The sequence below is a fragment of the Streptomyces sp. NPDC088252 genome (genome assembly GCF_044740965.1).
Taxonomy (GTDB): Bacteria; Actinomycetota; Actinomycetes; order Streptomycetales; family Streptomycetaceae; genus Streptomyces.
This window is the reverse complement of record NZ_JBIURS010000009.1, coordinates 54416-168924: the sequence shown is the minus strand read 5'-3', so window position 1 is coordinate 168924 and position 114509 is coordinate 54416. Positions and strand designations below refer to the sequence as shown.

The window sequence follows — 114509 nt, the reverse complement described above, 5'->3', positions numbered from 1 at the left end:
GGCCGATCCGCACCGTGAGGGCGCCCGCCTCTACCGGGGCGGCGACTACGGCCGCTGGACGCCCGAGGGAAAGCTGGAGTTCCTCGGCCGCCGCGACACCCAGGTGAAGATCCGTGGCTTCCGGATCGAGATCGGCGAGATCGAGAACACCCTGTTGCAGGTGCCCGGTGTTCGCGACGGTGCGGTCGTGGTCACCGAGCGGGCCGACCGGAGCAAGCACCTGGTGGCGTTCTACTCCGCTCGGCGGCCGCTCGAGGTCGACGTCCTGCCGGATCGGCTCGGTGAGTCGCTGCCCGCGTACATGGTCCCGTCGGCCTTTCACTGGCGGGAGGCTCTGCCGCTGACGGCCAACAGCAAGATCGACAGAAGGACCCTGCAGGCACTCGCCGGAGAACTCGACGTCGTCCGGGACGACTACCGCGCGCCGGATACGCCGACCGAACAGCAGTTGGCGGCCGCATGGGCGAAGGTCCTCGGCATCCCGCAGGACCAGGTCGGACGGCGGGACCACTTCTTCGACCGGGGCGGCACGTCGCTGTCGGCAGTAAAGCTGGCCATCGTCCTGGACCGTGCGGTGTCCCTCAAGGATGTCACCGGTCACCCGATCCTCGCCGATCTGGCCGGGCTGATCGACGGCAGGTCCGCGCGCCGTGCCGGGCTGCTTCAGCCGCTGTCGGAACCGGACGGTACGCAGACCGCAGCCCTGGTGTGCTTCCCCTACGCCGGCGGCAACGCGGTGAACTTCCAGCCGATGGCCGGAGCGCTGCCGGACGGTGGACCGGCGGTCTACGCCGTCGAGCTGCCCGGTCACGACATGGCCGCCGACAGCGAGTCGCTCGTGCCGATGACGCAGGTGGTCGAGCGGGTCGTCGACGAGATCACCGGGCGTGGCCTGACCAGGGTCCTGCTGTGGGGCCACTCCTCGGGAACCGCGCTGGCCGTGGAGACTGCCAGAAAGCTGCGGGAGCGCGGGGTGGACGTCCAACGGGTGTTCCTCGGCGCGCAACTGCTCGGTGACGCCGACGACCGGCGCACCACCATCACCGAGCTGACCGGACGGAGCAACGCCGAGATCGCCGCGAGCCTGAGCACGCACGGCGGCCGCACCTCGCTCGGTGAGCTGAGTGCGCAGCACGCCGAGCACGTCGGCGCCGCCTACCGGCACGACTGCGTGTCCGCACACCACTACTTCGCCGACGTCCTGGAGCACCCGCCGGCGCAGAAGCTCTCCGCGCCGGTCACCGTGGTCGTTGCCGCGGACGACCCGAGCACGGCGGAGTACCCGCGCCGGTACCTCGACTGGCAGCTTCTGGCCGAGCAGGTCGACCTGCACGAGCTCGCCGACGGCGGCCACTACTTCCTGCGCACCCGTCCTGCCGAGGCAGCAAAGGCCGTGCTGCAAGCCGCCGAATTGTCCGCTTCTTCCTGAGTATCAGCTGAAAGGAAATCGAGATGTCGTTCACATCCACGGCGTTGCTGGTCGACGTGGAACTGAATTCCGGCGCACCCCCACGGGTGCGGGCCGAGGCCACCGGCGACGCGCCGACCTGGGCGGCCGAGCACCGGGACGCGCTGCGCGCAGTCGTCGCCGAGCATGGTTCGGTCCTGGTCCGTGGCCTCGGGCTGCGCGACGCGGCCGAGACCGGAGCCGTCTTCTCGAAGCTGGCCACCGGTCTGATGACCGAGCAGGAGGCCTTCGCACCCCGGCAGGCCTACTCCGACGGGCTGTACTCCTCATCGAAGTGGCCGCCGAACCAGCCCATGTGTATGCACCACGAACTGAGCTACACGCTTGAGTTCCCCGGCCTGATGATGTTCGCCTGTCTCAGCGCGCCCACCGAGGGCGGGGCGACCGCGGTGGCCGACTCACCGACCGTGCTGGACGCGCTGCCCACCGAGTTGACCGAGCGGTTCGAGCAGGAGGGCTGGCTGCTCACCCGCAGCTACAACGACGAGATCGGCGCGTCCATCGCCGAGGCCTTCGGCACTGACGACCGGGGCGCCGTCGAGCGCTACTGCCGTGCCAACGCAATCGCGTTCGAGTGGCAGCCCGACGGTGGACTGCGCACCAGACAGCGCCGTAGCGCCGTGGTGCGCCACCCGGTCACCGGCCGACGCTGCTGGTTCAACCAGATCGCGTTCCTCAACGAGTGGACGATGGCCCCCGAGGTGCACGAGTACTTGGTGGACGTCTACGGCGCCGACGGGTTGCCGTTCAACACCCGATTCGGCAACGGCGACCCGATCGGCGAGGACGTGGTCCAGCTGCTCAACAGCGTCTACGAGGCGAACACCGCACGCGAACCGTGGCAGGCCGGCGACCTGATGCTCGTCGACAACGTCCGCACCGCGCACAGCAGGGAGCCCTTCGAGGGACCGCGCGAGGTGCTCGTCGCCATGGCCGAACCGGTGCGTCTGGCCGACTGCTCACCGACCGTGGAGGTGACCACGCGATGACCACTGTCGATTCCACCGCGAGAGAGTCCGCAAGCGTCGCACCAATCACCGTGCCACCGTTCGCGGTGATCTCCGGTGCCCAGGTCCGGCGCACGCTGCACGGATGCGAGAAGCGGATCACGGAGTTGGTCGAGACCACCTACCGGGTGCACGGCGCCGGTGATTCGGTGAACCCGCCGTCGTACTTCCTGCGTTTCCCCGACCGCCCGTCCTCCCGGATCATCGCGCTGCCCGCCTCGATCGGTGGGGACACACGGGTGGACGGCCTGAAGTGGATCTCCAGCTTCCCGAAGAACGTGACGGCCGGCATCCCAAGGGCATCGGCCGTGCTGATCCTCAACGACCATGACACCGGTTACCCGTTCGCCTGCCTGGAGAGTTCGATCATCAGCGCCACCCGGACGGCCGCGTCGGCGGCGTCGGCGGCCGACTGGCTCAGCCGCGACCGGTCGCGACCGACGCGCGTCGGGTTCTTCGGGGTGGGCCTGATCGCCCGCTACATCCACACCTTTCTGGTCGGTACCGGCTGGTCGTTCGACGAGATCGGCGTACACGACCTGTCCGCCGACAGCGCGGCGGGCTTCCGCTGCTACCTGGAGCAGTCGGGCACCAGCGGCCGAATCACCGTGCACGACAGCGCCGAGCAGTTGATCCGAAACAGCGACCTGGTGGTCTTCGCCACGGTCGCCGGTCAGCCGCACGTCAGTGACCTGTCATGGTTCGCACACAACCCGCTGGTGCTGCATGTGTCGCTGCGCGACCTCGCGCCGGAGATCCTGCTCGCCTCGACCAACATCGTCGATGACGTCGAGCACTGCCTCAAGGCCGACACGTCGCCGCATCTGGCCGAGCAACTCACGGGCAACCGGGACTTCCTGCACGGCACGTTGGACGACGTGATGGCCGGGCGGGTGACGGTGCCGACGGACCGGCCGGTGGTGTTCTCGCCCTTCGGCCTCGGGGTGCTCGACCTCGCGGTGGGCAAGTACGTGTACACCGAAGTGGCTCGCAGCGGAGAGTTGCACGTCGTCGACAACTTCTTCCACGAAATGAGCCGGTACGGATGAGCAGGACGAGAGTCCAGGTGGCTCCTTCAAGGCTTCCGATAGTGCTCTGCTCCAGACAGAGGAGACCGTCGTGCCCATCATTTCCGCTCCGTACGCCTTCAACGAAGAGGATCTCTATGTCGACCTCCGGTCGATCTTCGGGCACTCGCTCTTCCTGAAGTGTGAGGGCTTCAACTTCGCCGGCTCGATCAAGTTGAAGGCCGCGACCGAGATGGTGGAGGACGCTGAGCGGGATGGAATCCTGACGCCGGAATCGATCCTGGTCGAGTCCTCGTCCGGAAACCTCGGCGTGGCGCTGAGCGTGATCGCGGCGAGCAAGGGCTACCGGTTCCTGTGTGTGACGGACGCCCGCGTCAATCTGCCCAACAGAATGATGATGGAGGCGTTGGGCAGCCAGGTGCACGTGATCACCGAACAGGAGGCCAACGGCGGTTTTCTCGGCGCACGGCTGGACTACGTCCGCGCGCTGTGCGCCTCCGACGACCGGTATGTGTGGCTCAGCCAGTACACGAATCCGAGCAACTGGAAGGCGCACTACCGCACGACCGCGCCGGAGATCGCCCGTCAGTTCCCACGGCTGGACGTGCTGTTCGTCGGAGCCGGCACCACAGGGACCCTGATGGGCTGTGCGCGCTACTTCCGGAGATGGCACCGGCGGGTGCGGATCATCGCGGTGGACAGCGTCGGCTCGGTATCCTTCGGCGGTTCGCCGGGCCGCCGGATGATTCCCGGTCTGGGCACGAGTGTGCGCCCGCCGCTGCTCGACGAGTCCTATGTCGACGAGGTGATTCGTGTCGAGGAGGCGGACACCATACGTGCCTGCCATCGTCTGGCCAGGCGCGGATTCCTGTTCGGCGGCTCCACCGGCACGGTGATCAGCGCCGCAACGGACTGGATGGCCCGGCATGACGCGCGCGAACTCACCGCAGTGGCCATCGGCCCGGACCTCGGCGAGCGCTACCTCGACACCATCTACCAGACCAACTGGGTGCAGGGTCTCTACGGCGAGAACGTGCTCGACTCCGACAAGGAGGCCGCCGATTCCTGGGCAGCCGCCCCCTCGCCGGTGACACCGTAGGACCGTCGGCCGGAGCCTGCCAGTCTTCTGAGTCAGGAATTCTGTTCGGACAGCTGGCGAGGCGTTCGAGGATCTCGTCTGCGGTCTTGGTCCAGACGTAGGGCCTGGGTCGGTGTTCCATGCGGCGATCCAGGTCCGGATGTCCTTCTCCAGGGACTGGGCAGATCCGTGGACGCCTCGCCGTATCTGCTTGTTCGTCAACTCGGCGAACCATCGCTCCACCAGGTTGGGCAGGACGATCCGGTGGGTGTGAAGTGCAGGTGGAACCGTGGCTGTGCCGACAGCCAGGTCTTGATGGCCGGAGTCTTGTGGGTGGCGTGGTTGTCCAGCACCAGGTGGACCTCGGGCCGGCCGGGACTTCCTCGTCGAGCTTGATGAGGAACTTCGTGAACTCCTCGGCACGGTGGCGGCGGTGCGGGGAACCGATCACCTTGCCGGTGGCGACCTCCAGAGCGGCGAACAGGGTGGTGGTGCCGGCGCGTACGTGGTCGTGGGTGCTCCGCTGCGGAACCCCGGGCATCATCGGCAGCACCGGCTGAGAGCGGTCCAGGGCCTGGATCTGCGACTTCTCGTCGACGCGCACCCGGACGCGGCATAAGTCCCGTCTGCCCGGCGCTGTGTGGTGCGCACGCTCCCTAGAGCATTCCGGGAGGGACGGGCTCCGCGGTACCGCGCCGCGCCACGAACACGAACTCCCTGCCCGGCCGGTCGGGTGCGTCGCGTACGTCCTCGACGACGAAGCCGTGCTCGTGCAAGTCCCGCTCGATCTCCGCACGTTCACGGAAGCGGAGCGTCGATTCCGAGGTCAGTACGCCCCCGTCCGCAGCGAACACGTGCGTACCCCGGAAGCTCACCAGCGGCAGGCTCACGTCCGTCAGCTCGGCCCAGGTCTCGACGTGGCCGACGCCCGGGATATCCGTCATGCGGTACGTGGTCTCGCGCGTCCACTCCGCCCACTCCTCCCACACACGCTGCGCCGGATCACGCGTCTCGAAGACAAGCCGCCCGCCGGGCCGCAGCGCCTCGTACGCGCCGCGCAGCGTCGTACGCCACGCCTGCGGCTCGGCGATCGCCTGGGCGACGTTCCCGGTCATCGTCACCAGGTCGATCTGCATGGGCGGCAGGTCCCCCGCGTCGCCGTCGAGCCAGCGCACCCGCTCCGCGCCCGGCTTGCCACGCGCGACGTCGACGGACGCCCGCGCGGGATCGATCCCGGTGACCGTCATCCCGCGCTCTGCGAGCAGCAGCGCGAACACGCCCGTACCGCACCCGATGTCCAGCACAGACCGCGCGCCGAACTCCTCCGCCATCGCGAGATACGCGTCGAGATCGCTGCGGTCCGGATCGAGTGGGTCGTAGATGGCGGCGAGCCGCGGATGCCCGAAAGTTGCGTCACCCATGGAGGCGAACGTATGTGGCCCCGAGCCCGCGCGGCCACTGCTTTTCGGGTTACGGCGCCAAGCGGGCACGGCGAAGTGCGCCGCTGATCCCGGCAGGAGTTGTCTTCAAATGTCACGCCCACATCAGGAGCGAGGCGAGGGTGACGGCCGCTTTGTAGGACTCGGCGGTCTTGTCGTAGCGGGTCGCGATGCCACGCCACTGCTTGAGGCGGTTGAAGCACCGTTCCACGACGTTGCGATGCTTGTGGAGCTGCTTGTCGAAGCGGGGCGGGCGTCCGCCTCGGCTGCCGCGGCGGGCCCGGTTGCGATTCTGGTCGGCTCGCTCGGGCATGGTGTGGGCGATGCCGCGCCGCCGCAACCAGGTGCGTATCGCGCGGGAGCCGTAGCCCTTGTCGCCCAGTACATGAGCGGGCCGCAGCCGGGGCCGTCCCGGCCCGACGCGGGGCACCCGGATCGCCTCCATCACGGCGGTGAACTGCGCGCAGTCATTCGTGTTGCCGCCCGTCAGCACGAAGCCGAGCGGGCGCCCCAGGGCATCGCAGGCCGGGTGGATCTCGCTGGTCAGGCCGCCCGGGGAGCGTCCGAGTGCGGGGATGCGGAGCCCCCTTTCCGGGCCCCGCCGACATGCTGGTGGGCGCGTACGACGGTGGAGTCGACCGACACCACCCAGTCGATCTCGCCCGCCGCGTGCGCCCGGGCCTGGGCGGACCGGAGCATCCGCTCGAAGGTGCCGTCCAGGGCCCACCGGCAAAAGCGGGTGGGCAGCGTGTGCCAGGAGCCGTACCACTCCGGCACGTCCCGCCAGGCCGTGCCCGTCCGGAACTTCCACACGATCCCGTTGAGCACGGTTCGGTCGTCCAGACGCTTCCGTCCGTGCAAGGACTGGGGCAGCAAAGGACGGAGGAACTTCCACGAGACGGTCATAGGTCACATGCACCGTTCCCAAGTCATCCCACCCGAGGGGGGAGATGAGCTCGTACCGTTCGCCGTTCGCCGATCGCGATCGGCTCCGCATAGCGCCGGGATGTGCTGCGGGCCTCTGCCGACACCGGCTGCTCGTAGCGTCGAGATGCGGCTTGGGCGTCCGCCGCCACCGGGAGCAACCGGCGGGCCAGCGCCCGTAGATGCGTCCCGGGAGCGGGTCACGGAGCAGCCATAGGGAAGTCCGGCCGGAACCCGGAGTTGCGGGTGAGGACCAGGGAGCCCGAGGTGTCGGTACCAGTGCGGTCAGGCGTGGGGCGCCCCTGCGCCGCCAGGGCCGCCTTGACATGGGTGTATGCGGTGTCGACGGTAATCTCTGCAAGGCCCACCTGGCGATGCCGTGCGTGAGCACTTGGAGCAGCTCACCCGTGAAGGCAGTGTAGGTTTCACCAATGCGCGCGATCGCGGGCAGGTCATGGCGGGCGGAGCTGATGACCACCGCTCCCGCTGTCGCTACCTGGACCCGCAGGGTGTCGGCCGCGTCCACCATCAGCCCGTGGGCTTGCCCGCTGAAGCAGCTGTCGAGGATCACCACCCGGCGTTCCGCCCGAGTCTGGATCAGCACGGACTTGAGCCGTGTATACGGCAGGCGGGTCCACGGCTCGTCCGGCCTGGAGCCGGTGACCGAGTCCGAGTACCGCAGTTCGTCATCGGGATGACCGTGCCCGCTGTAGTGGATGAGCAGGGTGTCAGTAGCTTCCGCGGCCGCCCCTCGAACGGGGCCGATGAATTCGGATGGCTGCCTGGGGTCGGCGACGACCGTGCAATGCCCCGACGGCAGGCCCCAGCCTGGGGCTGAGGTGAAGAAGCCGGGCGAGCGCGGCAAGGTTGTTCCGGACGGCCGGGAGAGGCGGCAGGTGGTCATAGTCCGCGACACCGACCAGGACCACCCGTGAGGATTCCGGGCGGGGAGGCGGCATCCGGCGGCTACTCGCTCTCCAGCGCCTGGACGAGCCGGGCGACGACGGCCGGATCACCGGAGTCCACTGTCACCCGTACACCATTGCGCTCGATGGTGACGACCGGCGTCGATGGCCGGGGGGATCAGCGCGATGACGTCGAGGGTCGTGCCCATCTCGCCCTCGGCAGGGGGCGCTGGCCGGAGGGCGAGAGTTGCGCCGGTCCTGATCGCCGTGTCCTGGCGGAGCCGTTGCGCGAGTTGGCGCAGGTCCCGTCCCGGCGAGTCCCCGTCCACGGAAAAGTGGTACTCCGACATACATCGACCCCTCCCCCTTGGCTTCCGTCCGTCGCGGGCGCGAACTGGCGCACCGTCATAGAGCCATCATAACCTTCTGTACGTCCTGTACATTTTTTACAGAAACTCGCGCAGGCCCCGCACGGACCCCGATACGCGGACTGCGTACAGACCCGGAGGAGAGGCATCACCCATGCTGTTCCGTCCCAGCGCCCGCTACGTACTGCCCGAGTTCACCGAGCGCACGACCAGCGGAACCCGCACCTTCGACCCGTACTCCAAGCTGCTCGCCGAGCGGATCGTGTTCCTGGGCACCCCGGTCGACGACACCGCGGCCAACGACCTGATCGCCCAGTTCATGTATCTGGAACATGACGCTCCGGACCGACCCGTCTCGCTCTACATCAACTCCCCCGGAGGCTCGTTCGGAGCCATGTCCGCGATCTACGACACGATGGAGTACCTCACCTGCGACGTGGAGACCTTCTGCCTCGGCCAGGCCGGTTCCTGCGCCTCGGTACTGCTCGCCGCGGGCACTCCGGGCCGACGGCACGCACTGCCGGGAGCCCGGGTCGTCGTTCAGCAACCCGCGCTCAGCGAGCCGGTGCAGGGCCGGCCTTCCGACCTGGAGATCGAGGCCCGGGAACTGGAACGCATCCGCGAGATGCTCATCACACTGCTGGCCCGTCATACCGGCCGCGGCGCCGAGCAGATCGCCACCGACATCGAGCGCGACCTCATTCTCGACGCGCCGGGCGCCAAGGCATACGGCCTGGTGGACCACCTCACGCAGAACCGGAAGTCATCACTCCCCCCGCACGGCACGAGGTGAACGCCCGGTGCAGCCGCCACACTTGCCACAACTGCCCGCACTGACCCGCGCGGAGGGGGAGTTCATCGACCGCTACCTCGAAGTCCTCGACCAGTTGGGCCGGATCAATCCGGCGCGCGGCAGCGACACCTATGGCGCGCTGCGCGCGGCGCAGGCACTGGTGGCCCGGGCGGGCGCGCTGCGGGATGCCCTCGCGTCGATGCATGAACGCGGCGAGGCGCAGATCCACACGGGAACCCTGGCGCGAGCCCTGCGCGTACTGGACGGGGAGCGACGGGCCGGACGCGTCACCATACCCCCCGCTCCGCCGAGTTGATCAGCCTCCGCCGGCCCCGCCGCCGGGGTCCGGCCGGCTCCCGCGACCCCACCAGCAGCCGGGATTCGGCCAACTCCCGTACATGACACGCCCGGTGGGCACATCGAAATACCTCGCTCGTTCGGCGTAGAAAGCCCCCCTCGCGCGGGATATCTCAACTTGCGTTTTTCAGATGACCAGTGATCGGAATCAATGATTCCACCGCTGGTACGGGCCGGGTCCCGGTGAGCGCCCCGGCCCCCGAATTCGTCACCCCCACCCGAACGGGTCAGTCGTGAGGAGCCTCACAAATCGCTGTTTCCTCTCGGAAATCCGGCAGTCGGTGAGTCAAGATCCCTGGGACGACAAGCCCCCGCCACCGCGACGGGGCGGTCCGGGCGGACGCCGAGTCCTGCCGCCGTCCGGATGCCTGGTCGACAGAAGTGGATCGGCAGGAGTGGAGGACCCGAGCACAACGGGTCGACCGGATCACCGGTCGACCCTCGGGGTGAAGCCGCCGAGCGCGGCCGGGCAACTTCGCCAGCCCGAACCCGACAGGTCATCCTTCACAGGCGGCTGACGAAGGGTTGCGCATGGCTGCGCAGGTTCATGTCCCGTCTCTGCTCGTCCGGGCCGGTACGGCCTCGGTTCTGACTCTGGCCGCCGTCGGCGGCACCATGCTCGCCCCGGGCGCCACGCCGGAGGCCCAGGCGGCGACTCCCTCGATGAAGGCGCTGAACATCGCCGCGTCGAAGAAGGGGTCGCCGTACGGGTGGGGGGCCACCGGCCCCAACCGCTTCGACTGTTCGGGGCTGACGGTCTATTCGTTCAAGAAGGCGGGCAAGAAGCTCCCCCGCACCGCCCAGCAGCAGTACAACAAGACCCGCCATGTCTCGGCCAAGCACAGGAAACGCGGCGACCTGGTCTTCTTCCATTACGGTCGCAGCGTCTACCACGTGGGGATCTACGCCGGCCACGGCAAGATCTGGCACTCGCCGAGGACCGGCGCGGTGGTCCGGCTGGAGAAGATCTGGACGAAGAGGGTCTACTACGGGCGGGTCGGCTGACCCGTCCGGGGGATCCTGGCCGTCCTCCGGCCGCGATTCGCCGGCGGTGCACCGTCCCGTGTCGCTGACCTGCCCGTCACTGATGCGGGGGCGGTCACCTGGCCCGACGCGGCGCGCCGTGCGTCGCTCCCGCCCTCGGTCAGCCCTGCACGGGGATGCTCCAGGGAAGCGCGATCCAGACCGTCTTGCCGCCGTCGGCGGTGGGCGTGACGGTGAGCCGGCCGCCGCACTCCTTGGCCAGACAGCGGATGATCACCATGCCGCGCCCGTTGTCCTGCTGAACGGCGGCGGGCAGCCTACGGGGCCAGCGCGGGTGGCTGTCCGTCACCCCCAGATACAGCAGTTCCTCCTGCTCCAGTCTCAGGTCCACGGCGAAGGTGGGCGACTGCCCGAAGGTGTGCTGGACGGCGTTGGTCGCGAGCTCCGAGACGATGAGGCGGATACTGTCGGCGAACTCGGTGTCGGCGGTCAGGCCCCATTCGGTGAGCATCCGGACCACATGTTTCCGGGCCGCCGAAACCGAGGCCGGATCGCTCGGCAGAGTGAGGCTTGCTTCTTGATGGTCTGCCATGGCGAGCCGTCCCTTTCCCACCCGGACCGACGCGGGATCGGTCCCGGTTGCGCTTCGCGCCAGATTGCCATCGATGCTGCCCTCCCCGACGGCGATCCACCAAGATATGCATATATCTGTCGCTCAATGCGGTGAACCCCGCCACACGAAACCGGATGCGGGCGCCACACTGTCCGCTCGGCACGAGAGGGAGGGAGGCCGCGCATGCACTACGGCCCTGCGGTACGACGCCGCAAGCTCGGGGAGGAGCTCCGGAGGCTGCGCCACGCGTCGGGACTGACCAGTCGGGACGCCGCGCGGAGGCTCGGCTGGCACCAGTCCAAGCTGAGCCGGATCGAGACCGGTGTCAGTGGGGTGCGCCCGGCCGATGTGGCCGGACTGATGGACGCGTACGGCGTGGACGACACCCGGCTCCGGACGCTCCTGGAGGCGCTGGCAGGCTCGGCGGGCGGTGGCGGCACCGGGTGGTGGCATGCCTATCGCGGCCTGATTCCTCCGCAGTACCGCGACTTCATCAGTCTGGAGTCGCAGGCGCGGACCGCACGGACCCTGGAGACCTCGGTGATGCCGGGACTTCTGCAGACGGCGGACTACGCACGCGCGGTGACCCGGGCTTCGCTGGACGGTTTACCCGCCGGCCAGTTGGACTCCCTGGTGGAGGTGCGGCTCGCCCGCCAGGGGGTGCTGCGGACCGATCCGCCGCTGCGGCTGAGTGCGGTGCTCGACGAGGCGGTGCTGCGGCGCGAGGTCGGCGGGCGCCTGGTGATGAGGAACCAGCTGCGCCATCTGGCCCGGGTGGCTCAACTGCCCCATGTGGAACTCCAGTTACTGCCGTTCTCGGTCGGCGGATACGCCGGCCTCACCGGGCCTTTCGTTATCTTCTCATTTCCGAACACTTCTGATCTGGACGTGGTAGTTCTCGACCATTTGACGAGTAGCCTCTACCTGGAGCGGAAAGAAGACCTTGAGGCGTACAGCTCGGCCTTCCGCACCATGCAGGCACATGCGCTGTCGCCGCAGCACTCGTTGGACCTCATCGCCGCGATCGACCGCGACGGTCGGTGACCCCGGACTGCCCGAGAGGGGCGTCATGTCGGATTGCCTCGCACAGCACGAGTTACGGTGGCGGCGCAGCAGCCGCAGCACGGGCATGAACAACTGCGTGGAAGCCGCGCCGTTCGGTCACGGGCGCATGGCCGTGCGGGACTCCAAGGACGTGTCCAGGCCACCACTGCGGTTCTCCGCGGAGGCCTGGACCACCTTCGTCTCCGGCCTGCATCGGCGTTCGGCCGGCTGACGGGCACGACCGCCCACAGAGGTGGTCGGTCGGCGGAAACGGTCGGTCGGCGGAAACGGTCGATCGGCCGTCAGGGCCGGCCGACGGGGGCGGTTCGCCGCACGACCGCCACCGCCGTGGCGATCTGTTCGTCGGTCAGATCCGCCCGCGCCGTCAGCCGCAGCCGGGAGACGCCGTCCGGCACCGACGGCGGCCGGAAGCAACCCACCGCGATGCCCGCGGTGCGGCAGTCGGCCGCCCAGCGCACAGCCGCCTCCGCCGAGGGTGCCCGCACCGAGACCACGGCCGCGTCGGGGCGTGCGGCGGTCAGTCCGCCCGCCGTCAGCCCCTCGTACAGCGCGGCGGCCACGGTCCGGGCCCTGGCGGCGCGCTCCGGCTCGCGGCCGAGCAGCCGCAGGCTGCCCAGGGCGGCGCCTGCGGCGGCCGGTGCCAGTCCCGTGTCGAAGATGAACGTACGGGCCGTGTTGATCAGGTGTTCGATGACCGTGGCCGGACCGAGTACCGCTCCGCCCTGGCTGCCCAGGGACTTGGAGAGGGTGAGTGTGGTGACGATTCCCTCGCCGCCGGCAAGCCCGGCGGCGGCGAGCGCACCCCGACCTCCGTCCCCCAGCACACCGAGGCCGTGCGCGTCGTCGACGAGCAGTGCGGCGCCCTCCGCCCGGCAGGCATCGACCAGTTCGGGCAGTGGCGCGGCGTCGCCGTCGACCGAGAAGACCGAGTCGGTGACCACCAGAGCGCGCCCCGTGTGTGCCCGCAGAGTCTTGCGCACGGCATCGGGATCGGCGTGCGGCACGACGGCGGTCTCGGCCCGGGAGAGCCGGCAACCGTCCACGATCGAGGCGTGGTTGCCGGCGTCGGAGACGATCAGCGAGCCTCGGCCGGTGAGCGCGGTGAGGGCGGCGAGATTGGCCGCGTAGCCCGAGGACAGCACCAGTGCCGCCTCGAAGCCGCAGAAATCGGCCAGTTGATCCTCGAACTCGGCATGCAGCGCGGTGGAGCCGGTCACGAGCCGCGATCCGGTCGCGCCCCCGCCCCACCGGTGCGCGGCCTCCGCCGCGGCGGCGGTGACCTCGGGGTGCCGGGTCAACCCCAGATAGTCGTTGCTCGCGAGGTCCAGGAGCTCCGGTTCGGCGGGCCGGGGGCGGAGCGTGCGGACGAGTCCGGCGTCCGCGCGGCGGCGCGCCTCGTCGTCGATCCAGTCGAACGGGTCGAAGGGCATGAGCGGTCCCTTTTGTAGGCAGCTCACAGAGGCTAACCGGGGGTGCGGCCGGTCATGGTGTGGCAATACACACACCCTCGACGCGCGCTCTTGTCCGGTTCCTCCTTGGCCGCGGGCCGTGCCGTAGGCCAGGATCGACGCCATGGACCTCCTGAACACGCTGGTGGACAAGGGACTGCGGCGCGAACTGCCGACCCGTGAAGAAGCTCTCGCCGTGCTGGCGACCTCGGACGACGATCTGCTCGAAGTGGTGGCCGCGGCCGGAAAGGTGCGCCGGCAGTGGTTCGGGCAACGGGTGAAACTGAACTATCTGGTCAATCTCAAGTCCGGGCTCTGCCCCGAGGACTGCTCGTACTGCTCGCAGCGGCTGGGCTCGAAGGCCGAGATCCTCAAGTACACCTGGCTGAAACCGGACGAGGCCTCGAAGGCCGCCGCGGCCGGGGTGGCGGGTGGCGCCAAGCGGGTGTGTCTGGTGGCGAGCGGTCGTGGTCCGACGGACCGTGATGTGGACCGGGTGTCGGAGACCATCGAGGCGATCAAGGATCGACACGAGGGCGTCGAGGTGTGCGCCTGCCTCGGTCTGCTCTCCGACGGACAGGCCGAGCGGTTGCGTTCGGCGGGCGCGGACGCGTACAACCACAACCTCAACACGTCCGAGGGCACGTACGGCGACATCACCACCACCCACACCTATGCGGACCGGGTGGAGACCGTGCAGCAGGCGCAGGCCGCCGGCCTCTCGGCGTGCTCCGGGCTGATCGCCGGAATGGGTGAGAGCGACGCCGATCTGGTCGATGTCGTCTTCTCGCTGCGCGAACTGGACCCGGACTCGGTGCCGGTGAACTTCCTGATCCCGTTCGAGGGGACCCCGCTGGCCGAGGAATGGAACCTCACCCCGCAGCGGTGTCTGCGCATTCTGGCGATGGTCAGGTTCGTCTGTCCGGATGTGGAGGTACGGCTCGCGGGCGGGCGCGAGGTGCATCTGCGTTCGATGCAGCCGCTCGCCCTGCACCTGGTCAACTCCATCTTCCTGGGCGACTACCTCACCAGTGAGGGGCAGGCGGGGCAGGCGGATCTGGACATGATCGCGGACGCCGGTTTCCAGGTGGAGGGAGCGGGGACGACTACCCTGCCCGCGCACCGCGCGCAGCCGGGTGGTGGCTGCGGTGCGCACGACGGCGGGTGCGCGCCCTGTGGCGACGGGCCCGGGGAGGCCGTCGCCGAGACCGGTGAGGTCCCGGCCGCGCGCACGGATCTGGTGGCGGTCCGTCGGCGCGGGGCGGGAACGGAGTTCGCCCCCAATGCCTGAGCTCCTCTCCCCGGCCGAGCTGCGGTCCCTGGACCGGGCGCATGTCTGGCATCCGTACGGCTCGATGCCCGGACGTCAGGAGCCGCTGGTCGTGGAGTCGGCGTCCGGGGTCCGGCTCCGGCTCGCCGAACCGGCCCATGGGCAGGACGAACTGGTCGACGGCATGTCGTCCTGGTGGTCCGCGGTGCACGGCTACAACCACCCGGTGCTCAACGAGGCGGCACGCGGTCAGCTGGACCGGATGAGCCATGTGATGTTCGGCGGGCTCACCCATGAGCCCGCCGTACGGCTGGCCACCCGGCTGGTCGAGATCACCCCGGAGCCGCTGCGGCATGTCTTCCTGGCCGACTCCGGCTCCGTGTCGGTCGAGGTCGCGGTGAAGATGTGTCTGCAGTACTGGCGATCGGCCGGGCGGCCCCGGAAGCAACGGCTGCTGACGTGGCGCGGCGGCTATCACGGGGACACCTGGCAGCCGATGTCGGTGTGCGACCCCGAGGGCGGCATGCACGGGCTGTGGTCGGGTGTGCTGCCGCGGCAGGTCTTCGCGGACGAGCCGCCGGCCGGTTACGACGCGGAGCCGGATGCCGCGTACGTGCGCCACCTGCGGGAGCTGATCGCGGAGCACGCCGACCGGCTGGCCGCGGTGATCGTGGAGCCGGTGGTGCAGGGCGCGGGCGGGATGCGGTTCCACTCTCCCGCCTATCTGCGAGTGCTGCGCGAGGCGTGCGACGCGCATGACGTGCTGCTGGTGTTCGACGAGATCGCCACGGGCTTCGGCCGCACGGGGAAGCTGTTCGCCGCCGGTCACGCGGGGGTCTCTCCCGATGTCATGTGCGTGGGCAAGGCGCTGACCGGCGGCTATCTGACGATGGCGGCGACGCTGTGCACCTCACGGATCGCGGAGGGCATCTCCAACGGCGATGTGCCGGTGCTGGCCCATGGACCGACGTTCATGGCCAATCCGCTCGCCGCCTCGGTGGCGTGTGCCTCCATCGACCTGCTGCTCGGCCAGGACTGGGAGCGGGAGGTCCGGCGGATCGGTACGGGGCTGCGGGAGGGTCTCGCCCCGGCGGCGGCGCTGCCCGGGGTCCGGGATGTGAGGGTGCTGGGCGCCATCGGTGTCGTACAGCTCGATCATGAGGTGGACCTGGAGACCGCCACCCGGGCCGCGGTACGGGAGGGCGTGTGGCTGCGGCCGTTCCGCGACCTCATCTACACGATGCCGCCCTATGTGACCGGTGATGACGACGTGGCGCGGATCTGCCGCGCCGTGTGCGCGGCTGCGCGGGAGGGCTGAGATGACGGTTCTGGTAGTGACGGGTACGGGCACGGAGATCGGCAAGACGGTCGTGACCGCGGCCGTGGCGGCCGCGTACCGGGATCGCGCCGTCGCGGTGCTCAAGCCCGCGCAGACGGGGCTGGCGCCCGGCGAGCCGGGGGACGCGGCCGAAGTGGTACGGCTGGCGGGCGGCCACGTGACCGCGGTCGAACTGGCCCGGTTCCCCGATCCGTTGGCCCCGGACACGGCCGCCCGCAGGGCCGGACTCCCACCGGTACGGCCGTACGAGATCGCCGAGGCGGCCGGGAAGCTGGCGGCCGAACATGATCTGGTGCTGATCGAGGGCGCGGGCGGACTGCTCGTACGGTTCGACGAGGAGGGCGCGACCCTTGCCGACGCGGCCCGGCTGCTGGCCGCGCCGGTCGTGGTGGTGACGCCGGCCGGACTGGGCACGCTCAATACCACCGCGCTGACCGCGGAGGCCCTGCGGGCGCGGGGGCTGGAGTGCCTCGGCGTGGTGGTGGGCAGTATGCCCGCCGAGCCGGACCTCGCGGCGCGGTGCAATCTGGAGGATCTCCCGGTAGTGGCGGACGCCCCGCTGCTGGGTGTGGTGCCGGCCGGTGCGGGCGCGCTGGCGCCCGCCGACTTCCGTTCCCGGGCTGGGAGTTGGCTGACCGCGCAGCTGGGAGGGAATCGACCCGCCGGATGAGCGGCTGAGGCGCGCGGGACGGGGGGAGAATCGAAGTAGTCGTACCTTTCTGGTCGAGCGCCGTGCGGCCGGGCGCCGTGTGGAGGAGGTCCGTCATGCGCCTGCGTGACACGAAGATCCCGGAGGACACGGTGCACCACCCCGTCTTCGCCCGGTTCTACGCCCGGATGAGCGTGGCCGCAGAGACGGGGGCGGGGCTGGCCGCGGTGCGCGCGGAGCTGCTGGCCGGCCTGTCCGGCCGGGTCGTCGAAATAGGTGCGGGCAACGGCCTGAACTTCGCGCACTACCCGCCCGCGGTGTCGGAGGTGGTGGCCGTCGAACCCGAGCGCGTCCTGCGGCAGTTGGCGGTGCGGTCGGCGCTGCGCGCCGGAATTCCGGTGGATGTGGTGCCGGGCACGGCGGAGTCCCTGCCGGTGAAGAGCGAGGCGTTCGACGGGGCGGTCGCCTCACTGGTGCTGTGCACCGTTCGGAATGTGGAGCGTTCGCTCGCGGAGATCGTGCGGGTGTTGCGACCGGGCGGTGAGCTGCGCTTCTTCGAGCATGTGCGGGCCGACGACCGGGCCATGGCAGCCGTCCAGCATGCACTGGACCACACGGTGTGGCCGCTGGTGACCGGCGGGTGTCACACGGCGCGCGACACCCTGGCCGCCATCGAGAGGGCCGGATTCGTGGTGGAGGCCTACCGCCGGGTCAGGATGCCGGACTGGGGAGTCCGGCTGCCCACATCCGCCTGTGTGCTGGGCGTGGCGCGGCGGCCGACCGCGGTGGACTGACGCGTCCGCACGCCACGGCGTTCGGAGCCGTCACAGATCCACGGGCGCGTCCGCCTGCCACGACGCACGGAGCCGTCACAGGCTCCACTGGCGCAGTTCGTCGGCGATGGCCCGGACGTCCGCCTTGCCCTCCTTCACCAGCCTGGCCAGATCGCGCACCTGCTCCGGCGAGGTGATGACCTTCAGCCCGGAGGCGACGAGATAGCCGTACGCGACAGCGGAGGAGAACATCGCGTTGGAGTGTTCGAGCGCGGGAACGTGGAGCAGCAACTGCAGCAGGGCGGCGGCCCTGGAGTGCGGGTCGCTGTAGACGGGGCTGCCGAAGATCTCGGCCTCATGGCGGGCCACCGCGGCCACGAGCGCCCCCCAGTCGACGACCTGCGGATCGCCGGGGGTCTTGTGCTCGGCCACCATGAGCAGCCAGGAAAGGTCGATCTGGAGGTTCAACGCATGCCTTTGCGCTCCGGGCCGAACTCCTCGGCGAAGACCGACTCGTACTGCTTCATGAAGTCGGCCGCGGCCTCGACAAAGGTGTGTCCGACCTCGCCCGCGTCCTGCTTCACGAGTTCCTCTATGTAGCGGTTCACGCTCATCCCCCTCTGCAGCGCGCGCTGTCGCGCGGCCTCGGCGGTCGCCTCGTCCACTCTCACGTTCAGCTGAGTCTTGGGCACGACAACACGCTAGCGCCGGTTCGCTAGCACCGGCAAGGGGGCACCATGGTGCCCCGTACACCGGTCGCCGGACGCCCCGAGTGCGCCCCTCCTGGCAGCCACGCGCTCCCGCCCGAAGGCCCTCCGCCGTTCTCACCTCACGCGCCGACGACCGTGCGGTGTTACAAAGGTCAATGTGGCCACACGTTTCGGCCGATTCCGGAACGCACCGGTTCGGTCACTCATGGACAGGCGCCCCTGGAGCCTCGCCGGGCAGGTCTTCGCCCTCCAGGTGGTCGTGGTGGTGTTCCTCGTGGCGGCCGCAGTGCTGGCGCTCGTACTCCAGTCCCGGCACGACAACAACGCGGAGGCGAGAAATCGTTCGATTGCCGTCGCACAGACGTTCGCACACTCGCCCGGCATTCTGGCCGCGCTGAGGGCGCCCGATCCCTCCAAGGTGCTCCAGCCGCACACCGAGGCCGCGCGAAAGGCCGCCGACGTCGACTTCATCGTGGTGACGAACACGAAGGGGATCCGCTACACACATCCCCGGCCGGGCCAGATCGGGAAGAAGTTCGTCGGGAACATCGGGCCGCCGTTGGCCGGCCGTGTGTACACCGAGAGCGTCAATGGCCCGCTGGGCCACGAGGTGCAGGCTCTGGTCCCCGTCTTCGATCGCGGTGACAAGGTCGTGGCCGTGGTGGCCGCGGGCCTGAAGGTCAACCACGTGACCGGTGTGGTGGCCCGGCAGCTTCCGATCATCCTCGGCACCGGAGCGGCCGCGCTCGCCTTCGCCACGGGCGGAACCGCGCTGGTGGCCAGGCGCCTGCGGCGACAGACCCACCGCCTGGGCCCCGCCGAGATGACCCGCATGTACGAGCATCATGACGCGGTGCTGCACGCCGTGCGCGAAGGCGTACTCATCGTCGGCGCCGACGGTCGGCTTCTGCTGGCCAACGACGAGGCGAGACGGCTGCTGAATCTGCCGCGCGACGCCGAGGGGCGGCACGTCTCGGACCTGCCCGGCCTCGATCCCGGCACGGTCGAACTGCTCGTCTCGGGCCGAGCCGCCACGGACGAAGTGCAGCTTGCGGGAGACCGCTTGCTCGCGGTGAGCCAGCGCCCCACGGAACGTGCCGGCGCCCGCGAAGGGACCGTCGCGACCTTGCGCGACTCCACGGAGCTGCGGGCACTGTCGGGCCGGGCGGAGAGCGCCCGCCAGCGGCTGAGACTGCTGTACGACGCCGGGCTCGGCATCGGTACGACCCTCGACGTGGTGGGAACGGCCGAGGAACTGGCGCGGGTCGCCGTCCCCCGCTTCGCCGACTTCGTCACCGTCGATCTGGCCGACCCGGTCCTGCGCGGCGACGAGCCGGCCCATACGAACACGGACCTGCGCCGCGCCGCCGTGCACGGCATCCGGGACGACCACCCCCTCTATGAGCGCGACCGACTGCACGGCTTCCTCCCCTCCACGCCACAGGCACGGGCTCTGAGGGAGGGCCGGTCTCAGCTGGTGCCCGAACTGTTCGCCGCGCCCGACTGGCTCGCCCAGGACCCGGAGCGGACACGGTCGATCGTCGACTACGGAATCCATTCGCTCATCGCCGTGCCGCTGCGGGCACGCGGCGTCATCCTTGGTGTGGTCGACTTCTGGCGTTCCGAAAAGCCCCAGCCCTTCGACGCGGACGACCTGTCCCTGGCCGAGGAACTGGTCGCCCGGGCGTCGGTCAGCATCGACAACGCCCGTCGCTACACCCGGGAGCACGCCTTGGCCGTGGCTCTGCAGCGCAGCCTGCTCCCCAGGGAGCTGCCCGAGCAGAGCGCCCTTGAGGTCGCCCATCGTTACCTGCCCGCGGTCTCCGGGGTGAGCGGCGACTGGTTCGATGTGATCCCCCTCCCGGGCAGCCGGGTGGCGCTGGTCGTCGGAGACGTCGTCGGTCACGGCCTGCATGCGGCCGCCACCATGGGACGGCTCCGGACGGCCGTGCACAACTTCTCCACCCTCGACCTGACGCCCGACGAGATCCTCGGCCACCTCGACGACCTGGTCGGGCGCATCGACCAGGAGGAGATGGAGACGACCGTCGGCGTGGGGGTGATGGGAGCCACCTGCCTGTACGCGATCTACGATCCCGTCTCACGCGACTGCGCCATGGCGCGGGCCGGGCATCCGCCGCCCGCACTGGTCCGACCCGACGGCGGCGGCGTGACGTTCCCCGACCTCCCGGCCGGACCGCCCCTGGGTCTGGGCGGCATGCCGTTCGAGACCGCGGAGATGAAACTGGAGGAGGGCACGCAGCTCGTCCTGTACACCGACGGGCTCATCGAGGACCGCACCCGGGACATCGACGAAGGGATCGAGCTGCTGCGCCGGGCCCTGGCATCCCATCCCGGCCGCTCACCGGAGGAGAGCTGCCGGGCGGTGCTCGACGAGCTCCTGCCCGGCCGGCCGAAGGACGACGTGGCGCTGCTCATCGCCCGTACCCGGGCGCTCCCGCCCGACTGTGTCGCCGAGTGGGACGTACCGTTCGATCCCGCCGCTGTGGCGGGGATGCGCGCCGCCGCGACCGAGAAGCTCGACGACTGGGGTCTGTCCGCGCTCTCGTTCGCCATGGAGCTGGTGCTCAGCGAGCTGGTCACCAACGCCATCCGCCATGGCTCCGCACCGGTCACGATGCGGCTGCTGAACGATCACGGCCTGACCTGCGAGGTGGCCGACGGCAGCAGCACCTCACCCCATCTGCGCTATGCCGCCGCGACGGACGAGGGCGGCCGCGGCCTGTTCCTCGTCGCGCAACTGACCGAGCGCTGGGGCACCCGTTACACGCCCCAGGGGAAGGTCATCTGGGCCGAGCTGTCGCTGCCCGGACCCGAGGAGGACGTGGACGGCGCGGCGTTGTTGGACATGTTCGACACGGAGCTCTGAAGGCCGGGATCCGAGGGTGACGGGATCCGAGGGTGAGGCGGTCCGGACCGATCGGATTCCTGGCCGACGGGGTTCGAGGCCGACGGATTTCCGAGCCCATGGGGTCGTGGATCGACGGGTCCGCGGCCGACGCGATGTCCAGGACGACGGAGCTTCCCGGCCGAAGCGTGGGCAGTGCCCCTGTCCGCTCCTCGGCAATTCCTCGCCGGGGAAATCGTTCGCCGAACGGGGCGGCGCTCTGCTTGGCTCGCACCATGAGCGATCTTCACATCCGTTGCGCCGGCCTCGCCGATATCGGTGCGGTGCTGCGATTCTGGCGGGAAGCCGCAGAGGGTACGAGCATCAGCGACGACCACGACGGGATGACCCGGCTCATGTCAAGAGACCCCGAGGCCCTGCTCCTGGCAGAACGTGACGGTCTTCTCGTGGGAACCGTCATAGCCGGGTTCGACGGCTGGCGATGCTCCGCCTACCGGTTGGCCGTACATCCGGACCGCCGGAGGCAAGGCATCGCCACCGCCTTGACCGCAGCGGCGGAACAGCGGTTCATCGCCCTGGGCGGGCGCCGGGTCGACGCCATGGTCCTGGAGGTCAACGACCGGGCCCACCGCACGTGGGCCGCGGCGGGCTACCACCGCGAGGATCACTGGCGGCGCTGGGTGAAGCCGCTCACGGACTGAAGTCGACCATCCGGGAGAGTGGTCGACTTTGCCGATCCTTTACGATGGACGGAGTCCTGACCGATCCTTCCGAAAGGTGTGAGCGTCCGCCCATGGGCGAGCCTCCCAGTAGTCGACATCGCCGACATCGAGCGATCCTCCTGCCCCTGCCCGATCATGGGACGGAGGTGAACCGATGACCGAAGTGCTTCTGCTGCTCGTGGCGGTGCTGCTCTCGCTCGCCTGCGGCGCCTTCGTCGCGGCTGAGTTCTCCCTGACGACCGTCGAGCGCGGTCAGCTCGAACGGGCCGTGGAGCGGGGTGAGCGCGGCGCGGCAGGCGCCATGAAGGCCGTGCGCAGCCTCACCTTCCAGCTCTCCGGCGCACAGCTCGGCATCACCGTCACCAACCTGGTGGTCGGCATGCTCTCCGAACCGTCGATCGCGAAACTGATCCGCGGTCCGGTGGAGGCCGTGGGCCTGTCCCCGAGCGTGGCGTCCTCCGTGGCCCTCGTCCTGGGAACGGCGCTGTCCACCGTGTTCCTGATGGTCGTCGGCGAGCTCGTCCCGAAGAACTGGGCGATCTCCTCCCCGCTCGCGATGGCGAAGGCCGTGGCGACCCCGCAGCGGGCCTTCACCGCCGTCTTCCGGCCGTTCATCAGTCACCTCAACGACACCGCGAACCGGATCGTGCGCCGTTTGGGCATGGAACCGGCCGAGGAACTCGCCTCGGCCCGCAGCCCCCAGGAGCTGGTGGCGCTGGCCCGGCACTCCGCGAAGGAGGGGGCGCTGGAGGCGGACACCGCCGAGTTGTTCGTCCGCACCCTCAACCTGTCGGAGCTGACTGCGGAGAACGTCATGACCCCACGGGTGCAGGTCACCGCGCTGGAGGTGCAGGCGACCGCGGAGGATGTCGCGAATGCCACCCGCGCGACCGGTCTGTCCCGCTTCCCCGTCTACCGCGGCAGCCTCGACACCATCGTCGGCGTGGCCCACATCAAGGACGTGCTGGCAGTCCCGGCCGAGCAGCGGCCCCGTACTCGCGTCTCGGAGATGCTGCGTGAGCCCCTGCTCGTACCGGAGACCCTCACCGTGGACCGGCTCCTGGACCGGCTGTCCGGCAAGCTCGCCATGGCCGTCGTCATCGACGAGTACGGCGGTACGGCCGGTGTCGTGACCCTGGAGGACATCGTCGAGGAGGTGGTCGGCGAGGTGCGCGACGAGCACGACCCGCACGAGACGCCGGACCTGGCTCCGGCCGGCGAGGACGCCGACGGGCGGACCCTCTGGTCGGCCGACGGCGCCGCCCGACTCGACCAGCTCAAGAGAATCGGACTGCGTGTGCCGGACGGACCGTACGAAACGCTCGCCGGGCTCCTCGCCACCGAGGTCGGCCGCATCCCCGCCGTGGGTGACTCGATCGAGCTGGACGGCTGGCGGGTCGATGTGGTGGACGCCTCCGGGCGCCGTGCCGCGCGGGCCCTGCTGCATGCACCGCTGCCCGGCGACGAGCGGACGGAGGGCGCACGGTGATCGCCGTCCAGCTCTTCATCGGACTGATGACCCTGGTCGTCAATGCCTTCTTCGTCGGCGCGGAGTTCGCTCTGATCTCCGTGCGCCGCAGCCAGATCGAGCCCGAGGCCGAGACCGGGAACCGGCGGGCGCGGAGCGTCATCTGGGGCCTCGAACACGTGTCGGCGCTGCTCGCGGCGGCGCAGCTGGGCATCACGCTGTGCACGCTGGTCCTCGGCATCGTCGCCGAACCGGCCATCGCGCATCTGCTGGAGCCCGTCTTCGACGCGGTGGGTGTGCCGCACGGTCTGATCCATCCGATCTCGTTCGTGATCGCACTGTCCGTGGCGACGTATCTGCACATGCTGCTCGGCGAGATGGTGCCGAAGAACATCGCCTTGGCCGAGCCCGTACGGGCCGCGCTGCTGCTCGGACCGCCGCTGGTCGCCCTCGCCAGGGCGCTGCGCCCGGTGATCTTCGCCATCAACGCCTTCGCCAACGCACTGCTGAAACTTCTGCGGGTCGAGACGAAGGACGAAGTGTCCGCCACGTTCTCCGACGACGAGCTGGCCCGGCTCGTGAAGGACGCCGGGGACGCCGGACTGGTCGACGACCGCGCCGCCGAGCGGCTGCACCACGCCCTTGAGCTGGGCCGTCGCCCGGTGCGGGATGTGGTGATGCCGGTGGAGCGGGTGATGTACGCCAAGGTCGGGACGACACCGGAACAGCTGGAACAGCTCTCGTACGAGACCGGATTCTCGCGCTTTCCGGTGATGGACAGCGAGGCGCGCATCCTGGGCTACCTCCATGTGAAGGACGCCCTGGACGCCACACCGCGCGATGTGCCGTTCCCCGTGACGGCGATGCGCCCCATCGCCCGGGTGCGGGCCGCCACTCCGCTGGACGACGTACTGACCGCGTTGCGGCGCAGCCGGACGCATTTGGCGGCGGTGGTGGACGAGGACGGCAGGCTGGCCGGAATGGTCACGATGGAGGACGTGCTGCGCGAACTGGTCGGACGGTCACAGGCGCGCTGATCGGAGGGGGCCGACGGGTGGCGGGCAGCCCGGTGCGGGTCCGGCCGCGGGCATACCGACGGGCCGCCATGGGGCAGGTGCGAATCCGTCCGCGCACGCGCCGACCGGCAGCCAGGGAGGCGGGGTGCGGGTCCGGCCGCGCCCCCTCCCCGGTGGAATCCATCGTCACCTGCACGGTTAAGCTGGTGGTCCATGGCAATCAGCACCGCACTATGGTCCTTCGCCCTGGTCGTAGGGCTCCTCACCCTCACTCCCGGTCTCGACACCGCTCTCGTCCTGCGCACCTCGGCGCTCGGTCGCCGCAAGCGTGCGCTCGGTGTCGTCCTCGGCATCCAGAGCGGCACTCTCGCCTGGGGTGCGCTCACCTCGCTCGGTGTCACGGCGCTGCTCACGGCCTCGCACGTGGCGTACGAAGCGCTGCGTTACGCCGGAGCCGCCTATCTGCTCTGGATGGGTGGACGCATGATCGTCGACACCCTGCGCGGCAGGCACACCAAGGAGGAGGCACAGGGGGCCGAAGCCCGTGCCGTGGCTCCTCAAGGGACAGACAGCCTCGCTGCCGGATGGCGGCAGGGCGCCCTGACCAATCTCCTCAACCCGAAGATGGGTGTGTTCTACGTCGCCGTCCTGCCCCAGTTCATCCCGGCGGGCGCCCCGCACTTCGCCACGGGCCTGCTGCTGACCGGGGTGCACATCGCACTCGGTCTCCTCTGGTCGGCACTGCTGATCGCCTTCGCCCAGGTCCTGCGGGGCTGGCTGCAACGCCCGCAGGCCCGCAGGCTGCTGGACCGGATCACCGGAACCGTGATTGCCGGATTCGGTCTGCGGCTGGCCTTCGGCGACTGAGGGGCCCTCGTCCCGCAACGCGCTGCCTCGCTCCGAACGGACAGCCCGCACGCCCGCCCGTCCCCAGAGCCTGAGGCACGGCCGTCCGAAGCCTCCCGGATCCGTTCGGAGCATTCCCGAACCGTCAGGGGCTGTCCGGAGGGGGTCGGATTGTGCCACGGTACGATCGCATCGCCATGGAATCGAATGCCTCGTACACCAGTCTTGTCGCGGTCGGCGACTCGTTCACCGAGGGCATGTCGGACCTGCTGCCCGACGGCTCGTACCGGGGCTGGGCCGATGTCCTCGCCGGACGGCTCGCGGTCCGTAGGCCGGGTTTCCGTTACGCGAACCTCGCCGTACGCGGCAAGCTGATCGGCCAGATCGTCGACGAGCAGGTCGATGCGGCCGCCGCCATGGGTGCGGATGTCATCACACTCGTCGGCGGTCTCAATGACACGCTGCGGCCGAAGTGCGACATGGGCATGGTCCGCGGACGGCTCGAAGAGGCCGTCGAACGTCTCGCTCCCTCGTGCAGGAGGCTCGTGCTGATGCGCAGCCCCGGCCGCAACGGGCCGGTCATGGAACGGTTCCGCCCACGGATGGAGGAACTGTTCTCCCTGGTCGACGAATTGGCGGCACGGCACGGAGCCTCGGTCGTCGATCTGTACGGGGCACCGGCTCTGGGTGATCCCCGTCTGTGGGACGTCGACCGGTTGCATCTGACGCCCGACGGGCACCGGAGGGTGGCGGAGGCGGTCTGGCAGACGCTCGGGCTGCCCCCCGAGAACGACTGGCGGACCCCGCTGCCCGCCTCGATCCCACCGAAATGGGCGATACGACGTGTCGACGACCTCCGTTTCGCCCGCCAACACCTGATGCCGTGGATCGGGCGCCGCCTGACCGGCCGCTCGTCCGGGGACGGGCGAACGGGCGCCCAGTACAGCGCCGAACAGGGAAGGGCGTTCTGGGTCACCCCCGAGGATTCCCGCGCCCCCGGCCCGGTGGCGACGTGGCGCCGGGTGGACGCGCCGCCGCCCTCGTAGCAACCCACAAGCAGGACCGCAGCGTCGGCCCGCACAGACCGCCAGTAGAGTCGGACAGCCTCGGTGTCCTTCTCCAAGACGGCCCGACCAGGGCAGATGCCCGTCGGGCGTCCTTCTCGGATCTCCCACCGATACCCCAGTCGGTGGCGGCCCCGGGAACAGGGGCATTCCCCGGCCTGATGGGAGAGCGGTAGATGAATTCGCAGTCGGTCAACGGCGTGACGGCGGCCGAGTTCGCCGTCCTCGACGCCTCGGAGCTGGCCGGCGATCCGGAGCTGGAGGCAGGGTTCGCTGAGTCGGCACACCGGATTCTGGCTGACCTGGTCGGTCGGGGCGCCGCTCTGGGATGGGTGGAACCGCCCTCCTTCGACGAGGTCGCGGCCCTGCTTGACCAGGTTGTCCGCGCGGTGCGGGCGGGGGACGCGGCCTTGCGTGTCGCCTACCTGGACCGGCGCCTTGTCGGACTGGGGTACTGGCTGCGGTACGCCCGGCCGACCCACAGACCGCACGCTGATCTGGAGAAGGTCGCGGTGGACAACGCCGTCCACGGTCGTGGCGTCGGCCGGGCGCTGACTGCTGCCTTGATCGGGGATGCCCGGGCCGCCGCCGTCGAAGTTCTCACCTTGGACGCCCGTGGCGACAACTCCGGTGCCCTGCGGCTCTACCGCTCGCTGGGCTTTGCCGAGTACGGCCGCCTCCGCGACTTCGTCGCCGTCGGGCAACGTCGCTACGACAAGGTCTTCTACATGCTGGACTTCCGCCAGGAGGACTGACGGCTGCCACTCGCAAACAGGTCCGCGGTGCGTCGCCGGACGGCCCTCGTGGTTCTTACGCACCGGTGACGTGCCCGCGCGGTGCCGGTGCGGAGGGGATGGCGGAACCTAACGTGGCGTCATGCGTGTACTGCTCACCGGCGGAGCCGGATTCATCGGGAGACATATCGCCGAGACCCTGAAGGCGCGGGGGCACGAGGTGGTGGTGTTCGATGCGTTGCTGAAGTCGGCCCACGGCGGGGGTGCCGGGCACGGCAGGGAGGGCCTGATCGTCGGCGACGTGAGGGACCGGGCGGCCGTGGCCGTGGCACTGCGAGGGATCGACGCCGTGTGTCACCAGGCCGCGATGGTCGGCCTGGGCAAGGACTTCGCGGACGCTCCTGAGTACGTCGGCTGCAACGACCTGGGAACGGCCGCGCTGCTGGCGGAAATGGCCGCGGCCGGGGTGCAGGACCTGGTGCTCGCCGGATCGATGGTCGTCTACGGCGAAGGCCGGTACGACTGCCCGCGGCACGGGCGGGTCCGGCCGGGGCCGCGGGCCGTGGACGATCTGATGTCGGGCCGCTTCGAGCCACGATGCCCGGACTGCGGGAGCGGATTGACGCCGGGGCTCGTGGGCGAGGACGCGCCGACCGACCCACGCAACGTGTACGCCGCGACGAAGCTCGCACAGGAACATCTGGCTGCCGCCTGGGCCCGCGCGACGGACGGACGGGCGGTGGCGCTGCGTTACCACAACGTGTACGGGCCCGGGATGCCGCGCGACACACCGTACGCGGGTGTCGCCTCCTTCTTCCGTTCGTCGTTGGCCAGGGGCGAGGCGCCGCAGGTGTTCGAGGACGGCGGTCAGCGGCGCGACTTCATCCATGTGCGTGATGTGGCCGCCGCCAACGCGGTGGCACTGGAGGCTGTGGGGCAACGGGGAGCGGGGAGATTCGCCGCGTACAACACGGGGAGCGGTGAGCCGCACACGATCGGCGAGATGGCGGCGGCGCTGGCCTCGGCGCACGGCGGTCCGGCGCCGGAGATCACCGGTGAGTACCGCCTCGGTGACGTACGCCATGTGACGGCGGACTCGCGGCGGTTGCGCGAGGAGTTGGGCTGGCGGGCGGAGGTGGGGTTCGCCGAGGGGATGAAGGAGTTCGCGGGCGCAGCGTTGAGGGGCGCGCCGAGTCCGTCGGGAGGCTCGGGCGGGGCGGCAACGGGCTCTCGCTCCCCGAACGCATTCAGCCTGCAGCCGGGAGCGTGACCTCGAAGCGGCAGCCACCCGTGACGTTACGGACCTCTGCTCGGCCCTTGTGCGCTTCCACGATGCCGCGCACGATGGCCAGTCCGAGCCCGGCACCCGCAGGAGGCGTACGGGCATGGCTGCCGCGCCAGCCCATGTCGAAGACCCTCGGCAGATCCTCCTCGGGAATGCCCCCACAGCCATCGGTCACCGACAGCACCACACCGTGGTCGTCCCGGTGAGCTGCCACCGCGACCGTGCCGTCGGGCGGGGTGCGGCGGATCGCGTTGACGAGGAGGTTGCCCAGGACCCTGCTCATCTCCTTGCTGTCGACCTCCACCGGGACCGCGTCGATCCGCTCTCCGACCAGTCGCACCCCGTGCTCCCGGGCCAGCGGGTCCGCGCCGGCGAGAGCGTCACCGACCAGGTCGTGGACGCAGATGCGGGTGGGGGCCAGAGTGAGCGATCCGGCGTGGATCCGGGAGAGTTCGAAGAGGTCGCCGACCATCTCGTTCATCCGCCCCACTTCGGTTCGTATCTGCCGCAGATAGCGGCCGGAGTCGGCGGCCACGCCGTCCTCCAACGCCTCCGACATGGCCCGCAGCCCCGCGAGCGGGGTCCGCAGGTCGTGCGAGATCCAGGCGACGAGCTCACGACGCGATGCCTCCAGGGCGCGTTCCCGCTCGCGGGAACCTTCGAGCTTGGCACTGGTGGCGGCCAGCTCTCGCGCCAGTGAGGTGAGTTCGGCACTGGCCTGCTCCTCGGGTGCGGCAAACGTGCCGCCGTCGCCGAACGAACGGGCCGCGAGTGCCAGCTCCCGGCTCCTCGCCGCGACCCAACGGCCCAGCATCATCGCGGTGATGAGGGATACCGCCGCGGCCATGCCGACGACGGTCGTGACCACGGTCAGGTCGTGCGGCGACAGGAACATCGCCCAGGCGACCGCGAGCGTCCCGGCCAGCATCGCGGTCACGGCGACGGCCGCGACGACGGTCATCGAAACGACGAGCGAACGGTGCCGCAACAGCCGCAGAGCCAGTGCGCCGAGGAGTCCGGCCGCCGCCGCGCCCAGAAGCGCGAGGAGCGCGATGAGAAGAATGTCGGTCATACGGGCGCTGCCCCGGCGGCCCGGCCGGTGACCGGGGCACTCGCGGCGCCGGACGATGCGTCGGGGTCCGCGCCCGACCCCAGCCGGTAGCCCACGCCCCACACCGTCTGGATCAGCCGCGGACGGGCCGGGTCCGTCTCGACCTTGCCGCGCAGCCGCCGGACATGGACCGTGACCGTCGACAGGTCCCCGAAGTCCCAGCCCCAGACCTCCCGCATCAGCTCCTCCCGGGTGAAAACGCGCCCCGGGTGGCGCAGCAGAAAGGCGAGAAGGTCGAACTCCCTCAGAGTGAGGGCGATTTCATGCCCCTCGCGGGTCGCGCGCCGGGCCGCGGGGTCGAGCCGGAGCCCAGCGCCCTCCAGCGAGGCCGGGGCGGCGTCCGCCGAAGGTGCCGGCAGCCGGCTCCGGCGCAGCACGGAGTCGACGCGCAGCACCAGCTCGCGCGGGCTGAACGGCTTGGTGACGTAATCGTCCGCGCCTGTTTCCAGGCCCAGGATGCGGTCGTCCTCGTCCCCGCGCGCCGTCAGCATGATGACCGGAACGGGGCCGTGCGCCCGCATCCGGCGGCAGACCTCGAATCCGTCCATGCCGGGCAGCATCAGATCGAGGACCACCAGGTCCGGCCGATGTCCGGCGAAGCACTCCAGGGCCGCCGGGCCGTCGCCGACGCGCCGTACCTCGTAACCCGCCCGGTCCAGATAGCCGACGACGACCTCGGCGACCGTCGGGTCGTCGTCCACGACGAGTACGTGGCCGCGCGGGGTACCGGAGGCGGGGCCGGGAGCCGGGGTGGCCGGGATGTTCTCCATACGACCACCTTGGCACCCCGCTGCCGGGCGGCGGTCCCCCGAAGGGTCGACGTCCGTCTTTCGTAAGAACCTGTCGCCCAAAATGCCGGGTTCTGCTCCGTAGTGTGAGCGAGGTGACAGACACCTCCCCCACCGACTGCCCCCGCGCCGATGTGGTTCTGCCTTGTCTGGACGAGGCGGCGGCACTGCCCCGGGTGCTGGCAGGCATCCCCGCCGGCTGGCGCGCGATCGTCGTCGACAACGGTTCCACCGACGGCTCGGCGGACCTCGCCCGTTCCCTCGGGGCAACCGTCGTGCACGAGCCGCGGCGTGGCTTCGGCGCCGCGTGCCATGCCGGGCTGCTCGCCGCCCGGGCCGACTTCGTGTGCTTCTGCGACTGTGACGGCTCCCTCGATCCCGGGCTGCTGCCCGGTTTCGTGAGGCGGATCGCCGATGGGGAGACCGATCTGCTGCTGGGGCGGCGCCGTCCCGAGGGCCGTGGCGCCTGGCCGCTGCACGCCCGTGCGGGCAATCTGGCGCTGGCCCGGATGCTGTACCGACGGACGGGGCTGCGGTTGCGGGACCTCGGCCCGATGCGGGCCGCTCGTCGTGCGGACCTGCTGGCGCTGGATCTCACCGACCGGCGCAGCGGCTATCCGCTGCAGATGGTGGTGCACGCTGCGGATGCCGGGCTGCGGGTCGCCGAGACGGATGTGCCGTATCTGCCACGTACCGGAAAGTCCAAGGTCACCGGCACCTGGCGGGGGACGTGGCACGCGGTACGCGACATGCGGGCGGTCCTGAGCCGGCCACCACTGGGGAACGCGGCCCGGACGGCACGGCGGGGAGTGTCCCGATGAGCGCAACGGCCCGCCCCGACGACACGCCCAGTCCCTTCGCGCTCTCCGGCCCCACCGCTCTCCTCGTGATCGCCAAGGAACCGCTGCCCGGCCTGGTCAAGACCCGGCTCACCCCGCCCTTCACCCCCGCCGAGGCCGCGCAACTCGCCGAGGCGGCGCTCGGCGACACGCTGCGCACGCTCCTGGCCCTCCCTGCCCGCCGACGTGTTCTCGTGCTCGACGGGCGGCCCGGACCCTGGCTGCCGGACGGCATCGAGGTGGTCGCGCAGAGCTCCGGGCCGCTCGACGAGCGGCTCGCGGCGGCCTTCGCCGGCTGTAGCGGGCCGGCGCTGCTCATCGGCATGGACACCCCTCAGATCGCCCCGGCACATCTGGCGCCCGCGCTCGCACCGGACGCCTGGGACGGTTGCGACGCCTGGTTCGGTCCTGCCGACGACGGCGGCTTCTGGGCACTCGGCCTGGCCGTCCCCGACCCCGGTCTCCTGCGGGGTGTACCCATGTCCGTACCGCAGACCGGTGCAGTCCAGCGGCGGCGGCTCGTCGAGGCGGGCCTCACCGTGCGGGATCTCCCCCCGTTGCGGGACGTGGACAGCGCGGCGGATGCCGCACACGTCGCCGCCGCCGCACCTCACGGGCGGTTCGCCGCGACGCTCGCCCGGCTGACCGGGGCGGTGACCCGATGAGCGGTACGGCTGCAGACCACGTGGTGAGGAGGCCGGCGCCACCGGACCTCACCCCGTGGAGCGCCGACCCGTACGCCAACGCCCTGCGCAACGGCCACGGTCCGCTGTTCCTGCGCCGTACCGACGGCTGGCTGCTTCCCCTGGATGTCGAACGCTGGTGCGCGGGCGCCGACAGCGCCGACCTGTCGGCGCTGCGCCGCTGCGAAGGACCGGTCCTCGACATCGGGTGCGGCCCCGGGCGCCTCGTCACGGAACTGGCCGGGCGGGGTCATCGGGCGCTCGGCATCGACGTCAGCGAGGCGGCTGTCGCACACACGCTGCGGATCGGTGGCCCGGCGCTGCGCCGTTCCGTCTTCGATCCGCTGCCCGGCGAGGGCCGTTGGGGCTCCGTCCTGCTCATCGACGGCAACGTCGGCATCGGCGGCGACCCGCACGCCCTGCTGATGCGCACCGCGGAACTGCTCGCCCCCGGCGGGCTGCTCATCGCGGAGACCGCGCCGCTCGACATCGACGAACGGGTCCGAGTGCGGCTGGTCGACGGACACCTCGCGCCGGAGTCGGGTGGCGCGCCGGACCGCTCCGGCCCCGGGGACATGCACTTCCCCTGGGCCCGGATCGGTGCCCCCGCGCTGCTCCGGTACGCACAGCCGCAGGGCTGGCAGCTCTGCGATCAGTGGACGGCGGACGGCCGCACCTTCCTCGCCCTGCGCCGCAGCCGGAGGGTCCGGACGGTGAGCCAGAGCGCCGACACGGCGAACAGCGCAGCCGTGATCAGCAGCCAGTTGCCCAGGAAGACATCGACGGACAGCCCGCTCGCCGCCTCGTAGCGGGTTGCCTGGCGAGTGATCAGGGGAAACCACATCAGCAACAGCAGCCCGGCGAGAAATCCGGGCACCCTTACGAAGTTGACCAGGTCCGAGCGCGGTCCCAGCACCGTGCGCACGGCCCGGTCCGCCGTCGCGTACACCGGCAGCAGCACCAGATCGTGCAGCAGCGCCGAGCCGATGAACCACACGACGATCGCGAACGTGTCCCCCGCCAGCAGCCGTACGCCCGCATACCCGGCGAGCGCGAAGGTGCCGACCAGCAGAATGAGATGCATCGGCCCTTCCCCGTACCGGCGTCCGAAGACCTCCTTCGGCCTCAGCCCGCCCGTCCGTGCCTCGTTCCGTGCCGTCGCAGTTCGCCGGTTCCGTCCCATCACAGTTCTCCGAACGTCAGCCGGGTCACCCATTTGGTGTTGAGCACACCGGGCGCGGCCGGAACGATGACCCGTGCCGGATAGCCGTGGTCCAGCGACAGCGTCTCGCCGTTGACCGCCAGCGCCAGCAACGAGCGCGGGTCGCGCACCTGGTTGTCACGGAGTGCCGCCTTACGGAAAGGCCCGCTGCGCTGCACGGACTCCACGAGAACCCCCGGCGGCCGATCCGGATACCCGGCGAGCGCCGCCAGGTCCCGCAGCCGCACCCCTCGCCACCACTGGTCCGAGGTCGACCAGCCCTCCACGCACGCGATCGGCAGGGCCGAGTTGTACTGGGTCATGGCGAGGAGCTGTTCCCTGGTGAAGGAGCGTTCCCCGGCCGGGCCGCCGACAGTGAGACGCCACTGTTCCCCCGTGTCGGCGGGGGTGACCCGGACGGACGCGGCGGTCCTGTTGATCTGGAAGCCGTCGGGTCCGGGCCCCGGGTCGGCGACCCCGCGCGGGGTGAGGAGCGCGGTGGGCCGCAGCACGTCGAAGCTGCGGCCCAGCGAGGTGACCAGCAGGAGCAGCGATCCGGCACCCACCACGGCGAAGGCGCCGCGCCGGGAGATGGTCGGCGCGTCGGGGACCGGTGACGCCAACTCGTCCCGTTCCGTTCCGGGCTCCCTGTTCCGCAGGACCCGTACGGTCCGTGGCAGCTTGAGCGCGACATGGGTGATGAACCCGACGAGGAACAGCCACGCCCCGTAGAAGTGCAACGGGTAGAACGAACCCGGAAACACGTACTCCAATTGAATGTTGAGCAGGCCGGTGATGAACTCGAACAACGCGCCGCCGACGAGCAGCAACAGCGACAGCCGTTCCAGCGCGTGCCCCACCGAGCGGGCGGGCGGCAGCGCGAAGAGCTTCGGGATCACCGACCAGAGCTTCGCCAGCAGAACCGGTACGAGGACGATGCCGCCCGTGACGTGCAGCCCCTGCGTCAGCCGGTACAGCCAGTGCGGGCCGGTCGGCCAGGAGAAGAGATAGAACCCCAGCAGCCCCTTGTCCGGTGTCTTGTCGTTGACCGCTGCCAGATCCGGGTTGTACGCGGCGTACGACAGCAGCCCCGTCACGAACAGCAACGTCATCCCGACGAGCAGGACCAGACCGAGGACCGCCGTGAACCGGACGCCGCGCACCGGACTGCGCCAGAACCCGGGCGTGGAAGGCAACCGCTCCGAGACCCGGATCCGTTCGAGGAACGCCGGTGCCCGCCCGGCGCTCGCACCGGGCTCGGGACCGGGCGCATCCGACGGGTCACGCCGCGCCCGGCCGGAGCGGAACGGGAAGCGGAACACTCTGTTGTGACGCTTGTCGCCCATGTCCCGAAGCTAAGGCCGGGACAACGGGACCGGCCGCCCGCGGCTCCTGACGAAACTCTGACATCGCTCCCCGCTACGGCCAACCGGGCCAACATCTGACGGATTGATGACGCGGCCCGGTGGCACCGCCGCTGACCGCCCCGTCCTGCATAGCGTGCCAGCGTGAAGACCGAGGAACACATCACCGGCAACCCCCCGGCCGGGCAGCGCACCACCATCGACGGCACCGGTCGTCGCCGCGATCTGATCGCCGCCGCCGCGGGTGTCCTGTTGATCACCGTCGCGGTGCTCGTCGGCCGCTGGATCGAGGAGACGGACGGCACCCTCTTCGTCAACTGGCCGCCTCTGCTGGCGTCCTGGGACCCGCACCTCGGTCCCGGCACCCCGGCGGCGCTCGCCGTTGCGGCAGCCGTCGTCGCCCATGGCCCGCCCCTCGCCGACCGGCTGCCCTGGCACGGTCTCCTCACCACCGCCTGGGCCGCCTCCCTCGCCTGGATCCTCTCCCTGGCACTGATCGACGGCTGGGACCGGGGCATCGCCGAACGGCTCACCACGAAACACGAATACCTCCGGGCCGTCGCCCGGTTCGACGACATCGGCGCCGCCCTGCGCGGCTTCAACGACCACATCCTCATCGGCCCCCCGGGCAACTGGCCGACCCATGTCGCCGGCCATCCGCCCGGCGCGACGCTCACGTTCGTCGTGCTGGACCGCATCGGACTCGGCGGCGGCGCCTGGGCCGGGGTCTGGTGCATCGTGCTCGGCAGCACCATGACGGTCGCGGCCCTCACCACGGTGCGTGCCTTGTCGGACGAACGCCTCGCACGCCGGGCCGCCCCCTTCCTGGTCCTCGCCCCGATGGCCGTGTGGACGGGCGCCTCGGCGGACGGCTACTTCGCCGCGGTCGCCGCCTGGTCCATCGCCCTTCTCGCCCTGGCCGCGACCCACTCGACCCGCCTCCCCGCAACAGCCGCCCTCGCCTCCGGCCTGCTCTACGGCCTGACCTGCTACCTCAGTTACGGACTGACGCTCATCGCGGTCCTCCTTCTCGCCGTGCTCGTACTCCCCCGCACCGCCCGCCCCCTGCCCCCCTTCCTGCTCGGCGCACTCCTCGTCCCCCTCGCTTTCACAGTGGCGGGCTACAACTGGTGGGAGGCCTACCATCTGCTCGTCACGCGCTATTACCAAGGGGCAGGCGGCATCCGGCCCTACTCCTACTGGATCTGGGCCAACCTCGCCTGCGCCACCATCGCCTCCGGCCTCGCCACCCTCGCCGGCCTCCGCCGTGCCACCGCCGGAGCCTTCACCGCCCTGCGCGCCCTGCGCACCCACACCACCACTCCCCGTCGACGACTCGTCCTCCTCACCCTCACGGCCCTCCTCGTGCTCCTCGTCGCCGACCTCTCCGGCATGAGCAAGGCCGAGACAGAACGCATCTGGCAACCCTTCATCCTCTGGCTGCTCCCCGCCACCGCACTCCTTCCCCCGCACACCCACCGCAGCTGGCTCACCGCACAAGCCACCCTCCCCCTCCTCGTCAACCACCTTCTCCGGACCGGCTGGTGAGCATCGGGGAACGGGTTCGCACACCGCCTTGACGAGACATCGCCCGCTACCGCTTCGACCCGCACCCGCCCCACCAGCACGACGGGATCCACCGGCTGAACACCACGCCGTTCCCCCCACCCCGACTGCCTGGTGCCGATGAGGGGAGTCGGCCGCGGATACGCCCGTATGTCCGCCGTCGACTGCCGTGGCCCGGGTGGAGAACGGCATCCACCACGAGGACGGCGGACGGAGGGGGCGTGGACGGAGCCGTCCACGCCCGCACCCGCGCCTCTCGCGGGACGTCCTCAGACCCGGCTGCCGAGCCACTGGTGGATGGCGAGTGCGGTGGTACGGGTGTGCTCCTCCAGCATGGTGAAGTGGTCCCCCGCCACGGTGACCTCGGCGTGCGGCAGGCTCCAGTCCGGGGCGGGGTCGGCGCCGGGCAGTGGGTCCCGAGCTCGTACGTACAGGGTGGGGCAGGCGAGCGGCGCGGGTTTCCAGTCACTGAAGAGCTCGAAGTACCCGGCCATGGCGGTGAGCCGATCGGGACTGGCAGAGGCGAACTCCGCCGCCCGGCGCAGCATGTCCGACGTCATCGCGGAGAGCACCTGCCCCTGGTCGCCGTGGCCGGGGGGATAGGTGTCCACCAGGACGACGGCAGCCGGGGCGGCCCCCTCGGACTCCAGACGCTCGGCCACGGCATGGGCCACCCAGCCACCGGCCGACCGACCCAGCAGTACCGGGGGGCCTTCGGTCGCGGCTGCGCGGACGGCGGTTGCCTGGGCGGTGACGAGAGCGTCCAGTGTGGCGGGCAGAGCCTCTCCGGGCTCGAACCCCGGGTGCCGCACCGCGGAAACCGGCCGCAGTCCTCGCAGCCGGGCACCGAGGCGCGCGTACTCCTGCGGTCCGGACAGCGCGCTGAGCGCGGGGGAACAGACGAGCGGGGCCCCCGCACCCCCCGCCGCGAGCATGACGGGTTCGTGCGTCGCACCGGGCGCCCCGGTCCTGTCGAAGACCGGGCGCAGGCGCGCCGCGATGGTCAGGAGCGCCATACCCTCCCAGCTTTTTCCCTGGGCGCATGCGGTGTGAAAGAGCGCACCCAGGGAGTCCGGAGATCCCCCGGCGTGGGGTGCGTCGGCGCCCTGCACCCGGGTGTCCGACGGACCGCCCGCCCCGCCCCCCGCACCGTCGTCCGCCGATCGGCCGGACGAGCCCGGAACACCGGCGCCCTCGGGCCGTGCCGGGCCGTCGGACGCGGCACCCGCGGAAGGTGCCTCGGCGGCATACCGCCGCGTCAGCTCGGCGGCGAGCGCGCGCGGCGTCGGGAAGTCGAACAGCAGCGTGGACGGCAGCGCCAGCCCCGTCCACGCCGCGAGCTCATTGCGCAGATCGACCGCGGCCAGGGAGTCCAGCCCCAGGTCCGCCAGCAGGGCTTCCTCGTCGATCTCGCTCGCCTCTTCCCGGTGGCCCAGGACGCGGGCCGCCAGGGTCCGGACCTTTGTGAGCAACGCCCCGCCCTGCTCTCCGGGGGAGGCGGTCGCCGGCGTCCGGCCGAGTCGGTCCCCGCCCCCGTCGCCCGCGTCGGCAGCAGGGGTTCGGAGCCGGTTCGGAGCCGTGCCGCCGCGGAGAGCGGCAGGGGCGAGACGGGCCGCCACCACCACAGGTTCGTCCCCGGCCACGGCGGCGTCGAAGAGGGCCAGGCCTGCTTCCGGCCCGAGCGGGCCGAACCCGGAGCGGGCCATCCGTTGCCGATCCGCGTCGCCGAGGTGCGCCATCATGCCGTCGTTCTGCTGCCACGGGCCCCAGACGATCGACGTGCCGGGCAGTCCGAGCCGCGTTCGGTGTCGTGCCAAGGCATCCAGCACGCAGTTGGCCGCGGCGTAGTTGGCCTGGCCGGCCGAGCCGAAGGTACCCGCCACCGAGGAGAACAGCGCGAACACGGCCAGGTCGTGTCCCCGGGTCAGTTCGTGCAGAGCGAGAGCAGCGTCCGCCTTGGGGTGCAGCACCCTCCTCAGACGGTCGGTGGTGAGCGCCGCGACGACGCCGTCGTCCAGCACCCCCGCGGTGTGCACGACACCGGTCAGCGGGTGGGCCGCCGGTACCGCGTCGAGCAGGGTGGCGAGCGCGGTCCGGTCCGCTACGTCACAGGCGTGAACGGTCACCCGGGCGCCCGCCTCACGGAGTTCGGCGACGAGTTCCCGGGCCCCTGGAGCGTCCGGCCCGCGTCGGCCGGCGAGCAGCAGATGCCGGACGTCGTGGGAGGTGACCAGGTGCCGCGCCACCAGCATGCCCAGGGAACCGGTGCCGCCGGTGATCAGGACGGTGCCCTCCGGGTCGAGCGGCCGCCGCTTACGCGGCTTCGGTGCCGTCTCGGCCAGTGGCACCAGCTTCGGCACGTACGCCGTCCCTCGACGTACGACTGCCTCCGGCACCGAGGCGGCCGGCAGGACAGACAGGGCGCTCCAGGAGTCGGGGTGTTCGTCCACGTCGATCAGGGCGAAGCGGCCGGGGTTTTCCCGCAGGGCCGAGCGGACCAGTCCCCACACCGGTGTGTGCAACGGTACGGACGCTGTTCCGCCGGATCGGCCGTCATTCCCGCGATCGGCGCCATCCGCACGGAATCCGTCGTCGACCGAGGTGACGGCACCGGACGTCACGAGGACGAGACGGGAGCGGGACAGGTGCGGTTCGGCGAGCCATTCCTGCACGAGCCGCAGCGCCCAGACCGCTGCCCGCAGCAACCCGGCGGCCTGGTCCTGCGCGCCGCCGGTCGTGTCCGGCGGGCACGGTGCCACGACGACGGCCGACGACGCGTCGCACGCCGCCGGGCCGGGGTGCACCGGGATGCCGGAACCCGGGGGTGCGAGGGCGTCCACCAGCGGTGTGCCCGCCGTGCCCAGCACCCCCCATCGGGGCATCGCCGCAGGTGCGGGCGGCTCGGTCAGCGGCACCCAGTCCGTCCGGTGGAGAGCACCGGTGACCGCGTCCGCCGTCGCCGAACCGGCACGTGGAAGAGGCCGGAGCGTCAGCGAACGGACCGTCGCCACAGGTGAGCCCGTCTCGTCGGTCAGCTCCACTCCGGCTTGCCCGTCGGGCCCGGGGGTCATCCGTACCCGCAAGCGCTGAACGCCGTTGGTGTGCACGCGCACTCCGCTGAAGGCGAACGGCAGGGACAACCCGCCGACTGCCGGACCGGCTGTTGCGGAACCGTTCGTGACAAGGCCGTCCAGGGCCAGCGCGTGCAGCGCGGCGTCGAGCAGCGCGGGATGCAGGACGAACTCCTGGCCTTCCGCCTCCGGGCGCGGGTCCCTGGCCGCTTCGGGCAGCGCGATGTCGGCGTACAGCTGTTCCTCGTGCCTCCAGGCGGCGCGCATGCCCCGGAAGGCGGGGCCGTATCGCAGCCCGTCGGCGGCCAGTTGCTCGTACGGTCCGGTCTCCGGATCGTCGGCATGCAGCGGCATCGCCGCCTTTGGCGGCCAGGAGGCGTGCGGCCGGGGCGCGCCGCCGGTCCCGGCGGCCGCTCCCCCGTCCGCGGGCGGCTGCGCCGGCGAAAGAGTGCCCACGGCGTTCCGGAGCCAGGGCCGGTCACCCGTCGGAGTGTGCGGCCGGGAGTGGAAGAGCACGGCCCGCCGGCCCGCGTCGTCCGCGCCCGCCACCTTCACCTGCAGGGCGACGGCACCGTCCGAGGGCAAGGGCAGCGGCGCGGTCAGGACGAGCTCGTCCAGGACGGACGCGCCCGCCAGCTCGCCTGCGTACAGGGCCATTTCGACGAAGGCTGTCGCCGGCAGCAGGACCTCCCCGGCCACCACGTGGTCGGCGAGCCACGGCTGGTCGTGCACCGAGAGCACCCCGGTCAGCAGCACCCCGTCGTCGTCGGCCGTGCGGGTGTCCGACCGCAGGAACGGATGGGTGGGCCCGGCCGTCGGGGACACGGGCGGATGCCCCGGGGCGGCCTCCAGCCAGTACCGGCGGCGCTGGAAGGCGTACGTGGGCAGTGCGACGCGCCGCCCGCCGCACCCGGCGAGGACAGCCCGCCAGTCGACGGGCACGCCGTGGGCGTGCAGCGCGGCCAGCGTGTCGAGCAGGGCGTCCGCCTCCGGCCGCGTCCCGCGCAGTGTCGGCAGGACCAGCGGTGCCGGGCCCCGCTTGCCGCCGCCCGCTTCGCCCGTGTCCGGGCCGGCCGAAGCCGGTCCGGACGAGGCGAGGCAATCTCGTACCAGGCCGGTGAGCACCCCGTCCGGCCCCAGTTCGACGTAGTGTGCCGCGGCTCGCTCACCCAGGTAGGCCACCGAATCGGCGAAACAGACCGGCCGGCGGACATGGTCCACCCAGAACTCGGGTGTGCACAGCTCCTCGTCGGTGGCCGCCCGGCCCGGCACGGCGGTGACCAGAGGCAGCCGCGGCGCGGCGAAGGACAGCCGCCGGACCACGTCCGCGAAGTCGGCCAGCACGGGCTCCATCCGAGCGGAGTGGAAGGCATGGCCGACCCGCAGCGGTGTCACCGAGCGGCCCCGCTTCCGGAAGTACGCGGCGGCCTCGCGCACCGCGGCCTCGTCACCGGAGACGACCACCGAGGCGGGCCCGTTGACCGCGGCGATCTCCACCGCGCACCCGGTCCCGGCGAGGTGGGCGGCCACCTCGTCCGCGCCGGCGGCCACGGCCGCCATGGCACCGCCCGGAGGCAGCGCGTCCATCAGCCGGCCCCGGGCCGCCACCAGTGTGCAGGCGTCCGCGAGCGACAACACCCCGGCGACATGTGCCGCCGTCACCTCGCCCACCGAGTGCCCGGCCACCAGGCCGGGGCGCACCCCCCAGGCCTCGAACTGCCGGAACAAGGCCGTCTCCAGGGCGAAGAGCGCCGGCTGCGCGAACCGGGTCGTACGCAGCAGCGCGCCCGTCTCCGTACCGGGCCCGGCGAACATGACGTCCCGCAGGGGCACCGGCAGCAGCGTGTCGAGCAGGGCACAGGACTCGTCCAGCGAACCGGCGAAGGCCGGATGCATCTCCCGCGACTCGTAGAGTTCACGGCCCATGCCGACGCGTTGGCTGCCCTGGCCGGTGAACAGCAGGGCCGACGGGCCGTGGTGGCGGGACGTGCCCGTGTGCACGCCGGGCCGGGCGTCGTCCTCCGCCACGGCCCGCAGGGAGTCGAGCAGTTCGGCACGGTCCCGGGCCACCACCACGGCCCGGTGCTCGAAGGCCGCACGCGTGGTGGCGAGCGAGTACCCGATGTCCACCAGGGACGCATCAGGGACGGCGACCACATGGTCGTGCAGGCGTCGAGCCTGGGCCCGCAGTCCCGACACACTCCTGGCCGACACCGGAAGGGCCACCGGGGCCCGTCCGGGACGTGCCGCACGTTCCAGCACCGCCCCGGTCCCGACGCGGCCGCTTGCGGCCCCGCCGTCCGCCGCGGCATTCGTCGGTCCGGTCTCCCCGCCGCCCGGCGGCTCTTCGAGCACCACATGGGCGTTGGTGCCACTGATGCCGAACGAGGACACCCCCACCCGGCGCCGACGGTCTGTCGCAGGCCACTCCACCGCCCGGGTCAGCAGCGCGATCCGCCCCGTCGACCAGTCGACACGCGGGGCCGGCTCGTCGGCGTGCAGCGTTCGCGGCAGCACGCCGTGCCGCATCGCCTGCACCATTTTGATCACGCCGGCCACGCCGGCGGCGGCCTGGGTGTGACCGATGTTCGACTTCACCGAGCCCAGCCGGAGGGGACCTTGCCGCGCCTGCCGACCGTACGTCGCGAAGAATGCCTCCGCCTCGATGACGTCCCCCAGCCGGGTGCCGGTGCCGTGCGCCTCCACCGCGTCGATGTCCCCGGGATTCAGCCCCGCGTCCACGAGCGCCTGCCGGATCACCCGCTGCTGCGCCGGTCCGTGCGGTGCGGTCAGCCCGTTGCTCGCCCCGTCCTGGTTCACCGCCGAGCCGCGCACCACGGCCAGTACCGGAAGTCCGGCGCGGCGCGCCTCGGACAACCGGCCCAGCAACAGCATTCCGGCGCCCTCGCCCCACCCGGTGCCGTCGGCGGACGCACCGAACGCCTTGCAGCGGCCGTCCGGGGCCAGCGCCCGCTGGCGACTGAACTCCACGAACGACGAGGGTCCCGACATCACCGTGGCGCCGCCGGCCAGCGCGAAGGCACACTCACCCCGGCGCAGCGCCTGGGCCGCCAGGTGCAGGGCCACCAGGGACGAGGAACACGCCGTGTCCACGGTGATGGCCGGGCCTTCGAGACCGAAGGTGTAGGCGATACGACCCGAGGCGACGCTTCCGGCGTTGCCGAGGCCGAGGTACCCCTCGACCTGCTCGGGCGTCCTTGTCAGATGGCGGGCGTAGTCGCTGTACATCAGCCCGACGTACACCCCGGTCGCCGAGCCGCGCAGGGTGCCGGGGACGAGACCGGCGTACTCGAAGGCCTCCCACGCCACTTCGAGCAGCAGCCGGTGCTGCGGGTCCATGGCCAACGCCTCGCGGGGAGAGATGCCGAAGAACCCGGGGTCGAAGCGGTCCGCACCGGAGAGGAAACCGCCTTCGCGCACATACGTCCGTCCGGCCCGCCCGGGGTCCGGGTCGTACAGTGCCCGGATGTCCCAGCCCCGGTCGACGGGGAAGGGACCGATGGCGTCCCTCCCGTCGGCCACCAGCCGCCACAGTTCCTCGGGAGAGGTCACGTCTCCGGGATAGCGGCATGCCATCCCCACGATCACCACAGGGTCGTCGCCCGACCGGGCCGCACTCCGCTGCACGGGCCCGGCGCCAGCCGGCGCGGCGGCGTGCTGTTCCCCGAGGTGGGCGGCGAGCGCGGCGGCCGTGGGAAAGTCGAAGGCGACGGCCTCGGAGAGCGGCAGGCCGGTCACCGCCGACAAGCGCTCCCGCAGCACCGTAGCTGTCAGGGAGTCCATGCCCAGGTCCCGCAGTGCCGTGCTCGGCTCCACGGCCTGAGCCGTACAGCCGAGCACGGCCGCCACCTCGCCCCGGACCAGGGCCAGCAGGTCCCTCGACGGCTTTCCGGCGGCCTCAGCGCCCAGCGCCCGCGCCGGCCGGCCGGCAAGCTCCCGTCGCAGGATCTTCCCGGAGGTGGTACGGGGGATGTCCGCCACCTCGAACAGCTCGACGGGCGTCTTGGAGCCGGACAGTTCCGCACGGCAGGCAGCGAGGAGGCGCCCCCGGTCCAACCTGCCGCCACCGGGCTCGGCGACCAGATAGCCGACCGGCACCTCGCCGAAGACGGGGTGCGGGCGTCCGGCCACGGCGGCGTCCGCCACCCCCGGCAGCCGCCGCAGCACCGCCTCCACTTCCGAGGGGTGGATGTTCACCCCACCGCGAATGATCAGATCACTGGCCCGGCCGGTGATCGACAGTCCACCGAAGCCATCGATCCTCGCCAGATCACCCGTGCGGAACCAGCCCTCGCGCAGTACTTCCGCGGTGGCTTCCGGCCTCCCGTGGTAACCGGCCATGACCCCGGGCCCGTTGACCCACAACTCGCCCTCGCCCGTGTCCCGGCCGTCGGCGCCCCCGCCGACCCGGACCCGGGTGCCGGGCAGCACCCTGCCGCACGCCCCGGACACCGTCGCCCCGTCCGGCGCCGGCATGGTGACCGGGCCCGCCTCCGTGCTGCCGTAGTGCTCCAGATAGGGGACACGGCAGAGCGCCTCGAAGGACTCGCGGAACCCGGGCCCCGCCGCGGCGCCACCGCTGACGCAGCCCCGCAGCGCGGGGGCGCCGAGCCCGCCGCCGTCTTTGCCGCTCTCCTCGCCCCGGACCGCGTCGAGCAGCGCCGAGTACGTGGTCGGGACCCCGCCGAGCAGAGTGAACGAGGCTTCCTCGCACCGCAGTTCGCCGAGCACGCCCGCCACCGAGAACCGGGGCAGCAGCATCGCGCTCGCCCCCACCGCGGTCACCCCGAGGAAGCACACGATCTGGCTCATCGCGTGATGGAGGGGCAACGGCCACAGCACACGGTCCCGTTCGGACAGGCCCAGGACACCGACGAGCCCTGCCGCGACCGGTGCGAGGCGGTTGCGCTGGGTGGACAGGACCCCCTTGGGCGTGCCGGAGGAGCCCGAGGTGTAGAGCAGCCAGGCCACTTCGTCCAGCGCGAGATCGTCCCGGGCCGGCGTCCGTGGTTCCGTACCCGCCAACTCCTCGTACCGCAGAACGCCGCCCCCGACCGCGGCGGACCGGCCCCCGGCGCCGTCGGCCTCGTCCGCCGGTTCCTCGAAGTCCGCCCCCGAAGGCGAGTCCACGCCCCCGTCCTCGTCGCCGCCTTCGGCCACCACCACGGTCAGCCCGGGGCGGAGCGTCAGCGTCTGCCGCCGCGTCAGGCAGGCGCCATCGGTGATGAGCACCCGTGCCCCGCTGTCGTCCAGCAAGCGGGCCAGTTCGTCCTCCGGGTTCCCTGGGTCCAGAGGTACGCCCACGCCGCTCGCCCGTGTGACGGCGAGCAGGCTCTCGACCGCCTCGACCCGGTTGCCGAGCAGTACGGCCACCCGGTCACCGCGCGCCAGGCCGAGTCCTGCCAGATGACCGGCCAGCCGCGCGGTCCTCCGTTCCAGCTCCCGGTAGGTCACACGCCTGAGCCGGTCCTGGAAACAGACCTTGTCCCCGAGGCGCCGGGCGTGGTGCCCGAGCAGCTCCGGCAGTGGTTTGACGATGTCGGCGTGCGTACCCAACGCATGACCTCCCTGAGACGACCCGTCGTTGAGGACGACGGCACGGTTCACCGGGTTGCCTCCCGGCGGGGATGGCCGATCCGGCCGCGAAGGCGGCGGCCGGATCCGCGGCATCACCATCGAACAGCCGCACGTGACATGCGTGCTCGCCGGGGCCGAATCGATCGATATCAGGCCGCAGCACTGGTGGCCGGCGCGCTCATCCCGCTCGACGCGTGATCGGCAAGACGCTGCCCAGGGCGTAGCGATTTGGTGACAAACAATGATCTGTTCCGTCGACTGCTCGCACTGACTTCGGCCCTGCACGCCGTCCTATTGCCTCCCGGTGCCCGCACGAGAGGGAACGGACAACGTGCGCGCCCTCGCCGCTACTCAGCTCAGGAGGACCCACATGTTCCTCTCAACGACCCGCCGCGCGACCACTGTCCGCACGACGGCCGGCGCCATCCTGACAGCCGCTCTGCTGGCCCCCGCCGCTACCGCTGGCGCCGCCACGCCCGCCGCGCACCACACCACCGCGCCAGCCGCCACGGTCAAGGCGGCATCCCCGGTCCGCACCCAGACCCTGGCGGACGGCAGCACGGCCGGGATCTACGAGCTCGGCGCCCAGCACCACCTCGTAAAGATCATCCACCGCGGTCGGGTCTACGGCACGCTGGAGACGAACCAGCACGACGCCGGGCTCGACGCCAACGACATGTTTGTCGTACTCACGCTGGGCGGCCAGGTCCATTCCTGGATGGGCGGCGGACACCGCGGACCGGGCACGTTCAAGCTCGCGGGCGGTTGGACGGCCGAGGTCACGAAAGTCGGCGACCTGCGGTACCGCGCGCAGATTCTCGGCAACCGGGGAGCGGTGTACGGCACGCTGGAGACGAACCAGATGGCGCCGGGCTCGATGAAGTCGGCCACAGGTCCGACCAGGAGCCCGAGTACGGCAGGTGGCGACGCCATGGCCTGGAGGATGCCGACCACGAACGCGACAAGCCTGCGGAGGCTTCAGCCGTTCTGGCCGTTGTCGTCCCGTGCACGGCCCAGCAGCGTGCCGGCCCGCAAGCGGGGGATCGCTCGTGCTTGAGGCACACGCACAACACGTACCGTCGCCATCTCGTTGCTTCGCGTGTTCAAAAGCGAAGGGCCGAAGCACGACGGCGCCCTCGCCGGACGCTGCACACCGTCGTGGCCCGCCGCGTCACAAGGCCCCGGCAGTGCCGGCATCACCGGCCCGGGGCCGTTTCGTCTCACGCAGGTAGCGCACCCTGCGTGTGAGACGGTGGTCCAGGAGCCTCTGACCTGGACCTTATGGACTGGACGCTCACGAGCCGCTGAGGACGACAGGTAAACTCTGGACACGTGACTGCTGTGTCTGCGAAGCCTCGCATCCCCAATGTCCTGGCCGGCCGCTACGCCTCCACGGAGCTGGCCGTCCTCTGGTCCCCCGAGCAGAAGGTGAAGCTGGAGCGTCAGCTGTGGCTGGCGGTGCTGCGCGCTCAGAAGGACCTCGGGATCGAGGTGCCGGACGCCGCCCTCACCGATTACGAACGTGTCCTCGACCAGGTCGACCTGGCCTCGATCGCCGAGCGCGAGAAGGTCACCCGTCACGACGTCAAGGCCCGGATCGAGGAGTTCAACGCCCTCGCCGGCCACGAGCAGGTCCACAAGGGCATGACCTCCCGGGACCTCACCGAGAACGTCGAGCAGCTCCAGATCCGTCTCTCCCTGGAACTGATGCGCGACCGCACCGTGGCGGTACTGGCCCGGCTCGGCAAGCTGGCGGGCGAGTACCGCGAGCTGGTGCTGGCCGGCCGTTCCCACAACGTCGCCGCGCAGGCGACCACGCTCGGCAAGCGCTTCGCGACTGCGGCGGACGAGCTCCTGGTCGCCTACGGGCGGCTCGACGACCTGCTGGGCCGCTACCCGTTGCGTGGCATCAAGGGCCCCGTGGGCACGGCCCAGGACATGCTCGATCTGCTGGGTGGCGACGCCGGGAAGCTCGCCGACCTCGAACAGCGCATCGCCGGACACCTCGGCTTCGCGCAGGCCTTCACGTCGGTCGGTCAGGTCTACCCGCGCTCGCTCGACTACGACGTCGTGACGGCACTGGTGCAGCTGGCCGCGGCGCCCTCGTCGGTCGCGAAGACGATCCGTCTCATGGCCGGGCACGAGCTGGTGACCGAGGGCTTCAAGCCGGGCCAGGTCGGCTCGTCCGCGATGCCGCACAAGATGAACACCCGTTCCTGCGAGCGCGTCAACGGCCTGATGGTCATCCTGCGCGGCTACGCGTCGATGACCGGCGAGCTTGCGGGCGATCAGTGGAACGAGGGCGACGTGTCCTGCTCCGTGGTCCGCCGGGTGGCGCTCCCGGACGCGTTCTTCGCGTTCGACGGTCTGTTGGAGACCTTCCTTACGGTGCTCGACGAGTTCGGGGCGTTCCCGGCCGTCGTCGCCCGCGAGCTCGACCGCTACCTGCCGTTCCTCGCCACGACCAAGGTCCTGATGGGTGCGGTGCGCGCCGGTGTGGGCCGAGAGGTCGCCCACGAGGCGATCAAGGAGAACGCTGTCGCCTCGGCCCTGGCCATGCGTGAGCAGGGCGCCGAGCGCAATGAGCTGCTCGACAAGCTGGCCGCCGACGACCGCATCCCACTGGACCGCGCACAGCTGGACGCGCTGATGGCCGACAAGCTCTCCTTCACAGGAGCGGCGGGTGACCAGGTCACCGCGCTGATCTCTCGCATCGAGGAGATCACCAAGCAGCACCCCGAGGCCGCCGGGTACACCCCTGGCTCCATCCTCTGACGCCCTGCGCCACAGCCGGATGACCTCCGAAGAGCTCCGGACCGCCCGCGACCGCACCGTTCCCGATGTGGTCGCGGGCGGCCTGCGTGTGCTGTTCTGCGGGATCAACCCGAGCCTGATGACCGGGGCGACGGGCCACCACTTCGCCCACCCCGGCAACCGCTTCTGGCCCGTACTCCACCGGTCCGGCTTCACCCCACGTCAGTTGAAGCCGGCGGAGCAGACCGAACTGACTCGATACGGCCTGGGCATCACCAATGTGGTCGCCCGCGCCACCGCACGAGCGGACGAACTGTCCACCGACGAGTTCCGCGAGGGCGGACAGATCCTCGCGGCCAAGGTCGAGGAGTTGCGGCCGCAGTGGCTGGTGGTCGTGGGGGTCACCGCGTACCGCACGGCCTTCGGCAGGCCAACCGCCCGCATCGGTTTGCAGGACCACACGATCGCCGCCACCCGTGTCTGGGCCCTCCCCAACCCCAGCGGTCTGAATGCTCACTGGACCGTCCAGACGATGGCGGAGGAATACGGACGGCTCCGCGCCTCCGTCGAACACGACGGCACCGACATCACCGCGGAGACCTGACGCCCCCGGCGCCTGCACAGCGGCTTGCCCCCGTGCCTTTGCGGGCGGGTGTCCGGCCCGGACGAAGGACCGACGTTCCGGACAGGACACGGCAGGCGATCGCGGGGCTGTCGGCGCTCGTCGGCGCTCCGTATCGGATCAGCGGCCGGCTCATGTCACGGCGGATCGATCTCCGTCACCACGACGCTCAACTCGCAGCCGGGGCCCTCCTCCTCCAGACAGAGCCCCATGGCGACCCATCGGTCCTCGATCCGCCAGAGCTCAAGGTGCTCGCAGCCCGCCACCGTCTCGGCCCATGCCTCCGGGATCTCCTCGCCGGCCATCATCCGCACCTGCGCACTCCACAGACTGATCGTCTGTGGCTCACCCCAGCGGCTGGTGAGCAACGTCAGCAGCACATCGTGCTCCGCGAGGCACTGGGCCCGGTGTTCCAACCGCCCCACCTCGTCCTCGTCGTCGTCCCAGTGATCGGCGTCCGCGTGCAGGGATGCTGTGTGATAGCCGGGCCCGCTGACTCCCGAGCCTGACCGGATGCGCTCCGCGGGGAAGTTCCGGGTGCGCATCCCGTCGATGAGGCGGAGGTGATGTGCGGTGCTCATGCCGCCAGTAAACCGCCCGGCACTGACAATCCGCTCCGCTCACGCGCTTTGAGTGGTTTTCAGCCACCTCGCTCCGTAGTCGAGGACGAGGTCATTGCACCGGGCGGTTTGACGCTAGGCGTCCCTGCGCCGGATCGCCCACCAGCCCGCCAGCAGGGCGGCCGCCGCCCACGCCGCGGTCACCGCGAGTCCGCTCCACGGTCCGAGGCTGCCCATGGCGTTCTGGTGGAGGACCAACTGTCCCGCCCTGTCCGGCAGATACTGCGCCACACCGCCCGAGACGTCTCCCACCACGAAGGAGACGATGAGCACGAACGGAATGAGCAGGCTGAGCACTGCCACCGCGCTGCGCATCAGTACCGCCAGTCCGGCCGCGAACAGGGCCATCAGGGTCAGATAGATCCCCCCTCCGAACGCCGCCCTCAGGGCACCCGGCTCCCCCAGGCCGATCGCGTACTCTCCCATGAACATCTGCCCCACCAGGAAGGCACCGAAGCTGGTGACAAGGCCGACCACGAGCGCCGATGTACCTACGAGCGCCATCTTGGCCGCGTAGAAGACATTGCGGCGCGGCACGGCGGCGAGCGATAGACGCAGGGCGCCATTGAGGTACTCGGACGAGATCGCGGTTGCTCCGAAGCTGATGGCCGCGATCTGTCCGAAGTTCAGTGCGGAGAACGCGTTGAAAATCAGATCGGCATCCGCCTTCTCCGCCTCGGTCCGACCGGCGATGGACAACGCGAGTACGGTCATGGCGAGTGTTGCCAGAAGGACCGCTATCAAGGATCCGGTCACCGATCGCACCGATCTGATCTTGATCCATTCGGATCGCAGCACTGCTGTGGTCGACATGGTCACGACTCCTGACGGTTGTGGGACGGGTTCACCACGGACACGAAATCCATGGCGTCGGCGGTGAGGTCGAGGTATGCCTGCTCCAACGTGGTCCGTTCGTCGCTGAGTTCAAGGATGGCGATCCCTTCGACAGCGGCTGTCGCACCGATCTCCCCGGCCTTCGCGCCTTCGACGGTCCAACACCCGTCCTCACCCTGCACAGGCTCATATCCTTTGCGGACCAGGACATCGCGCAGCCGAATGGATTCGGTCGTACGCACGCGCACCCGGGGCCTGCTGCGCGCGTCCAGGAACTCCTGCATCGGCAGATCGGCCAGGAGCCTGCCCCTGCCGAGAACCACCAGGTGGTCGGCGAACGACGACGTCTCGTTCATCAGATGGCTGGACACCAGGACCGTGCGGCCCTCGCGGGCCAGCCGCTTCAGCAGCTCGCGGATCCAGATGATGCCTTCCGGATCCAGGCCGTTGGACGGTTCGTCGAGCATCACGACCTCGGGGTCCCCGAGGAGGGCGGCCGCTATGCCCAGCCGCTGTCGCATGCCGAGGGAGAACGTCTTGATGCGCGCTCCCGCAACCTGGCCGAGGCCCGCCTCCTCCAGAACTTCCTCGACTCTGCGCACACCCATCCCGTTGCTGACCGCGAGAGCCAGCAAGTGGTTCCGCGCGGTACGCGAGCCGTGGGCAGCCTGTGCGTCGAGCAGGGCGCCGACGCGACGCAGCGGCTCGTCCAGCGTCGCGTAGGGCTTTCCATCGATCGTGGCCGTGCCACCGGTGGGCCGGTCCAGGCCGAGGACGAGTCGCATGGTGGTCGACTTGCCGGCGCCGTTGGGGCCGAGGAAGCCGGTGACCCGACCGGGGCGCACACTGAACGTGAGGCTGTCCACGGCGCGGGTCGTGCCGTAATCCTTCGTGAGTTCATGGACGTCGATGCTGGTCATGTCCTCAGCCTCGCGGCCTCGCCGGGTGCCCGGCATCCCTCGGTGGTGTGGATCCCCTCCCCCGCACGGGGGAGCCGCCGGTCCCGCGCGGGCTGACACGATGGCAGCATGTTCCGCTTCCTCCGCCCGTTGAGCTCCTCCGTCACCTACACCCGGTGGCTGCATCTCCTCGTTCCGGCAGCGGTCTACAGCGTGTGGCTCTTCATCTCCATGGACTCACCGTGGGTGCCCATGGTCTTCGCCGTGCCGGTGGGGTTGCTGCCCGGCATGCGACTGGCGGAAGGTGTTCAGGCCCAACTCCTGCTCACGCCCGAGGAACGGGGCAGGCCCGATGCCGCAATCTCCGCAACCGCCGCAACCACCTGGGCGGATCGATGGCGAACCGTGCTGTGGCTGGAGATACGACTGGTGCTCGCCGCGGTCGTGGGGTCGGCGACGGTGTGGCTGCCGGCAACCACGGTCGATCTCGTCCTCTCCGCCTCCGGGGCCGGAGCGAGCGGCCAATGGCTGGTCCGCGGAGTGCAGCCGCACTGGTGGTACGCGCTGCTCGCGCCCCTGCCCATAGTGGTGCTGTTGGCCATGGTCGCGGCGTGCGGCGAGCTGATCACCGCGACCGCTCGCCGGCTCCTCGGCCCCTCACCGGTGCAGCGGTTGACCGCTCTGGAGGAGCGCACCGAACAGCTGCTGGAGCGCAATCGCATCGCGCGCGAGCTGCACGACTCGATCGGGCACGCGTTGACTGTCGCAGTCGTGCAGGCGGGTGCGGCCCGGGCGGCTCACGACCCGGAGTTCACCGAGCGGGCTCTGACCGCGATCGAGGAGACCGGCAGGGACGCGCTCGACGATCTGGAGCGGGTTCTGCGGGTGCTGCGAGAGTCGGGAACCCCGGTGGGCCAGCGGCCGACGCTCACCGAAGCCGACCGGCTCCTGGACTCCGCGCGTGGTTCGGGGACGGAGATCGATGCGGACGTGTCCGGTCCGCTGGAGCAGGTTCCCGGAGCGATCTCCCGTGAGGGGTATCGCATCCTTCAGGAATCCCTCACCAACGTGCTGCGTCACTCCGGGGCCGTACCCGTTCGTGTACGGATCAGCGTCGCGCACGGACGGCTGGAGCTGGAGGTGACCAATCCGATCACTGCATCGACGAGTACGCCAGGGGGTGGCAGTGGGTTGCGGGGCATCCGTGAGCGCGCCGCGCTGCTGGGCGGAAAAGCCAAGTCGGGTCCGCACAAAGGCGAATGGAGGGTTCATGCGAGCCTTCCACTGAACGGGACGAGGGGTGTCCCGTAGTCCCTGACGGATCCGCGCGCGCCGTCGGACGCATGCGAAGGGATCGTCCTCGTACCGGTGTGTGTTCGGGCGGCCCGACATCGCGGCAGGAGCCGCAGCTGTCGTCGTCCGCCCGTCCGGGCGTGAGTGCCGGCCCTTATAGGCTGACCAGATGCCGGTTACCGTTCTTCTGGTCGACGACGAACCTCTCGTCCGCGCGGGGCTGCGCGCGGTGCTCGAAGCCCAGCCCGATATCGAGGTGGTGGGCGAGGCGGGCGACGGTGCCGCGGTGATTCCCTTGCTGCGCCGGCTACGCCCCGATGTGGTGGCCATGGACGTCAGGATGCCGCTGATGGACGGCATCGAGGCGACCCGGGTGGTGCTGCGGACCGTACCGGATCCACCGAAGATCCTGGTGGTCACCACCTTCGAGAACGATGAGTACGTCTACGAGGCACTCCGGGCCGGAGCGGACGGCTTTCTCCTCAAACGTGCCCGGCCCGCCGAGATCGTGCATGCGGTGCGACTGGTCGCGGAGGGCGAGTCGTTGTTGTTCCCGGCGGCTGTCCGGCAACTGGCCGCGGAGTACGGAACGAGCAAGGCACGGGCAGTCATGGAACGGGCTTCGCTCACCGAGCGGGAGGCTGCCGTGCTGCGGTTGATGGCCCGCGGACTGTCGAACGCGGAGATCGCCGCGAAGCTCGTGATCGGTGTCGAGACGGTGAAGACGCATGTCAGCGCCGTACTCGCCAAGTTGGGTGCGAGGGATCGCACGCAAGCGGTGATCGCCGCGTACGAGTCCGGCTTCGTCGCTCCGGGCTGATCACCGCCGCCTCCACATACCCGTTGCCGCCCACAGTCGCCCTGCACCCGGGCAGCGAGTACCATCCGCCTGACATGCGCACGAGCTGGGAGGACACACCGTGGGCCGGCTGACCGGTGGGGATCCGTCGCTGCTGCGACGGATCAATTCCGCGGTGGTACTGCATGCCCTCCGGGGCGCCGACTCCCCCACCCTGACGGACCTGACCCGGATCACCGGTCTGTCCCGGCCGACGGTCGAGGGGGTCATGGAGGGGCTCGTCGAGGCCGGACTGGTCGTGGAGTCGCTGCCCGACGAGGGTGGGACGCGACGCCAGGGGCGGCCGGCCCGTCGGTTCCGGTTCCGTGCCGAGGCCGGGCACCTGCTCGGCATCGAGATCGGTCCGCACCGGATCTCGGCGCTGCTGTCGGGGCTGGACGGCCGAATCATCGGGGCGGGCTCCCGCGAGGTTTCGGAGACGGCCTGCGCCGACGACCGTCTCGACAAGGTCAGGGCCGTGGTCGCCGAGGTTCTGCGGCGGACCGGCGTGGCCCGGAGCAGTCTGCGCGCGGTCGGGGCCGGCAGCCCGGGCATCGTGGAAGCCGACGGAACCGTACGGCTGGGCACGGCGCTGCCGGGCTGGACGGGTCTGGCGCTGGGTGAGCGGCTCAGGCGCTCCTTTCGCTGCCCCGTCCTCGTGGAGAACGACGCCAATGCCGCGGCGGTCGCGGAGCACTGGAAGGGGGCGGCCACCGAGTCCGACGACATCGTGTTCGTCCTGGCGGGACTGAGTCCGGGCGCCGGATCGCTGATCGGCGGGCGGCTGTACCGCGGTTTCGGCGGCGCGGCCGGTGAGATCGGCGCGCTGCATCTCCTCGGCCGCGAGGCGACGCCGGAGAAGCTTCTGTCGACGACGGACACGCCATTGGACCCGTTGGACGAGCCCGCGGTCGCCGCCGTGTTCGCGAAGGCCCGGCACGGCGATGTCCGGGCGCAGGCAGCGGTCGAGCGGTTCATCCAGCGTCTGGTGCACGATGTCGCGGCGCTGGTACTGGCGCTGGACCCGGAGCTGGTGGTGATCGGCGGTTGGGCCGCGGGGTTGGACGGTGTCCTGGACCCGCTCCGCCTTGAGCTGGCCCGGTACTGTCTTCGGCCGCCGCGGGTCACCCTCTCGCTGCTCGGCGAGGCGGCGGTGGCCACGGGCGCCCTGCGGCTGGCTCTCGACCATGTCGAGGAGCAGCTCTTCGCGGTGGAGGGAACGGTGACGGCCCGCCGCTGAGTGCGACGGGCCGTGTGTACATCACGGGCCGTGGAGCCGACAGGGTTCAGGAGGCCTGTCGCTCCTCGTCGTGATGGCTGATCTCCAGGTCGCCCGAATCGCCGAACGTGAGTCGGCACGTGTCGGCGCGGTAGGTGGCGACGGAGAGTGCCGCCGTACCACCGGCCGCGAGGTAGCGGGTGGTGACGACGAGAACGGGGGCGCCGGGAAGCCGGTCCAGCTCCTTCGCGTCGTCCACGCGCGCCGATCCGAGTTCCACCGAACGGTCCTGGCCGTCGAGTCCGAGACGGTGCAGTTCGCGCAGGACGCTGCGGGCGCGGGCAGGGCCGGAGGGGGCGTCGATCGCGGAGAGGTCGGGCACGGACGCCGACGGGACGTACAGGAGTTCCGCCGCGACGGCCTGTCCGTGAGTGACCCGGATCCGGCGGACGATGTGCACCGGCTCGTCGGGCTCCACGTCGAGTGCCGCCGCCACGGACGCCGGTGCGACCGCCGTCGTGCAGTCCACCGGCTGCCATGCCTCGCCGGCGCCGCCACCGGACCAGTCCCGTTGTGCCGTGGAGACCGCGACGCCGACGCGCGGCGGGGCGACGGTGGTCCCGACGCCGCGGCGACGCTGGAGCCTGCCTTCGAGTTCGAGCTGCTCCAGAGCCTGCCGGAGCGTGGCTCGGGCGACTCCGAACCGGGCGGCGAGCTCGCGCTCGTTGGGCAGGATCTCGCCCACCGCAAAGTCCGAGTCGAGTGCCTCACTGAGCACGGTCTTGAGGTGCCAGTACTTCGGCTCCTGCACCGTTTCCAGCTGCGTGGTCCCCACCCTGTCCTCCGCAATCGCCCAGCGGCTATTCCGCGACGTTATTTATTAAAGGTTCCTGTCTTAACGTTGAGACCATAGGACGGGACACCCCCTTGGTCAAGACCAATCCTCCATCGGTCACGCAGCGAAACGGACCTCTGCCGCACAGCGTTCACAGGACGTTCGTGGTTCCGTGAGCCGGCCGCAGCACAACGCGTCACGATCGGACGGGCAGCGGGACTCCGGGCAGGGCCGGCAAGGTGTTCCTGCCGGGCGAACCGGAGGAAGTCGCGTCGATTGCGAGCGCGACGGAGGGACGGGGATGGTGGCTACTCTGCGGCCAGGCCGATCAGTTTGTCGGGGTTGCGCACGATATATACGGATTGAATGAGCCCGTTCCTGATGTCCACCTGGAAGACGGAGTCGGGCTTTCCACCCGAGAGCATCAGAAGGCCCGGCCCGCCATTGAGCTCCAGGAACCGGAAGCCGGGGTCCGGGATCCGACCGTGGGCGACCGCGAACAGGAAGCGGCCGACCTTGTCGGCACTCTCGATGATCCGCAGCGGCGCCTTGGACTTTCCGCCGCTGTCCCCGACGAGCCGCACATCGGGCGCCAGCAGTGCCAGCAGCTCCTGGATGTCGCCCCCCGCCGCCGCGGCGAGGAACCGCTCCGTGAGGTCACGGCGCCGGGCCGGGTCGACGTCGTAACGCGGTTTGCGCTCATCGACGTGGCGCCGCGCACGTCCCGCGAGCTGGCGCACCGCAGCCTCGGACCGACCCAGCGCGGCGGCGATCTCGGCGTAGGGGAAGCCGAAGGCCTCGCGCAGGACGAAGACGGCCCGTTCCAACGGTGACAGCGATTCGAGAACGACCAGCACGGCGACCGAGACGGAGTCTGCGAGAACGGCCTGTTCCGCGGTATCGGGAACGGCCGGGCCGAAGTCGGTGACAAGGGGCTCCGGAAGCCACGGGCCGACGTACGACTCACGCCGCGACCGCACCTGCCGCAGTCGGTCGATGGCAAGCCGGGTGACGACCCGCACGAGAAAGGCGCGCGGTTCCCGTACGTCCTCGCGCGAGGCGGACGACCAGCGCAACCAGGCCTCCTGCACCACGTCCTCGGCGTCGGCGATCCCGCCCAGCATGCGATAGGCGACGCCGATGAGCACGGGACGGTGAAGCTCGAAGACGTCGGTCGCGGTGTCGGCTGTCACCCCTCCATCCCAGCCGACGCGTCACACCGTGTCCAGCGCGAATCCCGAACCCCATGAACTGCAAGCTACCGAACGGTAATTGTTATTGACGAGACGTCTAAGTCGCCCTCAGGCATGGCTCATTCATGCCGGACCACCCCGGGAGCACCAGCATGGCCACCACGGTCTCGTTCAGCGTCGACTCGTCGCGGGGGCCCCGCACCGTGTCCGTGGCGTACGAACGGAGCGGCTCCGGAGAGCCGTTGCTCCTGCTGCACGGGATCGGGCACCACCGTCAGGCCTGGGATCCTGTGCTGTCCGCCCTCACCGCGGAACGGGATGTGGTTGCCGTGGATCTACCGGGCTTCGGCGCTTCCCCGGGGCTGCCCGACGGTGTTCCGTACGATCTGGCGAGCGTGGTCCCCGTGCTCGGTGCGTTCTGCGAGTCCGCCGGCCTGGACCGGCCCCACGTCGCGGGCAATTCGCTCGGCGGGCTGCTGGCCCTGGAGCTGGGCAGGGAGAAGCTCGTGCGGTCGGTGACGGCCCTGTCGCCCGCCGGTTTCTGGACGGAGGGCGAACGCCGCTATGCATTCGGAACGCTGCGGGCCATGCGGCAGGGCGCACTGTCGATGCCGTTGCCTGTGATCGAACGGCTCGCACTCAGTGCGGCCGGACGTGCGGCCCTGACCAGCACCATCTACGCCCGGCCCGGTCGCCGTTCACCCGGTGCCGTTGTCGCGGAGACCATCGCCCTGCGCGAGGCGACCGGTTTCCACCAGACGCTTGCCGTCGGGCGGAGTGTCACGTTCACCGACGACGTGCCGGGGCTGCGCGTCACCGTCGCCCGGGGCAGCCGCGACCGGCTGCTGCTGCGTCGCCAGGGAAGCAGGGCCAAGCACGCCATTCCCGGTGCCCGGCTGGTGCGGCTGCCCGGTTGCGGACATGTTCCGATGAACGATGATCCGGCGCTGGTGGCGCGCGTCATTCTCGACACCGGCCACTGAGCCGGCACCCCGCGCCGCGCCGCGCAGCGGCAGGATGCCCGAGCCGAGCACCACACCCAGCCCGACCAGAAGGCTGCCGCCGGCCTGCGGGATCCCGTACGAACCGGTGCCGACGAGCGGTGCGGTGAGCGCGGCGGAGACCGGGATCAGGCCGGAGAAGAGTGTGGCCCGTTCGGCGCCGATGCGCTGCATGCCCATGTACCAGCAGACGAAGCCGGCAACGGTGACCACGGCTGCCTGCCAGAGCAGCGCCACGGCCTCGCCAGGTGTGGGCATCCGCAGAACGGCTCCGCCGTCTAGCAGCACACCGAGCAGCACGGACTCCACGGTGGCGACGCCGCAGACCGTGGCCGACAGCAGTTTCGGTCCCAGCGGGCGCAGCACGGGTACGGCGAGGACGGCGAAGCCGACCTCGCCCGCCAGCGCGCCGGCCGAACAGAGGATGCCCGCCGGATCCGTACGGCCCCACCCTTGAACGGCGAAGGCCCCGGTGGCAACGAGCGCGGCCGCATACAGGACCGCGCGCATCGGCCGGCGGCCGTCCAGCAGCGGTACGAGAACGGCGACGAGGATCGGGGCGCATCCGACGAACACCCCCGGAACGGCGGGTTCCGCGGATCGTTCCGCACCGAGTACGGCCAGGTTGAAACCGACCATGCCGACGGCTGCCAGCAGCGCGAGCCGTCCCCACTCGCGCAGGGTGAGGCTGCGCAGCGCGGCGGTCGGCCGGAGCTGCCCGTCGCGAGCCACCAGCGGCAGGAACAGCAGCGCGGCCAGGCCGTAGCGCAGTGCCTGCCCGCCCGCGTACGGGTAGTCGCCGAGCACGCTGTTGGCGGTGAAGGAGGCGCCCACGAGGATGCAGGCGACGGCCGCGAGGAGCGCCCCGCGCAGGGAAGTGGCGTTCATGGAGCCGACGGTAGGCAGCCGGACGGTCCGGTTTAAGGTCCACTTTCATGACATCTTCGGGGACCAGTTCGCCATCGGACGGCGTGGAGTCCGGCGAGCCCGTGTCCGCTGCCTGGGAGTTGCTGCTTCCGGCTGCCGCGGCCCCGGCCCGTCGACGCGGCCGCGCACTCCAGTCGGCTCTGCGCGAGGCCGTACGCTCCGGCCGTCTTGTTCCGGGTACGCGGCTGCCGTCCAGCCGTGCCCTCGCCGCCGATCTGCGGGTGTCGCGGGGGCTGGTCACCGAGGCGTACGAGCAGCTCACGGCGGAGGGGTATCTGCGCAGCGGACGGGGTGCGGGCACGTGGGTGAGCGGGGCGGTCCGGGCCGCCACACCGGGGGCGCGCGATCTGGCTCCTCGTGCCCCGGGCGCTCGTGCGGATTTCCGGCCCGGCACGCCGGATCTTTCGCTGTTTCCGCGCAGCGCCTGGGCCGCCACGTACCGCTCGGTGCTCGGCCGGCTTCCGCACAGCGCACTCGGCTACCCCGATCCGCGTGGGCTGCCCGAACTGCGAGAGGCCCTGGCCGCACTGCTTGTCAGGCGCCGGGGAGTGGTGGCCGATCCGGAGCGTCTGGTGGTGTGCTCCGGCGTGGCGCAGGCGACGACTCTGCTCGGATTTGTGCTGCACGGGCGGGGGATACGTACCGTCGGCGTCGAGGATCCCGGGAGCCCCGAGCACGCCGCGCTGTTCGCCGCCGCCGGAATCGCCACCACCGGACTACCGCTCGACGACGAAGGGCTGGCTGCCGAGTCCCTCGTACGTTCGGGCGTGCGCGCCGTCATGACCACTCCGGCGCACCAGTTCCCTACCGGAATCGTCTACTCCGCAGCCTGTCGCAGCAGGCTTCTGGACTGGGCACGCGCCACGGACGGGCTGGTGGTCGAGGACGACTACGACGGCGACTTCCGCTATGACCGCGCGCCCGTCGGTGCGTTGCAGGGTCTCGACCCGGAGCATGTCGCGTACACCGGTTCGGTGAGCAAATCGCTCGCCCCCGGACTGCGGCTGGGCTGGCTGCTCGCCCCGGCGAGGATGACCGACGAGATCGTCGCCCGCAAACGCACGATGGATCTCGGCAATCCGGCCGTCGACCAGGCAGTCCTGGCCGACTTCATCAGCCGGGGCGGCTACGACCGGCAGCTGCGCCACTGCCAGCGCACCTACCGTGGGCGGCGCGACACGCTGACCTCGGCGCTGGCTGAGCACTTCCCCGGCACCGAGGTGAGCGGGATCGCCGCCGGTCTGCACATCATCGCCCGACTGCCCGAACGGTACGGCCCCGAGCCGGTGTTCATGGCGCGCGCGGCCGCGGCGGGAGTGGCCCTGCGGCCACTGGGCGACTTCGGCACCGTACCCTCCACGGACCGGACGGTGGGCCTGGTTCTCGGCTACGCGCATCTGGCCCCTCAGGACATCACGCAGGGTGTGCAGTTGCTGGCAGCGGCTCAGCGATACGAGAAACGGACCGGACATCGGTGAGGGCCGGGGCCGGGTGTTCATCTGAGGTTGGTGTGCGCGCCGCCGACGGGCACAAGGGTGGGAGCGGTCGACCAGCCACCCGTTCGTCCGCTGTCCACTGCCCCGGAGGCGCCTCGATGTCGTACCGTCCGCGTATTCCGTCCCTCGACCGCCGCGGTGTGCTGCGCGGTTCACTCGTCGCGTCGGCGGCGCTCACGCTCCCCGCGGTGGGCGCCGCGGCCCCCGCCTTCGCGCTGTCCGGCAGGCCGCGCGCGGGATGGGGCGTGCAGGTGGGCGATGTCACCGCGTCGTCCGCGCTGGTCTGGGTCCGATCGGACCGTCCGGCCCGGATGGTCGTGGAGACATCGGCGACGGAGTCCTTCCGGCGGGCCCGCACATGGCACGGTCCGCTGGTCGGCTCCGGCACGGACTTCACCGGGACGACAGCGCTGTACGGGCTGCCACCGGGTGAGCAGGTGCACTACCGGGTGACGCTCTGCGACCCTGAAGACCCCCGCCGCACCGGCGAGCCGGTGTACGGAACGTTCCGGACCGCGCCCGCCCGGCGCCGGGACGGAGTGCGTTTCCTGTGGTCCGGCGACCTCGCCGGTCAGGGCTGGGGCATCAACCCGGACATCGGCGGCTATGTGGTGTACGACGAGATGCGACGCCTGGACCCGGACTTCTTTCTGTGCAGTGGTGACAACATCTACGCGGACGGGGTGATCGAGCCGAGCGTGCCCCTGCCCGACGGGCGTGTCTGGCGCAATGTCACCACGCAGGAGAAGTCGAAGGTCGCCGAGACCCTTGCCGAGTACCGCGGAAACTTCCGCTACAACCTGCTCGACCACAACCTCCGCGAGTTCAACGCGCAGGTGCCCTCGATCGTTCAGTGGGACGACCACGAGGTGCGCAACAACTGGTATCCCGGGCAGATCCTCGACGACCCCCGCTACACCGAGAAGGACGTCGACGTGCTGGCGGCCCGGTCGATGCGGGCATTCCGCGAGTACTTCCCGGTGTCCACGCTGCGTGCCTCGTCGGACGAGGGCCGGGTGCACCGCGTGGTGCGGCACGGACCGCTGCTCGACGTGTTCGTCCTCGACATGCGGTCCTTCCGGAACGCCAACTCCCCTGGCCGGCAGCCCGACGACACCACCGGCATCCTCGGTGCCCAGCAGCTCCGCTGGCTCAAGCACGAGCTGTCCCGGTCCCGCGCGGTGTGGAAGGTGATCGCGGCGGACATGCCGCTCGGACTGGTGGTCACCGACGGCGCCACGGACTTCGAAGCGGTTGCCCAGGGCGATCCCGGAGCGCCGCTCGGCCGTGAACTCCAGATCGCTGAACTGCTCCGCCACATCAAGCACCGGCGGATCACCGGCACGGTCTGGCTGACGGCCGATGTGCACTACACATCGGCGCAGCACTACGAGCCCGAGCGTGCGGCGTTCAAGGACTTCGCGCCGTTCTGGGAGTTCGTGTCCGGACCGCTTGCGGCCGGCCAGTTCCCCGCCAACGCACTCGATGCGACGTTCGGTCCCGACCAGGTCTTCGTGCGGGCACCCGACCGCGCGAACGTGTCGCCGATGGAGTCTCCGCAGTTCTTCGGCGAGGTCGACATCGACGGCGACAGCGGCGAGTTGACTGTCCGGCTGCGGGCCCAGGGCGGTTCCGTTCTGTTCAGCAAGGTGTTGCAGCCGGGACGCGTCGGGCAGTGAACCGACTCACCGGCAATCGGCCCCGCGCAGTGGGCCGGGGCCGATTGTCAGTGGTGGGTTCTACGGTTCTTGCATGACCCGATCCGTTCAGGCCTTGGCCTACTCACGCCCCTCCGCGCTGGCATCCTCGCAGGCCGGGCACCTCCTCGGTCTGGAGACAGCCGGTGGCCTCACGCCTCGGGGCAACGAGACCCGCCCCCGGTTCTTCTCCGGGTTCCTCACCTCACCGAGGATCGCCGCGCGCGGTCTGCTGGCGGTGGCGGACGTGGCATCCACGCGCTACTACCAGCGCACCCTGCCCGCCTCGCTCGACCCGGTGGTGACGGGCAACGGCGACCGGTTGCGCTTCGAGTCCTTCTCCGGCTGCTGCGGCGTGTACGCCCGCCTCGATGTGCTCCAGGGCGGTTTGGACGGCGCGCGGACGGGTCATGGCACGACGAATGTGGACGTCAACAACCCACTCCGGGAGGCACTTTCGCGGATAGCGGGAGACGATCCACTGCATATGCGCGTGGGGCCGGACGAGTTGGCGGTCACGACCACGGACGGTCCGGTCGTGGAGAAGAAGGTGCCCTTGCCCGACCGATGGCTCCGTGGCTTCGCCGAGGCGCAGGTGGTGTCAGCCGGTTTCGATCTGCGGGCCGAACTGCCGGCCGCGGAGGCCGTGCGGTTCCTGCGCACCCTGCCTCGCTCGTCGGGGAATGCCTCGCGGGGCGCTCGGTGGGTCGTTCCCGTCGGCAAGACGTTGCGGCCGACGACCCGACCGGTCGCGGGTGCGGTGTGTCTGCCGGGCCCCGAGCGGTTGGTGGCACTGCAACGAGTGTTGCGTCATGCGACGGCGCTGCGGGTGTACGGGCCCGTGGCCGACGGTGCGGCGACGGCGAGCGCCTGGGAGGCGGTGCTCCCCGGTATGCGGCTCACCCTGACGCTCTCGCCCGATGCCTCGCGGGGGTTCTCCGGCGAGGGCGGGGTGCTCGACGCGTTGGCCACCGACGATGCCGCGGCCGACGCCGAGCTGGTGTCCGTGCTCCTGGCCTGGGAGCCGCGGATCGAACCCGCCGATCTCGCGGAACAGTCGGGCCTGACGATGCAGCGGGTGCGGGCCGCGCTCACCCGGCTGGGGACGGCGGGCCGGGTCGGCTACGACCTCGCCGACGCGACGTACTTCCACCGCGAGCTGCCGTACGACGCCGACCGGGCCGAGCGGCACAATCCGCGGCTGGTGGCGGCCCGGCAGCTGGCCGGCTCGGGCGCCGTCGTACTCGACGGGGACGTGGCGACCGTGACCTCGACGGAACTCCGGTACCAGGTGAGGGAGAAGGACGGGGTGCTGAGCTGCACCTGCCCATGGTGGGTCGACTACCGCGGGCTCAGGGGCCCGTGCAAACACGCGCTTGCCGTCCGGATGGTCCGCCGCGGTGCGCCGGTTGCCGGAGGTGCGCGATGAAGGAGCTGCTCACCGCCGTACGGGAAGGGCGCAAGAAGGACGTACCGGCCCTGCTGGCCCGACTCGACGCAGCCGAACGACGTGCGGCGCTGGCGGAGTTGAAGGCACTCCGCAAGGAGGCGCGGACCTGGCAGTGGCACGAGCAGGAGAGGATCCGGAAGGCTCTGCTGATCGCCGGCGCGGGCTGTCACACGGGCGCTGCGAGCTGCGCGACCTGGATCGGCGGCCGGGACCTGCTGGGCTGGACACGGTCCCCGTACCCTCTGGTCCTCGAAGTCCTGGCGGACCGTGACCCCGCCTGGCTCGGTGACGTCGCACACCGGCTGGCGGCGCGTCCGGCGACGGCGGAGACGACGTACGAACTCATCGACGAACTGGTGAAGGTCGCGCAGTGCCCCGTGCCCACCACGGACGGCTTCGTGCGGGGCTGGGCCGAGACGGTCTCGACCGTACGATGGCGACGACGCGGTACACGAGCCCTCATCGATCGCCTCCGTACCGACCCGCATCTGACTGTTCTCATCCCTCGGCTCTTCGAGCTGACGGAGCTGCCGCCGCAGGTGACCTGGTACGAGCAGCCCGACGACCCATGCCACTGGCCCCAGACGCTGGCCGTCCTGGCGGACGAGGGTCTGCTGGAGCGGCGGGGCCTCGTCGACAGTTGTGTGACCCGGCTGCTGCGCGGCGGAAAGCCCGGCGACCTGCGTTTCTTCCTGACGGTGCTCCGTCGGCTCGCGCTGACCGCGCGGGAGGAGACCGAAAGGATCGCGGACTGGATCGGAATGGCCGCTGACGGGATCTCCACCGTGGCCGGTCATGCCCAGGGAGTGCTCGCCCGGCTGAATGAGCGGGGCGAACTACCTGTACGGACACTGGCGGATGTCTCCGGTTCGGTGCTGTTCCGTTCCGAGAAGAAGCTGGTCCGGGCCCAGCTCGTGCTGATCGGCAAGGTGCTGCGAAGCGATCCGTCGGCGGCCGAGGAACTGCTGCCCGTCGTCGCCGAGGCCTTCGGGCACGAGGACATCGACGTCCAGGAGCGGTCGCTCAAACTCGTAGCACGCCACCTGCCCGCCGTCGCCGATGCGGTGCGCGAAGAAATCGCCCTGTCCGCATCGTTGTTGGGTCCGGCGCACCGCACGGCGGCGGCGGAGGTGTTCGGCGATCTGCTGGACGAACGGTCGGCCGCGGAGCCGTACGAGGAGGTCCTGCCGCCCGTCCCCGCTCCGCAACGTCTCGAACCGGCGCCGACAACGCTGCCCGAGCTCGTCGAGGAGGTGGTGGTCCTCGCGAGATCCGCATCGCAGGAGAGCACCGCGTTCGAGCGGGCGCTGGACGGGTTGGTCCGCCATGCCCGCGCCGACCGGCAGGCACTGGCCGACGCGTTGCGTGAAGCGCTGGCAGGACAGTGGTGGCTCGGCGACGAATCGCAGTCACGGGTGGAGCGGTGGCTCCGTTCGGAGGCGGGAATCGAGCTCGTCGTGGCCGTCCTGCTCGGGCGGGTACCGACACAGGCCGTGCACGACGGGCGTGCCGCGTGGACGGGCACCGGGACCTGTGTCCACGCCGCACTCACGGGAGTGATGAGGGCTCGGCTGTGGGAGGCCGCCGACGCTGTACTGAGCGGCACCGCACCGTTTCTGCTCGCCTTCCCGACGTGGCACACGGGCTCGATCGACCCTGCCGTGCTCGTCGAGCGACTGCACACCTACCAGCGGCTCGGGATCCGGCCCGGGGAAGCCGACTTCGCCCAGGCCCTGCTGCGCGTACGGCGCAGCGGTCAGCACGAGGCCGCAGCGGCTGCGGCCCTCCTGGGCACCTCGGAGGGTGACCGGCTGGCCGCCTGGCTGCGGAGCGACGAGCCGCTCGCGCGGGTGTTCCGCTTCGATCTGGACAAGGGCAGTACCTCGACACGAGGCTGGCCGCTGCGGGAACCGACCGACTGGACGCGGCGCGTCCTGGTGGCGAGCGAGGAACACCCTGTCATCCAGCAGGAGTTCCCCCTTTCCTTCCACTGGCTCGGCCATCCGCATTCACCGGACCACCGCCTCTGCCACCACTGGGGCGACCGCTCGGGTACATGGCTCGCCACGCTGCCCGAGGACGGCGAAACGCTGGCAGCGTGGCTGCTGCCGACCACTGCGACCTGTGCGACGGACGAATTGCGCGGCACCGCCGAACCGTTGCCCGGACTGGTCGAACTCGGCGGGTCGGCCGCCCCCGAGGCCATCCATCTGTCCGTGGCATACGGGCTGGGGGCCCGTCATCCGGAGGACCGGTTGTCGGCGGTGGACGCCCTGCTGATGCTCGCGGCCCAGGACCGGCTGGACGCGGCATCAGTCGGCCAGAACCTGGCGATCCTCCTCGACCACAGACTGGTGAAGCCCAACCGGCTCGCGGACTCCGCCCGTACCGCGGCGGTCACCGGGGCATACCGGATGGTGCTCTCCGTACTGGCCCCCGTCCTGCCGGGGCTGCTCGCTCAGGAGAAGGCGCCTCGCGGACTGAGCGACCTGCTCTCCGTCGCCGCCGAGTGCGTGGAGCACTGTGGTCAGGTGAACTCGGAGCCGATACCCGGCCTCACCGAAGTGGTGGCGCGTGGCGGATCCTCGCAGCTGGTGCGACAAGCGATGCGCCTGAAGACGGCCTGGGAGCAGGCAGCCGAACCGACAGGCTCCGGACCGATGGCCTCCGCGCCGACGGGGTCGGGAACGCCGGACTCCGGACCGACAGGGACCGCCGCGATCGATGTGACCGGCGAGGACATCGTGGCGTAACCCGCAGGGGCATGTCCGGGGCCGATGAGTGACGCCCGTATGGGACAGGGTCGGACCGGCGCGGACCGGACCGGGTCGGACCAGCGCCGTCCCGACCGATGGTTGTCGTCCGGGCGCGCTGCTCCTCGCAGCGCGCCCAACGGACGGCAGCTGCCCCACTCCGACCCTGGGATACGCGGGCCTCGCTCACCGCCCCGGGCCCGGGAGGAAGCCGCCATACCCCACCTCACAGCCCGGCCCCGGCCCAGGGCAGCAGGACCTGCCTTACCGGCCGATCCAGAATCGATCAAGACAATAATCCGCCAAAACCGGCAATAGAGGTCCAGATCCACACTTAACCCATCAGTCACAGAGCGTTCGCGGCCAGGCAACACCGCTGGGTCACAGTGATGGCATGACTGATGTGACATCCGCCAAGTCCGCCCGCCGCTCCCACCACTGGCGGCGGGACGTGACCGAACTCGCCGCGCTGTTCACCGCGGTCGCGGTGGCCGACGCGATCGCCAACCTGATCGGGCACCAGCCGGGCGGACCGTACCTCCTGATCGCCTCGGCCGTGGCCCTGGCCGTGACAGCCGCTTTCCACACCTGGTGGGCGCGGCGGCACAGCCACGCTCCGCCTCCGACCACCAGCGACCCCACCACGGACATCGCCGGCCCGGCCCCGTCCCAGCACATCGACCCCGCCGCGGGCAGGCTTACGACCCCACCCACCGCCGCCGGCCCGGCCCGGTCCCCCGAGGACACGGTGCTGTGGCGGATGCGTACCACCGTGCGGGACGCCCCGGGCAGTCTGGCCGCGCTGTGCACAGCGCTGGCCCGGCACCGGGTCGACATCCTCACCCTGCAGACGCACCCACTGGCGCAGGGCACGGTCGACGAGTTTCTGCTGCGTGCCCCTGCCCCGCTGCAGGCCCAGCAGCTGCGTCGGGCGATCTCCGCCGCGGGGGGTGGCTCGACGTGGATCGAGCGGGCCGACGCGCACGACCTGGTGGACGCCCCCACCCGTATCCTGAGCCTCGCCACGCGCACAGCCCTGGACGCGGCCGAACTCCCCCTCGCCCTGCGTCAGCTGCTGGGCCGCTGCACCATCCACTCGCTGCCCGCCGTCTCGGTCACAGGCCGCTCCACCGGTGAGACGGCACCCGTCGAGGGCATGCTGGAGGAGACGGTGATGCGGCTGCGCGACCCGTCCGGAGGCACCATCACCGTCGAGCGGCCCTACCTTCCGTTCACCCCGACCGAATTCGCCCGGGCCCGCGCCCTGGTGGAGCTGGACGCCCGGCTCGGTCCCCGCGTGCCACGCGGCGAGCACGTGCTGACCCTCCCCGAGGGCGAAGAGATCACCGTGCGCCGGGCGGATCGCGGCGATCTCGCAGCAGCGCGGGCCATGCACGACCGCTGCTCCGAGCAGACGCTGCGGATGCGCTATCACGGCCCCGTCCACGACGCGGACCGCTACCTCGACCACCTGCTGAGTCCCCGTTTCGGCCGCACCCTGGGCGTGAAGACCGGCTCCGGCCGGCTGGTCGCCCTCGGCCACCTCCTCTGGGACGGCGACGAGACCGAGGTCGCTCTCCTCGTGGAGGACGAGTGGCAGCGCCGCGGGATCGGCTCCGAGCTCCTCGGCCGTCTGGTGACGCTCGCCATCGAGGCGGGCTGCGAGAGCGTGTATGCCGTCACCCAGGCGTCCAACACCGGCATGGTCGCGGCCATGCGTGCGCTGTCCCTGCCGCTGGACTACCAGATCGAGGAGGGCACGCTGGTCGTCACCGCCCGCCTGGACGCGACTCCGATCCGTTCGCTGCCACCGTACGAACAGGCCGGTCGCTGACCCCCCGACGCGGGAATTCCGCTCCGGCGGCTCCGACCCCGGGGCCACGAACCCCGGGGCCCCACGACCTGCCCCTCCCTCGACGCCGCTCCTGCCGTCAGCTCAGCGCCTGGCACAGGTCGGCCCACAGGTCCTCGACGTCCTCCAGACCCACCGACATGCGCAGCAGCCGGTCCCCGACCCCGGATGCCTGCCGGTCCCCCTCGTCCACAATGCGGTGGCTGATGGAGGCCGGATGCTGGATCAGGGTGTCGACACTTCCGAGGCTGACCGCGGGCGTGATGAGCCGTACGGCCGAGATCACCCGGTGCGGATCCCCGTACGTCTCGAACGAGACCATCGCGCCGCCCAGCTTCGGATAGTGCACCCGGGCGATGCGCGGATCGGCCGTCAGTCTGCGCGACAGTTCGGCGGCGCTCGCGGAAGCGGCCCGCACCCGTACCGGAAGTGTGGCGAGGCCGCGCAGCAGCAGATACCCCGCCATCGGGTGCAGCACCCCGCCGGTGGCGAAGCGCACCTGCCGCAGCCCGGCCGCGAACTGCTCGTCACAGGCGACGACGCCGCCCATCACATCGCCGTGCCCGCCGAGGTACTTGGTGGCGCTGTGCAGCACGATCCGTGCGCCGTGCTCGACAGGGCGCTGGAGTACGGGCGTGGCGAAGGTGTTGTCGACGAGCAGCGGCACGGAGCCGCAGGAGTGCGCGACGGCACGGATGTCGGCCTCGGCGAGTGTCGGATTGGCGGGCGTCTCCACCATGACCAGCCCGGTGTCCGGACGGATTGCCTCCGCGATGCCCGCCGGGTCGGTCCAGGTCACTTCGGTGCCCAGCAGACCGGTGCCTAGAAGGTGATCACTGCAGCCGTAGAGCGGACGGACGGCCACCACGTGGCGCAGTCCCATGCTCGCCCGGACCAGCAGGACGGCGGTGAGTGCCGCCATTCCGCTGGCGAACGACACGGCGCTCTCGGTCCCTTCGAGCCGCGCGAGCGCGGTCTCGAAACGGGCGGTCGTCGGATTGTCCAGCCGCGCGTAGACGGGCGGGCCTTCGAGGCTGGCGCCGGTGGCGGCGAAGGTGTCGATCCGCTCGGCCTCGCCCCTGGAGTCGTAGGAGGGGTACGTGGTGGACAGGTCGATCGGCGGGGCGTGCAGGCCGAGCGCCGCGAGATCGTCGCGGCCCGCGTGCACGGCTTCGGTGGCCAGCGCCCTGGACCGGGATGTCGTCCGGGGCGCCGTCGAGGCTTCAGTGTCCATGACACAACTCTGAACAAACACCGGGACTGTGTGCACATGTCCCGTGCTACGTTCGACAGATGGCCGATTCCGTCGCTCTCGACCCGGTGGACCTGCACATTCTGCGGCTGCTGCAGAACGATGCCCGGACCAGTTATCGCGAACTGGCCGCCGAGGTCGGTGTCGCGCCGTCGACGTGCCTGGACCGGGTGGCCAGGCTGCGCCGCTCCGGCGTCATTCTCGGCCAACAACTGCGTCTGGACCCGGCGCGGCTCGGCCGCGGTCTGGAGGCGCTGCTCTCCGTACAGGTCCGTCCGCACCGCAGAGAGCTCATCGGTCCGTTCGTCGAGCGCATCAGGTCGCTGCCCGAGTCCCGCGCGCTCTTCCATCTCACCGGGCCGGACGACTACCTGGTCCATGTCGCGGTCACCGACACCGCGGATCTGCAGCGACTGGTGCTGGACGAATTCACCTCACGCCGCGAAGTGGCCCGGGTCGAGACCCGCCTGATATTCCAGCAGTGGGAGTGCGGGCCGCTGCTGCCCCCGACCGTCGGACCGGCCGGGACAGGCCCCTGAGCCAGGATGATGGTGACGCGGAGGCCTCCGCCGTACGAGGATGTCCGCATGTCAGACATTCCCAGCAGCGCGCTGCCCCGCCAAGTCGCCGACGCCTACGTCGACGCGTTCATCGAACTCGACCCGATCGCCGGCACCTATCTCGGTGTCACGGAGAGCTCGCGCCGCCTTCCCGACTTCTCCCCCTCCGGGCAGGACGCGGTGGCCGAACTCGCCCGCACCACCCTGGCGAAGCTCGACGCCGCCGAGCGGCTGCCCGGCGCGGACAGCGATGCCGAGCGCCGCTGCGGACGCCTCCTGCGCGAGCGCCTCACGGCGGAACTCGCCGTCCACGAGGCCGACGAGGGGCTGCGCGCGGTCTCCAACATCTCCTCCCCGGCACACAGCGTCCGCGAGGTGTTCACGGTGACGCCCACCGAGACCGACGAGGACTGGGCGGCGGTCGTGGACCGGCTGCGCGCCGTTCCGGCCGCGCTGGAGGGCTACCGCGAGTCGCTCGCGCTCGGTCTGGAACGCCGGCTGTACGGCGGGCCCCGGGCCACCGCCACCTTCATCGACCAGCTCGACGAGTGGGCCGCCACGGACGGAACGGGCTTCTTCCGGGAATTCGCGTCCGCCGGCCCTGCCGCTCGGCGTGACGATCTGGACGACGCCGCCCGTCGGGCATCCGAGTCCGTCGCGGCGCTGCGCGACTGGATGCGCGAGGTGTACGCCCCCGCGGTCGAGGGCGCTCCGGACACGGTGGGCCGTGAGCGGTACGCGCGCTGGTCGCGCTACTTCAACGGCACCGACCTGGATCTCGACGAGGCATACGCGTACGGCTGGTCCGAGTACCACCGGCTGCTCGCCGAAATGAGGACCGAGGCCGAGAAGGTTCTGCCCGGCGCCGGCCCCTGGGAGGCACTGGCCCATCTCGATGTGCACGGCAAGCACATCGAGGGGGTCGACGAGGTCCAGGTCTGGCTGCAGAGTCTGATGGACGAGGCGATCGAGGCGCTCGACGGAACGCACTTCGAACTCGCCGAAAGGGTACGGAAGGTGGAGTCCCGCATCGCCCCGCCGGGCGGCGCCGCGGCCCCCTACTACACGGGGCCGTCCGAGGACTTCTCGCGTCCCGGCCGCACCTGGCTGCCCACCATGGGAGAGACCCGCTTCCCGGTGTACGACCTGGTCTCCACCTGGTACCACGAGGGCGTGCCGGGCCACCACCTGCAGATCGCCCAGTGGACTCATGTCGCGGACAGCCTCTCCCGCTACCAGGCGTCGATCGGCGGTGTCAGCGCCAACCTGGAAGGCTGGGCGCTGTATGCGGAGCGGCTCATGGACGAGCTGGGCTTCCTGCCGGACGCCGAGCGCCGGCTCGGCTATCTGGACGCACAGATGATGCGGGCCTGCCGGGTGATCGTGGACATCGGCATGCACACCGGGATGGAGATCCCCGAGGACTCCCCCTTCCACCCCGGTGAGCGGTGGACCCCGGACCTCGCCCAGGAGTTCTTCGGCAACCACAGCGGCCGTCCGGCCGACTTCGTGGAGAGCGAGCTCACCCGCTATCTCTCGATGCCGGGGCAGGCCATCGGCTACAAGCTGGGCGAACGCGCCTGGCTCCTCGGGCGGGAGAACGCCCGCAAGGCACACGGTGACGCGTTCGACGCCAAGGCCTGGCACATGGCCGCGCTGTCGCAGGGGCCGCTCGGGCTCGACGACCTCGTGGACGAACTGTCCAGGCTCTGACCGCCGCTCCTGCCGCCTCCCCGCCCCTCCCGCACTCGCGTCCGCCCGCCACGGAACGCCCGGACGGGAGCGGGCGGGGAGGGGGCACTCTCCCGGCCCGGCCGGTCAGCAGCCACAGTCACCGGAGTCGACCGGCGCGGTGAGCGGGTCGGCGTCACGCCGCTCATGTCCGTCCCAGGTCTCGAACTCGAAGCCCTCCCGAACCCAGTACTCGAAGCCGCCGAGCACCTCCTTGACCTGGTAGCCGAGTTCGGCGAGCGCGAGTGCGGCACGCGCCGCGCCGTTGCAACCGGGGCCCCAGCAGTAGGTGACCACGGGCACGGCCGGGTCGAGAAGGTTCCGGGCCTGTTCGGGGACGAGGGCGGTCGGCAGATGGACGGCGCCGGGTACGTGCCCCTGGTCCCAGGAGGCGGTGGAGCGCGAGTCGAGGAGTACGAAGCCGGGGTCGCCGTCGGCCGAGAGCGCGGCCTCGACGTCGGAGACATCGGCGTGAAAGGCGAGCGAGGCACCGAAGCGGGCGGCCGCCGCGGCCGGGAGGCCGGCGGGACACGGAGGACAGGGTTGGCCGCGGTGGTGGGCTGCGTTGTCATGCTCAGAAATCTATGGTCGGCGCCCCTTCCCCGGAAGATGAGATCCCCGGCACAACTCTTGATCCTCCGATGATTTCCCTGTTGTCTTCAGGCGTGACCGACTATTCCCCGGACTCGACGGACTGGCGCATCCTCGATGTCCTGCAGCGCGCGGGCCGTGCGACATTCGCCGAGCTGGCGCGGGAGGTGGCGATGTCCCCGAGCGCCGTCACCGAGCGGGTGCGCAGACTGGAGGAGGCCGGGGTGATCAGCGGCTACACCGCGGTGGTCGACCCGGAACGACTGGGGCTGGCGATTCTCCCGCTCGTACGGCTGCGCTACCCGAACGGCAATTACAAGCCGTTCCACGATCTGCTCGATACGACTCCGGAGATCGTGGAGGCCCACCACGTCACCGGTGACGACTGCTTCGTGCTGAAGGTCACCGCCCGCTCGATGCGTCATCTGGAGGAGGTCTCGGGGAGGATCGGCGCGCTCGGCTCCGTGACCACGAGCGTCGTCTGTTCCTCCCCGCTCCCCCGGCGTGCCATCAGCCGCTGACCGCCCCCGGTGTGTGGTGCCGTACCGCCGATCCGTGCCGCTCCTTCACCACTTCGAGCTGAGCGGGGATGCGGCGGCGCAGATCCGCGACATGGCTGACGATGCCGACGCTGCGGTCCCGCTCGCGCAGCGAGTCCAGTACGTCGAGGACCTCGTCGAGGGTCTGGTCGTCCAGGCTGCCGAAGCCCTCGTCGATGAACAGGGTGTCCAGCCGTACGCCGCCCGCCTCGTCGGTGACGACATCGGCGAGGCCGAGCGCGAGGGCGAGCGAGGCGAAGAAGGTCTCGCCGCCCGAGAGCGTCGCCGTGTCGCGCTCGCGTCCTGTCCAGGCGTCGACGACATGCAGGCCGAGGCCCGATCTGCGGCCGCCGGTGCGGGCGTCGGAGTGGACCAGCGTGTAGCGGCCGGACGACATCCGTTGCAGCCGTGCGGTGGCGGCTGCGGCGACCTGTTCGAGCCGGGCCGCGAGCACGTACGACTCCAGCCGCATCTTGCGTCCGTTGTCCGCGGACGTACCTGCGGTGAGCCCGGCCAGCCGTGCGACCCGGTCGTACTCCTCGCGCAGCGGGCCGAGTCCGCGCACCTCGTCCGCGGCGACGCGCGACAGTCTGCCGAGCTCGGCGCAGCGCTCGCGTGCGGCGGCCAGCGCCGCCGAGGCGTCCCGCAGCAGCCGCTCGGCCGTGTCGTAGGCGGCCGCGGCGACATCCACCGCGGCCGGGGGGCTCTGCGCGGCGGTACGGGTCGCGGTCTCGGCGAGCCGGTCGGCCACGGCGGCCGACTCGGACTGCCAGGCGTCGACCAGACGCTGGAGTTCGCGCTGCTCGGTATCGGTGAGGAGGCTCGCGGCGGCGGCCTGCGGGGTGGCGAACCCGGCCCGGAACGCGGCGTCCGCGAGCCGGCCGTCCGCCTCCTTGCGGCGCAGGGCGGCCGTCTCCTCCTCGCGTACCGCCTCGGCGGCCTCGGCCAGCAGAGCGACCCGGCGCTCCAGCAGGGCGGCATGTTCGGCGACGCTGCCGAAGTCACCTCGGGCGTTCACCAATTCCGCCTCCAGTGAAGCCTGTTCACGGTCCAGGCCTTCGCGCAGAGAGATGCGGGCCGCGGCCCGGCGCTCGGCCGACCGCAGACCCTCAAGACGCTCGGACTGTTCCCGTTCGGCGACCGCGAGGGCCTCACGCGCCGCGTGCATACCGGCGGCCTTCCGGTGCGCCTGGGCATGACGAAGCGTCAGGTCATCGACCAGGGTGCCGAGCTCGACGACCGTGGGGTCGGTGGCGTGATCGGTGGCGGAAGTCGGAGGGGACTGCTCGCCACGGGCCGCACCGTCGTCGACCGCCCCGGACGCCACAGAACCGGCAGCAGCGATCCGGGCGGGCTCTGCGGCGTCGGCGCCGTCCCTGGGCTTCGGCACCACGGACTGTGCGGCGGCGCGGGCCGCGATGTGCTTCTCGCGTACGACCCCCAGCTCCCGGTCCGCCTCCGTGCGCGCCTCCTCGGCCCACCGGTAGGCGTTCAGGGCCCTTTCCTCGGTCGCCCGGTCGACATGGCCGTCGGCCGCGCGTGCGGGCCTGGGGTGGTCGGCCGAGCCGCAGACCTTGCAGTCCTCGCCGTCGACCAGCTCGGCGGCCAGCTCCGCGGCGATGTCGCGCAGTCGTCGTTCGCGCAGCTCCAGCCACGACTCGTGGGCGCCTGCGGCCCGCTCACGGGCCACGGCCAGCCGCTCGGCGGCGGCCGACGCCTCGACGGCGAGCGCGTCTCGGCGGCGAGCGGCATCCAGTCGTGCGCGGGCCGGCTCCAGGCGGCCGGCGAGGTGTTCGGCGCGGGTCGCCGCCTCCTGGGCCTCCTCGATGCGTGCTCGCAGGCCGTGCCGGACGGATTCCCAGTCGGCCAGCCAGCCCTTCGCCTCGTGGATCAGTTCGTCGTCCGCGCGGGCCTGGCGCTCCAGTCCGGCCCGCTCGGCCTCGATCTCCGCGCAGCGCCGCTCGGCGCGCTGTGCGGCGTCGAGCCCGCCGAGCTCCTGCCTGAGCTTTCGCTCCAGCTCCGCCAGGTGTTCGGCACCGGCGTCGGCCAGGGTGTCGGGCAGCAGCGCACGGGCGCGGTCACGGGCTTCGCGGACCGTGCGGTAGCCGCGCTCGGCCTCGTCGCGCAGCTCCAGTGCGGGGGCCACGAGGTCGGCGGCGCGGGCCTGCGCGAGCCGTTCCCGGTGCCGGTCGTGGTCGGGGCGGTCTGCTTCGAGTGCGGTGGCGCGGCGCTGCGTCTCCTCGTACCGCCGCTGGAGTCCGGCGAGTTCGCGTTCGGCGTCGAGGGTCAGTCGGGCGGCCGTCCGCCGGTCGTCGGCCGTGGTCAGCACGGACGCGGCGATGTCGAGCCGTTCGAGGGCGGCGCTACGGGCTGCGGCGGCCCACGCCAGCACGCCGTCGGCGAGCCCCGGCTCGCCGGGCTGGATGTCGGGCAGCGGCGATTCACGGGCGGCCGGACCGCCGGCCTGGGCGATCCGCTGGGCGACCGCGAGGACGCGTTCGTCACCGGTCCGCACCTGCGCCTCGGCGGTGCGGCGCAGTTCGGCCAGGCGTTCCTCGACGGCGGCGAAACGGCGGGTGTCGAAGAGCCTGCCGAGCAGTTTGCCGCGCGCCTCGGCATCGGCACGCAGAAAGCGCGCGAAGTCGCCCTGCGGCAGCAGGACCACCTGGCAGAACTGGTCCCGGCTCATGCCGATGAGCTGGGTGATCTCCTCGCCGATCTCCTGGTGCGAGCGGCTCAGCGGCTGCCAGCCGTCGTCGGGATCGTATGCACGCAGCCAGCTCTGGGCCTTCTCCGTCGTGAAGCCGCTGCCCTTCTTCTTGGGGCGGGGCTGTGCGGGGCGCCGGGTGACTTCGAGGCGTCGGCCGCCGACGGTCAGTTCCAGCTTGACCTCGGTGGGGAGGTCCGCGGGGGCGTGGTCGCTGCGCAGCGAGGTGCCGGGGCTCTGGCGGGCGCCGGGCACAGCGCCGTAGAGGCCGTAGCAGACGGCGTCCAGGACCGAGGTCTTACCGGCTCCGGTCGGCCCGTGCAGCAGAAAGATCCCGGCCGAGGAGAGGGCGTCGAAGTCGATGTCCTGGGTGACACCGAACGGTCCGAAGGCGGTGAGGGTGAGCCGGTGGAGTCTCAACGGTTCACCTCGCGCACGCCGTCGTCCACCCGTACGTGGTCGAGTGCGCCGCGCAGTACCGTGCGCTCCTGCTCGTCCGCTGCGGACCCGCCGCGCACATGCGCCACGAAGTCCTCCGCGATCTGCTGGTCGTCGCGCCCCTTGAGACGCTGTGCGTACGAGGCGAGCGGGTCGTCGGGGGCCCGGTCGGGTTCGAAGACGAGGCTGAGTGTGTGCGGGAACCGCTCGACGAGGCGGGCCATCGGCTCGACCGGACGCACCGGGTCGGTGAGGGTGGCCTCCACCCAGGACTCCCGGTGCCGTTCCAGCGTGGGGTCGTCGACGAGGGTGTCGAGGCGGCCGCGGAGCCTGGCGAGCGGACGGGGCACCGGACAGTCGATGCGCTCGGCGGCGATCGTGCCCGAGGCGTCGAGGTCGATCAGCCACATTGTCTTGCGGTGGGCGACCTCGGAGAAGGAGTACGCGAGCGGCGAGCCCGAGTAGCGGACCCGGTCGGTGACCGTCTGACAGCCGTGCAGGTGCCCGAGCGCGACATAGTCGACGCCGTCGAAGACTCCGGCGGGCACGGCGGCCACCCCGCCGACGGTGATGTCGCGTTCACTGTCACTGGGCTCGCCGCCCGCGACGAAGGCGTGGGCGAGCACCACGGACCTGGTGGCTCCGGGGCGGCTCGCGAGGTCGGCGCGGACCCGGTCCATGGCCGCGGTCAGCACCGCCTCGTGCCCGGCGCGCTCCGCCTTGAAGACATCCTTCACCAGGGCCGGTTCCAGGTACGGCAGCCCGTAGAACGCCACATCGCCGTGTGCGTCGCTCAGGACGACAGGGGTGGCGCAGTGGGCGGGATCGGTACGCAGATGGATTCCGGCCCTCCCGATCAGTCCTGCGCCGACGCCCAGCCTGCGTGCCGAGTCGTGGTTCCCGGAGATCATCACGGTGGGCACACCGGCGGCGGCGAGCCGGTGCAGCGCGTCGTCGAAGAGCTCGACCGCGGACAGGGGAGGAACGGCCCTGTCGTACACATCACCCGCGACGAGGACCGCGTCCACGTCGTGGTCGCGCACCGTCGCCACGAGGTGGTCCAGGTAGGCGGCCTGGGCTTCGAGCAGGGAGACCCGGTGGAACGACCGCCCCAGGTGCCAGTCCGACGTGTGCAGAATCCTCAAGAGCCGGCTCCGACCTGCATTGTTCTCTTCCTCCGCCCCCGGGGCCCGGGTCTGTCGCACCGTGCTCGGTCCGTCCGGTGCGGAGCCTCGTTGTCCGCATCGGCCACATCGACGGCGGTGAGCCCCTCTTCCCTCACCGACCACAGTGTCCCATCACCATCGGCCGCCACCGTTGCCTTCAGGCGAGAAGATCGATCCGCGTTCCGACGGAGAGCCGTTCCGCATGACGGTACGCGGCCCAGGCGAGGGCCAGGTCCTGCCAGGGGAGCCCGACGGGTGCGTAGACGGAGCGGCTCGTGTCGGCGGTACGGCCGGGATGCGTGCCTCCGAGCAGCTCACCGAGGGTGGCGTCCGCGGCGGTGGCCGGAAGCCCCGCCGCAGCCAGGGCTCCCATCGCCGCGGCCTGCTCGCGGTCGTCGACGACGAGGAGGGCGGAGGCGAGCAGATCGGCGGAGAGCTCCTGCTTGCCCGGCTCATCGGCGCCGAGCGTGGTGAAGTGCTGCCCGGGGCGGCTGTCGGCGAGGTACAGCAGGGGTGTGCGGGACCAGGTGGAGAGCAGGACGACATCGGCGACGGCGGTGATGTCGGCCGCGGAGCCGAGGACCCGTCCGTGGTGCCGGGCGGCGAATCGCGTGGCGCGTTCCGGATCGGTGTCGTGCACCACGAGTTCGCGGAAGCCGCGCAGACTCCGTAGCCCACGGACCATGATCTCGGCCTGTGCACCCGCGCCGACGATGCCCAGCACCGCTTCGCCTGCGGGGTCGGGTACGGCGAGGACGTGAGTACCGAGGGCCGCGGCCAGTCCGGTGCGCCAGGCCGTGACCGTGGCCGAGTCGAGAAGGGCGAGGAGTTCGCCGTCCCGGCCGCTGTGCAGACAGATCACACCGCGCAACGCCGGCCGGGCACCGGGGAACTTGGCGTTGACCTTGACGGTGTACGCGTCGATGCCCGGCAGCAGTCCGGGTATGAGAGCCGTCGCCGTACCCGGGAACGGCAGATCCGTGCGCACGCGCTGCCCGGCGAGCGTCGGAGCGCCGGCGTGACGAAAGCCCTCCCGCAGTGCGGCCAGGGAGGCTTCCGGATCGAGCACGGCCAGAAGGTCACTGCTGGTCAGGAGACGAGTCATGGGCCCATTGTCCGGCACGGCCGATCAAGGCCCGAGCATGCCCCGTGACGCGGGGAAAGTGCGGTGGGGGCGTGCGGACGGGCCCGGTCAGGCTTCCTCGTACGCCTCGCCGCCCAGCTCCAGCTCGGCCTCGCCCGCCGTGGCATCGGCAAGCCAGCCGCGGAACGACTCCACGTCGGCGTCCGGCAGTCCGATCTCGATGACGACGGCCTCCGCGTAACGGACCTCGCGCACGGTCCGTCCGGTGGCCCGGAGGTCGTTCTCCAGCTTGCCGGCGCGCTGATGGCCGACGGTGATCGTCGCGAGGCGGAACCGCCGCCGGGTGACGGTGCCGAGTGCGTCGAGTGCCTCGCCCACCACTCCTCCGTACGCCCTGATCAGTCCGCCCGCACCGAGCTTCACGCCCCCGTAGTAGCGGGTGACGACGGCGACGACGTACCGCATCTCTCGGCGTGTCAGCATCTGCAGCATGGGGACGCCGGCGGTACCACCGGGCTCTCCGTCGTCGCTCGCCTTCTGCACGGAGGCATCGGCGCCGATCACGTAGGCGAAGCAGTTGTGGGTGGCGGTCGGGTGTTCCCTGCGGACGCGTGCGACGAAGTCCTGCGCCTCCTGTTCGGTGGCGGCGGGGGCGAGCGCGCAGATGAAGCGCGACCGGTTGATCTCGGTCTCGTGCACGCCCGCTCGGGCGACGGTCCGGTACTGCTCCTGCATCCGGCCACCCTATGCCCCGGCCGGGAATGGTCCCGGTCCCCCGTCCGTTGTCCCGATCATGTACGCAGACGAAGAGACGATCAGCAGGATTCTCCGGAACTCGGGCGAGACCTGGGCCGTCGTGGGCCTGTCCGGCAACCGGTCGCGCGCGGCCTACCGCGTCGCCGAGGTGCTTCAGCGCTTCGGCAAGCGCGTGGTCCCGGTGCATCCGAAGGCGGAGCGGGTCCATGGCGAGGACGGCTATGCGTCGCTGGCCGACATTCCGTTCCCGGTCGATGTGGTGGACGTCTTCGTCAACAGCGAACTGGCGGGCGCCGTGGCCGACGAGGCGGTGGCGACCGGGGCGAAGGCCGTCTGGTTCCAGCTCGGCGTGGTCGACGCCGAGGCGTACGAACGCACGCGCGCGGCCGGGCTCGACATGGTCATGGACCGCTGCCCCGCGATCGAGATTCCCGCGCTGGACCGATAGTGCTGTGACCGGAAAGGTTCACCGGCTCGCGACGCCCGTCACGGCACCGCGCCGCGTTGTCGCATCACCCGAGTGCGCGTCCAGCACGAGGGCGATCCTCCGCCTTGCGACGCACCGCACCGGACGCCACGAGCCTCCCGGCAAACCTTTGCGGCCACAGCACCAGCGGCAGCACGTCCGTCTCCCGTGCGCATGTGCGCGGTGTCACATTCGGCGCCCGACTGGGAGAATGACGGACCGTGGGTACTACTGCTGCGACTGCGACGACCGTCCGCCACAGCCGCGCCGGGCTGTCCGGACAACTGACCGATCTGGGTGTGGAGCGGAACGGTGTTCTGCTGGTGCACGCGTCGATGCGTGCGGTGGGGCCGGTGAGCGGCGGGCCCGGGGCGGTGGTCGATGCGTTGCGGGACGCCCTCGGAGTGGGCGGCACACTCGTCGTCCCGGCGTTCACCCCGGAGAACTCCGACACCTCCACGCACTACCTCGACCGCGTGCGCGGTCTCACCGAGCGGGCCAGGGAGGCCGTGCGGGCGAGCATGCCGCCCTTCGACCCGGCCGCCTCGCCCGCGCCGTCGATGGGTCGTCTCGCGGAGACCGTACGGCTCACCGAGGGGGCGGCCCGAAGCGACCACCCCCAGACGTCCTTCGTCGCACTCGGCCCCTCGGCCCGTGAACTGGTGGCGCACCACCGCCCCGACTGCCACCTCGGCGAGGACTCCCCGTTGGCCCGCCTCTACGACCTGCGGGCCCAAGTGCTGCTGCTGGGCACCGGGTTCGACACCTGCACCGCGTTCCATCTCGGTGAGTACCGGGTGCCCGCGCCGCCGCGCCGCACGTATCGCTGTGTGGTGACGGCCGCGGGCCGGCGCCGGTGGTGGGAGTACGAGGACGCCGCGCTGGACGACAGCGACTTCGCAGCCCTGGGGGCGGACTTCTCCCACACGGACGACGGCGCGGCCGTGCGCACCGGTCCCGTGGGCTCGTCGACGAGCCGTCTGTTCCGCATCACCGATGCCGTCGACTTCGCGTCCCACTGGTTGCCGTCGCACCGGGGCGACGCACCGGTGCGGGCGCTCGGCCGGGCGCACCGCTGAGCTCAGCCCCGGACGCCCAGCCCCTCGACGACCACCGCTCCCGGCAGTGCCGCCAGCGCCTTGCCCGGGACGATCAGCTTGCCCCGCCGACTGCCGCTGCCGATCAGCACCCATGCCTCGTCCACGACGGCGGGATCGATCAGCAGCGGCCAGGCGGCCGGGAGTCCGATGGGGGTGATTCCGCCGTACTCCATGCCGGTCTCGCCGACCGCCGTGTCCATCGGGGCGAAGGACGCCTTGCGGGCACCGAGGTGCTTGCGGACCGCACCGTTCACATCGACGCGGGAGTGGGAGAGGACGAGGCAGGCCGCCAACGTCACCTCGCCGCCGCGCTTGCCCGCCACCACGACGCAGTTGGCCGACCGGTCGAGCAGCTCCGCACCGTGGTGCTCGACGAAGACCGCCGTGTCGGCGATCGCCGGATCCGTGTCGACATGAATGATCTGCTCGGCGGGGACACCGCCCCAGCCCTCGCGCACAGCGGTGGCGACGGGCGTGGTGAGCAGGTGGAGGCGGTCGGCCGCCGCTCCGGCGTTCTCGAAGGATCCGATGGGTGCGCGCATGTCCGCCACGCTAACAGCGCGCCGAAGGCCGTCGGTCGAGCGTCTCACCGTACGGGCGGGATGGACACCGCCATGGTGATCTCGGCAGGCTCGGAGCCGTCATTGCGGTAGACGTGCGGGTGGTGCGCCTCGAAGGTGGCGGAGCCGCCGGTGGGTACGGCGTATGCGGTCCCGTCGACGACCAGGGTGAGCTCGCCCGCGGTGACGTGGAGCAGCTCGACGGTGCCTTCGGGGTGCGGGTCCGAGGCGCTGCTGTCGCCCGGCATCAGGCGCCACGACCAGAGTTCGAGGGGCCCCCTGGCCTCCGTGCCGACGAGCAGGGTGGTCGAACTGCCCGCCTCCGTCGACCACATGCGTACCGCCTGGCTCTCGGGCACCAGCCGCACCGGTGAGCCCTGCTCGTAGTCGAGCAGGGTGGTGATGCTGACGCCCAGCGCGTCGGCGAGCTTGACCGTGGTGCCGACGCTCGGGTTGGTGCGGGCCTGCTCGATCTGGATGATCATGCCGCGACTGACCCCGGCACGGGCGGCGAGTGCGTCCAGGGTGAAGCCGCGTTCCCCGCGCCAGCGCTTCAGATTGCGCGCGAGCGACTGGGTGAGCTGATCGAGGTCAGACACATTCCGTCCAATATTTTGGATGACAGGGTCGAAAATACTGCACTACGGTGTGGTGCACCCACCGTTCACCGCACTGTACTGCGAGGCACGCGATGACAGCAGTCTTCGCCTTGGCCACCAGCCTTCTCCGGGGGTGGGCCGACTTCGGCGGCGGGCTGCTCACGCGACACGTGCCCGCGCTCACCGTGGTGGTCGTCTCGCAGACCGTCGCCGCCGTGGTGCTGGGCACCATCGTGGTCGCGACCGGCGGCTGGAGCGAGGCGGGACCGCAGCTGTGGTTCGCCGTCGCGGCCGGGACTGTCGGACCGATCGCGATGCTGAGCTTCTACAAGGCCCTGGCTCTCGGCCCGATGGGGGTGGTCTCCCCGCTGGGATCGCTGGGTGTCGCCGTGCCGGTGAGCGTCGGGATCATCGTCGGGGAACGGCCGGGGTTGCTGCAGTTCGCGGGCGTCGCGGTCGCCGTGGTGGGCATCGTGCTGGCCGGCGGTCCGCAGTTGCGCGGGACGCCGGTGCAGCGCCGGGCGGTGTTGCTGACGCTGGTGGCCGCGTTCGGCTTCGGGTCGGTGATGTCCTTGATCGCGGAGGCGTCCACCGACGTCACCGGACTCTTCCTGGCGCTCTTCGTCCAGCGCCTGACCAATATCGCGGTGGGCGGTACGGCCCTGTACGCATCGGTGCGCCGCGGGGCACGCGCGCTGCCGGAGGAGGGCGGAGGTGCGCGGTGCTGGCCGCGCTGCCCGCCCTGGCGTTCGTCGGGCTCGCGGATGTCGCGGCCAACGGCACGTACTCGCTGGCCGCGCAGCACGGCCCGGTCACCGTGGCCGCCGTGCTCGCCTCGCTCTATCCGGTGGTCACGGCCCTGGCCGCGCGCGGAGTGCTGGGGGAACGGCTGCGCGGGGTGCAGGCGGCCGGGGCCGGCCTCGCCCTGGTCGGCACGGTGCTGCTGGCAACCGGTTGAGGGACCGGATCCCGACGGCGTCAGTCCCCCGACGGCCCCGATGCCTCGCCCGGCTCCGTCAGGGCCAGCAGTTGCTCGGGCGTGACACCCGAGGGGATCGGCACCGGGGCCGGGGTACGCAGCGGGGGCTGCCAGCCCTTCTCGGGATCCCAGCTGCGCACCACACGGGCAGGAGCACCGGCCACCACCGCCCGGTCGGGTACCTCCCCCCGCACCACCGCCCCCGCCGCGACCACCACATTGCGCCCGAGCGCGGCCCCCGGGAGGATCACCGCTCCGGTGCCGATCCAGCAGCCCGGCCCGATGGAGACGGGCTCCATGCGGGGCCACTGCTTGCCGACCGGCTCGTGCGGATCGTCGTAACTGTGGTTCGTGGACGTGATGTAGACATATGGTCCGCAGTAGGTGTCCGAGCCGATGGTCACCCGGGTGTCGGCGACGACATGGCTGCCCCTGCCGAGCACCACCCCGTCCCCCAGGGTCAGGATCGGCTCCGGGCCGAGGTCCAGGTCGGGCATGAGTCCGGCGGTCAGCGTGACCTGTTCACCGATCACGCAGTGCGCGCCGAGCTCGATCCACCGCTCCCCGAAGACGGTGCCCTGCGGGAAGGCCAGCCGGGTACCGGCGCCGATCCGGCCGAACCGCAGCGGACCGGGGTGTTCCGCGGTGACCGCGCCCGACTCCTGCACCCAGCGCCAGCCGCGGTGGACGGCCCTGGACAGGGCGCGCCGCCGCCAGGCGGAAAGGGAAGAGAACGTGTTCCTGTTCTTCGGCACTCGCACACGGTAGTCGGCGGCACCCGGCACGATCACCGTGACCTCCTGTGATGTTCACCCCACTCGGCAGCGGTCCCCCGGCCGTCGCATACCGTTTTCCTGACGCGATCGGACGACCGCGACCGCACCACACCTGAGCACGGAGGAACGGGCGATGTCAGAGCAGGCGTTGATCACGGCCATGGGCGGCAAGGAGCCGGTCGTCGATGCGGAGGCCTTCACCGCACCGACGTCGGTCGTGATCGGTGAGATCACGATGGCCGCGGGCTCCAGCGTCTGGTACCACGCCGTACTGCGCGCCGATTGCGGTCCCATCTCCATCGGCGCCGACAGCAACATCCAGGACAACTGCAGTGTCCACGTGGACCCCGGGTTCCCCGTCACGGTCGGCGAGCGCGTCTCCGTCGGGCACAACGCCGTGCTCCACGGCTGCACCATCGAGGACGACGTCCTGGTCGGCATGGGGTCCACCGTCCTCAACGGTGCCCGCATCGGGGCCGGTTCACTGATCGCGGCGCAGGCGCTGGTCCCGCAGGGGATGCAGGTGCCGCCGGGGTCGCTCGTCGCGGGAGTCCCCGCCAAGGTCAAGCGGCAGCTGACCGAGGAGGAGCTCGAAGGCATCAGATTCAACGCGGTCGGCTACGTGGAGCTCGCCAAGGCGCACCGACAGGCACACGAGAGCTGAACGGAGCGGGCTCGGCGAACGGTTCCGCCGAGCCGCCTCGTCACCGGCCGGCACAGCCGCCTCCGGCCGGTCACCGCCGGTCAGTCCGCGGCCGGTACGGCCCCCGCGTCGGGCACGGCCGCGGTCGACGCCTGCGCCGCCGCCTTCTTGGCCCGGTTCTTCAGGATCAGCATCGAGGTCACACCGATCAGCACCGCGACCACCAGGCCCAGATAGGAGAACCGCTTGAGCCAGGCCTCGGCGACGACGCCCACCGAGTAGACGACGGCCGTGGTGCCGCCGGCCCAGACGATGCCGCCGAGCACGTTCGCGATCAGGAACCTCCAGTACGGCATGTGCAGCACGCCGGCCAACGGCCCCGCGAAGATCCGCAGCAGTGCGACGAAGCGGCCGAAGAACACCGCCCACATGCCCCACTTCTGGAACGACCGCTCCGCCATGGCGATCTGGTTCACACCGAAGTGCTTGGGGAACTTCCCGCCGAGCCGGGCCAGGAGCGGCCGTCCGCCCTTTCGGCCGATGGCGTATCCGATCGAGTCTCCGATGACCGCGCCGGCCGAGGCGCAGGCCCCGAGGACCCATGGATTGATCCCGTCGTGCCCGGCCGACAGAAGTGCCGCGCTGACCAGGACGATCTCACCCGGCAGCGGAATACCGAGGCTCTCAAGTCCGATGACGACGCCCACCAGGACGTACACGCTGACCGCGGGAACGGTCTCCAGCCACTCCTGGATGTGCAACGCCGGTTCCTCCCGTGATGATGTCTCGTGGCTCGCCGGTCAACTCCTCGGCGCACGGCGGGAATGCTACCTGTCCCGCCATCGGCCCGGACAGCACGAAAGGCCGCCGCGCTCGCCCCGGCGGGGGGTGCGCGGTCGGCCCTTCGGGGGAGCCGCCCGGGATCAGGCGTTGGGGCGCAGCGTCCAGACGACCGTCATCTCACCGGTCACCGCGCCGTCCGCACGCCGGATCTCGATGAGCACGGGGAACTCGGGCCGTCGGCCCTCGTCCAGTTCGGCGACGACGTCGGCCACCGGGCGGCCGAGGGTGGCCGTCGCCGTGACGGCACCCTTGGCGAGCTTCTTGTAGGCGATCTCCGCCTTCACCGCCAGCGGCACGGCGCGTGACAGCTGGTCGCCGAAGGCCGCGATGACGATCGCGCCGCTCGCCGACTCCGCGAGCGTGAACATCGCGCCGGCGTGCGGTCCGGCGAGGTGGTTGTGGTAGTCGGCCTGGTCCGGCAGGCGGACCACCGCGCGCTCGGCGGTCGTCTCCAGGAATTCGAGATTGAGGGTCCGGGCCATCGGAACCGTCGCGGCGAGCATCTCGCCGACGGTCATCTGTTCAGCACTCATGACCAGATGTTACTCATCAGTAAATGTGTTTGGCCATCCCCGGGATCCCCACACCCCTCTCGCCCGGTCGCCGCCTTCACCATCCGCTCACGGGGGCGGACGTAGCCGAGCGGTCGGCGCCCCTCTATCGTTACTCGCCATGTGGCCAGGACAGCAGCCGCCCGGGGGCGAGCAAAACCCGCAGGACCAGAACCAGAACCCGTATCAGCAGCCGGGGTACCAGCAGCCGAATCCCTACCAGCAGCCGGGATATCAGCAGCAGGGTCACCCCGGACAGCAAGCGGGGTATCCGCAAGCGGGTCAGCAGCCGGGGTATCCGCAGCAGGGCCAGCAGCCCGGCTACCCGCAGCCGAACCCGTACCAGCAGCCGACCGTGCCGCAGTACGCGGTCCCCGGCCCTCCCGGTGGACCGCAGCCGGACGGCGGAAAGAAGAAGACCACCGCCATCGCGATCGTCGCGGCCACCGCCGTCGTCGTGGCTGCCGTGGTCACCGGTGTCGTCGTGATGAACAAGGACGAAAACAAGGGCAAGGACGTCGCGGACGACAAGAACTCCTCGGCGCCCGCCAAGCCGTCCGAATCCGAGTCCGAGGCGAATCCGCGCGGCACCGACGGGGACGCCAAGCCCCTGATCGCCGGCTGGAAGGTCGTCACCAACCCCAAGTGGGGCACACAGTTCGACGTACCCGGGGACTGGGAGGTCAGCCCTCCCGGCGCGTTCTCGTACTTCAAGGACGACAACAAGGGCGACGGCTCGCCCTACATCGGATTCTCCGCACCGTCGTACTACCAGAGAAAGTGGTGCGTGAAAGTTTCCGACAAGGACGGCACCAAGGAGGACCTGAGCCTGGCCAGCGCGGGCACCAGGGGCGCCCAGGGCGCCACCGACGCGGCCAAGAACGCCCGCAACGAGGCCGCCGACTGGGCGTGGGCCGCCTACGCGCAGCACATGCCGAAGAGCACCATCAAGTTCACCGAGGCCAAGCAGTACACCACCAAGTCGGGTCTCACGGGCCAGGTCGTCACAGCCACCGCCCCGAATGTCACGAAGCGGAAGAAGTGTGACAGCGACGGCAAGACGATCGCCTTCACCTTCAAGAACAAGAAGGGCGAGTTCGCTTCCTGGATCCTCTACGGAGCCCACAACGTCAAGGACGAACTCCCGGACACGACGATCCAGCAGATCCTGAGCACCGTACGGCTGGTGGACGTCGCCCCGTCCTCCTGATCCTCACCGCCACCACCGGGAAAGCAGTCGGCACGGCGGGGGCGCGACGGCGATAGTCCCTTGGTGACTGCAGCTTCCGCCCCCACTCCCCCTGCGCGCCACTCCGGCCGCAACTACCGTCCTGACCACCGCCGCGATCATCACGGGCCTGGGCACCCATGGTGCGCTGATCGCGGCGGCGTTCGCCGTTCTGGAGTCGGGCGGCGACGGCGGCGACGTCGGTCTGGTCGCCGCCGCCAGGGCCGCACCGCTGGTGCTCTTCCTGTTGATCGGCGGGGCGGTCGCGGACCGTCTGCCCCGCCACCGTGTGATGGTCGCGGCGAACGCCCTCAACTGCGTCTCGCAGGCCGCCTTCGCCTGGCTCGTGCTGGCCGGCGATCCGAAGCTGTGGCAGATGATGCTGCTCACCGCGCTGTGCGGGACCGGGCAGGCGCTCTTCAACCCGGCGGCCGAGGGCATGTTGATGTCCAGCGTCAGCCGTGAGCACGCGAGCCGCGCTTTCGCCCTGTTCCGGATGGCCATGCAGGGCGCGACGATCGGCGGAGCGGCGCTCGGCGGTGCCATGATCGCCGCGATGGATCCGGGCTGGGTGCTGGCCATCGATGCCGCGTCCTTCGCGTTGGCGGGTGCGCTCCGGGCCTTCCTCGACGTCAGCCACGTTCCCCCGCGTGCGCCGGGCGGCGGGCTGCTCGCCGATCTGCGCGACGGCTGGCAGGAGTTCATCGGCCGCCCCTGGCTGTGGAGCATCGTGGCCCAGTTCTCGGTGGTGGTCGCAGCCGTGGGGGCCGCCGAGTCGGTGTACGGACCGCTGGTCGCCCGGGACGATCTCGGTGGCGCCCGTCCCTGGGGCTTCGCGCTCGCCGCGTTCGGGGTCGGCACGCTGGGCGGCGCGTTCTTGATGACGCGCTTACGGCTGCTGCTGGCCGGAACCCTCTGCGTCTTCCCCCCCTGCCGTCGGCCGGGCTCGCGGTCCCGCTGCCGGTGGCCGGGCTCTGCGTGGTGATGTTCGTCAGCGGCGTCGCCATCGAGGTGTTCGGGGTCTCGTGGATGACGACCATGCACCAGGAGATCCCGGAGGAGAAACTGTCGCGCGTCTCGGCGTACGACTGGTTCGGCTCGGTTGCCATGATGCCGGTCGCCACCGCGCTCGCCGGTCCGGTCGAGGCCCTGGTCGGGCGCAGCCGGGCCCTGTGGGGCTGCGCGGCCTTGATCGTGCTGGTCACCGGCGCCGTGCTGTTCGTGCCCGAGGTCCGCAATCTGCCGCGCCACCAGCGAGGTGGTGGCGGCCAGGGCCCTGCGGCCGTCCTCAGCCGATGCCGAAGGCTCCGTCGGGCGGCTCGGGTGAGGCGACCGCCTCCCTGTCCCCGACCGGCCGGGCGGCTCCGGTGAGCCGGTCCAGCGCAGGGCCGTCCTCGACCCTGGCGGGGAAGGCGTCGGCGGCGCAGCGGCGGGTCAGCGCCGCGGTGTCGATGGGGGTTCGGGAGGCGACGAGGACGACGTTGCCGAAGCGCCGACCGCGCAGCACCGCCGGTTCGGCGATCAGTGCGAGCTCTTCGAAGACGGCCGCGAAGGTGGCCAGTTGGGAGCGGAGGAAGTCGAACGGCGCGCCGTCCGCGAGATTGGCGGCGTACGTCCCGCCGTCGCGCAGCGCCCGGCGGGCGGCCCCGGCGTACTCGACGGTGGTGAGGTGGGCGGGTACCCGGGAGCCTCCGAAGACATCCGCGACCAGGACGTCGAGGGATCCGGGCGGCGTCCGTTCCAGCCGGCTGCGGGCGTCCTCGCCGTGCACGGCGATCCCGCTGCCGTCGGGGACCGGCAGTTGCTCGGCGATCAGGGCGAGGAGCCCGAGGTCGGCCTCCGCGACGTCCTGGCGGGATCCCGGCCTGGTCGCGGCCACGTAGCGGGGCAGGGTGAGCGCTCCGCCGCCGAGGTGGAGGACGTCCAGCGGTGCGCCCGGTGCCGCGGCACAGTCCACGACGTGCGCGAGGCGTCGTACGTACTCGAATTCGAGATGGTGCGGCGCGTCGAGGTCGACGTACGACTGGGGTGCGCCGTCGACGGTGAGCAGCCAGGCCCTGTCCCGGTCGATGTCCGGGAGGAGCCTGGCGGTGCCCTGGTCCACGTCCCTGATGACGGGTATCGACTCGTTCACTCCCCCATTGTGCGGTGAACGATCAGCCGCTCATGACCGCGGTGACGGCTTCGGTGTGCGCGGCCGACTGCGCGAGCCCGGCACGGGCCGCCGCGGCCCGGCACGCAGGGTCCAGGGGGTTGCGCCCGAAGGCCTTCTTCGCCGCCGCGTCCGGGGTGATGACCTCCACGCGGGAGCCCTTCGCGGCGAGCTCGGCCGCCTGCGAGCGCGGCGAGACGATGACCTTGTTGCCACTGGCCGCCGGAGCGATGACGACGACGCGTCCGTAGCCCTCGGCGAGATGGGCGTTGGCCGTGGAGTGCACTCCTCCGTCGATCCAGGAACGTCCGTCGACGGTGGCGACGGGCCAGACGGCCGGGACGGCGGAACTCGCGGTGACGGCGTCCACGAGCGGGACTCCGCTCTCCTTGTCGAACGTGTGGAGTTCGCCGGTGGCCGCGTCGACCGCGGTGACGCGCAGGGCCCGCTCGGGCCAGTCGGACGACGGAAGGCGATCGGCGATGGACGCGCGCCGTTGCTCCGCCGTGATGCCGAGGCGGGCGCCTCGCGCGATCCGGGCCAGCTTGCGGCCGTACGCCTCGGGAGTACGCGAGGACAGCACGGCTCCCGTGTAGCGCAGGAGGGTCGGCACGCCGAGCCTGCCGCCGGTCATGCCGTGCGGATCGGTGAGCTGGAGTTCGTACAGTTCGGGAAGACCGACCAGTCCGGAGGCCAGCTGCGCGCCGACCACCGCCCCCGCCGAGCTGCCGATGATCACGTCGACGCCGCCGAGGTCCACGCCCGCCTTCGCGAGCCCGTACAGAATTCCGGTCTCCCAGGCGCCGCCGGTGACACCGCCGGCACCGAGCACCAGTGCAGTCTCTGTCATGCCGTCAGTCTTGCGCACGGCATCGGGCCCGCCTCCCGTGGGGTACGGGAGGCGGGCCCCTGGTGCGGGACGCCTCAGAGCAGTCCGGTGACGGTGCCCGCGCCTACGGTGCGGCTGCCTTCGCGGATCGCGAATCCGAGTCCGGTCTCCAGCGGGACGTCACGGCCCAGCTCGACGGTCAGGTCGACCGTGTCCCCGGGTCGCGCCACCGCCACCGCGCCGAGGTCGACGTCTCCGACGACGTCCGCGGTGCGGATGTAGAACTGCGGCCGGTAGCCGGTCGTGACCGGGGTGGTCCGACCGCCCTCCCGCGCCGACAGGACGTACACCTGCGCGGTGAAGCGTCGGCTCGGCGTCACGCTGCCGGGGGCCGCCACCACATGGCCGCGGCGGACCCGGTCGCGCTCCACACCGCGCAGCAGCAGGGCCACGTTGTCGCCGGCCTCGGCGGACTCCATCGGCTTCCCGAAGGTCTCCAGACCGGTGACGACCGTCTCGATGTCCGGGCCCAGCACCGACACCCGGTCGCCGACCCGCACGGTGCCGCGCTCGACCGCCCCGGTGACGACGGTGCCCCGGCCGGTGATGGTCAGGACGTTCTCCACCGACAGCAGGAACGGCGCGTCCGTGTAGCGGACCGGCATCGGCACGTACGTGTCGACGGCGTCCAGCAGCGCCTCGACGGCCGAGGTCCAGCGCGGGTCGCCCTCCAGGGCCTTGAGGCCCGACACCCGGATGACGGGGGCGGAGTCACCGCCGTAGCCGTGCGCGGAGAGCAGCTCGCGGACCTCCAGCTCGACGAGGTCGGTCAGCTCCGGGTCGCCCGCGTCGGCCTTGTTGAGGGCGACGACGATGTGGTCGACGCCCACTTGGCGGGCGAGCAGTACGTGCTCGGCGGTCTGCGGCATGATGCCGTCGAGCGCGGAGACGACCAGGATCGCCCCGTCGAGCTGGGCGGCGCCGGTGACCATGTTCTTGATGTAGTCGGCATGCCCCGGCATGTCGACATGCGCGTAGTGCCGGGTGTCGGTCTCGTACTCGACGTGCGCGATGTTGATGGTGATGCCGCGCTGCGTCTCCTCCGGCGCCCGGTCGATCCGGTCGAACGGGACGTACGTCCCGGTTCCCCGGTCGCTGAGGACCTTGGTGATGGCCGCGGTCAGGGTGGTCTTGCCATGGTCGACGTGGCCCATGGTGCCGATGTTGAGGTGGGGCTTGGTGCGCACGTATGCCGTCTTGGGCATGGCTCATTCCTTGGAATTCGAAGCTGAGTGAGAAGACCCCAGGGCCCCGCCGACCCTCCCCTTGCGGGGTCCGCCGGACTGTCGGGGGAGGGTCAGCTTCGGGCGCCGCCGATGGACGCTGCGGCAACGGCGAACGCTGCTGCGACGACTGCCGCTGCGGTGACGGGGCTCACGGCAGCCTTCGGCGCGTCCGCGACTGCGGACGACGCTGCGAGGAAGGCGTACCGGAACATGGCTCCGATGATGGCCGAGGGACATGGTGACGTCGAATGGTTTTCCCGTGCGGACGGCGCGGGCGGACAAGGGAGTTCGGCCTCCGCCCCGGCGCCCCCGCCGCGTGGCCCCCAGGGCGTCGGCGTCGGCGCGGGTGGCCGTCCGGTACGTACCGTTCGCGTTACGGCGATCACACGCGGGCGTCGGTTAGTCTCCCCGCATGCTCGACCCCGTCCCCGCCGCCCGGCCCGCCACCGGCCTCGCCGTGCGCTGTACGAGGGCTCTGCTCTCGCCCTGGTCCCGGTTCTCACTGCTCGTGGTGGTGCTGCTGGGCGCCGCGGCGACGACGCTGCTCCTCGACCCCCAACGGCTGCTCGCCACCGGCTGGCCCACCCGGCTGAGCGGGGGCGCCACCGCGATCGTGCTGTTCGCCGTCGCGTACGGCGTGTGCACCGTGGCCTTCGTGCCGCGGCCGCTGCTCAACCTCGCCGCCGGTGCGCTGTTCGGTTCGCAGGCGGGCCTGGCCGCCTCGCTGGCGGGCACAGTGCTCGGCGCGGGCATCTCGTTCGCGCTGGGCCGGGTACTGGGGCAGGACGCGCTCCGCACGCTGCTGCGCGGGCGCTGGCTCAAGGCGGCGGACGGCCAGTTGAGCCGGCACGGATTCCGCTCGATGCTGGCCCTGCGGCTGTTTCCCGGTGTGCCCTTCGCGGCGGCCAACTACTGCGCGGCAGTCTCACGCATGAGGTATCCGCCTTTCCTGGTGGCCACGGGGCTCGGTTCGGTCCCGAACACCGCCGCGTATGTCGTCGCGGGCAGCGAGGCCTCGTCACCGACGTCGCCCGCCTTCCTGGCCGCGACCGGGTTCATCGTGCTGACGGGGGTCGGCGCCGCCGTCGTCGCCTGGCGCAAGCGCCACCGCCTCGCCGCCGAGTGATCCGGTACGCACGGGGGCGTGCAGCGGCGCGGGGGTACACGTGATGCTGTTCATCTGAGGGCGATACCCTGCCCGCGACCGACCGAAATATCCGGGCGCGGCACGGCCCTGCCCTCATTCGACTCCTCGTCCGCACGCTGCCGACGGCTCTCACGGCCGTCGGCCGATGCACGATCACCTCCGGGATGGCCAAAGCCCCATGAGCTGGTTCGAATCGTTCGTCCTGGGCCTCGTTCAGGGACTGACCGAGTTCCTGCCGATCTCCTCCAGCGCGCATCTGCGGCTCACCGCTGCGTTCGCCGGCTGGCACGACCCGGGTGCGGCGTTCACCGCCATCACCCAGATCGGCACGGAGGCGGCCGTCCTCATCTACTTCCGCAAGGACATCGTCCGGATCGTCTCGGCCTGGTTCCGTTCGCTGGTCGACCGGTCGATGCGGAGCGACCACGACGCACAGATGGGCTGGCTGGTCATCGTCGGCTCGATTCCCATCGGCGTGCTCGGCGTGACCCTCAAGGACCAGGTCGAGGGCCCATTCCGGGATCTGCGGCTGATCGCCACCACGCTGGTCGTGATGGGCATCGTCCTGGGCATCGCGGACCGTCTCGCCGCCCGCGACGAGGCGGGCGGCAGGCACCGGGCCAGCAAGGAGCGCAAGACGCTCAAGGATCTCGGGGTGAAGGACGGTCTCATCTTCGGTTTCTGCCAGGCGATGGCGCTGATTCCGGGTGTCTCCCGCTCCGGCGCCACCATCAGCGGCGGTCTGCTGATGGGCTACACCCGCGAGGCGGCGGCCCGCTACTCCTTCCTGCTGGCCATCCCGGCGGTACTGGCCTCGGGGGTCTTCGAGCTGAAGGACGCGGGCCAGGGACATGTGTCCTGGGGGCCGACCATCTTCGCCACACTGATCGCGTTCGGTGTCGGCTACGCCGTCATCGCTTGGTTCATGAGGTTCATCACGACCAAGAGCTTCATGCCCTTCGTGGTCTACCGGATCATTCTGGGCATTCTGCTCTTCATCCTGGTCGGCGCCGGGGTTCTGAGCCCGCACGCGGGCGAGTCCGCCGGTTGATTCACTCTCCACTTCTTTTCCGATCCAGCGCTTTCCAGCATCTCCACGCATCCGCGCGTCATGATCGTCTCCCGGTCTTCTCCCACTTTTCTCCCACGCAGGAGCCGGAGAGACAGGCAGCACAGTCATCATCCGCCATCGGATCTGATTGGATGCGCGCCCCGAAAACTCCGGGTCCATTGGACGCCCGTCGTATCTGTCGTCATTCGAACGTTTGATGACAGGCAGCGTGCCGCAGCCGGAGCAGCGGAAGGCGTTGACCGCCCGGCACTGGTGCCGGGCGGTCGTTGTACTCCGGAGGGCCCGGTGTCCGGGAGGCCCTGGAAAACCTGAGACGGCTGCGGGAGGCCTGAAGTCGCCTGCTCGACGGCACTGTCACCGACGCCAACGAGATCGCCACGGTCATCTCGACCTTCAGCGCATCGAGACCCAGCTCTCCCAGAACTCGGACGGTCCCGGGAGGCTCCGGTAGCCAACACGGCCGTCCCCGCGGCCGGCCGTGGCTTTGTATCTCAGTACGAAGACCGACACAGTCAACCCCGTTCTGCGCGTTCCACCATTGTGGCCAGGGCGGGGGAAACCGGAGTGCCGAGCAGACCGGGCCCCGTATGGCTGGTCAGCACGACAAGCTCAGCGGAAGTCGTCGGCGTGGTCAACGGCCCACTGGGCGTAGGTGTGCGCCGGAGCGCCGGTGATCTTTTCGGCGATGACGGAGGTCACGGCCACGACGCCGTCGGCGGCGGCCCACTGACTCACGATCGCCTCGGCCACGACCGGATGCATTGTTCTGGCGACTTCCGCGCGAGCCTGCTCGTCGGAGATGTGTTCAACCCGGATATGACGGCCGATGGCCTCGCCGATGTGCTCGACCTGGCGTTGCAGGGTCAGGGACTCGGCCCCGTAGATCGTGTAGGCCTGGTGCGAGTGGCCCGGTTCGGTCAGGGTGGTCACCGCCAGCGCCGCGATGTCCTTCTCGTGCACCGGTGCCGACTGTGCGAGCGGATAGGGGAGGCGGACGACGTTGTCAGTGCGGATCGATTCGGCCCACCAGGTGCGGGTGTTGGTCGCGAATGTCCCCGGCCTGAGGAACGTCCAGTCCATGCCGGACCGTTGGACGGCCTGCTCGATCGTGCGGTTCAGGCGGGCGACCGGGTGGTCGGCGTCGGGGTCCAGGACGACCGACACCGACGAGAGCAGAACCACCTGCCGGATCCCCGCAGCTGCGGCCGCCGCAGCGACCTTCTCGATGTCGTAGGGCTTCTGGGGGTCGAGCATTCCGTACAGGAACACCTTGTCGGCACCGTCGAGCGCTGCGGGCAGCGTCTCGGGACGCTCCAGGTCGGCGACGACTGCTTCGCACCCAGGCGTCAAGCCCGCGGCTGGGGTCCTGCTGACTGCTCTGACCTGCTCACCGGCGACCAGCAGGCCATCGGCCACATGACGACCGACGTTACCGCGAGCGCCGAAGACAACTGCCACCATGATGGAACCTCCTGCTTGTTGTGGACATGAATTGCCGCATTGGCGCGGGTAGTGCGAGATGTGTCGCTGCCACGCAGGTGGCGGACCGACGCCGGCGGGCCTGGTTGTTGGCGATGGTGTGGGGAACAAGTCGGGCGCCGGAGCGCGTTGACCGCAGGATGTGCAGGTAGAGATGTCGCTGCGGCGAGACGGTCGGTCGCGAGTGACGTAGGTGAGGCTTTTTCCGCTGTCAACGTGAGCGCCGACAGCGGGTCCGCCCCGATCGTCGGTCGCCGATCAGGGCTGGATGTTCTCCAGGTCCTCCAGAAGGCTGGGGTGCTTCGACTCCCAGCCGAGCACCTGCCGGGTGCGGGTGCTGGACGAGGGCTGGTCGGCCTTGAAGATCGGGCCGAGCGGGCCGTAGCTCTGCTCCGGCACCGACTCGACCGGCAGGCCCAGCCGCCGGCCGATGACGGCTGCGATGTCCCGTACCTTGTCCCCCTCGTCGGCCACGGCGTGCCAGGCGGTACCGGCCTCCGCCTGCTCCAGGGCGAGCCGGAAGAGAACGGCCGCGTCGAGCGCGTGGACGGCGGGCCAGCGCTGTGTGCCGTCACCGGGATAGCCGGAGATCCTGCTCCGGCGTGCGATGTTGGTCAGCAGACCGGCGAACCCGCCCGTGCCCTCGTTGTGAACCGTGCGCGGCATGCGTACGGACGTGCTCCGGACCCCGCGCGAGGCCAGGCCCAGGACCGCCGTGACCGTGCGACTGCGGCCGCCGACCGGCCCGTCGGTCGGCACCGGGTCGGCCTCGGTGGAGGCACGGCCCGGCACCCAGGGCGTACCCGAGACGGTGACCAAGGGGCGGTCGCTGCCGACGAGTTCCTCGCCGAGGGTGGTGAGGGCGGCGGTCTCCTCGGCGACGTTCTGGGCGAGGGCCTCGGGGCTGCTGAAGTCGTTGCCGAAGGCCAGGTGGATCACCCCGTCGGCCTGGGCGGCGCCGGAGCGCAGGACGTCCAGATCGACGAGGCCTCCCCGCAGCGGCTCGGCGCCGGCTGCCTCGGCGGCCTGTGCGGAGGCGTCGGAGCGGGCGAGCGCGAGGACGGTGTGGCCGTTGCCGAGGAGTTCGGCGACGACGGCGGAACCGATCAGGCCGGTGCCGCCGGTGACAAAGACGCGCATGGAAACCCTCCCAGAAGTGATGGGACTCTTGTCCCGTCACCCTAGCAAGGTGACGGGACAAGAGTCCCATCACGTATGCTGAACCCATGGGTCGATGGGAACCAGGTGCGCGTGAACGCCTCGTCGTGGCTGCGGTCGACCTGTTCACGGAGCAGGGGTACGACGCCACGACGGTCGCGCAGATCGCCGAGCGTGCCGGGGTCACCAAGAGCACCTTCTTCCGGCACTTTCCCGACAAGCGCGAGCTGCTGGTCGCCGGGCAGGAGACGCTGAGTCGACTGCTGACCGAGGGGATCGCCGACGCGCCCGGTAACGCCAGCCCGCTTGAGGCAGTCGCTGCCGGTCTCGAGCGCGCCTCGACCGCGATGGGCCCGAGGAGTCGCGAGCTCGCCCCTCGCCTGAAGGCGGCCGTCGCCGCCAGCGCCGAGCTTCAAGAGCGCGACACCCTCAAGACCGTCAGCCTCGCGGCCGCGATGACAACCGCTCTGGTAGCCCGCGGCGTACCCGATCCGACTGCGGCTCTCGCGGGCGAGCTGGGCGTCCTCGCTTTCAAACGGGGGTACGCCGAATGGGCCGAGGGCGACCGTGGCGCCGAGGACGAGCTCGCCGGGTACACCCTGGCGGCCCTGGACGAACTGCGTGCGGCGAGCGCATCGCTGGGCTGACCGGACGAGCATCGTCCAGCGCTGGCGCGGTGGACGAGAAGCAGACCTCACAGCTCTTCGAGCTCGCTGGCCTGATCTTGGCTGTGGGCCGCCATATCCAGCCGTCCAAGGAGGCCGCAGCCGCGTCCGGAACGCCTCTGGCGCCGGCGGCTCGACGCACTCCTGACGGCAGTGCTTCAGCAGTTCGTCGCGCACCCGGTCCGGATTCCCTTCCGCGTGCGCGACGCTGACGGCCAGCCATGCCGTCAGCTTCTCCGCGTCCTGCACCGAGCACATCCGGAACCCCAGGTGCTCACATATCTGGGACCGTCGGCCAGGCACCGCAAGTGCCGGGTGGACAGGTCGAGGGCAGACGGGTGGACAAGCACACAAAGCTCCTGGCGGCACGGGCGATCTTGGTCGTGAACCCGTCTACCAGGAGCTTCATCTCGTACGCAGCCCAACCGGCGGTTTCATCAACCAAGTCGGCCGTCGATATCATTGCTGCGGGCTCTGTATAGGCTGGTGCGCGTGGATGTGACGGGGTGTCTTGGGTGTGACCTGCTGGCCGGGCGCCGGGAGTTGCCCGGGGGCGTCCTGCACGAGACCGCTGCGTGGGTGGTGAACCACGTCGTCGGTCCGATGAATCTCGGCACCTTGATCGTCGGTCCGCGAGAGCACGTCGTGGCCATCGCGGAACTCGACGACACGGCGGCGGAACTCGGCCCCTTGCTGCGCGATACCGCTCGTGTCGTGGAGACGTTGTGCCGTCCCGAGCAGACCTACCTCTGCATGTGGTCACACGGCCGCGACGCGCGCAAGCACCTGCACATCGTGGTCCAGCCGGTGACCGCTGAGGTGCGGGCCCGCTACGGCGGGCTGCGCTCCGAGCAGCTCCAGGCCCGGATGCTGGCGGACGGTGACGAGCCGGACATCACGGAGGTCGAGCAGTTCTGCGAGCGGGCTCGCGAGCTGTTCCGAGCGATCACCGACAGCAGCGTCGAAGACCACAGCTGATCACCGGTGCCAGACCGACGTCGCGGCGCAGTCGGGCGAGCACATGTGAGGAAGCACTGCAGTCTTCCCCGCACCCCCGCTTCTGGAGCTTCTCGTTGTGATACCGGCCGCTGGACCCGCAGGTCACAGAGGTTCGCCTCGACCGAACCTGGAGAAGCTCATCCCTTACCGCACGGGACGTCACAGCAGGTCGGCGCCTGCTACCACAGTGGCTCAACCGGCGCCCGAAACCGGCGTGTTGTCTTTCTGCAAGCCCTTACTGGCCATGAGGGCTCCCATGCGTCGTGCAGTGCCCGGCCCGAAACCAGCAGTTCAACCAGAATATCCGTGCCCCGCCGCGCGCCGACCGCGCGCCCACTGGTCAGACGACGTCTCAGCTCTGTCACAGGCGCAACGGTCTATACGCCTGGCCGCTTCGTGACTGGCAGTCTCGCCGCGTGGAGACAGCTGAACTCGTCCTGGAGTACGTGAAGACCCTGGTCTGGCCTGTGGTCACCGTCACCCTGGTGTGGGGCCTACGCGCCCACATTCAGTACGCATTCACACGCATGACCAGGTTGGAGACACCAGCAGGCGCGATCGAGTTCGAGGCTGACGCGCGGGAGGTTCGACAGAACGCGGAAGGATTGTCCTCCAACCCTGCCTCCGACCATCCGCCCTCTCAAGGATCTGGCGAACCAAACCCTGAACAAGGGAGTCCACAAGTTCCGCCTCCACGGAACGGCAACCAGGGGTTCGACATTTACGAGTCCGCGAGACTCACGGCTCTCCGTTCTCCTGCACTGGCCGTTATCCGCAGCTGGGACTTCCTCCAAGAGGATCTCACCCACGCGCTGAATCAGCGCCGCATCCCCGACCCTCCGGACGGCGCTCGATGGGATCCGAGAGACATTTCTTGGGAACACCTGCACAGACTGGGCCTTGACCCTGAAGCGGTGGCCGTCTACATGTCGCTGAAAGACCTCTGGGACAGAGCAGCGCACACCCTTACCCTGGTCACTCCTGAAGCCGCAAACGACTTCATCGCCAGCTGCCGCGACCTTTCACACCAGGTGAATGCCAGATATCACGCATAGCAATCGCTAGGAGACCCCTATCCACCTTCGCGAAGAGCCCGAGCGAGGAAGTTGTTCGCGGCCGTTCCTGGATGGTGGACAACGACTGCTTACACGGTCCGCCCACTGGCCTGGAACCGCAGCGCACGGGCGCGCCGCGGCCGGATGCAGGACTTCGGCGTAGTCGTGTGACGTCCGGTTCGTGACGGTCCGTTGGACAGCGGGGGCCAGGAACGGAACAGGCATGGCTTCCAAGATCACGGAGTTGTCGACGTCCTGTGCACCCAGCGCGAACACGCCGAGCACCTCCCCGCCAGACGGGCCCACTACAGCATGGCCGTCGAGGGCAACCAGAAGAGTCTTGCGCAACCTGGCCATCGGAGCCCTGAAACGAACCGGCGTCGCCAAGACCCCCCTCCGCCGTAACGCCCGCGACCCACAACGCCCGCTCGCACTCCTCGGCCTCACGTGATCACAAACGGACATCGAGTGGCCATGCCGAAGCCCTGCCGTGTACCGCCACCGTCAAGGCAATCGGCGAACTCGCGAGAGCCCGAAAGCCAAGCGCGGCCAGGCAGATGATGAACGCGTAGGTGAGCTTGAGGGCGGGTGGCAGCAACAGGACATACCCAATGAACCGGTTGGCATTGTTCGGGCCCATCAGCTGGGCCCCGGCCCCGCTGGTGAAACTGCGGACGAGCGCGACGGCGAAGACCGGGAACACCGCGACGAACAAGCCCGGTACGAGCCACTTGGGCATGTTGTATTCGCTGGGCAGCCAGGTCGAGGCCATACACAACAGGTCGACCCCGCAGAGCACCAACGCCAGCCCGAAGTGCGCCCTGTAGCTGCCTCGCAGCTCCTCCATGCCGGTTTCCTCCCGCATGCCCCTGATCGGTGCACCATAGCCTGCAGCACCTCCGCAGTCGCGAATAGCCCTGGGCCGCGGGACTCCGAGAACTCCATGATCCCGGAAGCCGTGCCTGTCACGTTCCGGGATCGTCGAGCCGGCAGACCGTCACAAATCAGCTCCCAGGGTGGCCTGCGGGCACTTTCGCCGGGACATCGGTCTCGGCTGCCCCGGGTCGGCGGTCCCGCCTCCCTGGGAGCGGGAGGCGGGACCGAACACCTTGCATCTGCCACCGGCCGATCGAAGCCCGAAGCAGAGCTGGTCCTAGGACGGGGGCATGAGCACCTCGTCGACGAGGTAGACGGTGGCGTTGGCCGTCTTGATGTCCCCGCAGACGATCTTGGCGGTGTCGTTGACCTTGAACGACGTGCCCGACCCGGAGGTCTTGAGCTTGGAGCCCTCCAGCGTCTTGAAGCTGCCGTTGGGAAGCTCGCTGGGGGTGATGGTCTTGTCCACGACGTGGTAGGTCAGGACCTTCTTGAGTTTCGGCTTGTCCTTGAGCAGGCCGGCAAGCTGCGTCTTGGAAACCTTGTCGAAGGCCGCGTTCGTGGGAGCGAAGACCGTGATGTGCTTCGCATCATTGAGCTTGGTGGTGAGCCCGGCGTCCTTCAACGCGAGTGCCAGCTTGGTCAGTTTCGGGTTGTTGGCCGCCGCCGTGGCCACGCGTTCCCTGGACATGCCGGTGGCACTGCCCTTGCCGCTGTGCGGCAGCTCGGAGCATCCCGGGCCGAACGGGCTCGGGGTGCTGGATGCCGCGTTACCGGCGAACGCCTGCGGGGCGAACGCGCCGAGCGAGAGCGGGAGGGCCACCACAGCGGTGATCGCTGCGGCGCTCGTGCGGATGCGATGTGACCTCATACCGATTCCTCTTCCCTCTAGGCGAAGGTCCGTGAGGTGTCGATGGCGCCCCTCGAAGGACGGGGACTGTGGCCGTCCTGGCCGGGGTGTCGTCCGCACCGCTCCGGCATGCCTCGTGGACCGCCGAACCAAGCCTAGACACCATTCGGTGTGGGGCGCACCCCGAGAACAATCGGCCGGTGCAACCACGCGCCCACCGCACCCGGAGCCGTTTCGTTCACGGCGTGCACAAGCAGTCGAGCGGACGTACTCCGGAGGAATGAGTGCCCTGTCGGTCGACCACGGTCCGTCTCGCTCCGGAGTGCGCAGGGGCGCCGTCGACTCGGCGGGTCACCGTCAACGGGAAGGTCGCCGGACCGCACACGACGATCCCGCAACCTGGCCGGCTGGTCGGACTCGTGAGGCGCGCCGGACTCGACGACACGGACCGCCCGGCTCACTGCCCGGCTCAAGATCGACGTGATGTCGGGTTCTCGCCAGAAGGTGGGCGGCGGTCGATGTTTGACTGCGCCCATGACCATCACGCAGCCGGACCGTGCCCACCTCTTCCGTTCCCTTCACACCCCGTCCGCACCCCTCGCGCTCGCCAACGCCTGGGATGTTGCGAGCGCGCGCGTCATCGAGGCCGCGGGCGCCCCCGCGATCGCCACGACCAGTGCCGGCGTCGCCTGGTCGCTGGGTTCTCCGGACGGCGACCTCCTTGACCGCGACCGAGCGCTGAAGGTGATCGGCCGGATTGTCGCCGCCGTCGCGGTTCCGGTCACCGCCGACATCGAGGGCGGGTACGGGAGGGACGCGGCCGACGTTGCCGAGACCGTCTCCGGAGTGCTCGCGGCGGGCGTCGTCGGCGTCAATATCGAGGACGGCACCCGTCCTCCGGTCGAGCTCGCGACACGGCTGGCCACGGCCCGGGAGACCGCCGACCGGGCAGGCGCGGACCTGTTCCTCAACGCCCGAATCGACACCTTCCTGTTCGGGCTCGGCGACCCGGACACCCGACTGGAGGAAACCCTGACCCGGGCGCGCATGTACGTCGATGCGGGCGCCGACGGCGTCTTCGTCCCCGGCCTCACCGACGCCGCCACCATCTCGGCGTTGGCCAGGGGCATCTCCGAACCGCTGAACGTCATGGCGGGCGCCGGCGCCCCGACCGTTGGCGAACTCGGCGCGCTCGGTGTAGCCCGCGTCAGTCTGGGTCCGGGCGTGGCACAGGTCGCCTACGCTGCCGCCCGTCGCGCCGCGCAACAACTCTTCGCCACCGGCGACTACGCCTCCCTCGCCGACGGCATGGCCTTCCCGGAACTCGACGCGCTCTTCTCCGAGCCCCACTGACCGGCCCACCGGCCGGTCCCTCACCCCTTGAGGCGCGGCCGACTTCCCACCGCGGAAAGACTCACTCGACGCGCTCGGTCACAACCGCCCTGCCGGTGCGGACACTCACTTGACTCCGGCCGCCGGGCCCGACCGGCGCGTCGACGACCATCCGGACGGCTCGCCCGTTCGGGGACTCAGCGCTTCGCACGGCGGTGGGCCAGGATCCCGCCCATGATCAGCCCGACCAGCAGGGTGACCGTCAGGACCGCCCAGAGCGGCAGGGTGACCGTGGTGACCCACAACCGGATGCCGACCGATTCGGTGTTCACGGCGATGAACCAGATCGCGAGCCCCGCCAGCACCACGAGCCCGATGGTGCGTATCCGTACGTCGCGGCCCTTGACGGAGACGGTCGGCGGGGCGTGCGGCCGAGAGGTTTTCTGTGCCATGGTCCCAGTATCAAGCGGTCCGGATGATTAGTCCTGACAAGCCGAATTCATCCGGCATCGTCGATGGACGGGCAGTACTGTCACGGACAGTGAGTGCGTTTCCCGGCACGCGGCCCTGACGACGAAGGATTCGGAGACCATCGCCCCGTCACCGGCCGGATGACATCACCGGAAGGAGCGGTTGCCATGGAGCGGACCACCTGTTGTGTGGTGGGCGGTGGCCCCGCCGGTATGGTCCTCGCACTGTTGCTGGCACGGGCGGGAGTGGCCGTCACGGTCCTGGAGAAGCACGGCGACTTCCTGCGTGACTTCCGCGGCGACACCGTGCACCCCTCCACCCTGGCGCTGCTGGAGGACCTGGGACTGGCCGAGCGGTTCGGCCGGCTGCCGCAGCGGCGTGTGCAGACGGTCCAGCTGCCGCTCGGCCCGGACCGTTCGCTGGTCACCGTCGGAAACATCGGCGCGCTGCGGGGCACGTACAACTACATTGCGATGGTGCCCCAGTGGGATCTGCTCGACCTCCTCGTGGACGAGGCCGGGCGGGAGCCGTCGTTCTCCCTGCGGATGAACACCGAGGCGACCGCCTTCCTGGTGGAGCGTGGCGAGGTTCCTCCCGGTCGAGCGGAGCCGAGAGCTCGGGGGCGGGTCACGGGGGTCCGGTACCGCACCGCCGACGGCCGTACGGGCGAGCTGCACGCCACCCTCACCGTGGCCTGCGACGGGCGGGACTCGCTGGCCAGGTCGTTGCCCGAGCTGGGGCTGCGGGAGTTCGCCTGCCCGATGGATGCATGGTGGTTCCGGCTGCCGCGGCGGGAGAACGATCCGCACGGGCTCGTGGGAGGGGTGGGCGACCGGTTCGTCAGCGCCATGATCGACCGTGGGGACTACTGGCAGTGCGCCGCACTGATCCCCAAGGGAACCGACGGCCGGCGCCGCGCCGCCGGCCTCGGCCGGTTCATGGACGAGTTCACGGCCGCCGTCCCGTGGCTCGCGGACCGGGTGCACACACTGGGGTCGTGGGACGACGTGAAGCTGCTCGACGTGCGGCTCGACCGCCTCCGGCGCTGGCACCGTCCGGGGCTGCTGTGCATCGGCGACGCGGCACACGCGATGTCACCGGTCTTCGGCATCGGTATCAACCTGGCCGTCGAGGACGCCGTGGCCGCCGCCCGCCATCTCGTCGAGCCGTTGCGCGGGGGCTCGGTCGGCCTGCGGACCGTACGCCGCATCCAGCGCCGCCGCCTGCCGACCGCCGTCGCGACGCAGGCCCTGCAGGGTTTCGCCCACCGGAACGTCATCGCGCCGGTCCTCTCGGGCCGTCCGGCGTTCGGCGACGCGAAGCGCGCCCGGCGGCTGAGCGAGCTCGTCACGCGCTCGCGGTGGCTGAACCGCGTGCCGGCGTACTTCCTCGCCTACGGCGCGCTGCGCGAACGCCCGCCCGCCGCGTCGGTGCGCTGAGCAGGGGCCCGTCCGTGTGCCGCCCGGGGTACGGACGGCACACGGACGAGCGCATGGGCACGGACCCGCCGGATGCGCGTACGGGTCCGCCCGGGGAGGCGGTGCCGGTGCCGGTGCCGGGCGTCACGCCGGCCCGGCGGGGACGACGCTGCGGCTGACCGCGGACCCGTCGGCTACGCGCTGCCGTCGGCGGTGCGGCTTGCCAGATACTCGGTGAGGCCCGCCCCGGTGAGCGGGTAGTAGTCGGACAGCCGTCCGCCCTCGTCGAGGCGCCGACGCGCGAACGCCTCGCGGTCCTGGTGCAGCAGCGAGTCCTCGGCCAAGGGGACGGCCTTCTCCTGCGGCACGACGACGGCCCCGTCCTCATCGGCGACGATGAGATCCCCCGGCGTCACCAACGCGCCTCCGACGCCCACCGGCACGTTGAAGGCCGATGGGAAGAGCTCCGTCTGCGAGGCGTAGTGCGGGGTCACTCCGGTGCACCAGACGGGCACACCGAGCGCGCGGATCCGTGCCGCGTCCCGCACCCGCCCGTCCACCACGATGCCGGCGCCGCCGCGCAGTTTGAAATAGCGCACCAGCATGTCGCCGAGACAGCCCGTGAAGTGGCTCGCGTACGCCGATACCACCAGTACGTCACCGGGCTGCACGGACTCCAGGACGCCCCACAGCGCCGTCTTGCGCTCGGCGTCCTCCTGGTCGGCGCCGGAGAAGACGTCCTCGCGCTGCGGAAGGAACTGCAGGGTCACGGCGCCGCCGGTGATCTTGACGTCCGGCTCGCGGTGCAACGGCACGGGGCCGTCGATGAAGGTCCGTGTGATGCCCATCTGATGCAGCTTCGCGCAGGCCGTCGCCGCACTCACGTCCGTGAGCGCCTCCACCATGCGCGCGGTCGGGCGCTTGAAGGAAGCGGTGTGGACCGGCGCCAGCATCGAGTCGTAGGTCTGCGCCTCCCCCATCGACGGCGCTCCTTGATCCCCAGTCGGGTTCATTCACATGCCTCTCCGCGCGCTCCCTCGCACGCACCACCAGTGACATCATCGCCTATCGATGGTAGATAACAGCCGATCGATAATGACTGTCAACCGCGACAGGAGAGTTCAGTGCCCACAGCATCCATCGGGTGGTTCGAGGCCGCGCGCTTCGGATTGTTCGTCCACTTCGGCCTCTACAGCCTCGCGGCCAGGCACGAGTGGGTGCGCAGCCGGGAGGCCATGTCGCGGGAGGATTACGACCGTTACCTGGAACGGTTCGACCCGGACCTGTTCGACGCGCGGAAGCTGGCGCGGGCGGCCCGGGAGGCCGGCATGCGTTACGCCGTGCTGACTGCCAAGCACCACGACGGTTTCTGCCTCTTCGACTCGTCGCTGACCGACTACACCTCGGTGCGCGCGACGGGCCGGGACCTGGTGGCCGAGTTCGCCGAGGCGATGCGTGCCGAGGGCCTGCACGTCGGTCTCTACTACTCCCTGCTCGACTGGCACCACCCGGACTTCACCGTCGACCGCTATCACCCGCTGCGCGGGACGCGGGCCGAGCAGGAGCCGCGGGACATGGAGCGCTACCGCGCGTACCTGCGCGGCCAGGTACGCGAACTGCTCACCGGCTACGGGCCGATCGACCTGCTCTTCTTCGACTTCACGTATCCCGACAAGGGACCGGCCGAGTGGGGAGCACAGGAGCTGTTGGCCACGGTCCGCGAGTTGCAGCCGGACATTCTCGTCAACGACCGGCTCGGGATCCCGGGTGACTACGTGACACCCGAGCAGTACCAGCCCGACCGGCCGTTGGAGCGGGACGGCGCCCCGGTGATGTGGGAGGCCTGCCACACGCTCAACGGCTCGTGGGGCTACGACCGGGACAACCACGAGTACAAGGACCCCGCGATGCTGGTCAGGATGCTGGTGCAGTCCGTCGCGTGCGGGGGCAACATGCTGCTCAACGTCGGGCCCACCGGCCGCGGTGCGCTGGATCCGCGGGCCCGGGGCACGCTGGCGGCCATCGCCGACTGGACGGCCCTGCACGAGCGGGCCGTGCGTGACGCCGGACCGAGCACCTTCGAGGCACCCGCGAACGCCCTCTACACCCAGGCCGGGCGTCGGCTGTATCTGCATCTGCTCGCGTGGCCGCTCAAGCAGATCCACCTGCCCGGTCTCGCCGGGCGGGTGCGCTACGTCCAACTGTTGCACGACGGTTCGGAGATCCGGTTCCAGCAGTTGGACGGCACGCAACACGAGCACAACAATCTGGCCCCGCCCAGCCAGGCGGCGGGCACGCTCACGCTGACCCTGCCGATCGCCCGGCCCGATGTGCTGCTTCCGGTGGTCGAGATCGAACTCCTCGGGGATGAGTGATCCCATGACCGGGCCCTTGCACGGGGGGCCGGCTCCGCTGCTGGACGCGCACGACAGCACAGGACCGGAGAAGCCGCCGGCCGATCCCGCTCGGCGGATCGTCGTTCCCGATGTCACCTGCCGTTCCACCTGGGACGCGGTGCCCTCGGGGGTGCGCGAGGGAGTGCAGTCCGCCGCCGCGAAGGAACGGGCCCGCCCCGCCCCGCGTCTGCTCGCCACGGCCTGGGCACGGGCCTTCCGCGACGGCAGCCGGAGCGCGTACGAGGATCGGGCCTGGGCACTGCAGGAACGGGTGAGCCTGCTGGTGCCGGCGGCCGTGCTCACCGGCGAGTTGGCGGCCTCGTCCGCGGCGTCCGGGGACCGTCCCCATCCGGACGCCGCGGTCGACGGGCTCGTCGCTTTCGCCGAGGCGACCACCTGGTGCTGGGCTCCGCGCGATCGCGTCACCGCCGCACGGGAGGATGTGGCGCCCGACCCGGACGACCCGTTCCTCGACCTGGGGGCGGCCGAGGTCGCGGCACTCTTCGCCTGGGCGGACCACGTACTGGGGTCCCACCTCGACCGACGCATGCCGGGACTGCGCGCCTCGGTCGAACACCGGGCCCTGGACGATCCACAGCTGAGACGGAGTTGGGGAGCCCGGCTCAGTCGGCTGGCGCGACGATCGGACAGCCCGCCGCCGAGGGGCGGATCGCCGTGCGATGGCAACGAAACAGTGAAGAGAGGGTTGCCGCAGCACTCTTGAAACATTCCGGGTGACCCACATAGCATCAGTAATCGATAGACGATAGCGATGGGGGGTGATGACCGATGCGACTCCTTCGGGGGTGGCGGGCTGTCGCCGTGTCACCGGACGCGCCACCGCGAGAGCGGCGGCCGACACCGATGCGACCCCCTGCCGCGTGTCGCTCTCGAGGAGCCACCGCGCGACCGGCGCCTCGCCGCCGATCGCGCTCTCGTCCGTCGGCCGCCGCGCGTCCGACGGTCCGCGGCGGCCGACATCTGTACCGAAAACGGGCAGGGCCGAATTCCTGACCCGGAAAGAGCCGCCGAAAACCCATATGACTTTCTCGCTGCGTCACCTTTCTCGCCGCGTCACCCGGGCAGGCGATTGCAGACAACCAGCGGAAGCAGACGACCCCGTCCCGGAACGAGGTGGGGCACACATGCCTGGTATCACCAGAACTCCAGGCATGGAAATCATCTTCGACATCGGCGATGCCGGAAATACGTGAACGTCGCATCGGGAATCAAAATTTCCGGCGAACCAGCACTTGATCTGCGGTTTCGTCAAACGGTGCGATATACCGATTTCCGCGCGCCCCCTGGCGGGGTCTCCGATTTATTTTACTTGTTGACCTCGCCGAAACGCCTGTGCTTCGATCTCGACAATCGATTATTCATTGACTGAGCAATGGAGCGTGTCCCGAATGAGAAAAATGTGGCGCCGCGCCTGCGCACTCGCAGTGGCTCCGCTGGTGATGGCGTCGGCCGCCGCCTGCGGTGGCAACGACTCCGAAGATGCCGCGGGAAGGACGACCCTCCGCGTCATCGTCAACATCACGCCCAACCTGACCGAGAAGTACTGGTCCGGACTCTTCGCCCGGTACGAAAAGAGCCACCCCGATGTGAAGGTGAAGCCGGAGCTGACGGGCACGATCTCGGCGAACGCAAAGCTGACCCAGGACCTGGCCGCGGGCGACCCGCCCGACATCGCACAGCAGATCACGCCGACCGCGGAGAACGCCTCCCTGTTCGCCGATCTGTCGGACCAGCCGTGGGCCAAGGACACCCCGCTGGTCGACCAGTACGCCCTCGACGGCAAGCGGTACCTGGTCGGTGTGGGCGAGCAGATCCAGTCGCTCGTCTTCTACAACAAGGCCGCCTTCACCAAGGCCGGGGTCGACGCGACGAAGATCCGGACCATGGACCAGTTCACCACCGCGATGGGCAAGCTGAAGTCCGCGGGCTACAAGCCGCTGCAGACGGCCGGCCAGTGGGTGACGGGCTCGCAGTTCTCGATGATGGCCGACGCCGGTGTCCTCACCGAGGACCCGAAATGGACGGTCAAGCGCAATGAGGGCAAGGTCTCCTTCGCCGACAGCGGCTACGTGCCCTACCTGGAGCATTACAAGAGCTGGATCGACTCCGGCCACCTGGACAAGAGCGCCCTGGGCCTGACCTACGCGGACGGCCAGACCGCGTTCCTCAACGGCAAGTCCGCGATGTACATCATGGGCTCGTTCTTCGTGCCCGCCGCGGACGCCGCGAAGAAGAGCGACGACATCGGCGTGTTCACCATGCCGACCGACGGCGTGTACCCCTCGGGCCAGTTCGGCAACATCTCCAACCCGTACGTCGTGGTCGACAAGTCGCGGCACAAGGCCGAGGCGATCGAGTTCGTCAAGTGGCTGGTCACCGACCGGGAGGCCATCAGGAGCCAGCTCGCCGCCGACGGCAATCTGCGGAGCGGCTTCAGCTATCCGATGTCCAGCCTCGGCACCGAGGTGCAGAAGGTCCTGGACAAGGCGCCGTCGGTGATCGTCAAGTCCGGGCCCGGCCAGCCGATCGCCGGGTTCAGCGACGAGCTCAACAAGCAGATCCAGTCCCTGTACACGGGCGCGTCCGCGAAGGACGCCGCGGGCGGATTGGACAAGTGGTGGAACTCGCAGAGCTGACACGGCGGGGGCGGTCCGGCGCCGCCCCCGCCCGGGCGGGGCGTGATGCGGACCGCCGGCGTGCCCGGTTCCGGGAGGCAGCCGTCTCCCTGGGCCTGATGGGACCCGCCGTGGTGCTCTACACGGTGATGACCGTCGTGCCCGTGGTCGTCGCGGTGTATCTCAGCCTGACGAACTGGGACGGATTCTCCACGGCCGAGTTCATCGGGCTCGACAACTACCGACACCTGTTCGACGACCCCAGCTCGACCGATTCCTGGTACGTGACCGCCCTCATCGCCGCCGTGGGCACGCTGCTCATGGTCGGCCTGGGACTGGCGTACGCACTCGTCCTCAAGGGACGGTCGCGGTCCAACTCGTTCTTCCGTGCGGTGGCCTATTTCCCGCACGTGATCAGCGCCCTGATCCTCGGATACCTGTGGGCGGCGATCCTCGGCACCAACGGTGCCATCAACAACACGCTCGCCAGGTTCGGTATCGAGCCGGTCGGGTTCCTCTTCGACGAGCAGTTCGCACTCATCACACTGATCGGCGTGATCGTCTGGGCCGGGTTCGGGTTCAACGTCGTGCTGTTCGTGGCCGCCCTGCAGACGGTGCCGGCCGAACTGCTGGAGGCCGCGGCGACCGACGGCGCCACCCGGCGCCAGACGAACCTGCGGGTGGTGATCCCGATGATCGCGCCGGTGGTGACCGTGGCGACCGTGCTGAACCTGGTCGGTCTGATCCGTGCCTACGACATCGTGGTGAGCCTCACCGGGGGTGGACCCGCCGGCTCGACGCAGACGTTCTCGTACCTCATTCTCGCCCGGTCCTTCGAGGGCACCAAGGTCGGTTACGCAACCGCTCAGGCGGTGTTCCTGATGGTCGTGTCCGCCGCGTTGGCACTCATCGTGACGGCGCTGCGCAACCGACAAGATCAAGCTGCGACAGGTTAGGAGCCGGTGGTGGTGGTACTAGAGGCGGAGATCCGCGACAAGCGCACGCAGCCGCCGGATCCCGAGGACGCTCCCCGGAGCACGGAACAGCGGGAGTCGCGCTCGGTCGTGCGCTGGGTGATGCTGGCGCTGCTGTTCGTGATCATGATCGTGCCGGTCTACCTGCTCCTGGTGAACGCGTTCAAGTCGCAGGACGACATCCTCGACAACCCGTTCTCGCTTCCGCTGGGCGGTCTGACGCTGGAGCATCTGTCCGCCGCCGTGAACAGCCCCCAGTACAACGTCATCGGCGGCTACGGGTTCACGCTGTTCCTCGTCGTGGTCGTGGACGTGCTGTGCATCGCGCTCGCAGGACCGGCGGCCTACGCGATCGCGCGCAGCCTCAAACGGCGCACCCAGCTGGTGCTTCTGTACTTCCTGGCCGGCACCTTCATCCCCGGCGCGGCCGTGATCATCCCGGTGATCTACGTGCTCCGTGAGATCGGGCTCGCGAACACCGTGACCGGTCTGGTCGCACACGACGTGGCGTCGACCCTGCCGGTGAGCATCTTCCTGTTCGTCGGCTTCATCCGCACCATCCCGGTGGACATCGACCACGCGGCGACGATCGACGGCGCGGGCAGGTACCGGACCTTCTGGACGATCATCTTCCCGCTGATGCGCCTGGCGGTCGTCACGGTGCTCATTCTCAACTCGATCGGAATCTGGAACGACTTCATCAGCCCGCAGATCCTGCTCAGCCCGTCCTCCGGGCACTACACGGTGACGACGGCGATCTACGCCGGGATCAGCCAGTACTCGACGGACCTGACGAAGGTGTTCCCCAACCTTCTGCTCGCGATCGCCCCCGTGATCATCTTCTTCATCTACATGCAGCGCCACATCATCAGCGGGCTCACGGTCGGTGCGGTGAAGGGATGATCCGGGCGAACCGGTTCCATCCATCCAGCAAGGGAGAGAGGACAATGGAGTGCTGACGAAACGGTTGTCACGGCCCCACCGGGGGCTGTGGTCCGCAGCCGCCGCCGTGCTGGCGTCCATGTGCGTGGTGGCGTCCGCCGTCCCGGCCGGCGCCCATCCGGCCGGGGCCAAGAACGGCCGCACCTATTACGTCGCACCGTGGGGACGGGACACGGCCGGTGGTCGCACGCTCCTGACGCCGTTCCGGAACATCCAGGAGTGCGCCGACACGGCGGCTCCGGGAGACACCTGCGTGATCGCGTCCGGCACGTACGAGGAGACGGTCGTGCCGGCCCGTTCGGGCACGGCGGAGAAGCCGATCACCTACCGCGCCGCCCCGGGTGCAAAGGTGACGCTGAGCGGCGCCACGCAGGTCCGGGGATGGTCGCCGGTCACCGGCGACGACGTCGTCGAGATCGGCAGGATCGACCCCTACGCGCTGAATTCGGCGTTCAGCGAGGCCGTCGAGGCGGGCCGGGTCTACAGCACGGACGTCGACCTCGGATCCGACGTGACCACCGTGCAGGTCTTCACGGACAAGAAGATGGGCATCGAGGCCCAGTGGCCCTATCCCGGCCTCGACCTGCTCGACCCCGAGCTCCAGTACGCCGGTGCGGGCAGCGCGGACGCCACGATCGCCGACGCGGATCTGACCCGTCCGGCGGGGTACTGGGACGGCGCACGTGCGCTGACGAGCTACTGGTACGTGTCCGCCACGACCACCGTGAAGAGCTCCGGCGTCGGTTCGGTGGAACTGGACGCGGCGCCGCCGTGCGTCCACAAGGTCGTACCGAAGGACACCCGCTACTCGCTCTCCGGCAAGATCGGGGAACTCTCGAACACCGGTGAGTGGTTCTACGACCCGGACGCGAAGCGGCTGTACGTGTACAGCACCGACGACCCCGCTCTGCACCGGATCGAGGCGAGGACCAGGCCGCTGGCGCTCGACCTGACGAACATCAGCCACACCAAGGTCGAGGGCATCGACCTGTTCGCCTCGACGATCAGGACCGGCCCGTCGAGCACCGGAGTGACGCTGGACGGCATCACGGGCAGGTACCTGTCGCACTACACCGACATCACCCGCGGAACCACCGACTGCGGCAGCTCCGTGACCCGCGGCGTCGGCGATACCGGCATCGTGATCGATGGAACGCACAACAAGATCGTCAACAGCGATCTGTCGCTGAGCGCCGGCAACGGGATCGCGCTGCGCGGGCAGAACAACACCGCCACGGACAACGTGATCCACGATGTCGACTACCTGGGTACGTACGCTGCCGGCATCGCCGTGCAGGGCAACAGCCAGACGGTCATGCACAACACCATCCACCGGGTCGGCCGCAGCGGGATCAACCTGCAGTGGGGCACCGCCGAGGGCCTCGCACCGGGGCCGGACCGGATCGCCCACAACGACATCTCCCAGTACGCCCGGCTGAGCCTCGACACCGCCGGGATCTACACCTGCTGCAGCGCCGACATGATGGGGTCCTCGATCGACCACAACCTGTTGCACGACGGCACGCCCACCCCGGGCGTCACCCCGTTCGCGGTGGCCGGTGTCTACGCGGACAACGGGCAGAGCAACCTCGTGATCGCGAACAACGTGGGCTGGAACAACCTTGAGGGGACGGTGATGCTGAACGGCCTCGGCACCGGATCGCACAACAACGGTGTGTACAACAACACCGGTGGCATGACGTTGTTCTACGTCAAGGAACCGGGGCAGTCCACCGGTACCAGGATCTACAACAACATCGGCGCCATCCGGGGTCTGGCCGGTGCCACCGACGGCGGACTGGTGCTGTCGAACAACCTGCCCGCGGAGACGGATCCGCTGTTCGTCGACGCGGCGCAGCGCGACTTCCGGCTGTCCGAGGGTTCCCCCGCACGCAACCAGGCGATACCGCTGCCGGGCATCAACGACGGGGCGACCGACGCCACCCCGAGCCTCGGCGCCTACCAGTACGGTGCGCCGAAGTGGACGGCGGGCGCCCGCCGGTAGCTACTGGGCAGCAAGAAGTGGGCCCGAGCCGGATGTCCGGCTCGGGCCCACGCGCTCTGCCGTTCCTCCCCCGGGCCACCGGCCTTCGCCCGCCGGGCATCGGCCCTCGGGCCCACCGGGGAGGCAGCGAACGGACCGGGACACCGAACGCGGCGGGGCGCGTGTGCCCACGCACACGCGCCCCGTCCGAACCGCACGAGAGGTCCTACTGTTTCTTCCTGGCTGCGGGAGCCTTCCGCGGCTTCCGCGCCGCGCGTGCGTCGGGCACCGGTCCGCGCCCGGCCGCATGGTCGGCGAACGCGGCGGCCGCCACATCGGCGTCGCCGGCGCGCAGCAGGCTCACGAGACGGCCGTGCTCGTCGGCCATCGCGTGCCGGTCACCTTCGAAGAGCGGGTCGGAGATGGCGCGCAGCGCACGCAGACTCGGCTCGATGACCTCCCACATCCGGGCCAGGAACGGGTTGCCGGCGATCTGGGCGACCAGGGTGTGGAACTCGATGTCGACGTCGCGGAACCGGCTGATGTCGTTGGCGGCAACGGCTTCGTGCATCTGCTCCACGAGCGCGTCGAGCTCACTCAGGTGTTCCTCGGTGATGCGCTCGGTGGCGAGTTGAGCCGCCAACCGCTCCAGCGGCTCCCGCACCTGGCGGGCATAATCCGCGTCCTGCGAGGAGATCTCGATCACGAAGTGGCCACGGCGCGGGACGTGCATCAGCAGCCCCTCACGGGCCAGTTGCTTGACCGCCTCACGCACCGGGGCCTGGCTCACCCCGAGGCGCCGCGCGATTTCCGATTCGACCACCCGGTCGTTGGGTGCGAGGTCGCCCTCCACAATGGCCTTGCGGAGCAACTCGTACACCTGGTCGGAGATCAGGGTTTTGCGGAAGCGGTCCTTGTTGGTGGCCAGCGTGGAGACGAATCCAGCCGACGCATTCGATGCCATGAATTCCCAATCCTGCGATGGGGGGAGAGCCAGTTGTGCCATGATACGCGCTCATCGTCTATCGATGGCGAGATCCCAAGACGCGCTCCATTAAGTTGTGGGGATTCTCATTCCACGGTTTCCAGCTGCTTCGCCAGCCATTCCAGTTTGACGACCTCGTGCGCGGGTCCGCCACCCTCGTGGTCGTTGAACGGATACACACTGATCTGCTTGTCCGCCTGGTCGACCTGGCGCTCCGAGCCGTAGTGGTTGAACGCGGCGTACACGGTCGAGGGCGGGCAGATGTGATCCATCAGGCCGACCGAGAACAAGGTCGGCGCGTTCGCCCTGCGGGCCAGCGTGACACCGTCGAAGTAGGACATCGTGCGGGCCACCGTGGCCGCGTGCTCCCGGTGCAGTTTCACGAACCGCGAGACCTCGACGTAGGGCTGGTGATCGGTGATCGTGGTGGCGCGCGGGAAATGGCAGAGGAACGGCACATCCGGCATGACGGCGACGAGGTCCGGGACGAGACCCGCCGCGGCCAGCGCGATCCCGCCGCCCTGGCTGGTGCCGGTGACCACGACGCGCGCCGGATCGACGGCTGGATGTGTGCGGATCGCATCGACGGCACGCACCGCGTCGGTGAACAGGCGGCGGTAGTAGTAGCGGTGCGGATCGAGGACGCCACGTGTGAGGAAGCCGGCTGCCGCTATGTCACCGGTGGCGGGGTCCGGGTCGGGGGTCTCGGCACCCTGGCCGCGGGTGTCCATGATGAAGTGCGCGTACCCCGCGCACGCCCACAGCCGCTTCTCGTGCGGGGCGCCGCGGCCGCTTCCGTAGCCGAGGTACTCCACGACGGCCGGCAGCGGCCCGGTGCGGGTCACGGGCAGTTGCAGCCAGCCGCGGACCGGATGCCCGCCGTAGCCCGCGAAGGTCACATCGAAGGTGTCGATCGTGGCCAGCCCGTTGTGCACCGGCTCGAACGTCGCGGCGAGCTCGAACTCCCCCTGCTGCGCGAGGGTCTGTCGCCAGAACTCGTCGAAGTCGGCCGGCTCGGCCAGGGTGGGGCGATATCTCTCCAGCTCGTCCTGGGGCAGGTCGAAGAAAGCCATCTCGGGTCTCCGCGGAGGTCGGGGCCGGCTCGGCCGGAAGAAGGCGACCACTTATCGCCTATCGATGATCCCCATGCATCGAAGCAGGGCACTCTCAGCGCTGTCAACCACACAGTCCGTACACGCGTTCGGCGGTGGTGTGCAGCACGCGTTCCAGCCGACCGGCGGGGAGATGGGCCAGTCCGAGCCGCGCCACCGCCAGCGAGTCGCCCCGGGAGCCTCGCGGCAGGCAGATCGGCCAGTCGGAGCCGATGAGGCACCGATCCGGGCCGAAGGCGTCCACCACGTGCCGCACCAGATGTGCCACCCGGTCGGCCGGAACCCCGTGCTGCTGGGTGAGCAGGCCGGAGATCTTCACGACCACATGGGGCGTCGCGGCCGTGCGCTCGACGTCCCGGTACCAGTCCCCCGGATCCGCCCTGAGGTTCGGGGGGTTGCCCAGATGGTCGACGACCACGGTCAGCCCGGGATGCCGGGCGGCCACGTCGGCAGCGGCCCGCAGGGCGCCGGTGCCGAGGTTGAGTTCGAGCACCACACCCGCCTCGGCCAGCACCGGGACGAGCGCGCGGGCCGAGGGCGGCGTGTCGGCCCAGGCCCGTCCGCCCAGACGCATCCCGTTGGGCCGTGTGTCGCCCAGGCCGTCCAGGAGCCCCCGGAAGCGATCCGGGCCGGCTTCCCCGTGGACGTGCAGGTTCGCCACGTATCCGGCGACGAGATCAGGCCGGCGCAGACGCAGGTCGCGCAGGGCGAGCGTCTCGCCGGTGTCGCCGCGGGACGCCTCGACCAGGACGGTTCCGGTCAGACCGAGGCCGGCACCCGCGTCCTCCAGATCCCCGGACGAGAACGGCCGATGGTGCACGGAATCCGGACGGATCCAGGGGAACCCCTCCCCCGGATTCCACAGATGAGCATGACAGTCGATCACGAACGGCTTCCTTTCCGGAGGCGTTGCCGAGTATTGACACGCCGACCCCCGCCAGTGAGTCTAGCCATCGGTAATCGATGGGCGATTGTGAGGGGCCGGGTGTTCTTGATGCTCATATCCGGGCGAATCGGCGGCACGTCCGCGGCAGGAGCGGCGCACCGATGACGACCACCGCCGACGCCGCGCACGTGCCGCATGTGCGTGCGACCCGCCGCGTCACCGCCGTTCCCCGGTGGGCCGCACTCGAAAGGGAACTGTTCGCCGTCCAGGACAAGGCGTGGCGCGTCTTCGCCGACCGCTACACCGAACGCGACGGCCGCCTCGTCTTCCGCGGCGCGCTGGGAGAGGGGCTCGACGGCCGCGACGGCGTGGACGACTTCTACGAGCCGTTCTTCAACTGGCCGACGCTCTACCTGCTGGGCGGCAGCGCGGATCTGCTGACCGCGGCACGGCGGCATTGGCACGGGGTCTCCGAGCAGCTCACGGAGATGGGCATGCTGGAGAGCGGCC

General features: G+C 70.4%; 96 protein-coding genes, 7 pseudogenes and 1 riboswitch (2 of these 104 running past the window's edge). Of the genes and pseudogenes, 60 read left to right on the top strand and 43 right to left on the bottom strand.

Annotated features, from left to right (window positions below):
• The 4 genes from ACIOHC_RS20425 to sbnA all read left to right on the top strand — a co-directional run.
• Positions 1 to 1429, top strand: the final stretch of a protein-coding gene (locus tag ACIOHC_RS20425) for an amino acid adenylation domain-containing protein (protein WP_401843387.1). 1826 nt of this gene lie to the left of the window's left edge; 1429 of the gene's 3255 nt are visible here — the last part of the coding sequence; its start codon lies beyond the left edge, outside the window; the stop codon is at positions 1427 to 1429.
• 23 nt (positions 1430 to 1452) lie between these two features.
• Positions 1453 to 2457 (top strand): TauD/TfdA family dioxygenase, encoded by a 1005-nt coding sequence (locus ACIOHC_RS20420; protein ID WP_365688910.1) that lies wholly within the window; start codon positions 1453 to 1455, stop codon positions 2455 to 2457.
• Positions 2454 to 3524 (top strand): 2,3-diaminopropionate biosynthesis protein SbnB, encoded by a 1071-nt coding sequence (gene sbnB, locus ACIOHC_RS20415; RefSeq protein WP_389636906.1) that lies wholly within the window; start codon positions 2454 to 2456, stop codon positions 3522 to 3524. Before ACIOHC_RS20420 ends, sbnB begins: the two co-directional genes overlap by 4 nt.
• 70 nt (positions 3525 to 3594) lie before the next feature.
• Positions 3595 to 4602, top strand: coding sequence for a 2,3-diaminopropionate biosynthesis protein SbnA (gene sbnA / locus ACIOHC_RS20410; protein ID WP_351077708.1), 1008 nt, complete (start codon positions 3595 to 3597; stop codon positions 4600 to 4602).
• A gap of 67 nt (positions 4603 to 4669) precedes the next feature.
• Here the strand turns inward: sbnA and ACIOHC_RS20405 are convergent.
• The 5 genes and pseudogenes from ACIOHC_RS20405 to ACIOHC_RS20385 all read right to left on the bottom strand — a co-directional run.
• Positions 4670 to 5191, bottom strand: a pseudogene (locus ACIOHC_RS20405) (IS630 family transposase); the annotation flags it as partial.
• A 46-nt stretch (positions 5192 to 5237) separates the two neighbouring features.
• On the bottom strand, positions 5238 to 6002 hold the full coding sequence (locus ACIOHC_RS20400) for a methyltransferase domain-containing protein (protein ID WP_351077706.1): 765 nt from the start codon (positions 6000 to 6002) through the stop codon (positions 5238 to 5240).
• A 112-nt stretch (positions 6003 to 6114) separates the two neighbouring features.
• Positions 6115 to 6926: pseudogene (locus tag ACIOHC_RS20395) on the bottom strand (IS5 family transposase).
• A 457-nt stretch (positions 6927 to 7383) separates the two neighbouring features.
• Positions 7384 to 7848: pseudogene (locus ACIOHC_RS20390) on the bottom strand (caspase family protein); the annotation flags it as partial.
• A 108-nt stretch (positions 7849 to 7956) separates the two neighbouring features.
• A complete protein-coding gene (locus ACIOHC_RS20385; protein WP_351077702.1) occupies positions 7957 to 8199 on the bottom strand; it encodes a hypothetical protein in 243 nt (80 codons plus the stop codon).
• 175 nt (positions 8200 to 8374) lie between these two features.
• On the opposite strand from ACIOHC_RS20385, the gene ACIOHC_RS20380 reads away from it, so the two are divergent.
• The 3 genes from ACIOHC_RS20380 (at position 8375) to ACIOHC_RS20370 (ending at position 10372) form a co-directional block, all read left to right on the top strand.
• Positions 8375 to 9010 (top strand): ATP-dependent Clp protease proteolytic subunit, encoded by a 636-nt coding sequence (locus tag ACIOHC_RS20380; RefSeq protein WP_365688931.1) that lies wholly within the window; start codon positions 8375 to 8377, stop codon positions 9008 to 9010.
• A 7-nt stretch (positions 9011 to 9017) separates the two neighbouring features.
• Positions 9018 to 9326, top strand: a complete 309-nt coding sequence (locus ACIOHC_RS20375; RefSeq protein WP_351077699.1) for a hypothetical protein — start codon at positions 9018 to 9020, stop codon at positions 9324 to 9326.
• Positions 9327 to 9722: 396 nt separating this feature from the next.
• Positions 9723 to 9895: riboswitch (cyclic di-AMP (ydaO/yuaA leader) on the top strand.
• Positions 9896 to 9898: 3 nt separating this feature from the next.
• On the top strand, positions 9899 to 10372 hold the full coding sequence (locus ACIOHC_RS20370) for a C40 family peptidase (RefSeq protein WP_351077697.1): 474 nt from the start codon (positions 9899 to 9901) through the stop codon (positions 10370 to 10372).
• A 139-nt stretch (positions 10373 to 10511) separates the two neighbouring features.
• Here ACIOHC_RS20370 and ACIOHC_RS20365 read toward each other — a convergent pair whose 3' ends face one another.
• Positions 10512 to 10943, bottom strand: coding sequence for an ATP-binding protein (locus tag ACIOHC_RS20365; RefSeq protein WP_401843382.1), 432 nt, complete (start codon positions 10941 to 10943; stop codon positions 10512 to 10514).
• A 204-nt stretch (positions 10944 to 11147) separates the two neighbouring features.
• On the opposite strand from ACIOHC_RS20365, the gene ACIOHC_RS20360 reads away from it, so the two are divergent.
• Positions 11148 to 12008, top strand: coding sequence for a helix-turn-helix domain-containing protein (locus ACIOHC_RS20360; protein WP_401843380.1), 861 nt, complete (start codon positions 11148 to 11150; stop codon positions 12006 to 12008).
• 25 nt (positions 12009 to 12033) lie between these two features.
• Complete coding sequence (locus ACIOHC_RS20355; protein WP_351077690.1) at positions 12034 to 12240, top strand: DUF397 domain-containing protein; 207 nt, start codon at positions 12034 to 12036, stop codon at positions 12238 to 12240.
• A gap of 70 nt (positions 12241 to 12310) precedes the next feature.
• Here the strand turns inward: ACIOHC_RS20355 and ACIOHC_RS20350 are convergent, their stop codons facing one another.
• On the bottom strand, positions 12311 to 13459 hold the full coding sequence (locus ACIOHC_RS20350) for an 8-amino-7-oxononanoate synthase (RefSeq protein ID WP_351077687.1): 1149 nt from the start codon (positions 13457 to 13459) through the stop codon (positions 12311 to 12313).
• A gap of 142 nt (positions 13460 to 13601) precedes the next feature.
• Between ACIOHC_RS20350 and bioB the strand changes: the two genes are divergently transcribed.
• From bioB to ACIOHC_RS20330, 4 genes are all read left to right on the top strand, one after another.
• Entirely contained in the window at positions 13602 to 14768 is a 1167-nt protein-coding gene (gene bioB, locus ACIOHC_RS20345; RefSeq protein WP_351077685.1) for a biotin synthase BioB, read from the top strand.
• Positions 14761 to 16065 carry an adenosylmethionine--8-amino-7-oxononanoate transaminase gene (locus ACIOHC_RS20340; protein WP_365688904.1) on the top strand — a complete coding sequence of 435 codons (1305 nt, stop codon included), beginning with the start codon at positions 14761 to 14763 and terminating at the stop codon, positions 16063 to 16065. The genes bioB and ACIOHC_RS20340 overlap by 8 nt, the downstream gene beginning before the upstream one ends.
• A gap of 1 nt (position 16066) precedes the next feature.
• Positions 16067 to 16756, top strand: a complete 690-nt coding sequence (gene bioD / locus ACIOHC_RS20335; RefSeq protein WP_389636907.1) for a dethiobiotin synthase — start codon at positions 16067 to 16069, stop codon at positions 16754 to 16756.
• Between the two features lie 95 nt (positions 16757 to 16851).
• The gene (locus tag ACIOHC_RS20330; protein WP_351077679.1) at positions 16852 to 17529 is read left to right on the top strand and encodes a class I SAM-dependent methyltransferase; all 678 of its coding nucleotides are present in this window, start codon (positions 16852 to 16854) and stop codon (positions 17527 to 17529) included.
• Between the two features lie 75 nt (positions 17530 to 17604).
• Here the strand turns inward: ACIOHC_RS20330 and ACIOHC_RS20325 are convergent, their stop codons facing one another.
• Positions 17605 to 17976: a fic family toxin-antitoxin system, toxin component gene (locus ACIOHC_RS20325; protein ID WP_093551070.1), complete on the bottom strand. Its 372-nt coding sequence runs from the start codon at positions 17974 to 17976 to the stop codon at positions 17605 to 17607.
• Positions 17973 to 18200 (bottom strand): antitoxin, encoded by a 228-nt coding sequence (locus ACIOHC_RS20320; RefSeq protein WP_351077676.1) that lies wholly within the window; start codon positions 18198 to 18200, stop codon positions 17973 to 17975. The genes ACIOHC_RS20325 and ACIOHC_RS20320 overlap by 4 nt, the downstream gene beginning before the upstream one ends.
• Positions 18201 to 18423: 223 nt before the next feature.
• Here ACIOHC_RS20320 and ACIOHC_RS20315 point away from each other — a divergent pair, with 223 nt between their 5' ends.
• The 8 genes from ACIOHC_RS20315 to ACIOHC_RS20280 all read left to right on the top strand — a co-directional run bounded on the left by ACIOHC_RS20315 (position 18424) and on the right by ACIOHC_RS20280 (position 28207).
• Complete coding sequence (locus ACIOHC_RS20315; protein WP_365688901.1) at positions 18424 to 21108, top strand: SpoIIE family protein phosphatase; 2685 nt, start codon at positions 18424 to 18426, stop codon at positions 21106 to 21108.
• Positions 21109 to 21362: 254 nt separating this feature from the next.
• A complete protein-coding gene (locus tag ACIOHC_RS20310) occupies positions 21363 to 21788 on the top strand; it encodes a GNAT family N-acetyltransferase (RefSeq protein WP_365688899.1) in 426 nt (141 codons plus the stop codon).
• A gap of 175 nt (positions 21789 to 21963) precedes the next feature.
• Positions 21964 to 23298: a hemolysin family protein gene (locus ACIOHC_RS20305; RefSeq protein WP_365688897.1), complete on the top strand. Its 1335-nt coding sequence runs from the start codon at positions 21964 to 21966 to the stop codon at positions 23296 to 23298.
• Entirely contained in the window at positions 23295 to 24314 is a 1020-nt protein-coding gene (locus ACIOHC_RS20300) for a hemolysin family protein (protein WP_351077669.1), read from the top strand. Before ACIOHC_RS20305 ends, ACIOHC_RS20300 begins: the two co-directional genes overlap by 4 nt.
• A 192-nt stretch (positions 24315 to 24506) precedes the next feature.
• The gene (locus ACIOHC_RS20295; RefSeq protein WP_351077666.1) at positions 24507 to 25160 is read left to right on the top strand and encodes a LysE family translocator; all 654 of its coding nucleotides are present in this window, start codon (positions 24507 to 24509) and stop codon (positions 25158 to 25160) included.
• Positions 25161 to 25336: 176 nt separating this feature from the next.
• On the top strand, positions 25337 to 26185 hold the full coding sequence (locus ACIOHC_RS20290; protein WP_351077663.1) for an SGNH/GDSL hydrolase family protein: 849 nt from the start codon (positions 25337 to 25339) through the stop codon (positions 26183 to 26185).
• A gap of 194 nt (positions 26186 to 26379) precedes the next feature.
• Entirely contained in the window at positions 26380 to 26958 is a 579-nt protein-coding gene (locus ACIOHC_RS20285; RefSeq protein WP_351077661.1) for a GNAT family N-acetyltransferase, read from the top strand.
• 121 nt (positions 26959 to 27079) lie between these two features.
• Positions 27080 to 28207, top strand: coding sequence for an NAD-dependent epimerase/dehydratase family protein (locus tag ACIOHC_RS20280; protein ID WP_351077659.1), 1128 nt, complete (start codon positions 27080 to 27082; stop codon positions 28205 to 28207).
• Here ACIOHC_RS20280 and ACIOHC_RS20275 read toward each other — a convergent pair.
• Positions 28185 to 29294: a HAMP domain-containing sensor histidine kinase gene (locus ACIOHC_RS20275; protein WP_351077657.1), complete on the bottom strand. Its 1110-nt coding sequence runs from the start codon at positions 29292 to 29294 to the stop codon at positions 28185 to 28187. The two genes, ACIOHC_RS20280 and ACIOHC_RS20275, sit on opposite strands and share 23 nt — an antisense overlap.
• Positions 29291 to 30103: a response regulator transcription factor gene (locus tag ACIOHC_RS20270; protein ID WP_365688894.1), complete on the bottom strand. Its 813-nt coding sequence runs from the start codon at positions 30101 to 30103 to the stop codon at positions 29291 to 29293. Before ACIOHC_RS20270 ends, ACIOHC_RS20275 begins: the two co-directional genes overlap by 4 nt.
• Positions 30104 to 30216: 113 nt before the next feature.
• Between ACIOHC_RS20270 and ACIOHC_RS20265 the strand changes: the two genes are divergently transcribed.
• From ACIOHC_RS20265 to ACIOHC_RS20255, 3 genes are read left to right on the top strand one after another with little or no spacing between them, the layout of a single operon-like run.
• Positions 30217 to 30942 (top strand): glycosyltransferase family 2 protein, encoded by a 726-nt coding sequence (locus ACIOHC_RS20265; RefSeq protein ID WP_351077652.1) that lies wholly within the window; start codon positions 30217 to 30219, stop codon positions 30940 to 30942.
• Positions 30939 to 31625 (top strand): DUF2064 domain-containing protein, encoded by a 687-nt coding sequence (locus ACIOHC_RS20260; protein WP_365688892.1) that lies wholly within the window; start codon positions 30939 to 30941, stop codon positions 31623 to 31625. The genes ACIOHC_RS20265 and ACIOHC_RS20260 overlap by 4 nt, the downstream gene beginning before the upstream one ends.
• Positions 31622 to 32452: a methyltransferase domain-containing protein gene (locus ACIOHC_RS20255; protein WP_351077646.1), complete on the top strand. Its 831-nt coding sequence runs from the start codon at positions 31622 to 31624 to the stop codon at positions 32450 to 32452. Before ACIOHC_RS20260 ends, ACIOHC_RS20255 begins: the two co-directional genes overlap by 4 nt.
• Positions 32453 to 32825: 373 nt before the next feature.
• On the opposite strand, the gene ACIOHC_RS20250 is transcribed toward ACIOHC_RS20255, so the two are convergent.
• Positions 32826 to 34190: a molybdopterin-dependent oxidoreductase gene (locus ACIOHC_RS20250; protein WP_365688890.1), complete on the bottom strand. Its 1365-nt coding sequence runs from the start codon at positions 34188 to 34190 to the stop codon at positions 32826 to 32828.
• 162 nt (positions 34191 to 34352) lie between these two features.
• On the opposite strand from ACIOHC_RS20250, the gene ACIOHC_RS20245 reads away from it, so the two are divergent.
• Positions 34353 to 35756, top strand: coding sequence for a hypothetical protein (locus ACIOHC_RS20245; protein ID WP_389636910.1), 1404 nt, complete (start codon positions 34353 to 34355; stop codon positions 35754 to 35756).
• 287 nt (positions 35757 to 36043) lie between these two features.
• On the opposite strand, the gene ACIOHC_RS20240 is transcribed toward ACIOHC_RS20245, so the two are convergent.
• Positions 36044 to 44422 carry a type I polyketide synthase gene (locus tag ACIOHC_RS20240; protein WP_401843368.1) on the bottom strand — a complete coding sequence of 2793 codons (8379 nt, stop codon included), beginning with the start codon at positions 44420 to 44422 and terminating at the stop codon, positions 36044 to 36046.
• A gap of 391 nt (positions 44423 to 44813) precedes the next feature.
• On the opposite strand from ACIOHC_RS20240, the gene ACIOHC_RS20235 reads away from it, so the two are divergent.
• From ACIOHC_RS20235 to mug, 3 genes are all read left to right on the top strand, one after another.
• On the top strand, positions 44814 to 45500 hold the full coding sequence (locus tag ACIOHC_RS20235) for a hypothetical protein (protein WP_351077638.1): 687 nt from the start codon (positions 44814 to 44816) through the stop codon (positions 45498 to 45500).
• Positions 45501 to 45775: 275 nt separating this feature from the next.
• Positions 45776 to 47218, top strand: coding sequence for an adenylosuccinate lyase (purB, locus tag ACIOHC_RS20230; protein ID WP_351077635.1), 1443 nt, complete (start codon positions 45776 to 45778; stop codon positions 47216 to 47218).
• Positions 47219 to 47237: 19 nt separating this feature from the next.
• Positions 47238 to 47801 carry a G/U mismatch-specific DNA glycosylase gene (mug, locus tag ACIOHC_RS20225; RefSeq protein WP_389636911.1) on the top strand — a complete coding sequence of 188 codons (564 nt, stop codon included), beginning with the start codon at positions 47238 to 47240 and terminating at the stop codon, positions 47799 to 47801.
• 155 nt (positions 47802 to 47956) lie between these two features.
• On the opposite strand, the gene ACIOHC_RS20220 is transcribed toward mug, so the two are convergent.
• The 3 genes from ACIOHC_RS20220 to ACIOHC_RS20210 form a co-directional block, all read right to left on the bottom strand.
• The gene (locus ACIOHC_RS20220) at positions 47957 to 48400 is read right to left on the bottom strand and encodes a hypothetical protein (protein WP_351077631.1); all 444 of its coding nucleotides are present in this window, start codon (positions 48398 to 48400) and stop codon (positions 47957 to 47959) included.
• Between the two features lie 114 nt (positions 48401 to 48514).
• Positions 48515 to 49252, bottom strand: coding sequence for an ABC transporter permease (locus ACIOHC_RS20215; protein WP_351077628.1), 738 nt, complete (start codon positions 49250 to 49252; stop codon positions 48515 to 48517).
• 2 nt (positions 49253 to 49254) lie between these two features.
• The gene (locus tag ACIOHC_RS20210) at positions 49255 to 50193 is read right to left on the bottom strand and encodes an ABC transporter ATP-binding protein (protein ID WP_401843365.1); all 939 of its coding nucleotides are present in this window, start codon (positions 50191 to 50193) and stop codon (positions 49255 to 49257) included.
• Between the two features lie 108 nt (positions 50194 to 50301).
• On the opposite strand from ACIOHC_RS20210, the gene ACIOHC_RS20205 reads away from it, so the two are divergent.
• The 3 genes from ACIOHC_RS20205 (at position 50302) to ACIOHC_RS20195 (ending at position 53543) form a co-directional block, all read left to right on the top strand.
• The gene (locus ACIOHC_RS20205; protein ID WP_351077622.1) at positions 50302 to 51483 is read left to right on the top strand and encodes a histidine kinase; all 1182 of its coding nucleotides are present in this window, start codon (positions 50302 to 50304) and stop codon (positions 51481 to 51483) included.
• Positions 51484 to 51634: 151 nt separating this feature from the next.
• Entirely contained in the window at positions 51635 to 52285 is a 651-nt protein-coding gene (locus ACIOHC_RS20200; protein WP_351077620.1) for a response regulator transcription factor, read from the top strand.
• A gap of 100 nt (positions 52286 to 52385) precedes the next feature.
• On the top strand, positions 52386 to 53543 hold the full coding sequence (locus ACIOHC_RS20195) for an ROK family transcriptional regulator (protein ID WP_351077617.1): 1158 nt from the start codon (positions 52386 to 52388) through the stop codon (positions 53541 to 53543).
• A 46-nt stretch (positions 53544 to 53589) separates the two neighbouring features.
• Here the strand turns inward: ACIOHC_RS20195 and ACIOHC_RS20190 are convergent, their stop codons facing one another.
• Positions 53590 to 54357 (bottom strand): GntR family transcriptional regulator, encoded by a 768-nt coding sequence (locus ACIOHC_RS20190; RefSeq protein ID WP_351077615.1) that lies wholly within the window; start codon positions 54355 to 54357, stop codon positions 53590 to 53592.
• 308 nt (positions 54358 to 54665) lie between these two features.
• Positions 54666 to 55550 (bottom strand): RNA polymerase sigma-70 factor, encoded by an 885-nt coding sequence (locus ACIOHC_RS20185; protein ID WP_401843362.1) that lies wholly within the window; start codon positions 55548 to 55550, stop codon positions 54666 to 54668.
• A 152-nt stretch (positions 55551 to 55702) separates the two neighbouring features.
• Here ACIOHC_RS20185 and ACIOHC_RS20180 point away from each other — a divergent pair, with 152 nt between their 5' ends.
• Complete coding sequence (locus ACIOHC_RS20180; RefSeq protein ID WP_351077610.1) at positions 55703 to 56533, top strand: alpha/beta fold hydrolase; 831 nt, start codon at positions 55703 to 55705, stop codon at positions 56531 to 56533.
• Between the two features lie 57 nt (positions 56534 to 56590).
• On the opposite strand, the pseudogene ACIOHC_RS20175 reads toward ACIOHC_RS20180, so the two are convergent.
• Positions 56591 to 57439, bottom strand: a pseudogene (locus tag ACIOHC_RS20175) (DMT family transporter); the annotation flags it as partial.
• Positions 57440 to 57486: 47 nt separating this feature from the next.
• Between ACIOHC_RS20175 and ACIOHC_RS20170 the strand changes: the two are divergent.
• From ACIOHC_RS20170 to ACIOHC_RS20150, 5 genes are all read left to right on the top strand, one after another.
• Complete coding sequence (locus tag ACIOHC_RS20170) at positions 57487 to 58956, top strand: PLP-dependent aminotransferase family protein (RefSeq protein ID WP_365692166.1); 1470 nt, start codon at positions 57487 to 57489, stop codon at positions 58954 to 58956.
• A gap of 116 nt (positions 58957 to 59072) precedes the next feature.
• Complete coding sequence (locus tag ACIOHC_RS20165; protein WP_365692164.1) at positions 59073 to 60653, top strand: alkaline phosphatase D family protein; 1581 nt, start codon at positions 59073 to 59075, stop codon at positions 60651 to 60653.
• A gap of 73 nt (positions 60654 to 60726) precedes the next feature.
• Positions 60727 to 62100 (top strand): SWIM zinc finger family protein, encoded by a 1374-nt coding sequence (locus tag ACIOHC_RS20160; RefSeq protein WP_365692162.1) that lies wholly within the window; start codon positions 60727 to 60729, stop codon positions 62098 to 62100.
• A complete protein-coding gene (locus ACIOHC_RS20155; protein WP_401843360.1) occupies positions 62097 to 64874 on the top strand; it encodes a DUF6493 family protein in 2778 nt (925 codons plus the stop codon). The genes ACIOHC_RS20160 and ACIOHC_RS20155 overlap by 4 nt, the downstream gene beginning before the upstream one ends.
• A 394-nt stretch (positions 64875 to 65268) precedes the next feature.
• Positions 65269 to 66708 (top strand): GNAT family N-acetyltransferase, encoded by a 1440-nt coding sequence (locus ACIOHC_RS20150; protein ID WP_351077600.1) that lies wholly within the window; start codon positions 65269 to 65271, stop codon positions 66706 to 66708.
• 97 nt (positions 66709 to 66805) lie between these two features.
• Here the strand turns inward: ACIOHC_RS20150 and ACIOHC_RS20145 are convergent, their stop codons facing one another.
• Positions 66806 to 67960, bottom strand: coding sequence for a PLP-dependent transferase (locus ACIOHC_RS20145; protein WP_351077598.1), 1155 nt, complete (start codon positions 67958 to 67960; stop codon positions 66806 to 66808).
• A gap of 59 nt (positions 67961 to 68019) precedes the next feature.
• On the opposite strand from ACIOHC_RS20145, the gene ACIOHC_RS20140 reads away from it, so the two are divergent.
• Together ACIOHC_RS20140 and ACIOHC_RS20135 are read left to right on the top strand one after the other, a co-directional pair.
• Positions 68020 to 68517 carry an Lrp/AsnC family transcriptional regulator gene (locus ACIOHC_RS20140; RefSeq protein WP_351077595.1) on the top strand — a complete coding sequence of 166 codons (498 nt, stop codon included), beginning with the start codon at positions 68020 to 68022 and terminating at the stop codon, positions 68515 to 68517.
• Positions 68518 to 68565: 48 nt separating this feature from the next.
• Positions 68566 to 70251 (top strand): DUF885 domain-containing protein, encoded by a 1686-nt coding sequence (locus ACIOHC_RS20135; RefSeq protein WP_389636912.1) that lies wholly within the window; start codon positions 68566 to 68568, stop codon positions 70249 to 70251.
• A 105-nt stretch (positions 70252 to 70356) separates the two neighbouring features.
• Here the strand turns inward: ACIOHC_RS20135 and ACIOHC_RS20130 are convergent.
• A pseudogene (locus ACIOHC_RS20130) lies at positions 70357 to 70841 on the bottom strand (rhodanese-like domain-containing protein).
• Between the two features lie 93 nt (positions 70842 to 70934).
• Between ACIOHC_RS20130 and ACIOHC_RS20125 the strand changes: the two are divergent.
• Positions 70935 to 71381 carry an Lrp/AsnC family transcriptional regulator gene (locus ACIOHC_RS20125; RefSeq protein WP_389636913.1) on the top strand — a complete coding sequence of 149 codons (447 nt, stop codon included), beginning with the start codon at positions 70935 to 70937 and terminating at the stop codon, positions 71379 to 71381.
• On the opposite strand, the gene ACIOHC_RS20120 is transcribed toward ACIOHC_RS20125, so the two are convergent.
• The 4 genes from ACIOHC_RS20120 to ACIOHC_RS20105 all read right to left on the bottom strand — a co-directional run bounded on the left by ACIOHC_RS20120 (position 71371) and on the right by ACIOHC_RS20105 (position 77529).
• Positions 71371 to 74526: an AAA family ATPase gene (locus ACIOHC_RS20120; RefSeq protein WP_401843357.1), complete on the bottom strand. Its 3156-nt coding sequence runs from the start codon at positions 74524 to 74526 to the stop codon at positions 71371 to 71373. The two genes, ACIOHC_RS20125 and ACIOHC_RS20120, sit on opposite strands and share 11 nt — an antisense overlap.
• A complete protein-coding gene (locus ACIOHC_RS20115; protein ID WP_401843355.1) occupies positions 74523 to 75689 on the bottom strand; it encodes an exonuclease SbcCD subunit D in 1167 nt (388 codons plus the stop codon). The genes ACIOHC_RS20120 and ACIOHC_RS20115 overlap by 4 nt, the downstream gene beginning before the upstream one ends.
• A gap of 178 nt (positions 75690 to 75867) precedes the next feature.
• Entirely contained in the window at positions 75868 to 76815 is a 948-nt protein-coding gene (locus ACIOHC_RS20110) for an ornithine cyclodeaminase family protein (RefSeq protein ID WP_401843354.1), read from the bottom strand.
• Between the two features lie 87 nt (positions 76816 to 76902).
• On the bottom strand, positions 76903 to 77529 hold the full coding sequence (locus ACIOHC_RS20105) for a YigZ family protein (RefSeq protein ID WP_365692153.1): 627 nt from the start codon (positions 77527 to 77529) through the stop codon (positions 76903 to 76905).
• 58 nt (positions 77530 to 77587) lie between these two features.
• Between ACIOHC_RS20105 and ACIOHC_RS20100 the strand changes: the two genes are divergently transcribed.
• Both ACIOHC_RS20100 and ACIOHC_RS20095 read left to right on the top strand, forming a co-directional pair.
• Entirely contained in the window at positions 77588 to 77998 is a 411-nt protein-coding gene (locus ACIOHC_RS20100; RefSeq protein WP_351077573.1) for a CoA-binding protein, read from the top strand.
• 239 nt (positions 77999 to 78237) lie between these two features.
• Positions 78238 to 79095 carry an aminoglycoside N(3)-acetyltransferase gene (locus tag ACIOHC_RS20095; protein ID WP_389636915.1) on the top strand — a complete coding sequence of 286 codons (858 nt, stop codon included), beginning with the start codon at positions 78238 to 78240 and terminating at the stop codon, positions 79093 to 79095.
• A gap of 2 nt (positions 79096 to 79097) precedes the next feature.
• On the opposite strand, the gene ACIOHC_RS20090 is transcribed toward ACIOHC_RS20095, so the two are convergent.
• Both ACIOHC_RS20090 and ACIOHC_RS20085 read right to left on the bottom strand, forming a co-directional pair.
• The gene (locus tag ACIOHC_RS20090) at positions 79098 to 79658 is read right to left on the bottom strand and encodes a YbaK/EbsC family protein (protein ID WP_351085718.1); all 561 of its coding nucleotides are present in this window, start codon (positions 79656 to 79658) and stop codon (positions 79098 to 79100) included.
• Positions 79659 to 79702: 44 nt separating this feature from the next.
• Complete coding sequence (locus tag ACIOHC_RS20085) at positions 79703 to 80275, bottom strand: XRE family transcriptional regulator (protein ID WP_351085716.1); 573 nt, start codon at positions 80273 to 80275, stop codon at positions 79703 to 79705.
• Between the two features lie 92 nt (positions 80276 to 80367).
• Here ACIOHC_RS20085 and ACIOHC_RS20080 point away from each other — a divergent pair.
• Positions 80368 to 81233: pseudogene (locus ACIOHC_RS20080) on the top strand (EamA family transporter).
• Positions 81234 to 81253: 20 nt separating this feature from the next.
• Here ACIOHC_RS20080 and ACIOHC_RS20075 read toward each other — a convergent pair.
• On the bottom strand, positions 81254 to 82009 hold the full coding sequence (locus ACIOHC_RS20075) for an acyltransferase (protein ID WP_351085715.1): 756 nt from the start codon (positions 82007 to 82009) through the stop codon (positions 81254 to 81256).
• Between the two features lie 154 nt (positions 82010 to 82163).
• On the opposite strand from ACIOHC_RS20075, the gene ACIOHC_RS20070 reads away from it, so the two are divergent.
• Complete coding sequence (locus tag ACIOHC_RS20070; protein WP_351085714.1) at positions 82164 to 82694, top strand: gamma carbonic anhydrase family protein; 531 nt, start codon at positions 82164 to 82166, stop codon at positions 82692 to 82694.
• Positions 82695 to 82774: 80 nt separating this feature from the next.
• Here the strand turns inward: ACIOHC_RS20070 and ACIOHC_RS20065 are convergent, their stop codons facing one another.
• Positions 82775 to 83434, bottom strand: coding sequence for a DedA family protein (locus ACIOHC_RS20065; protein ID WP_351085713.1), 660 nt, complete (start codon positions 83432 to 83434; stop codon positions 82775 to 82777).
• 162 nt (positions 83435 to 83596) lie between these two features.
• Positions 83597 to 84034, bottom strand: coding sequence for a DUF4442 domain-containing protein (locus ACIOHC_RS20060; protein WP_351085720.1), 438 nt, complete (start codon positions 84032 to 84034; stop codon positions 83597 to 83599).
• A 154-nt stretch (positions 84035 to 84188) separates the two neighbouring features.
• Here ACIOHC_RS20060 and ACIOHC_RS20055 point away from each other — a divergent pair, with 154 nt between their 5' ends.
• Both ACIOHC_RS20055 and ACIOHC_RS20050 read left to right on the top strand, forming a co-directional pair.
• A complete protein-coding gene (locus ACIOHC_RS20055; RefSeq protein WP_351085711.1) occupies positions 84189 to 85277 on the top strand; it encodes a hypothetical protein in 1089 nt (362 codons plus the stop codon).
• A 63-nt stretch (positions 85278 to 85340) separates the two neighbouring features.
• Positions 85341 to 86622: pseudogene (locus tag ACIOHC_RS20050) on the top strand (MFS transporter).
• On the opposite strand, the gene ACIOHC_RS20045 reads toward ACIOHC_RS20050, so the two are convergent.
• The 4 genes from ACIOHC_RS20045 to ACIOHC_RS20030 form a co-directional block, all read right to left on the bottom strand.
• Positions 86584 to 87429, bottom strand: coding sequence for a fused MFS/spermidine synthase (locus ACIOHC_RS20045; RefSeq protein WP_351085709.1), 846 nt, complete (start codon positions 87427 to 87429; stop codon positions 86584 to 86586). The pseudogene ACIOHC_RS20050 and the gene ACIOHC_RS20045 overlap by 39 nt on opposite strands.
• Positions 87430 to 87451: 22 nt before the next feature.
• Complete coding sequence (locus ACIOHC_RS20040) at positions 87452 to 88297, bottom strand: patatin-like phospholipase family protein (protein ID WP_351085707.1); 846 nt, start codon at positions 88295 to 88297, stop codon at positions 87452 to 87454.
• Positions 88298 to 88371: 74 nt separating this feature from the next.
• Complete coding sequence (gene tuf, locus ACIOHC_RS20035; protein ID WP_401843350.1) at positions 88372 to 89541, bottom strand: elongation factor Tu; 1170 nt, start codon at positions 89539 to 89541, stop codon at positions 88372 to 88374.
• A gap of 92 nt (positions 89542 to 89633) precedes the next feature.
• Positions 89634 to 89774 carry a hypothetical protein gene (locus tag ACIOHC_RS20030; RefSeq protein WP_365692148.1) on the bottom strand — a complete coding sequence of 47 codons (141 nt, stop codon included), beginning with the start codon at positions 89772 to 89774 and terminating at the stop codon, positions 89634 to 89636.
• Positions 89775 to 89974: 200 nt separating this feature from the next.
• Between ACIOHC_RS20030 and ACIOHC_RS20025 the strand changes: the two genes are divergently transcribed.
• The gene (locus tag ACIOHC_RS20025) at positions 89975 to 90688 is read left to right on the top strand and encodes a TVP38/TMEM64 family protein (protein ID WP_351085703.1); all 714 of its coding nucleotides are present in this window, start codon (positions 89975 to 89977) and stop codon (positions 90686 to 90688) included.
• Positions 90689 to 90887: 199 nt separating this feature from the next.
• A complete protein-coding gene (locus ACIOHC_RS20020) occupies positions 90888 to 91760 on the top strand; it encodes an undecaprenyl-diphosphate phosphatase (protein ID WP_351085701.1) in 873 nt (290 codons plus the stop codon).
• A gap of 630 nt (positions 91761 to 92390) precedes the next feature.
• Here ACIOHC_RS20020 and ACIOHC_RS20015 read toward each other — a convergent pair.
• Both ACIOHC_RS20015 and ACIOHC_RS20010 read right to left on the bottom strand, forming a co-directional pair.
• Positions 92391 to 93242 (bottom strand): NAD(P)H-binding protein, encoded by an 852-nt coding sequence (locus ACIOHC_RS20015; RefSeq protein ID WP_351085699.1) that lies wholly within the window; start codon positions 93240 to 93242, stop codon positions 92391 to 92393.
• A gap of 276 nt (positions 93243 to 93518) precedes the next feature.
• Positions 93519 to 94400 (bottom strand): SDR family oxidoreductase, encoded by an 882-nt coding sequence (locus tag ACIOHC_RS20010; RefSeq protein WP_365692147.1) that lies wholly within the window; start codon positions 94398 to 94400, stop codon positions 93519 to 93521.
• An 86-nt stretch (positions 94401 to 94486) separates the two neighbouring features.
• On the opposite strand from ACIOHC_RS20010, the gene ACIOHC_RS20005 reads away from it, so the two are divergent.
• The 3 genes from ACIOHC_RS20005 (at position 94487) to ACIOHC_RS19995 (ending at position 97137) form a co-directional block, all read left to right on the top strand.
• Complete coding sequence (locus ACIOHC_RS20005; RefSeq protein ID WP_351085695.1) at positions 94487 to 95065, top strand: TetR/AcrR family transcriptional regulator; 579 nt, start codon at positions 94487 to 94489, stop codon at positions 95063 to 95065.
• A 510-nt stretch (positions 95066 to 95575) separates the two neighbouring features.
• Positions 95576 to 96061, top strand: coding sequence for an HIT family protein (locus tag ACIOHC_RS20000; RefSeq protein WP_401843347.1), 486 nt, complete (start codon positions 95576 to 95578; stop codon positions 96059 to 96061).
• A gap of 437 nt (positions 96062 to 96498) precedes the next feature.
• Positions 96499 to 97137 (top strand): hypothetical protein, encoded by a 639-nt coding sequence (locus ACIOHC_RS19995; protein ID WP_351085691.1) that lies wholly within the window; start codon positions 96499 to 96501, stop codon positions 97135 to 97137.
• A gap of 451 nt (positions 97138 to 97588) precedes the next feature.
• Here the strand turns inward: ACIOHC_RS19995 and ACIOHC_RS19990 are convergent, their stop codons facing one another.
• Positions 97589 to 97984: a hypothetical protein gene (locus ACIOHC_RS19990; protein WP_401843345.1), complete on the bottom strand. Its 396-nt coding sequence runs from the start codon at positions 97982 to 97984 to the stop codon at positions 97589 to 97591.
• 306 nt (positions 97985 to 98290) lie between these two features.
• Positions 98291 to 98884, bottom strand: coding sequence for a fasciclin domain-containing protein (locus ACIOHC_RS19985; RefSeq protein WP_351085687.1), 594 nt, complete (start codon positions 98882 to 98884; stop codon positions 98291 to 98293).
• 513 nt (positions 98885 to 99397) lie between these two features.
• Here ACIOHC_RS19985 and ACIOHC_RS19980 point away from each other — a divergent pair.
• Positions 99398 to 100216: an isocitrate lyase/phosphoenolpyruvate mutase family protein gene (locus ACIOHC_RS19980; RefSeq protein ID WP_365692141.1), complete on the top strand. Its 819-nt coding sequence runs from the start codon at positions 99398 to 99400 to the stop codon at positions 100214 to 100216.
• Between the two features lie 176 nt (positions 100217 to 100392).
• On the opposite strand, the gene ACIOHC_RS19975 is transcribed toward ACIOHC_RS19980, so the two are convergent.
• Entirely contained in the window at positions 100393 to 100647 is a 255-nt protein-coding gene (locus tag ACIOHC_RS19975; protein WP_365692139.1) for a LapA family protein, read from the bottom strand.
• Between the two features lie 186 nt (positions 100648 to 100833).
• Between ACIOHC_RS19975 and ACIOHC_RS19970 the strand changes: the two genes are divergently transcribed.
• On the top strand, positions 100834 to 102105 hold the full coding sequence (locus tag ACIOHC_RS19970) for an FAD-dependent oxidoreductase (RefSeq protein WP_351085681.1): 1272 nt from the start codon (positions 100834 to 100836) through the stop codon (positions 102103 to 102105).
• A gap of 173 nt (positions 102106 to 102278) precedes the next feature.
• Here ACIOHC_RS19970 and ACIOHC_RS19965 read toward each other — a convergent pair whose 3' ends face one another.
• A complete protein-coding gene (locus tag ACIOHC_RS19965) occupies positions 102279 to 103064 on the bottom strand; it encodes a ribonuclease activity regulator RraA (RefSeq protein WP_351087046.1) in 786 nt (261 codons plus the stop codon).
• 108 nt (positions 103065 to 103172) lie between these two features.
• On the opposite strand from ACIOHC_RS19965, the gene ACIOHC_RS19960 reads away from it, so the two are divergent.
• The 6 genes from ACIOHC_RS19960 to ACIOHC_RS19935 all read left to right on the top strand — a co-directional run bounded on the left by ACIOHC_RS19960 (position 103173) and on the right by ACIOHC_RS19935 (position 111037).
• Positions 103173 to 104459, top strand: a complete 1287-nt coding sequence (locus tag ACIOHC_RS19960; protein WP_365692189.1) for an alpha-L-fucosidase — start codon at positions 103173 to 103175, stop codon at positions 104457 to 104459.
• Between the two features lie 4 nt (positions 104460 to 104463).
• Positions 104464 to 105204 (top strand): hypothetical protein, encoded by a 741-nt coding sequence (locus ACIOHC_RS19955; protein WP_365692136.1) that lies wholly within the window; start codon positions 104464 to 104466, stop codon positions 105202 to 105204.
• A gap of 685 nt (positions 105205 to 105889) precedes the next feature.
• Positions 105890 to 107137, top strand: a complete 1248-nt coding sequence (locus ACIOHC_RS19950; RefSeq protein ID WP_365692134.1) for an extracellular solute-binding protein — start codon at positions 105890 to 105892, stop codon at positions 107135 to 107137.
• On the top strand, positions 107116 to 108072 hold the full coding sequence (locus ACIOHC_RS19945) for a sugar ABC transporter permease (RefSeq protein WP_365692132.1): 957 nt from the start codon (positions 107116 to 107118) through the stop codon (positions 108070 to 108072). The genes ACIOHC_RS19950 and ACIOHC_RS19945 overlap by 22 nt, the downstream gene beginning before the upstream one ends.
• Before the next feature lie 9 nt (positions 108073 to 108081).
• Positions 108082 to 108993, top strand: a complete 912-nt coding sequence (locus ACIOHC_RS19940) for a carbohydrate ABC transporter permease (RefSeq protein ID WP_365692130.1) — start codon at positions 108082 to 108084, stop codon at positions 108991 to 108993.
• Positions 108994 to 109042: 49 nt separating this feature from the next.
• The gene (locus ACIOHC_RS19935; protein ID WP_365692128.1) at positions 109043 to 111037 is read left to right on the top strand and encodes a right-handed parallel beta-helix repeat-containing protein; all 1995 of its coding nucleotides are present in this window, start codon (positions 109043 to 109045) and stop codon (positions 111035 to 111037) included.
• A gap of 205 nt (positions 111038 to 111242) precedes the next feature.
• On the opposite strand, the gene ACIOHC_RS19930 is transcribed toward ACIOHC_RS19935, so the two are convergent.
• The 3 genes from ACIOHC_RS19930 to ACIOHC_RS19920 form a co-directional block, all read right to left on the bottom strand.
• Positions 111243 to 111980: a GntR family transcriptional regulator gene (locus ACIOHC_RS19930; protein ID WP_351087226.1), complete on the bottom strand. Its 738-nt coding sequence runs from the start codon at positions 111978 to 111980 to the stop codon at positions 111243 to 111245.
• Between the two features lie 107 nt (positions 111981 to 112087).
• A complete protein-coding gene (locus ACIOHC_RS19925) occupies positions 112088 to 113074 on the bottom strand; it encodes an acetylxylan esterase (RefSeq protein ID WP_351087224.1) in 987 nt (328 codons plus the stop codon).
• Positions 113075 to 113177: 103 nt separating this feature from the next.
• Positions 113178 to 113999: an amidohydrolase family protein gene (locus ACIOHC_RS19920; RefSeq protein WP_351087222.1), complete on the bottom strand. Its 822-nt coding sequence runs from the start codon at positions 113997 to 113999 to the stop codon at positions 113178 to 113180.
• A 161-nt stretch (positions 114000 to 114160) separates the two neighbouring features.
• Here ACIOHC_RS19920 and ACIOHC_RS19915 point away from each other — a divergent pair, with 161 nt between their 5' ends.
• A protein-coding gene (locus ACIOHC_RS19915; protein ID WP_365692125.1) for a hypothetical protein crosses the window boundary here: on the top strand, positions 114161 to 114509 show its 5' end (the start). The gene runs 1553 nt beyond the window's last position; the window shows 349 of its 1902 coding nt (coding positions 1–349); its start codon is at positions 114161 to 114163; its stop codon lies off the right edge, out of view.

What these genes read in the sequence shown, in the direction of transcription:
- ACIOHC_RS20340 (WP_365688904.1), top strand. Translation starts at nt 14,761, where the DNA reads ATGCCTGAGCTCCTCTCCCCGGCCGAGCTGCGGTCCCTGGACCGGGCG.
- ACIOHC_RS20350 (WP_351077687.1), bottom strand. Translation starts at nt 13,459, where the DNA reads ATGCCCTTCGACCCGTTCGACTGGATCGACGACGAGGCGCGCCGCCGC.
- ACIOHC_RS20250 (WP_365688890.1), bottom strand. Translation starts at nt 34,190, where the DNA reads ATGGGCGACAAGCGTCACAACAGAGTGTTCCGCTTCCCGTTCCGCTCC.
- bioB (WP_351077685.1), top strand. Translation starts at nt 13,602, where the DNA reads ATGGACCTCCTGAACACGCTGGTGGACAAGGGACTGCGGCGCGAACTG.
- ACIOHC_RS20070 (WP_351085714.1), top strand. Translation starts at nt 82,164, where the DNA reads ATGTCAGAGCAGGCGTTGATCACGGCCATGGGCGGCAAGGAGCCGGTC.
- ACIOHC_RS20285 (WP_351077661.1), top strand. Translation starts at nt 26,380, where the DNA reads ATGAATTCGCAGTCGGTCAACGGCGTGACGGCGGCCGAGTTCGCCGTC.
- ACIOHC_RS20140 (WP_351077595.1), top strand. Translation starts at nt 68,020, where the DNA reads ATGGCCGATTCCGTCGCTCTCGACCCGGTGGACCTGCACATTCTGCGG.
- ACIOHC_RS20015 (WP_351085699.1), bottom strand. Translation starts at nt 93,242, where the DNA reads ATGGTGGCAGTTGTCTTCGGCGCTCGCGGTAACGTCGGTCGTCATGTG.
- ACIOHC_RS20295 (WP_351077666.1), top strand. Translation starts at nt 24,507, where the DNA reads ATGGCAATCAGCACCGCACTATGGTCCTTCGCCCTGGTCGTAGGGCTC.
- ACIOHC_RS20280 (WP_351077659.1), top strand. Translation starts at nt 27,080, where the DNA reads ATGCGTGTACTGCTCACCGGCGGAGCCGGATTCATCGGGAGACATATC.
- ACIOHC_RS19985 (WP_351085687.1), bottom strand. Translation starts at nt 98,884, where the DNA reads ATGAGGTCACATCGCATCCGCACGAGCGCCGCAGCGATCACCGCTGTG.
- ACIOHC_RS20400 (WP_351077706.1), bottom strand. Translation starts at nt 6,002, where the DNA reads ATGGGTGACGCAACTTTCGGGCATCCGCGGCTCGCCGCCATCTACGAC.
- ACIOHC_RS20160 (WP_365692162.1), top strand. Translation starts at nt 60,727, where the DNA reads ATGACCCGATCCGTTCAGGCCTTGGCCTACTCACGCCCCTCCGCGCTG.
- bioD (WP_389636907.1), top strand. Translation starts at nt 16,067, where the DNA reads ATGACGGTTCTGGTAGTGACGGGTACGGGCACGGAGATCGGCAAGACG.
- ACIOHC_RS20055 (WP_351085711.1), top strand. Translation starts at nt 84,189, where the DNA reads ATGTGGCCAGGACAGCAGCCGCCCGGGGGCGAGCAAAACCCGCAGGAC.
- ACIOHC_RS20385 (WP_351077702.1), bottom strand. Translation starts at nt 8,199, where the DNA reads ATGTCGGAGTACCACTTTTCCGTGGACGGGGACTCGCCGGGACGGGAC.
- ACIOHC_RS19955 (WP_365692136.1), top strand. Translation starts at nt 104,464, where the DNA reads ATGACCGGGCCCTTGCACGGGGGGCCGGCTCCGCTGCTGGACGCGCAC.
- ACIOHC_RS20165 (WP_365692164.1), top strand. Translation starts at nt 59,073, where the DNA reads ATGTCGTACCGTCCGCGTATTCCGTCCCTCGACCGCCGCGGTGTGCTG.
- ACIOHC_RS20275 (WP_351077657.1), bottom strand. Translation starts at nt 29,294, where the DNA reads ATGACCGACATTCTTCTCATCGCGCTCCTCGCGCTTCTGGGCGCGGCG.
- ACIOHC_RS20260 (WP_365688892.1), top strand. Translation starts at nt 30,939, where the DNA reads ATGAGCGCAACGGCCCGCCCCGACGACACGCCCAGTCCCTTCGCGCTC.
- ACIOHC_RS19990 (WP_401843345.1), bottom strand. Translation starts at nt 97,984, where the DNA reads ATGGAGGAGCTGCGAGGCAGCTACAGGGCGCACTTCGGGCTGGCGTTG.
- ACIOHC_RS20365 (WP_401843382.1), bottom strand. Translation starts at nt 10,943, where the DNA reads ATGGCAGACCATCAAGAAGCAAGCCTCACTCTGCCGAGCGATCCGGCC.
- ACIOHC_RS20105 (WP_365692153.1), bottom strand. Translation starts at nt 77,529, where the DNA reads ATGCAGGAGCAGTACCGGACCGTCGCCCGAGCGGGCGTGCACGAGACC.
- ACIOHC_RS20290 (WP_351077663.1), top strand. Translation starts at nt 25,337, where the DNA reads ATGGAATCGAATGCCTCGTACACCAGTCTTGTCGCGGTCGGCGACTCG.
- ACIOHC_RS20235 (WP_351077638.1), top strand. Translation starts at nt 44,814, where the DNA reads ATGTTCCTCTCAACGACCCGCCGCGCGACCACTGTCCGCACGACGGCC.
- ACIOHC_RS20150 (WP_351077600.1), top strand. Translation starts at nt 65,269, where the DNA reads ATGACTGATGTGACATCCGCCAAGTCCGCCCGCCGCTCCCACCACTGG.
- ACIOHC_RS20330 (WP_351077679.1), top strand. Translation starts at nt 16,852, where the DNA reads ATGCGCCTGCGTGACACGAAGATCCCGGAGGACACGGTGCACCACCCC.
- ACIOHC_RS20170 (WP_365692166.1), top strand. Translation starts at nt 57,487, where the DNA reads ATGACATCTTCGGGGACCAGTTCGCCATCGGACGGCGTGGAGTCCGGC.
- ACIOHC_RS20205 (WP_351077622.1), top strand. Translation starts at nt 50,302, where the DNA reads ATGTTCCGCTTCCTCCGCCCGTTGAGCTCCTCCGTCACCTACACCCGG.
- tuf (WP_401843350.1), bottom strand. Translation starts at nt 89,541, where the DNA reads ATGCCCAAGACGGCATACGTGCGCACCAAGCCCCACCTCAACATCGGC.
- ACIOHC_RS20135 (WP_389636912.1), top strand. Translation starts at nt 68,566, where the DNA reads ATGTCAGACATTCCCAGCAGCGCGCTGCCCCGCCAAGTCGCCGACGCC.
- ACIOHC_RS20020 (WP_351085701.1), top strand. Translation starts at nt 90,888, where the DNA reads ATGAGCTGGTTCGAATCGTTCGTCCTGGGCCTCGTTCAGGGACTGACC.
- ACIOHC_RS19930 (WP_351087226.1), bottom strand. Translation starts at nt 111,980, where the DNA reads ATGGCATCGAATGCGTCGGCTGGATTCGTCTCCACGCTGGCCACCAAC.
- ACIOHC_RS20255 (WP_351077646.1), top strand. Translation starts at nt 31,622, where the DNA reads ATGAGCGGTACGGCTGCAGACCACGTGGTGAGGAGGCCGGCGCCACCG.
- mug (WP_389636911.1), top strand. Translation starts at nt 47,238, where the DNA reads ATGACCTCCGAAGAGCTCCGGACCGCCCGCGACCGCACCGTTCCCGAT.
- ACIOHC_RS20030 (WP_365692148.1), bottom strand. Translation starts at nt 89,774, where the DNA reads ATGTTCCGGTACGCCTTCCTCGCAGCGTCGTCCGCAGTCGCGGACGCG.
- ACIOHC_RS20210 (WP_401843365.1), bottom strand. Translation starts at nt 50,193, where the DNA reads ATGACCAGCATCGACGTCCATGAACTCACGAAGGATTACGGCACGACC.
- ACIOHC_RS20305 (WP_365688897.1), top strand. Translation starts at nt 21,964, where the DNA reads ATGACCGAAGTGCTTCTGCTGCTCGTGGCGGTGCTGCTCTCGCTCGCC.
- ACIOHC_RS20060 (WP_351085720.1), bottom strand. Translation starts at nt 84,034, where the DNA reads ATGACCGTCGGCGAGATGCTCGCCGCGACGGTTCCGATGGCCCGGACC.
- ACIOHC_RS20355 (WP_351077690.1), top strand. Translation starts at nt 12,034, where the DNA reads ATGTCGGATTGCCTCGCACAGCACGAGTTACGGTGGCGGCGCAGCAGC.
- ACIOHC_RS20270 (WP_365688894.1), bottom strand. Translation starts at nt 30,103, where the DNA reads ATGGAGAACATCCCGGCCACCCCGGCTCCCGGCCCCGCCTCCGGTACC.
- ACIOHC_RS19950 (WP_365692134.1), top strand. Translation starts at nt 105,890, where the DNA reads ATGAGAAAAATGTGGCGCCGCGCCTGCGCACTCGCAGTGGCTCCGCTG.
- ACIOHC_RS20315 (WP_365688901.1), top strand. Translation starts at nt 18,424, where the DNA reads ATGGACAGGCGCCCCTGGAGCCTCGCCGGGCAGGTCTTCGCCCTCCAG.
- ACIOHC_RS19975 (WP_365692139.1), bottom strand. Translation starts at nt 100,647, where the DNA reads ATGGCACAGAAAACCTCTCGGCCGCACGCCCCGCCGACCGTCTCCGTC.
- ACIOHC_RS20215 (WP_351077628.1), bottom strand. Translation starts at nt 49,252, where the DNA reads ATGTCGACCACAGCAGTGCTGCGATCCGAATGGATCAAGATCAGATCG.
- sbnB (WP_389636906.1), top strand. Translation starts at nt 2,454, where the DNA reads ATGACCACTGTCGATTCCACCGCGAGAGAGTCCGCAAGCGTCGCACCA.
- ACIOHC_RS20200 (WP_351077620.1), top strand. Translation starts at nt 51,635, where the DNA reads ATGCCGGTTACCGTTCTTCTGGTCGACGACGAACCTCTCGTCCGCGCG.
- ACIOHC_RS20025 (WP_351085703.1), top strand. Translation starts at nt 89,975, where the DNA reads ATGCTCGACCCCGTCCCCGCCGCCCGGCCCGCCACCGGCCTCGCCGTG.
- ACIOHC_RS20005 (WP_351085695.1), top strand. Translation starts at nt 94,487, where the DNA reads ATGGGTCGATGGGAACCAGGTGCGCGTGAACGCCTCGTCGTGGCTGCG.
- ACIOHC_RS20370 (WP_351077697.1), top strand. Translation starts at nt 9,899, where the DNA reads ATGGCTGCGCAGGTTCATGTCCCGTCTCTGCTCGTCCGGGCCGGTACG.
- ACIOHC_RS19965 (WP_351087046.1), bottom strand. Translation starts at nt 103,064, where the DNA reads ATGGGGGAGGCGCAGACCTACGACTCGATGCTGGCGCCGGTCCACACC.
- ACIOHC_RS20100 (WP_351077573.1), top strand. Translation starts at nt 77,588, where the DNA reads ATGTACGCAGACGAAGAGACGATCAGCAGGATTCTCCGGAACTCGGGC.
- ACIOHC_RS20145 (WP_351077598.1), bottom strand. Translation starts at nt 67,960, where the DNA reads ATGGACACTGAAGCCTCGACGGCGCCCCGGACGACATCCCGGTCCAGG.
- ACIOHC_RS19970 (WP_351085681.1), top strand. Translation starts at nt 100,834, where the DNA reads ATGGAGCGGACCACCTGTTGTGTGGTGGGCGGTGGCCCCGCCGGTATG.
- ACIOHC_RS20420 (WP_365688910.1), top strand. Translation starts at nt 1,453, where the DNA reads ATGTCGTTCACATCCACGGCGTTGCTGGTCGACGTGGAACTGAATTCC.
- ACIOHC_RS20180 (WP_351077610.1), top strand. Translation starts at nt 55,703, where the DNA reads ATGGCCACCACGGTCTCGTTCAGCGTCGACTCGTCGCGGGGGCCCCGC.
- ACIOHC_RS20110 (WP_401843354.1), bottom strand. Translation starts at nt 76,815, where the DNA reads ATGACTCGTCTCCTGACCAGCAGTGACCTTCTGGCCGTGCTCGATCCG.
- ACIOHC_RS20090 (WP_351085718.1), bottom strand. Translation starts at nt 79,658, where the DNA reads ATGCGCGCACCCATCGGATCCTTCGAGAACGCCGGAGCGGCGGCCGAC.
- ACIOHC_RS20010 (WP_365692147.1), bottom strand. Translation starts at nt 94,400, where the DNA reads ATGCGCGTCTTTGTCACCGGCGGCACCGGCCTGATCGGTTCCGCCGTC.
- ACIOHC_RS19925 (WP_351087224.1), bottom strand. Translation starts at nt 113,074, where the DNA reads ATGGCTTTCTTCGACCTGCCCCAGGACGAGCTGGAGAGATATCGCCCC.
- ACIOHC_RS19980 (WP_365692141.1), top strand. Translation starts at nt 99,398, where the DNA reads ATGACCATCACGCAGCCGGACCGTGCCCACCTCTTCCGTTCCCTTCAC.
- ACIOHC_RS20310 (WP_365688899.1), top strand. Translation starts at nt 21,363, where the DNA reads ATGAGCGATCTTCACATCCGTTGCGCCGGCCTCGCCGATATCGGTGCG.
- ACIOHC_RS20155 (WP_401843360.1), top strand. Translation starts at nt 62,097, where the DNA reads ATGAAGGAGCTGCTCACCGCCGTACGGGAAGGGCGCAAGAAGGACGTA.
- ACIOHC_RS20220 (WP_351077631.1), bottom strand. Translation starts at nt 48,400, where the DNA reads ATGAGCACCGCACATCACCTCCGCCTCATCGACGGGATGCGCACCCGG.
- ACIOHC_RS20040 (WP_351085707.1), bottom strand. Translation starts at nt 88,297, where the DNA reads ATGACAGAGACTGCACTGGTGCTCGGTGCCGGCGGTGTCACCGGCGGC.
- ACIOHC_RS20360 (WP_401843380.1), top strand. Translation starts at nt 11,148, where the DNA reads ATGCACTACGGCCCTGCGGTACGACGCCGCAAGCTCGGGGAGGAGCTC.